Here is a 113851-nt window from a genome sequence, read left to right on the forward strand (position 1 = left end):
TGAACAGTGGACCATCACAGTGTGGGCAATACGCTACACCACGAGTTTTGTATTCCTGTTCACCTGGAACATTCATCTCTCTCCAGCGTGCACCGGTAGACAGAATGACTGTTTTAGATTCAAGTTTGGCACCATTCTCTAAAGTCACTTCTACCAGACCATTGGCTGTGCGATCTGCACCTTTGATGTCAGACACGCGTTGCAGGTTCATGATATCAACACCGTATTCACGAACGTGTGCTTCCATCTCCGCAGCAAATTTCGGACCTTGAGTTTTTTGCACTGACGTATAGTTTTCGATGTCCATGGTATCCATCACCTGACCGCCCATACGTTCAGCCACGATGCCAGTTTTGATGCCTTTACGTGCTGCATAGATCGCTGCAGTATTCCCTGCAGGTCCACCACCAATCACCAACACATCAAATGCGTCTTTGGCATTGAGTTTTTCCACGTCTTTGGCTGCGGCATTGGTATCCAATTTGGCAATGATTTCTTCCAGTGTCATACGACCCTGACCGATATGTTCATTGTCCTGGAAGACCATTGGTACGGCCATGATTTTGCGTTCTTCCACTTCGTCCTGAAAGAAAGCACCATCGATCATGGTTGCTGTTGTACCCGGGTTATAGATGGCAATCAGGTTCAATGCCTGAACGACATCCGGACAGTTATGACAGCTGAGTGATACGAATACATCAAAGTCAGATTTGATCCCCAAACCTTTAATTGATTCCAGAACTTCGGCAGAGACTTTTGGTGCATAGCCTGAAGTTTGTAACAATGCCAGAATCAGGGAAGTAAACTCATGACCCATCGGCAAGCCTGCAAAGAACACACGAGGCTGTTCACCGGCTTTTGCCACACCAAAGCTTGGTGCACGTTTGTTGGTACCGTCAAAACGGGCAGTCACTAGATCAGAAAGCTGGGCGATTTCCTCAACCAGTTCTTTGATTTTGGCTGATTTGTCAGAGCCATCCAGAGTTGCCACTAATTCAATCGGGCCTTCCAAACGTTCAAGTAGTGTTTTTAATTGAGCTAAAGTATTTTGATCTAACATTGCTAACGTCTCCAAAGGAGTAAGAATTCATTCGATAAGTAGATACTAAGCTAAATCGATAAATAGATAAAACAGTTTGTTTTTATGAATTTGATCGGTTTTGCAAATGTATTGAAAAATTCATGATTAATTTCAAGCTTATATATGAGTGCTTAGCATGAATTTTCAAGTAGTTTAAAGTGTGATTGGTCTTTTTCAGTTAAGATTGGAATTCTGCATTTGAGAGTTGAACGATGGAATTACAACGCGGTATTTATCAACATTATAAGGGCAAGCTTTATCAGGTTCTGCATGTGGCAACGCATAGTGAAACGGAGGAAAAGCTGGTGGTTTATCAATGCCTTTATGGTGACTATTCGATTTGGGTTCGACCGCTATCCATGTTTACGGAAAGTATTAGTACCAGTGATGATCGTGAAGTAGAACGCTTTAAATTGGTTCAGGCACTTTAATCAATCCATAAAAAAATTATTTAGATCACCTCAGAGAAGAGCAATGAATCAATTACAACATTTTGAAAGTTTTATGCAGGAACTGTATAAGACCTTTCATGCGCATGATCTTCAACAAACTGAACGTCTGCAACGTTATCGAAATATTGAGCCTGAATCAGGCCGATTTTTATCATTACTCATTCGTGTCCAGCAATCCAAACGTATTCTGGAAATCGGGACTTCTACGGGTTATTCCACTTTATGGCTGGCCGAAGCTGCTTGGCAGACTCAAGCGACGATTACAACATTAGAAATAGATGCAGAAAGAGTTAATCAAGCCAAGCAGTATGCAAGTCAGCTAGGCTTAAAGGATTTGATTGGTTTTAAAGTGACAGATGCATTGCATTATCTACACGCTGAGCAGGACGTATTTGATTTTATATTGTTAGATGCGGAACGTGATGCTTATGTGGATTATTGGACCCATTTGGCCCGATTACTCAAGCCAAAAGGTGGAGTATTACTGGTGGATAATGTGATTTCACATGCTGCGGAAGTAGAAGAATTTATTCAGCTCATCCAGCAGGATTCAGGTTTTATCATGAGTACGTTGCCGATTGGAGCTGGCTTACTCATGGTGACTTATCGTTAAGCAGAAATTAGTTAAATTAAAACAGGCAAACCCGGTCGAAATGTAAGTTGTATTCAAGATATTTCTGTACAAAGGCCATTTTATCTTGTCGTCTTAACAGGTTGTCATAAACAAATTCGGGAACAGGATGGTAGAGTTCTATATCGCCATTGCTATAAATGATTTTCAGGTGGCGGCTAGAAGGACTATAAGCCCATGAGATCACGGTTAGCAGTTTTTGCATACGTTTTCCTCCACTGAATATTATTATCTTATGTCTTGAACTTATGCCAACTGACATTGAAGATGTATAACTGAATTGTAAGCATAAGTAGGGGATTGTTATGAAGAGGATGCAATATGCATGCCTGATTTTTATATGATCTTTAAAGTGAAAAATAAAGATTTAATAGGATGGCTTTAGATACAAGAAAAGGGAAAATAAAACGTTTGGCCAATAGAGCAATCAAATAAACGTTCAAATAAAAAACCACGCTAAAAGCGTGGTTTTTTTGAATCAGTTCAATCTAATGCAGATTAGATTTTACCAACTAGGTCGATTGAAGGAGCAAGAGTTGCGTCGCCTTCTTTCCATTTAGCTGGGCAAACTTCGCCTGGGTGAGCGTGTACGTATTGAGCTGCTTTAACTTTACGAAGAAGTTCTTGAGCATCACGACCGATACCGCCAGCGTTGATTTCAACGATTTGGATTTTACCTTCTGGATCGATCACGAAAGTACCACGGTCAGCAAGGCCGTCAGCTTCGATTAGTACGTCGAAGTTTTTAGCAAGAGTCCAAGTAGGATCGCCAACCATTACGTATTGGATTTTTTTGATTTCTTCAGAAGAATCGTGCCAAGCTTTGTGAGTGAAGTGAGTGTCAGTAGAAACTGAGTAGATTTCAACGCCTAATTTTTTGAATTCTTCGTAGTTGTCAGCAAGGTCGCCAAGTTCAGTTGGGCAAACGAAAGTGAAGTCAGCTGGGTAGAAGAATACTACAGACCATTTACCTTTAAGGTCAGCTTCTGTTACTTCGATGAATTTACCATTTTGGAACGCAGTTGTTTTGAACGGTTTAACTTCAGTATTAATTAAGCTCATCATTGTCTCCATGATTGAGGTTTGTATTTAATTTCCGATAGGGTACAGAAATTATTTTTCTTGCTGAAACAGTATTTTTACATAACATACATCGGAAAAACCGAATTAAGCTAAAAATAAAACACCATCAGCACAAACAGCATTGCTCTTGATATAAATGATTCAACCGTAGAATGGTGAATACATCATGACAAGACTCACCCCGATTTAATGCCTCTTCAGACATGATGCCGCAAGCAGTAAAATTCAAGGGCAAAAATTAAAAAATTATAAAAATATTCAAAATGGCCGTTCTTTCGCTTAGGGGCAATACAGCGTAAAATAGCTGCCTATTGTCTTTTTTTATATCAGGTGTTTTCTCAGTGCAGAGTCCTTTAAATGTAGATCAGCTCGTTATGGCGCGTGACCGTCATCGTTTAAATCGACTCCAAAAAGGTAAAGATGCCAACCAAAAGCAATATCAAGAATTATTTGAAAAATCGCATGCCAAAGTCATGCAGCGTATCGAACGCATTCCCAATATCAAGCTGAATCAGGATCTGCCTGTTACCCAGTATGCAGACAAGCTGATTGAAGCGATCCAGCAACATCAGGTCATTATTGTGGCTGGTGAAACCGGTTCCGGTAAAACTACGCAATTACCACAAATCGCCATGCTGGCAGGTCGAGGCCTGACTGGTCTGATTGGCCATACCCAGCCACGTCGTCTAGCTGCGCGTAGCGTCTCACAGCGTATTGCAGAAGAAGTTGGCGAGAAACTGGGTGAATCAATTTCCTTTAAAGTCCGTTTTAATGAACAGGGCTCACAGGATTCGATCGTCCGTTTGATGACGGATGGTATTTTATTGGCAGAGTTGGCCAATGACCGGTTCCTGACCAAATACGACACCATCATTATTGATGAAGCCCATGAACGCTCGCTGAATATCGATTTCATCATGGGTTATCTCAAGCAGCTGTTGCCGCGTCGTAAAGATTTAAAAGTGATCATTACCTCGGCAACGCTGGACGTAAACCGTTTTAGTAACTACTTCAATGGTGCGCCGATCTATGAAGTGGAAGGACGTAGCTATCCGGTAGAAGTGCGTTATCGTCCAATTTCTGAAATGAGCATTGTCGGCAGTGATGACGACGAATTTGATGATTTTGAAGAAAATCTGCCACGCGCAGTGGTTGCAGCAGTAGAAGAATGTTTTCAGGATGCACAGGAAAAAGGTCATCCGGAACATGCTGATATCCTGATTTTTGCCAGTACCGAACAGGAAATTCGTGAACTGCAGGAAACCTTGATCAAGCATGGTCCACGCCATACTGAAGTACTTCCTTTGTATGCGCGTCTGGCACTGGCTGAACAGCAAAAAATCTTTAATCCATCGGGCGGCGGTCGACGGATTATTATCGCCACCAACGTAGCAGAAACAGCATTAACTGTTCCGAATATTCGTTATGTGATTGATAGCGGTTTTGCCCGTATTTCCCGTTATAACTATCGTTCACGGGTGCAGCGTTTACCGATCGAAGCGGTTTCTCAAGCTGCTGCCAATCAGCGTAAAGGCCGTTGTGGCCGTATTGCGCCAGGCGTCTGTGTTCGTCTGTACAGTGAAGAGGACTTTTTAAGTCGTCCTGAATTTACCGAACCTGAGATTAAACGGACCAATCTGGCATCCGTTATTTTACAGATGCAAAGTCTGGGCCTAGGTTCACTGGAAGATTTTGATTTCATTGAGCCACCAGATCACCGCCTGGTCAATGATGGTCGCAAGCTCTTGATTGAGCTTGGGGCAATGACAGAGAAAAATCTCCCTAAAGTTGCCGACGAAAAGCAGTCGGGAACTTCTTCCCCCTTTAATAAAGGGGGAACACAAGGGGGATTAACCAAGATCGGTCAGCAAATGGCAAAAATGCCAATTGATCCACGTCTGGCGCGAATGATTCTTGGCGGTGCCCATTTTGGTGCACTGAATGAAGCTTTGGTGATTGTCGCGGCGCTGGCAGTACAAGACCCACGTGAACGTCCTGCGGATAAGCAGATGCAGGCTGATCAGAAACATGCCTTGTTCCGTGAAGCAGATTCAGATTTCCTGTTTTATATCAAGCTCTGGGATACCCTGCATAATAACTGTGAAAGTATGAGCGAAAACAAACGTCGTACTTTTGCACGGAATCATTTCCTGAGCTGGTTACGTCTGCGTGAATGGAAGAAAACTCATGAGCAGCTGGTGGATCTGGCTAAAGGCTTAAAACTGTCCTTTAATGAAAAGAAAGCCAGTTATGAAAATCTGCATCGCGCTTTATTGACTGGCTTACTGTCTTTTATTGCCAACAAGACTGATGAACGTAATGTGTTTATGGCAGTTCGTCAGCAGAAAGCACGAATTTTCCCGGCATCAACGCTGCACAAAACCAATACCCCATGGGTGATGGCTTTTGAAATGGTTGAAACCTCGCAGGTGTATTTACGGACTCTAGCGAAAATTGAGCCGGAATGGATTCTGCTAGCTGCGCGTGACTTGCTGAAACATCACTATTTTGAGCCGCACTGGTCGAAAAAAGCGGGTGTAGTCAATGCCTATGATCAGATTTCGTTATTCGGCCTGATCATCGAGCCGAAGCGTCCGGTCAATTATGAGAAAGTGGATCAGCCTGCTGCGCATGAAATCTTCCTGCGTGATGCACTGACCACTGGAAATCTCGGTATTAATCCCCCATTCCTGAAGCATAATTTGCTGAAACTGGAAGAAGTGGAACGGGTAGAAGACAAGCTACGCCGTCGTGACTTGGTCGTGGATGAAGAAACCATTTACCAGTTTTATGCCTCCAAAGTGCCGCCAGAAGTGGCGAGTCGCCGTAGTTTTGAAGACTGGCGTGCCACGGTAGAGCCACATGATCCACGTTATCTGTTTATTGATGATGATGCGCTGTGGCTGAATGATCGTCCAACCACACAACAGTTTCCGGATTATTTACGTAATGGTGAATTGCGTCTGGCGACCAGTTACCGTTTTGACCCAAGTCATGATGAAGATGGTGCAACGGTTAAAATCCCGCTGCAGGCTTTGCCGCAGGTCGATGAAAATATCTGGTCATGGGGGGTTCCAGGCTGGCGTCTGGAACTGATCGAAGCTTTATTAAAGACTTTGCCTAAAGATAAACGCCGTAGTCTGGTGCCGATTCCAGATACTGCGAAAAAGCTAGCAGCCCGTATTGATGCGGTAAATTTACGTGAGCATATTTTCAGTTTTCTGGCTTTCCAGTTGCGTGGCGAGCAGATTACAGAAAAAGATTTTAGTCTGGATCGGGTTGAGCAATATCTCTTGCCTTTGATCAAGGTGATAGATGAAAAAGGTCACGTGATTGAACAAGGCCGTGATCTGGCCGAGCTAAAAGCCCGTTGCCGTACTGAAACTCATAGCCCGGTGAAACAGTTAAAAGGTGAATTTAAAACCTTCCCGGAAAACTTTGTCTTTGAAGCATCGCAGAAAGTGACGGGTGTAGTCGTTAAGCAATATCAGGCACTGGTTCCTACCAAAGACTTTGCTGCACTGGAACAGAAAGATGAATCTGGTGTCGTGATTCAGACCTTTAATGATCAGGCTGAAGCCGTCAAACAGCATCGTGAAGGGATCATTCGGCTGGTGCATATGCAGCTCGGAGATCTGGTGCGTCAGCTGAAAAAACAGATTTCCAAACCGCTGGCACTGGCATATTCACCGCTTGGCGATAAGGCCCAACTGGAGCAAATGTTAGTTTATGCCACACTCCACCTGTCAATTAATGAGCTGCCTGTCAATATGCAAGAGTTCCAAAAGTTGGTAGAGGATGTAAAAAAATCTTTCCTGACTCATGGCCAGACTGCACTGAAAGAAATCACGGATATTTATATCCAGTGGCAGGAAATTCGTCGTAAATTACTGGTTTTAGACCCATCTATATTTGGAAAAAATATTGATGATATTGAGGATCAGCTTGATTTGATGAGTCTTTCTGACTTCGTTTATCGGAAACCTTCCGACGTATGGTCAGAATTTCCACGTTATTTGAAAGCCCTGATCTTGCGTTTAGAGCGCTTGCCAAATAACCTACAGAGGGATGATTCCGCCATTGACCAAATTGATCCGTGGATGGAAAAATTATTTAAGTTTAAAAATGACGCTCGCCTTAAAGAATTGTATTTTATGGTTGAGGAGTTAAGGATCTCATTGTTTTCTCAACCGATGAAAACGAAAACACCCATTTCTCCAACTCGCCTGCAAAAAGTATGGGAACGTCTTGGAATCAGTTAAGATATAGGTCATTTTGAGAAGGAGTTTTACATGGGCATCCGTATTACGGGTACTGGCTTGTTCCATCCGGAAGATGTCATTACCAATGAAGAGTTAGTTGAAAGTTTAAATGCTTATGTGGAACTGTATAATCACGAAAATGCAGATAAAATCGCTGCAGGCGAATTAGATGCGCGTCGTGGTTCTAGCGCAGAATTTATTGAAAAAGCGTCAGGCGTACAACGCCGTTATGTGTCAGAAAAAACTGGCATCCTCGATCCAAAACGTTTACGTCCAAATCTACGTGAACGTTCAGATGATGAAATTTCCCTTCAGGCAGAATGGGGCGTGATCGCAGCAAAACAGGCGATGGAAAATGCTGGTGTCACTGCTGAAGATATCGATGTTGTGATCCTGTCATGTTCAAATCTGCAACGTGCTTATCCTGCGGTTGCGATTGAAATCCAGACTGCTCTGGGTATTCAAGGTTATGCGTATGACATGAACGTCGCATGTTCAGCAGCAACTTTTGGTTTAAAACAGGCTGCCGATGCCATCAAAGCAGGTGCACGTCGTGTATTGCTGGTAAATGTCGAAATTACCTCTGCACATACCGATTTCCGTTCACGTGACTGTCACTTTATTTTTGGTGATGTCGCAACTGCATCGATCATTGAAGATACTGAAACTAAAACCGGTTTCGAGATTCTGGATACATCATTATTTACCCAGTTCTCAAACAATATCCGTAATAACTTCGGCTTCCTGAATACGTCTGAAAATGCGGATATCGACGACAAACGTTTCCGTCAGGATGGTCGTAAAGTATTTAAAGAAGTGTGTCCACTGGTTGCAAAAATGATTACTGCTCAACTTGAGAAAAATCATATTGCACCTACAGATGTAAAACGCTTCTGGTTGCACCAAGCCAATGCCAGCATGAATGAACTGATTCTAAAACTGGTAGTGGGTAAAGAAAATGCCAAACCAGGTCTGGTACCCATCATTCTGAATGAGTTTGCCAATACTTCTTCAGCAGGTGTCATCATTGCCTTACATCGTACTGCAAATGAAGTTGAAGACGGCGAATATGGCGTACTGTGTTCATTTGGTGCAGGCTATTCAGTGGGTTCAATCCTGGTACAAAAACGCGTGGCGTAAGCCGGGAGTATATTTTGCAGGTCAAGCATGACGCAGCATGGATCAGGCGCTTAAGTGCCTTATCCAAACTGTATTTCACGCCTACTTTTTTAGGGGCTGAAAATATTGATGCCAGTCGACCTGCAATGTATGTCGGTAATCATTCTATGTATGGCATCTTTGATGCGCCAATGTTGATTGATTACCTGTACAACCAACATCAAGTGGCTGTGGTCAGTATTGCTGATCATAGCCATTTTTATGTGCCGCTATGGCGTGAAGCAGTGAAGAAATTTGGTGCTATTGATGGCATACAGGACTATGTCCGCTCGGCCATGCAGCAAGGCTACTCGATTCTGGTCTTTCCGGGGGGTGGCCGTGAAGTGCTGAAACGGGAAGGTGAGCAGTATCAGCTGATTTGGAAAGAGCGTTATGGCTTCCTTAAGCTGGCTCAAGAGTTTCAATACGATATAGTCCCTTTTGCTGCACTCGGCGGTGATGAAATCTATGAGATTGGATTTGATGCCAATAAGATCATTCAACATAAGTATTTTCAAAAATTATTAAAAATTCCCCAACTCAATAAATTATTACGTCATGGTGACGTGATTCCTTCCTTACCTAAAAATCTGTTTCCCAAACGCTTGCCTTTTTATTTTCAGTTTATGCCGCGGCAGCCAATTCATCATGTGCAGCACGAGAATGATCTGATTGATTTTCGTGAGTATTTACAACACAAGATCTATCAGGGGCTAGAACTGTTGGCTGACAGACGTCGGCAAGATGAAGTCTAGGTCTTTTCATCATTCCTGCTTTGCTTTACATTGAGATCGAATCGTCTAAAAAATCACCATGCTTCAATTTCTGTAATAGAAAGGAAAAAGCGATTTTAAAGGATTGAAATTCAGTAGGTCTGTAACTCAATAGGGTTAAAACGAAGGGGGAAATATGGAACAGGAGGGTTTGTTACTGCCATTCAGACAGCTCGCTGAACAATGCCTCAGTATTTTTCCTGAGTTAAATCAGCTGTATCTGGATCAAATGGCGCTTATTGGTCATGTGAATGCCCAGAATTTGTTCAGGATTCATCAGGATGAGCATCGAATTGATCTGCTTAATGGCTTATTAAATATACAGCTATATACACCTCAAGATTTAAATCTGGAAAGTCCCCATGCCTTAGCAGAAATGCAGATTGATTCCAGGTTGGCTAAAGCAGAGGCTTTGGAAGAGTTTTTTTTTCAGGATATTTACTTTCTGACTGGCGATTTAAAGCCCCAGCATTCCCTGTTTTTACGTGATAAAGCCAAACAGCTCCGTCAACTTATTATTGATCAAGTCTATATATGGGTTAATGCGCCTGAACGAGTTGCTAATTGCTTAAAGCAGATGTCGCCTGTGCAGGCTGAAATCATCGACTCCTTTATGATTAAGGCTGAAGTTTATACTCAGCCTTGTATCAGTAATTGTCTTCAAAGTGGGCATGAGATTCCTGCGCATGTCTTAAAACAGCTACAGCAAATCTTTTCCTTGCAACATTTGCAGTCAGATGAGTTTCTATCGATTCAGTCAGTGATGGACAGTCTGGATGCATTCTGTTTCAGTGCGCCCGAGTTTCTGCACCCAGCGACTTTCCGGATTATCTCCTTATCCTTTGAAAACCGGTTCAATTTGCATGAGCTGAATGACCATATTGACGATATCCGTTTGCTGTATCGGCATGCCGAAGAGCAAAGTCATCTACTGGGCTTTGTACGGCTGATGAATCGTGATAGCTGGCATCGGAGTGATCTGCTATCCAAACGCAATTTTCTGGAAAATAATCCTTATTTATGGCAGAAAAAAGTCGCCAAACTTCCTTTATTTGACTGTCATCGGGTAGTGAACTGGTTATTTAAACAGCCTGCGGAAATTTTGGATTGGCTGAGCAGCAATATTCAACATAGCAGTGTGCGGGTGGCGGCAACAGCTTTAAGCTTTATCGATACGCATCATGTTCATCCGCAGATTGTTTTAGCTACCTTGCAATATTTTCAATATATCGCAGCACGTCTGTTTATTGATGATGTTCATCAATATGCTCTTCAGCATTGCTGGTTTGAGCATGAGCTGAATCGAACAGTTGTTCTCAAAGGGACGCGTCAGGCTATTGAGGATCATCGTATTGCGATTAGTCCATCGATTTTATATCTGGATGAATGGATCGGATTATTGCGGGATGTAGTGGCAATGGATGATCAGATAACTAAAAGGGTCTATGCCAACTTAAGCCGAGTGATGCAAGCTTATATGCAGCATCTGTATAAGATTACCTGTGATTTGCCTGAGGATGTGTTGGCTTATATTCGGCCTCAAACTCAGCAAGACCGTAATTTTTATAACGTGCTACAACGTAACCAGATTCCATTTGTAGAGTTCAGGAAGCGTTTTTATTTACACGCCCGGCATGTGCGGGAATCCTGTTTTGACGGTTATATCCGCGATTATCTGCCGGAGTATTTTTCTACTCAAACAGAAGTGCCTAAGAATTTAAGCTGGACCAGTTTATTTATGCAGGCAGTTGCCTGGCATGAGCAGATTCAGAAGCAGGAAATTATTGCCAAGCTCAAAAAAGACTTTGCTTTAGCCAGCTGGAGGCCGCTGACACAGGCACATTTTCTACTGTATTTTAATTGGCGTTTTGAGGAGTTGAAAACACTAGAGCGGATTATTGAAGAGGCCAGAATATTCCGGAACTGTCTGGCTGCAAGTTATGCACAGCGTATAGTCGAAGGTGAATATGTGGCTTTTCGCATGTCACATCCTGCAATCAAATTACCTCTGATTTTAGGCTGTCAGTTGCAGAATGACCAAGTCATCTTTGACCAGCTTGAGTATCCAAATAATCAAAAAGCGGAAGTTGAATATATCAATATTGCCCAGCATTTTATTAACTGGTTAAACCTGCAGGCTTGACCGGATTCAGTGCTTTTCTATCCGTGAAGCTTAACTTTTCCGGCAAAAATCGTTAGGCTATAGCCGTTCTTTTACGGTATCTCTTTTATGAAACAGGAAACTGCACTTAAGCTCTTAAAAGCAGGGGAAAATGTCTTTTTAACCGGTTCTGCGGGTGCAGGGAAAACTTATACGCTCAATCAATATATCAATTATCTGAAAGCCCGTAAGGTGTCGGTCGCGATTACTGCATCGACTGGTATTGCAGCAACGCATATGAATGGCATGACCATACATACCTGGGCAGGAATTGGGATCAAAGACTTTTTGTCTGAAGAAGACCTGAAGCGGATGAAAGAGCGCAAATACCTGAAAGAACACTTGGAAAATGCTCAAGTCCTGATCATTGATGAAATTTCTATGCTGCATGCCAAGCAGCTCAATCTGGTCAATCAGGTACTGAAATATTTCAAGGAAAGTGATGAAGCTTTCGGTGGGATTCAGGTCATTGTCGCAGGGGACTTTTTCCAGTTGCCGCCCGTTGGAAAAAATGATGAACGTAACCGCGATAAATTCTGCTTTATGTCGGATGCCTGGGTTGAAGCCAAGTTTCGGGTTTGTTATCTGACCGAGCAGCATCGTCAGGGTAATGACTACCTGAATGATATTCTGAATGCCATTCGTGCGCAGGCCATTTCACCTGAACATCGTTCAGCACTACAGGCCACACGTCAGCAGAATATTGGCGATAACTATACACGTCTCTATACCCACAATATGGATGTAGACAGCATTAACTTTAAGCATCTGAATGAAATTGATCAGGATCCACGCCAGTTTGATGCGCAATGTGATGGCAATGAAAAACTGATAGAAACCTTAAAGTCTTCAGTCCGTGCACCCGAAGCCTTAACCCTGAAAAAACATGCCAAGGTCATGTTCGTGAAAAATAACTTTGATATGGGCTATATCAACGGCAGTCTGGGTGAAGTGATCGGCTTTGAAGATGATGATGAGCATGGCGTTTTGCCAAAGGTCAAACTGACAGACGGAACTACCCTGATTGTAGAACCTGAAACCTGGTCAGTGGATAATGAAGCAGGCAAAACCATTGCCAGTTTCCAGCAGATTCCACTACGTCTGGCTTGGGCGATTACCATTCATAAGTCTCAAGGCATGACACTAGAAGCTGCTGAAATTGATCTAAGCCATACTTTTGAAAAAGGTCAAGGTTATGTAGCACTTTCGCGTTTAAAAAGTTTAAATGGTCTACGCTTGAAAGGCTTTAATGAACAGGCTCTGGAACTGGATGGTCTTGCCATTAAGGCTGATCGCCGTTTTCAGGAACTGTCAGATGAAGCAGAAGCGAATTTTGAAAATGTAGATTTGACTGTACAGCATAAGGCCTTTATCCGTCATTGTGGTGGCACTTTGAACGAAGTCGAGATCCAGCGCAATGAGAAGAAAATTGCCAAAAATGGTGGTAAGCAAAACTACGCGACTGCAACCTTGGATGAAACCCGTGAATTGTTTGAAGAAGGTTATGAGATTTCCGATATTGCAACTGAACGTGGCTTGACACCTGCCACTATCATTAACCATCTGGGGCGTTTGCATAAGGAGCAAGGGCTGGATATCTCAGTGGCTCATCCGGGTGAAGAAGTCGTTGAGCAAGTCCGCAAGATTTATAAACGTCTAACCAAACGTCAAAACTCAGATCATTTTAATGATGATGGCAGTATTAAATTACGTCCGATCGTGGAACTGACCAGTCCGCGTATGGGTTATGATCAGGTGCGTTTGGCTTTGCTGTTTGTGGAATAAAATTTGGGTTTTTAAATTTTAGTATTTAACGTGAGCTTTTACTTTTGAAAGATCAAAAGTAACAAAAATCTTTTGTTGGATTGAAGGTACATCCTGTACCTCAATCCAACGAGCGACATCCATGTCGCTGATCATGTGATTTAATACTTTGCAGTTCATAATTTTAGAATATTAATTTTTAAGAATATTGCACAATCATGGTTAAAGGCTTATTGCGTTCCAATCAATAACGATAAAATCCCGGCTGCAATTAATGGCCCGACAGGGACACCACGAAGTACCGCGACACCTGCGACTGTACCAATTAATAGACCTGCAACGACATCAGGCTGACTCGACATCAGTTTCACCCCACGTCCACCAAGCCAGGCAACAAATAGACCGATTGCAATTGCTAGTAAAGATTTCCAGCTTAGGAAAGATTTAAGAATACTTTCACCGGGAATTTTCCCGCTAGCAATCGGAGCCAATACGCCAATGGTTAAAATAATGATCCCGATATTTAGGCCATGTTGCTGTACATAAGGTAAGAGTTCATTGAGAGGCGTGATTTTTAATACGATCAACACGGCCGCAGCAATAGTCACAGCAGTATTATGACTAAAAATACCGCAAGCCAGTAGAACTAGAAGAACAAGCAGATTCAAATCAAGTTGGGACATGAGGAGATAAAAAAATGAAAAGTCACAGGATTATAGGCTTTTTAGCCATTTAAAGGGAGAATGCTCTACAAGAAATGAATCTGGCTAGTTTTCAGTATAGAATGCGCCTATCGTTCGTATAAACAGGTTCAGACAGATGCTATTGGAAAAAATGTTGCAATCACAAGGTTTCGGCTCACGAAAACATTGTCAGCAACTGATTAAAAATGGTGCTGTTTCGATTCAGGGCGAACTCATCGATAACCCCAAGCATAAGCTGAATCTGCAAGATCTGACCTTTAGCGTCTATGGTCATGAATATCGCTATCGGGAAAAAGTATATATTGCGCTCAATAAGCCTCAAGATTATGAGTGTTCACATCAGGCTACCCATCATTTCAGTGTATTTGATCTGTTTGATGACACCTTGTTAAACCGTGGAATTCAATGTGTAGGTCGTCTCGATCAAGATACAACTGGACTGTTATTGCTGACCGATGATGGTCAGTTTCTACAAGCATTGACGCATCCCAAAAAACATGTGGCGAAAGTTTATCAGATGACTACTGCCGATCCCGTGACAGATGAACAGATTCAACAGCTTGAACAGGGTGTGGAATTGAGAAATGAAAAAGGCACCTTTGCTGCTACAGATATTGTTCGTCTGGATGACAATCGTCTGCAAATGACGATTCATCAAGGGGTTTATCATCAGGTGAAACGTATGCTGGCAGCTGTTGGCAATAAAGTGGAACAGCTGCATCGTGCCCAGATTGGTGCGTTGGCCTTGAATGAACTGGCAATAGGGGAATGGACCTATCTGGACGCAGAACAACTGGCACAGGCAAAATTCCGTACCGAATAAAGTCTGGGATCTATTTCAGGAAACAATGGAAAGTCACGAATTCATTGTCCTGAATAAATCCAAGTGACTCATAAAGTTTATGTGACTGATAATTGGTTTTTTGCGTTTCCAGGCTGATTCGAAGCGCATTTTCATGTCGGGCAAATAAAATAGCAGTATCAATCAGTTGCTTGGCTGCACCATGCCGGCGATAAGGCGGGCTAATATAGACATCGTCCAGCACATAATAGGTAGAACATGCGACTGAGGAAAATCTTAAATACAGCAGAATAAATCCGGTAAAAATATCATCCTTGGTGTTGATAAAAATGACAGTTTGACCATCTTCAAAACGCTGTTTCAAAAATTCGTAAGATAAATCCAGATTGGAAGAAGTACCATAAAATTGACGGTACTCATCAAATAAAACGGCCAGGTTAGGTAGATCTTCTGACTGGGCACGTCGCACGATCATCGGCTTACTCCATGTTAATTTTATTATTTATCATTAACATCAAGCATAGCGAAGTTTGAAAGGAGAGAAACTTAAGAATTGTTCGTAAATGCAACAATGTTAAATTTTGTCGCTTTCACCTAAAATAGCATTCAGTTCTTCAAATAAATCAAAATGATCATCATCCAGATTCATTTCCTGATGATCTGCTGGAATCGCTGTAGTACTTGGACTTGAAGTTTGTTCTGACTTTAGTTCACTCTGTTTCTGCTTGCGTAACTTGATCAACTGTTCCAGGTTGATATTCTGATTTTCAATCGAGAAGGGGATTGATTTGGTTAGAACCACCTGTTTAAAAAAAAGACGAACTGCCTGAGCCGGCGTAATCCCCAATTGTTTAAATACTGCAAATGCCTGTTTCTTTTCTTGGGAATCCAGGCGAATTTGATAAACTTCAGTTTTTCTCATAATATTTTCAAAGCTTTAAATTACTTAACTTTTCGCCTTATTCTAATCGATAACTTCGGGATTTCAATCCTCAAGTTGCCGTTTTTAGAAAATAATCTGTAATGACAAGAGATTTACAGTGTCAATTCAAGTTTAGAGCTAAATTGCATCTGCTTTTGGGTAACTGGATCCGTAAACTGAATGTGTTTGGCCAGTAGCTGTAACGGTGCAGAAAAATCATCATCCGCCTTATGGGAAACCTGCGGATAAAAAGGATCATTCTGGATCGGAATCCCCAAATGACTTAAGTGTACCCTTAACTGATGCTGCTTTCCTGTATGTGGTTTTAGCTCATATTTGCCCCATTGCTGATCATGTTGCAGCAATTGAATTTCGGTTTCGCTATTAGGTTCTCCTTCTACCACCTGCATGGTATAAAAGGGCTGGCCTTTCTCCATTTTCAACTTTGTGATGAGCGGAAAACTTAAATCATCACGATAAGCCGCAATCGCATGATAGGTTTTCTGTACCTGCCGAGTCGCAAACATTTGCTGATAAACGCCACGCGATTGCACACATTTTGAAATCAGCACCACACCTGCCGTTTCACGATCCAATCGATGAATCGGAGTAAGATGTTCATTTCCAGTTTGCTGTTTTAGGCGTACCAGCAAGGTTTCCTGTACATATTGTCCAGTAGGACTCATGGTTAGAAAATGCGGTTTATCCACCACCAGCAGATGCTCATTTTCAAACAGAATATGATGCTGAAAAGGAACATGCACTTCGTGTGCCAAAAAACGATAATAAAAACAATGAGTATTCGCTTGAAAAGAACTTTCGATGGTTAAGGCTTTGCCCTGAGCATCATAAACCAGACCATTATCGAAACGGGATTGCCATTCGCTCGACTCAATATGGGGAAATTGCGCGCACAGATAGGCATAGACTGTCTTGGGTGAATCAGCTGTCGCTTGCAGGAATACTTTACTTGCCGTAACCCCATTCAGCATGGGTGGGCTAAATTCAACAGTCGAAGTCATCACAACGTGGATCTATCTCTTGTTTGGAACGGATGCTGTGAAAAAATACAGTTTCTCACAGAGGTGAATAGGCTTTTAAAGCGTTGCGATGCTATCATAATTATTCTTTTTCATCATGTCGTGAGTAATATGCCCTATTCATTTAATTTCACTTTAAAACATGAAGATGACACCCAAAATCTGGCCAAAGTTCTGGCAAATAATTTTTCTTCGGGCGTTATATATCTGATTGGTGACTTGGGTGCGGGGAAAACCACGCTGACGCGTTATTACTTACAACAACTCGGTCATAAAGGCTCAGTAAAAAGTCCGACTTATACGCTGGTGGAACCGTATCAGGTGAATGGTCAGGATATCTTTCATTTTGATTTATATCGTCTCAATGACCCTTATGAACTTGAATTGATGGGAATCCGGGATTATTTAGAAACTCCCAATGCGCTATTTCTATTTGAATGGCCTTCTAAGGGGGGTGATGAAATCCCGCAAGCCGATTTAATTATTGAAATTTTAAAATCAGAAGATGAGCTGACCCGTACTGCAAGTCTGATTTCTTCTAATCTGGCATTACAGCAAGCTTTGGAGCGTGAATTCCCAAATGGTTGATGATTTAAGCATACGCCGTATCCGTGCACTTGATCCTGCGCTGGCGAACCAGATTGCCGCAGGTGAGGTGATTGAACGTCCTGCATCTGTGGTCAAGGAGTTGCTGGAAAACTCGATTGATGCAGGTGCGACCGAGCTGATCATCCGGGTGGAACAGGGCGGCAGTACGCTGATTGAAATCATTGATAATGGCCGAGGCATTCATTATGAGGATTTGCCACTAGCCGTGATGCGTCACGCGACCAGTAAGATTCAAACGGCTGAAGAGCTGCATGCGATTACCAGTTTGGGCTTTCGTGGTGAGGCGTTGGCCTCGATTGCTGCAGTGTCACGCCTGACTTTAACCAGTAGCCAGAATGAAGATGGCATTGGCTATCAGGTCGAAGTGAACGGTACGGCTTTTGATCATCAGGATATTCAACCGGTCGCAGCATCCAAAGGAACTCAGATCCGGGTGCAGGATTTATTCTTCAATGTCCCGGCGCGGCGCAAATTCCTGAAAAAGCCCGGCACTGAATTTGGACATATCGAAGAAATTGTTCGCCGTATGGCTTTAACGCATTTTGATATTCGCTTTGTATTGGAACATAACCAAACGATCAAGCTGAATTTGCCGGTTGCAGATAGTGGAGCTTTGCGTTTTCAACGTGTGCAACAATTACTTGGCCGTCAGTTTACTGAAAATGCTTACTGGATTGATGCAGACAGTATCAATATGCGTTTATCAGGCTGGCTCGGACATCCTTCGGATGCACGGGCTCAAGCCGATTTGCAGTATGTCTATGTGAATGGCCGGATCGTTAAAGATAAGACTATTTCGCACGCTTTGCGTATGGCTTATGATGGTATCCTGCATGGCCATCAGCATGCCGCTTATTTACTGTTTCTGGAAATCGATCCAGAAAGCATCGATGTCAATGTGCATCCAACCAAACATGAAATTCGTTTTCTGAACCAGCGTGAAGTACATGAATTTGTACGACATTATGCCAAGGAAACCCTAGCACAATTCCAGACTGCGAGCGCTGATCTGGCTGAGGCGATGAAACCTGAGTCTGAAGCTGTTGCGATAACACCTCAGCCGCGCTATCAAGAGCAGTTTAGCCTGCATCAGTCCGTAGCCACTCAACCGGTTATTCCAGTCACATCTCCGTATCGTCAGCATGAAGAAGAAGCTTCTGATGTGTTAACGGATTTCGAGTCATCAGGTCCACAAACTGTGCATTATGCGCAGGATTATAATAAGTCATATTCGGGTTCACAGCAGCTGAATAATGCCTTGAAAAGTTATCTCGCGCCTTTAAGAGAAACTGAACCGGAAACCAATACTTCAGCATCGGATGCATTGCAGTCACATTTACACAGTAAAGTGGATGAGCATCCTTTGGGGATTGCGATCGCCCAGCTGCATGGTATTTATATACTAGCGCAAAATACCGAAGGCTTAATCATCGTAGATATGCATGCGGCGCATGAGCGTATTCTGCTGCAACAGATGAAAATGGCTTGGGATAAACCGGAATTCTGGATATCCCAGCAATTGCTGATTCCTAAAGTGGTGAGCATTAGTCGTATGCAAGCCATGCGTGTTGACGAGCTTAAAGATCAACTTGCTCGTTTAGGTCTGGAAATTGACCAGTATGGTGATGAACAGGTCATTGTACGGGGTGTACCGGCCATTTTGCATAAAGCTGATTTTGATGCCTTGATCCCTGAATTACTGAATGATCTGGATCCGAATGATCAGGGGCAAGGGTTAATGCAGAAACGGGATCAGATTCTTGCGGGCATGGCCTGTCATGGTGCGGTACGTGCGCATCGCATGTTGAGTCTGTCAGAAATGAACGCTTTGCTGCGCCAGATGGAACAAACTGAATTTGCGAGCCAATGTAATCATGGTCGTCCAACCTGGCGAGCATTTCCATTGTCTCAACTTGATAAACTTTTCGCTCGAGGAGAGTAGCCTTACATGTCCAATCAACTGCCGGTCATCAATTTAATGGGACCAACTGCAAGCGGTAAAACTGCTTTGGCATGTGAACTATACGAGCAAGGTCATTTTGAGCTGATTTCTGTCGATTCTGCGCTAGTTTATCGGGAAATGGACATTGGTACAGCGAAACCTTCTAAAGAGGAATTAGAGCGCTATCCGCATCATCTGATTGATATTATTAGCCCGCTCGAAGTCTATTCTGCAGCAAACTTTGTCGAAGATGCTTGCCGTCTGATTGATGATATTCATGCGCGTGGTAAAACACCAATTTTGGTGGGTGGCACCATGCTGTATTTTAAGGCCTTACTTGAAGGCTTATCTGACAATTTGCCAAGTGCAGATTACGCAGTACGTGCCCAGATCGAAGAGAAAGCCGCTCGTGAAGGGTGGGAAGCGGTGTATGCTGAATTATGTCAGGTAGATCCCTTAGCAGGCCAGAAATTTAAAGTCAGTGATAAACAGAGAATTATCCGTGCATTAGAGGTTTTTAAGCTAACAGGTGAGCCGATTACAAAACTACAAGCAGAACAACCAAAAAATTTACCATATCGTTACAATTTCCATAATTATGCCTTAATGCCCGATCGGTTAGAATTGCACAAACGTATTGAAAAACGTCTTGAAATTATGTGGAAAAACGGATTTTTAAATGAAGTTAAAGGATTAATGGGAAAATACGATTTTGACGAAAATTTACCCTCAATGCGTTCAGTAGGTTACCGCCAAGCCATAGAATTCTTAAAAAAAGGTGACCTAAGTCATGAAAAACAACGGGAAATGGAGGATAAGGCTTTATTTGCGACACGACAACTTGCCAAACGTCAATATACCTGGTTGAGATCTTTGCAAGAAAAGCATAAATTTACAACATATTTTACGCTCGAGCAGGCCCAAGAAGACTTGCGAAACTGTCACGGATAAAGCAAAATTTGAGTACTATCTTTTTTATAATTTTTAATTGAAAAATAGAGATAGTTTTTTGCGCTGATTTTTAAATTTTTGGAGTTATAACATGTCTAAAGGTCAAACTTTACAAGATCCATTCTTGAATTCTCTCCGTAAGGAACGTATTCCAGTTTCTATCTTCCTGGTAAACGGTATCAAATTACAAGGTCACATCGAGTCTTTTGACCAATACGTTGTATTATTAAAAAATACAGTAAGCCAAATGGTTTACAAACACGCGATTTCTACAGTAGTACCTGCACGTAACCCTCGTCCAGCTGGTGCTCCTGCTGGTTCACAAGGTGCGGGCTTCGGTGGTCAAGGTGGCGCGGGTGGCTTCGGTGGTCAAGGCGCTGCTGGTGGCTTCGGTGGTCAAGGTGGCTTCGGCGGTCAAGGCGCTGGCTTCGGTGGTCAAGGCTTCGGCGGTCAAGGTGGCTTCGGTAGTCAAGGTGGCTTCGGCGGTCAAGGTGGCTTCGGTGGTCAAGGTGCTGGCTTTGGTGGTCAAGGCGCTGGTTTCGGTGGTCAAGGCGCTGGTTTTGATAACGATTCAAAATTTGAAGATTCTTCTGACGACGAAAACAATCGTTAATCGGATCTGAAATAAAAAAGCCTCTTAATAAGAGGCTTTTTTATTGCTTAAAGAATTGAGCCATTAAAAAACCAGCATTATGCTGGCTTTCTTTTCTTAAATTAACGAGCGCGTTTAGGATCTAGCTGAGGATCTTTGATTTCTACATAGGCATTGCTACGGGTTTCACGTAACCAGCTATCTAGCTCAGCATCAAACTGGCGTTCACCCAGGATCTGGCGTGCCATACGTTCCTGATATTCCTGAGTCATATCTTGCTGACGTGTATCGGTCACTTGCAGGATATGCCAGCCAAATTGTGACTGGAACGGTTCACTAATCTGACCCACTGGCGTACTTTTCATACGCTGTTCAAATTCAGGTACCATGACACCTGGGCTGACCCAGCCTAAACTTCCGCCATCACGCGCTGAACCTGTGTCATTAGAGAAAGTAGACGCCAATACTGCAAAATCTTCACCTTGCTTAAGACGCGTATATAAGCTATCAATCATCTGTTTAGCATTTTCTGGGCTAACCACTTCTGATGTTTGAATCAGAATATGACGGGTCTGGTACTGAGGAACCAATGCTTTCTGCTCACCACCTTTACGCTCTAAAAGTTTCAGGACATGCACGCCATCTGCCGCAGGAATCAGTTCAGATGTTTGACCCGCTTGCAAAGTAGAAACACGTGCAGCGAGTTCGCCTGGGATTTCTGATAAATTTCGCACGCCCATATCAGACGCATCTACTTTAATATCGCCAGTTGAATATTTTTTGCTGATCGCCTGAATATCATTACTGCTGCTTAAATCATTTCTTACTTGTGCTGCAACCTGCTGTGCATTTTCTCCAGTTATACGTAAATGCAGAACATGTACCTGGCTGCCTAACAAAGCTTGACCTTGCGGTGTATTCAGGAAGTTTTTCACATCCTGATCACTGATTTGAATACGTGAATTTACGGCTTGCTGGCGTAAACGGCTAAGTGCTAAATCCTCAGCAATACGGTTACGTAAAGAGGCATACGTATTCGGCGCGATAGCATCCAGTTTTTGCTGAAAAGCTTCTAAGCTAGGGGAGCCTGAATCACGTGCTACTTTAAGCACTGCTTCATTTAAAGATTTTTCATCTGGGCGGATATTGTAGCGTTTGACCTGTTCCAGTTGAGCCTGACGTACAATTAACTGTTCAAGTGCTTGTTGTTCAAGATAAGGTTGCGGGGGAACAGGCTTGTTTTGCTTTTGCAATTGGTGAGAAATTTCAGCAACGCTTTGTGCCAGATCACTACGCAGAATAGCGCTATTGTCGACAACAGCTACAACTTCATCTTTAGGTTGGGCAACAGCAAAAGTCGTCATCGCTGAAGAAAGACATAGCGCAAGTGCGGTCGCTTTAAAAATTTGTTTTAACTGTTTTGTCTTCATTAACGTTCTGTCCAAGTTTGATTGATATTGTTAAAACCTAGAATACGATTTTCTAGTAATGAGGTTAGCTTGTTGCTCAACCCGCCAAGACCTTTAAGCGTTACTTCAGCCATTACTGCACGTTTCGCTTTCACATCTGGGTCATTGATATCGTCTAGGTCATTGTAGTATGAGCGGCCATAGACAGATACTCCCCAACAGCATGACTCATAGTTTACGCCAAGTAAATATTCACGTGCGACACTATTATCCAGGTCAAATTGCGCATGGCCGACCAGACGCCAGTTATTGGCAATGGGCTGGATAAATGAGCCAACCACCTGATCATAACTTTCCTGGCGGTTTGGAATATCTTTACGATAGAAATAGCCTACGTTATACAGATTGCCCTGATCGCCCGTATAATAAACCTGTACATCACGCTGGGCATTGGAGCCATTCGACATCCAGCTAGAATTCAGGTTGACATGCACGTTTTTGTTTAACTGACTTTTAAGCTGAATAACTGGTCCAGTATGGCTTTCACGGTCAAATTCATCTGCTTCACGATCTAATGTGACACGGCGATCTTCAAAGAAGAAACTTTGTCCCACACTGGCGCGTAATCGCTCTAAACCTTCTTCATTAAATAAACTGTAACTAAGACCTAAAGAAGCGAAGTTATTGTCTTCTAAGCGGTCATTACCATAGAAGCGGCGTGCACTAAATAATTGGTCATAATTAATTGAGGCTACGACAGAGTCGAAGTTTGGCTGATTGCGCTGATTTTCATACGGTGAATAAGCGTAAAACAGGCGAGGCGTCAAGGTCTGTAAATAGCGACCATCTTTTTCAAAAATTAAACCGGTGTCCAGCGTAAATTGTGGCACTACGATAGAATGATTTTCACTTGATGAGCTGGTTTGATTATTATTAATACGATCAATAGTATCTTGATCATAGAAAGTATTGATATTGCGTAATGTTGCCTGAGGAATGAAGAATGACCAAGGGGTAAAGTGATTATAGCGTACCGAGAAATCATTATAGATGCGTGTACCACTTGGTTGATAGATGGCTTCATCACCGGTATCAATATTTTCGATATTTCTGATGTCTTTCTGGAAATAAGCTGTATCGTTATTAAATTCGTATTGTAAACCCAGTGGGTTACCGGTCTTATAATTCACCAAAAGCTGCGGCAAACGCGCATAAGGGCGGTCTTCATCCAGAACGGCAGGATCAAGCGTCTGGAAATCTTCAACTTTAAATTGAGCTTTTAAGCCGGGGATACCATTTTTATAATTAACTTCCCAAGCACGGCGCAAGTTCAGGTCTGTTTTTGAATCTGGGTTATTATCCAGATCGGCAAAAAAGTCCTTGTCTGATGCGTAATTATATTCAAGATTTGTTAAGAACTGATCGTTGATTTGCCAGTTATGCAGGAAGTGCAGGTCTTTACGGTCTTTATTGCTATAACTTTCATCAGATGGCAGGTAGCCACCCCAAATCCGGCCTTCACCATAGTTTTCTGTTAGATAACGAAACTCGCCATCCAGCATCGCACCACGGTCACTAATATAACGTGGCGTAATGGTCGCATCATATTGTGGTGCCAAATTGAGATAAACCGGCACACCTAATTCCAGGCCGCCATCATTGGTAAATCCGAAAGTTGGCGTCAGAATCCCAGTGGTACGGCGATCATCGATTGGGAAGTTAAAATAAGGAACAGCGAGTACCGGAACATCTTTCACATAGAGCTTGGTATTACGGGTTTCACCGCGACCGGTTTCCTGATTCAGCTTGATTTGATCTGCCTGAATTTTCCAGGTCGGTTTCTGTTCAGGTGGACAGGTGGAATAGGTGGCATTTTCCAGTTCAAGCGTATCGTCAGAGGTTTTGGCAATCTTTTCAGCACGACCATGCGCATGCTGTTCTTCGGCAATGAAGAAACTGTTGTTTAAGTCACCTTGCTGGGTTTTCAGGTTGTAATTGATATCATCGCTTTGCGAAATCAAGCCACCTTGAGCCAATTGGACTTGACCTTCTGCCTTAGCATAAGTTTGAGTCTGATCAATCGTCACGCGTTCCGCACGAATCTGGCGACCTTCCTGATCAATGACCACATTGCCTTCTAAGTAGGAATCACCGGCCGGATTATAATGACCATAGTCTGCAGTAATGGTTGAAGTTGCCTGTTCAGGGTCAATCGTCGGTGCATCAGGTGCAATAGGAGTGACCCAGGCACCTTCACAATAGGCTGAACTGAGATATTTACCTTGACGCTGCTGTGCTTCTGGTGAAGATTTATCCACATAATATTGTGAGAAGAATGCTTCACCGGGATAGGTCTCATTAATGCGCTGTTTGAGTTGTTCCGCATTTACATTGGATGAGTCATTTGATGCAGCATAGCTTGAGACCGAGCTACTACATAAAAGGGTTAAGATCGCAGTCGCTAGAGGGTTTATTTTAAAGTGATGCTTCATTTGTCTCATTAACCAATCATGCTTTTATCGCAATTAATTATTGTCGCATCATAGAGAAAAAGTTGATAAGTAGCTACACTTAGCACTTTAAAAACTCAGCCTGTACTAGAATTTATTGCAAATGAATACTCAACGCGAACAATTGATACAATCTTGGATTGCTTCTGTACTCGGTTCAGATCAATTTGAAACACATTTTTTAGCAGGCGATGCAAGTTTTCGTCGTTATGCACGAATCAAACTGAATAATAAAACATTTATGCTCATGGATGCACCACCAGAAAAAGAAGATTGTGTGCCTTTTGTGACGATTGATGAATTTTTTGATGCCCATGGCGTACGTGTTCCACACATTGTGGCCAAAGACCTGGAAAATGGCTTTTTGCTGCTCGAAGATTTTGGTGATGTGCTGTTATCAAATCTGCTAAATGATCAGACAGTTGATGCCTATTATGAGCAAAGTTTTAAACAGCTGATTCAGCTGCAGTCCATTCCTGGAGAAGGTCAGTTTCCTGCTTATTCTTATGAGAAGCTTATTTCTGAAATGGAGCTGCTGACTGACTGGATGCTGCCTGCTCTAAAAATTCAGCCAACAGAATCAGAGTCCGCTCTGATCAAGCGCACATTTGCGATACTGGCGAATGCTGCTTTGGCACAACCACAAGTCATTGTGCATCGTGATTTCCATAGCCGTAACCTGATGAAAATCGAAAATGAAACCGAACTGGGTGTGATTGATTTTCAGGATGCAGTAATCGGTGCTGATACCTATGACCTGATTTCGATTACCCGTGATGCCTATGTGCAGTGGAATGCAGATCGGGTGTATCGCTGGTTTAAAGTGTTCTATGACCTGTTACCAGCAGCGGCAAAACAGGACCGTGATTTCGAACAGTTCAAAAAAGATGCGGATATGATGGCCATTCAGCGCCATATCAAGATTTTAGGTATTTTTGTCCGCTTGTTTGAGCGAGATGGTAAATCTGGCTATCTAAAAGACCTGCCACGTGTGATGTGGTATCTGCTGGAAGAAACCAAAGACTATCCTGAATTACAGCCATTTATGCAGTTCATTCATGAAAAAGTGATGCCAGCTTTTGAAGCAAAATATGGTTCATACGAGGTAGCAGCCTAAATGAAAGCGATGATTCTCGCGGCTGGCTTGGGCAACCGCATGCGTCCTTTAACTTTGCATACCCCAAAACCTTTACTAGAAGTGGGTGGTAAGCCGCTAATTGTCTGGCATATTGAAAAACTGGCTGCGATGGGCGTGAATGAAGTTGTCATTAATACGGCTTGGTTAGGTGAAAAATTGGCTCAGGCGTTGGGTGATGGTTCACAGTTTGGTGTCAAGATTTTATGGTCACATGAAGGTGAAGGTCTGGAAACAGCCGGTGGCATTATTAATGCTTTACCACTGCTTGGTGATGAGCCTTTCATTTTGGTCAATGGCGATGTCTGGACGACTATGGACTTTGCACCTTTATTGAATGTTGAGCTGGGTGAAAATCTGGCACATCTGGTATTGGTACAAAACCCGGAACAGCATCCAAACGGTGATTTCACACTTGCTGACGGCAAGGCTTATACCTTTGATCAGCAGATCAGTGGTGAAAATCTGACTTTTAGCGGTGTATCAGTGATTCATCCGAAAATGTTTGCAGGCTTAGAGGCTGGAAAGCGTCCTTTGGCACCATTATTAAAAGTAGCAATGCTGGAAAATAAGATTGCTGCCTCTAAATTGACAGGTATTTGGGTGGATGTGGGAACGCCTGAGCGTTTGAATGCGCTGGATTTAATGATCCGAGAAGGGAAGTCTGCTTAAGTGAATATTCACTAAGCACTCCCTACTGTGCCAATATAGAGAAAACGGTATACTTCCACTTAACTTTTTCGAGCGTTGATTGTTTATGCACACGTTTTTTCAAGAACTAAAGCAGGGTAGCCAGGCTTTAGGTTTAGAGCTGTCGGATGAAGCTTTAAATTTATTACTCAAGTACCAGGATGCTTTGGTACTGTGGAATAAAGCATACAATTTGACTGCAATCCGTGATCCTAAGGAAATGCTAGTTAAGCATCTGCTTGACAGTCTAAGCATTCTAAAGGATTTGCCTGCAGGTCGTTTGCTCGACATTGGGACTGGTGGTGGTATGCCGGGCATGATCATTGCTTTATGTCAGCCTGAGCGTGATTGCGTACTACTGGATTCAAATGGTAAAAAAATTCGTTTCCTCAAGCAGTTTATTGCAGACCTAAAATTAAAAAATGTCATTGCAGTACAAACCCGTGTGGAAAATGAAGACAGTATCAATGAGCTGGGTCAGTTTGATGTGATTACCAGTCGTGCATTTGCTTCATTGACAGATTTTGTGAATGCGTCTAAACCGTATATGCATGAGCAGAGTATTATTGCTTCCATGAAAGGTTTGATTCCTGAAGAGGAAGTGGCAGCATTAAAAGATGAATTTAGCTGTCAGATTATTGAACTGAAGGTTCCGCGCTTGGACGAACAACGTCATTTACTTCTATTAAAACGTATTTAAAATTTTTGAAGGATCGGGGTCAACATGGCACAAATTATTGCGATTGCCAACCAGAAAGGTGGTGTCGGTAAAACCACAACCGCAGTAAATTTGGCGGCATCTCTCGCTGTGCTAAAAAAACGCGTTTTGCTTGTGGATATGGATTCTCAGGGAAATGCGACCATGGGGTCGGGGATTCAGAAAAATGACCTGCTGTATTCAGTGACTGATGTATTGCTGGGTGAAGTGCCGATTGAAACTGCGATCACCAAGGCTGAAGTTGGATACAAGGTTTTAGGGGCAAACCGTGACCTGGCTGGTGTGGAGCTGGCGATTGCTGAGCAAAAAGGCCGTGAATTTATTTTGCGTGAAGCTTTGCAGGAAATTGAATCCTCATTCGACTATATCATTGTTGATTGTGCACCAAGCTTAAGCTTGATTACCGTGAATGCACTGGCAGCAGTGGATGGCGTGATTATTCCGATGCAATGCGAATATTATGCTCTCGAAGGCCTGGCTGATCTGACACAAACCATTGACCGCATTCAGCAAGCACTTAATCCAGACCTGCAGATCGTGGGTGTATTGCGTACCATGTATGATGCTCGAAATGCCTTGACCCGTGATGTTTCAGAAGAGTTAGAGCAATATTTTGGTAAAAAACTTTATGAAACCGTGATTCCACGTAATATCCGTCTAGCTGAAGCGCCGGCACATGGTCTACCGGTTATTTATTTTGAAAAAAGTTCAAAGGGTGCAGTTGCTTACTTAAATCTGGCAGCTGAAGTATTAAAGAAAAGCAAAGTGAAAAAAGGAAGTAAAGCATGACCGTCAAGAAACGTGGACTCGCCAAAGGTCGTGGTTTAGATGCCTTGCTGGGATCAATTCAAAAAGAAAAATTACAACTCGAAGCACAAGGTCTTGATCATGGTCAGTTGAAACAGATTGATGTCAATCTGCTGAAACGTGGTGAATATCAGCCACGTCGTTATATCAATGAGCAGGATCTGCAGGAACTGGCCGCATCGATTGAGAAGCATGGCATCATGCAGCCAATCGTGATCCGTCCGGTCGATGATGAACGCTATCCATACGAGATTATTGCCGGTGAGCGTCGCTGGCGTGCGGCACAGTTAGCAGGTCTGACTGAAGTTCCTGCGATTGTGCGTGAGCTGAATGATCAGGTCGCAATTGCATTAGCTTTAATCGAAAACATTCAGCGTCAGGACCTGAACCCGATTGATCAGGCGATGGCTTTGCAGCGTTTCCATGACGAGTTTGGTTTAAGCCATCAGGAAATTGCCGATACCGTCGGTAAGGCACGTACTACAGTAAGTAATCTACTGCGTCTGCTAACTCTGGCTGAAGAAGTAAAAGACTTTATGCAGCAGGGCCTGCTGGATATGGGACATGCACGTGCCATCCTGACTTTGAAGGCTAAAGATCAGCTTAAAGTTGCTGAGATGGTCATTGAAAAGAGTCTGTCAGTACGCCAAACCGAACAGTTGGTACGCGACTACAATGCACCGAAAACAGAAAAACCAAAAGCAGCGATTGCGCCAGACATTCAGCAGTTGACTCAGCGCCTGTCTGAGCGCTTTAGTGCGGATGTTAAAATTGACTACAACAAGCAAGGGAAAGGCAAGCTGGTCATTAGCTATCATTCTTTAGAAGAGCTGGACGGGATTCTTTCGATCCTGGGCGATGAATAATTAATTTAAAATTTGTTTTTATTGGGGAATAAATCAGATGTGGGAATTGGTTAAAGCAGGCGGCTGGTTGATGCTGCCGCTGGTATTGTGTTCGATATTTATGCTAGCGATCTCGGTCGAGCGCTTCATTCGTTTAAAAAAGAGTCTGGTACTGCCCAACTCACTTCTGATGGGTCCTGCACAAAATGCAGACCAAGCTATGCAAAAGCTGCAACAAAGTTCAGCTTTGAAAAACAGTACTTTGGGTCGTGTATTTACTGCTGGTTTTGAAGCGTGTCACCAGTCTGAGCAATATGCTCGTGCCCAGATGGAAGTGGCAGCTTCACAGGAAATTGGCTATCTGGAAAAGAATATTAATTTTCTGGGTACTTTGAGTGCAGTAGCACCTCTACTCGGTTTGCTCGGTACAGTGATTGGAATTATTGAATCATTTTTAATGATTGATGTCGGTACTAATAGTGACCCAGTATTAATGATGCCGGGTATTTCCAAAGCACTGATCACGACAGCAGCGGGTATGCTGATTGCTATTCCTGCTTTATTTGCACATCGTTATTTCCAGCGTCTGGTTCAGGAATATGTAGCGGAACTTGAGCAGCAAGCAACGTTATTTCATGCCAACCTGTTCTATTTAAATGCTTCAGATGATGTAGAAGAACGCATCAAGAAAGCAAGCTAGGAGCAGGGGCATGAAATTTAAACGTAACCAGGTGGAAGATGTACATATCAATCTGACGCCCATGATTGATTGCCTGCTATTTATTTTGGTCTTTCTGCTGCTTTCAACCACGTTTAACCAGATGAGCCGAATGAACCTGACGCTTCCAGATGCGCAAGGTGTACCGCCCAAGAATTTTGATCAGAAAATTGAAGTGATTGTGGATTCCAATGGCCACTATGCCGTGAATGGTCAGTCTATTGCCAGTAAAGATGCAGCAGATTTAAATACGGCAATTAAACAGATTTCGAATGAACGTCGTGATTTAATGTTTGTCATTGCCGCTGATGCAAAAGCGACACATCAGGATGTTATTCGTGTCATGGACGTTGCAGGGCAACTTGGCTTTGTTAATGTCAACATCAGTACGAAAGTACCAACTCGAGGTTATTAGTGAAGCACGATTTTAAGGTCTATCTTCGCCTTTTAAGCTATTTAAAACCATTTTGGGGCACAGCCTTAATTGTCCTGCTTGGTTTTTCTATTAATGCGGCCACAGAAGTTTCTGTAGCCAAATTACTGGAATATATCATTGAGGCGATACAAAACAGAGACCAGGGTTTCACCTTACTTTTCCCATTCTTAGTGGTAGTACTGATGTTCTTCCGGGGGCTAGGCCTATTCCTCGGTGGGTATTATACGGCGGTCATCTCCCGTAATCTGGTATTTAATATTCGTCAGGAAGTCTTTGCCAAAATATTGCGTTTGCCTGCGCAATATTTTCTGGACAATACCAGCGGTCATATTACGGCCAAAATTATGTATAACGTTGAGCAGCTCACCGCAGCCTCAACTGAAGCACTTAGAACGATCATTCAGCAAGGTCTGATCACAATTGCCTTATTGGGATATCTTTTATATACCAACTGGCGTTTAACCATGTGTATTCTGATCTTTGGACCCGTGATTGGTTTTGTGATCAGTAAAGCTTCAAAACGGATGCGCAAGCTATCACAACAGGTTCAGGACACTATGGGTGATGTGAACCATGTTGTTCAGGAAACGGTAAATGCCAATCTGATTGTCAAAGGTTTTGGTGGTCAGATTTATGAGCAGGAACGCTTTAAACAGAATTCTTTGGAAAATCTACGCCGTGGCTTGAAAATGGTGGCAGTACAGCAGCTGAACAGTCCAGTGGTACAGCTGATCATGTCAGTTTCACTCAGTATCGTGATGTATATTGCATTGCGCCCACAAATTTTGGGAGATACGACTGCGGGTGAATTTGTTGCTTATATTACAGCTGCTGGCATGTTGGCGCGACCAATCAAGACATTAACTGATGTGAATGAAAAAATTCAGCGTGGTATGGCGGCCGCACATTCTGTGTTTGAATTGCTAGATATGCCTGAAGAGCATAATACCGGCAAACTCAATGATGCCTTAAAAGGCAACATTCAATTTAAAGATGTCAATCTGGTTTATGGTGATGGTCACCATGCGATTTATGACTTTAACCTAGAAGTGAAAGCGGGCGAGACTGTAGCATTGGTTGGGCGTTCAGGAGCAGGTAAAACCTCGCTGGTGAATCTGTTGGTACGTTATCAGGAAACTTCATCCGGGCAAATTTTACTGGATCAAAAACCGATTACTGATTATGAGTTGACTGCTTTACGTACCCAGATCGCGATGGTAAACCAGCAGGTAGTGCTGTTTAACCGTACTGTTCGTGAAAATATTGCTTATGGCCAGCTAGAAAATGCGAGTGATGAAGAAATCATTGCAGCGGCAAAAGCTGCCTATGCACATGATTTCATTATGGCCTTGCCACAAGGTTATGATACGCCACTAGGTGCTCAAGGTCTGAATCTGTCAGGTGGTCAGCGTCAGCGTATTGCGATCGCCCGTGCTATTCTGAAAAATGCACCGATTCTGATTCTGGATGAAGCGACCAGTGCGCTGGATAATGAATCTGAATACTTTATTCAGCGTGCCTTTGATCAGGCGATGCGAGATCGGACTACGATTGTGATTGCCCACCGTCTATCAACAATTGAAAATGCCGACCGCATTGTAGTGATGGATCAAGGTCGTATTATAGAGCAGGGTAATCATGCTGAGCTGATTGCACGTCAAGGTGCTTATTATCAGCTGCACCAACGTAATTTCGAGGAACATTAAGTCATGGCTTTGGCACAGATCATTCAGGATGCTTGGAATACACAGGCAAAGTGGCTGGTTGTGCTGCGTCCTTTGTCCTGGCTTTACCGCTTGGGTTTTGTCAGTAACCACTGGCTTTACCGTAAAGGGATTAAAAAAAGCTATACCGCACCTATTCCAGTAATGGTGATTGGAAATATTACCGTAGGTGGGAGTGGTAAAACACCTTTACTGATTCATCTGGTGGATTACCTCACTGAAAAAGGCCTACGGATTGGTGTAATCAGTCGAGGTTATGGTGGTAAAGGTCCTTTTCCTGCTTATGTAGATTTAAATACCTTGCCTGAAGTGGTAGGTGATGAACCAGCCTTAATTGTCCAAGCGACTGGTGTGCCGATGGCTGTAGGGCCAAATCGTCAAAAGAGCATTGAGCTTCTGCTAGAAAAGCATGCACTGGATTTAATTATTTGTGATGACGGTTTGCAGCACTGGGCTTTAAATCGTCAGATTGAATGGATTGTGCTGGATAATAACCGAGGCTTGGGCAACCAGAAACTTTTACCAGAAGGTTATCTGCGTGAACCCGTTACCCGGTTGGAAAAAGGTACCGTGATTGAACATGCAGCAAATCCAGTTTCGCCTTTGCATATGCATCTTGCAGCCTCTCAGCCGTATTTATTAAATCAGGATGTTATCAAAAGCTTTGATCCAACTGCGGCTTTCTATGCAGTAGTCGGCATCGGTTTTCCACAGCGTTTTTATCAAACACTAGAACATCTGGGGCTGCAGCAATTTCAGTGTCATGAATTTCCAGATCATCATGATTATGAAATTGAAGATCTGCAATTCGATGACAATAGTCCGATCATTACTACTGAAAAAGATGCAGTTAAAATTATGGCATTACTCAAACAGTATCCAGATTATCATCGCGATATCTGGGTGGTGCCAGTCGATGCAGTCTTGTCACCTGCCTGTTATACAATATTGCAGCAGCAATTAGAGCAACAGGGTATTTCTATTTCCTAAGGTTTATTTACGATGAAACATATAGTTATTCCTGCACGCTTCTCCAGTTCACGTTTGCCGGGTAAACCTTTGCTGGAAATCCATGGTCGTCCGATGATTCTGCGTGTCGTGGATCAGGCCAAAAAAGTACAGGGCTTTGATGACCTGTGTGTGGCAACAGATGATGAACGTATTGCCGAAGTTTGCCGTGCTGAAGGCGTTGATGTGGTCCTGACTTCAGCAGATCATCCATCAGGTACCGATCGTCTAAGCGAGGTAGCTCGAATCAAGGGCTGGGCGAGTGATGACATTATTGTGAATGTACAGGGTGATGAACCTTTATTGCCAGCCCAGTTAGTTAAACAGGTCGCGCAACTCTTAGAAGATCAACCAGCTTGCTCAATGTCGACTCTGTGTGAGTCAATCCATCATTTAGAGGAATTCAAGCGTGACAGTATCGTTAAGGTTGTGATGTCTAAGCACAATCAGGCATTGTATTTTAGTCGTGCTACGATTCCTTATGACCGTGATGGTGCCAAGCTGGCTGAACAGAAACTGCATGATCAGGCTTATCGTCATTTGGGTTTATATGCTTACCGCGTGAAACTGCTACAGGAATATGTAACCTGGGAAATGGGTGTGCTGGAAAAACTGGAATCTTTAGAACAGTTACGTGTCCTGGAAAATGGTCACCGTATTGCCATTGCTGTGGCAGAAGCCAATTTACCGCCAGGTGTCGATACGCAGGAAGATCTGGATCGCTTGAACCAGATGGATCCATCTTCTTTTGCTTAATTTGAGAATTCTTCATGCCGCTTGATGTCAATGCACAGATTTATCCATGGCAGCAACAGGTTTGGGATACGCTAACCGGGCGTTTTCCTAAGCTTGGGCATGGTTTATTGTTCTATGGAAAAAAAGGCTGTGGTAAAGAAGCCTTTGCCCAGCAGTTTCTGGCCTGGGTTTTATGCCTGAACCGTCAGCCTAAGGGGCCATGCGGTGAGTGTGGCAGTTGTCAGTGGCTGAAAGCGGATACCCATCCGAATTACGTCTATATCAGCACTGATGAAGACAATAAAAAACAGAATGCCAAAATTAAAATTGAAAAGATCCGTGATCTTCTGCCTTTTGTACAGCAGACCGTCGATGGCTGGCGTGTCATTGTCATTGAACCCGCTGAAGCATTAAATATTGCCTCTTCTAATGCCTTGCTGAAAACTCTGGAAGAACCGGGTGAAAATATTGTCATTATTCTGCTTGCGGATCATTATCTGAAATTGCCTGCAACTATTCGCAGCCGTTTACAGCATTTTGCTTTGGACCGGATTTCATCAGTCCAATTCAGTGAATATGTAGAGGCGCAGTTACCTGAAGCAGGTTCGAGCCAGCAGCAGCTATTAATGAATTTATCCAATCAGATGCCTTTGCAAGCGATTGAGGTTGCACAAAGTTCCTGGTTGCCATTACGTCAGGAATTCATGGAAGACTGGAAAAAACTGGTCATTCAAAAAAATATGCCAATGGCAATTGCGACCAAATGGAATAAAAGCCTGAGTTTTGGTGAATTTGGTCAAATGTTTGAATACTTGTTGTCCGATTTAATTTGTGTCAAGCTAAATCAGGCCGTAAAAAACATTGATCTGGACTTTAATGTATTGGCCGAACAATATTCATTGGAAACACTTTTTAAAATTTATGAGGATTTTCAGCGAGCCAAACAATATCTTGAGCAGAACGTACAAAGTAATCTGGTGCTCGATGAATTGTGTATCAAGCTGATGAATCTTTAGCTTAAGGGGAAAACAAGATGCAACCACGTATGGGCGGTATTATTCAGGCTAATATTCCGGATATTGAAACGTTATTTGCCAGTTATATGCCATATGTTGTAGGTGGTGGACTTTTTATTCCTTCCAAGCAGCCAGTAAAATTAGGTGAAGAAGTTTTTGTTTTGACGACTTTACCTGAACAGACGCAGAAAATTCCATTAACCGGAAAAGTGATCTGGGTGTCTCAAAAGCAGAATGGCATCAAGCCACAAGGTTTTGGGATTCAGCTCACCGGTGAAAAAGGCGTTTTCTTCAAAAATGAAGCAGATCGTCTGGTTGCGGGTCTTAAATCTGATGGACGTAAAAGTTACACTATGTAGTTAATTTACCTTCGGTAGGAACTCATTGTGTTTGTAGATACTCATTGCCATTTAACGCTGCTCGATTTAACACCTTATAACGGTGATCTGGATCAGGCGCTCGCTCAGGCCCGTGAAGCAGGCGTATCCAAGTTTATGAGTATCTCGGTGGATCTGGATGATCATATCGAGTTGGCTAAAATCGCGGCCCGTCATCCTGATGTCGGTTATACCGTCGGTGTACATCCTTGCGAAGATGCGGCGACGATGGCGCGTGCGACCACTGAATATCTGGTTGAACTGGCACAGCCAGAAAAAGTCTGGGCGCTGGGTGAAACGGGGCTCGATTATTATCATAGTACCGATTTTATTGACGAGCAAAAAGACTGTTTTGCCCGTCATATCCATGCCTCACAAATTGTGAAAAAACCTGTAGTCGTGCATACCCGTTCTGCCAAGCACGATACTGTTGATATTATCCGTGCAGAGAAATCTACCCATGGCATTTTGCACTGTTTTACCGAAGACTGGGAAACCGCTAAAGCTGTTTTAGACTGCGGTTATTATGTGTCTTTCTCCGGTATTGTTTCTTTTAAAAATGCCCAGGATTTGCGTGACGTGGCCAAACAGGTTCCACTTGATCGGGTTTTAATCGAAACGGATAGTCCTTACCTTGCTCCAATGCCATATCGTGGCAAATCTAATGAACCAAAATACGTTCCTTATGTAGCCAAAGCGCTTTGCGATGTATATGATAAGTCGCTAGAAGAAATGGCTTATATCACAAAGCAGAACTTTGAGAATCTTCTGAATTCAAAGTAAGTAAAGTTAGATAAGAGTACAAGAGAGTTATAGGGTGAAGATGGATCGTCAGGCTCAGTTTCGAGCAAGAGAAACCTTGATTTTTCAAGTTGCAGAACAGTTACTGCTAGAAAATGGTGAAGCAGGGATGACCCTGGATGCACTGGCAGCAGAACTGGATCTGGCCAAAGGCACTCTTTATAAGCATTTCCAGAGTAAAGATGAATTGTACATATTGCTGATTATCCGTAATGAGCGCATGTTGCTGGAAATGATCCAGGATAGTGATAAGGCTTTTCCTGAACATCTGGCATTCTTTATGTTGCATCATCTGCATCACCCTGAACGTACTGTCCTTTTTCATCAGATTGAAGAACGTCTTTCTACAACAGGTGTTGGAATTCAGCACCTGTTTAGCGAACTTTATCAGGTGCGCAAACAGCGCTTACGTTTGATTATCCGTATGACTGAAAGCTATTTGGCTTCAATCAATAGCAGCATGTCGGTGCGTGATTATCTGGCCTCAATTTGGTCGATGACCCATGGTGCAGCTGCGATTCTGAACTCCAGTTTTTATCAGCGCTATCTCGGTTCACGCGATACCTTGCGCGTTGCCCTTATTGATCAAGCTTTAGCTTTACCGAAACAGGTCCATCCTGCCGAGCAGTTCGCCTAAGAGTTGCCTATGATCAGATCACATCACGCCTCCATTCGTGGATTCACTCTAATCGAAGTGATGGTGGTGATTGTGATTATGAGTATTATGGCATCACTAGTTGTATTGAATATTGGTGGAGTAGATCAGCGCAAGGCAATGCAGGCACGAGAAGTCCTGTTACTGGATTTGCAAAGAATCTTGCGGGAAGCTAATGATCAATCCCGTATTCTTGCGCTTGATGTTCAGGCTGCCACTGATGTTTCACCATTTCGCTACGGGATCGTGGAATATCGTTCACCTAATCAGGCAGAATCGACTTTAAATCAGCAGAAATGGCAAAATTATGTGGAGTTTAATCTGCGCAGTTTACCGGAGCAGGTCTCTTTCCGGATTCAGTCTTTAGAGCAGCGTTATAATAATGCCCAAAATCGGGATCTTACTGAAGCCAATGCACCCAAGCTGATCTGGTTAGGCAATGGTGAAGTTAAACCGGTCAGAATCCAGTTCTATCTGGAAGATCGTGAAGTAGGCAATCCGATTGAAATTGATCACTTGGGTAAAGTCCATGAAAGCTAGGGTTTTCAAGCAGAGTGCCGGAGCTGATGTAATCAAGCCATTTAAGTCAAATGCTGATCGTGCGCAATCCGAGTATAGCTCTTCGTCTTGCGCAGCGGTGAAACAGCGTTTCACTCATCGCGGCTCCTCAAGCACAGCTTTCGGACTTTTTTGCGCGATAATGCCGCTCAGGTCGAGGATTACTCGACTTAATCGTGCCTCAGGATTTACCTTGCTGGAAGTGATGGTCGCGCTGGCGATCTTTGCCACAGCAGCCATGACCCTGACTAAAGTTGCTATGCAATATACCCAATCGACTTCGAATGCCATTTTGAGAACCCAAGCCCAGTTTGTTGCCTTGAATGAAGCAGCACTAATGGAAATCAATCAGCAGTGGCTTACTGGTACAGAATCTAAACAACTCACTCAACAGGGCGAAACCTGGCAAATCGATAAGCGCAGTGAGCCTACCGTAAGTCCTAATGTACAACGCATTGAATTACAGGTGAGTCTGGTCAACACTGAAACCGGTCAGGCAGAAAATGGAATTAGCAGCTTGATGTTCTTTAATCACCGGATGAATGAAGCGCCATGAAGTCTAAGGGATTTACGCTGGTCGAACTACTGGTTGCTATTGCTATTTTCGCCGTACTCTCTGCTCTAGGCTGGAAAGTATTTGATTATATTGTACAAACCAAAGACCGTAATGCGGTGCATGAACAGCGCTTAAGTCAGTTACAAGATACTCATCAGCAGATCTTGCGTGATACGGTGCAGGCGGTGCCTTTGACGGCCAATATTAATGGTGATATTCAGCCGGCACTGGTTTTGCAAAACGGGCGTTTTAACTTTAGTAAGACTGGAGTCACCGATCCTCTGGAAGAGGGGATTTCTCCAGATGAACGGGTTGAATATCAGTACCGGGCAGATGAACAAAAACTCTATCGCCTGAAATACCGGAATTTAAACCAGACCGGGCGTGATCAACCTGAATCCAGTGTGTTGTTGTCCGATGTTGAGCAGTTTCAGATCGTAGTACTTAATCCAAATGAAATGACCCAATGGCCAGACTCATCTTTTGATTTAAATCAGATTGAGCAAAAACAGCGTTTACCCAAAGGCATTAAAATTAACTTAATGGTTAATGGGGTCAGTTATGAGTGGATTTTCAGTTTATTGAATACAGATTTCCTGCTTGAAACCCAAAAACTAACCTGACAAAGAATAATAAAATGCAGATGAACAAAGCAATGATGATCAAACAGCAGAGGGGGATTGCTCTGATTACCATTCTAGTGATGGTGGCGCTTGCAACTATTTTGGCTGCGGCTATTGCTAAACGTCAGGCTGCAACTGTTGAAAGTACCGCTTATTTAATGCGACAAAACCAGTCTTTGATGTATGCCAAAAGTGCTGAAGCGTTTTTTTCTGAATTGCTGGTCGATGACGCAGAGAATGCAGCAGAAGTTGATCATTTAAATGAAACCTGGGCGCAGCCGATGCCGGCTTTTCCGGTTGAAGATGGTTATGTCTCGGGAATACTGCAAGATGAGTCGGGTAAGTTTAATTTAAATAGCCTGATTACAGCAGAAGGCACGGTGAATGAAAATGCTAAAGCCTGGTTTGAGCTGATATTAAAACGTGCTGGATTGCCAGAGCAGTTGAGTGAAGCCGTGATCGACTGGCAGGATGAAGATGAAATGTCAAGTGGACCAATGGGCGCAGAATCTAATTATTATCAGGGCTTGCCGAATGGTTCTCTACCTCCGAATGCCAAATTTCATAGCGTTGAAGAGCTGAAACTGGTACGAGGCTTTGAAGAAAACAAGTACAAACTAATTGCACCTTATCTAAGTACTGTGCCTGTAGCAGATACTACGGTCAATATTAATACCGCATCTGCATTTCTTTTGGCGAGCATGGATGAAAAGCTGGATGTGAATGCCGTGCAGCAATTGCTGGATCGCCGTCAGGCAAATCTGGAATATTTTTCCAATGTAGCTGATCTTTGGACACTAGAACCCTTTGCTCAGGTGGATGCAGCCAAACACAACCTGTTTAATAACCTGCTTGGGGTGCAATCCAATCACTTTAAAGCACGTATCGAAGTGATGCTGAGTGAGCGTAAACGTCAGTTTAGTAGTGATCTGGTGCGGCAGGACAAGAAGGTTTATGTTGCCTATCGAAGCATGGCACCTTTTTAAAATTCCACCATTTTTAAATAATCTCATTTTTTGGAATTTAATCTGTTTTCGCTTCAATCCCTTTTGCCTATCATGACGAACTGCAAAATTAATCCTCATCGGTTTACTTTTGCTTTATAATTGAAATTAATTCACCTATTTTTTGACGACATTACGGCATATGTTAATTCGTAAGTTATTTAAGTTTGAAAATGCTCATATTGTGCGTAACTGCACCTCGGATCGCTGTAAACGTTCGATTCATGGTCACAGTTATAAAGTTGAGTTATTGCTGAAAGCGTCGAAGTTGGATCATGGCCAGATGGTATATGATTTTGGTCTGCTCAAAGGGGTGATTAAGGATTTTTTTGATTCTTTTGACCATGCGATCTGCTTTTGGCAAAAAGATGATCCTGAATATATTCAGGCATGCAAGAATTTTAGTGCACGCTGGGTATCTTTGCCGGTTTCGCCATCTGCAGAACAGTTTTCACGTATTTTCTTCTTCTTGGCTCAGCAGGTACTGATATCTACTGTCACCCAGAATGGTGAAGGGGATGTTGAAGTTTACTCTGTGATTGTCCATGAAACTGATACCGGCTATGCGCAAAGCTTTCTGGAAGATATCCAGAATGAACAAATGGGTCCACTTAGCCTGGAACAGATTGAATTCTCGGAGCAGGTGCGTGCAGAATGGACAGATCCAGAGATGTTTGCGAAACTGAAACAGGGTCTTCCATTTCATAATCCGGCTGTGGATCTGCAAGTCCAGCCTTAAAAATTCGAATATAAACGCAGACTGACATAGATTTAGGATTGAAGCATGTCTTTAAATGAACAGCAAATTGCCAAACTGAATAAAGTTCAGTTAGATGACAGCTGGAAATATGGACTCAGTGAGTTTTTATTGAGTCCAAAAATGGATGCGTTAAAAACGTTTTTAATTGAAGAAAAAAAAGCAGACAAGGTGATTTATCCACCGAATCACCTGATTTTTAATGCTTTGAATACGACGCCATTAGACCGGGTTAAAGTGGTGATTATTGGTCAGGATCCTTATCATGGTCCGAATCAGGCGCATGGTTTAAGCTTCTCGGTGCAAAAAGGGGTTGCATTACCTCCATCTTTACGTAATGTTTTTCATGAGTTACATAATGATTTAGGCGTAAAAATCCCTAAACATGGTGATTTAACTCATTGGGCGGAACAGGGTGTACTTCTGCTCAACGCTGTACTGACCGTAGAGGCAGCACAGCCAACTTCACATCAGAAACGTGGTTGGGAAGAATTCACAGATCACGTCATTGATGTATTGAATGAACAACGTGAACATATCGTTTTTATTCTTTGGGGCGCATACGCACAGCGTAAAGGACAGCGCATTGATCAAAATAAACACCTGGTCTTAAAGGCAGCACATCCTTCGCCTTTGTCAGCAAACCGGGGTGGTTTTTTTGGTTGTAAAGTTTTTTCGAAAACGAATAATTATCTCAAACAACATGGCATTGAGCCTATAGATTGGCAGCTGGACGCATGACTTATTCTCCTATAACTAAACCTTACCATCCGGACCTGATTGTTGAACAAGCCAACAATGGCTGGCGCATTGTACGCCTGAATCGTCCAAAATCATTACACGCTTTAGATGAATCTCTGGTTTCTGCACTACTGGAAGTTTTTCAGGACTTTCATACAGATGACAGCGTAAAAGCGATCTGGCTGGATTCAACTACCCCGAAAGCATTTTGTGCCGGTGGCGATGTACGTAAGCTGCGTCAGTTAGTAATTAATGATGAAGTGGCAACCGCTAATAAGTTTTTTGAACAGGAATATGCGCTAGATCTATTGCTGCATAACTATGCCAAGCCGGTATTGGTGTGGGGTGAAGGTTATGTTATGGGTGGTGGTTTAGGCCTGTTTATGGCGGCTCCATTCCGTTTGGTGACGCCGTATTCACGTCTGGCCATGCCTGAGATTAATATTGGTTTATATCCAGATGTGGGTGCGACCCGCTTCCTAGCAGACCGTGGAGCGATTGGCCTGTTTACAGGTTTAACGGGTTCCATTATGACTGCTGCGGGTGCTTACGGTATTGGCTGGGCGACTCATATCTGTGATGCACAGCGTGATTCAGTATTAGATAAGGTCGTAAATATAGACTGGGAACATTATCCAGCTGGGGATTTCCGTGCGATTGATGACACCTTGAACAGCATGCACCGTCCGGTAGGCCCGGGTCCTTTGCAAAACTCACTGGATGTAATCCACAGTGTATGTCGTGGCGTAAACTTCGAGCACGATTATGAATCGATTATTGGTTTAAGTGATGCGCGCAGTGACTGGTTGCGTCAGGCCAGCGAAAACCTGCAAAAAGGTTCACCTGCAACCGCTGCTCTAAGCTGGTTATTATGGCAATGGGGTAAACAGGTTCATTCCTGGAATGAAATTTTTGAACTGGAAACCCAGATTTCAGACTGGAAAATCCGTCATCCTGATTTTGTGGAAGGTGTACGTGCACGACTGGTTGATAAAGATCTGTCTCCAGAATGGCAAAAAGGCAGTGAGTTAAGCCTGAAAGGCATTCTGTCTCAGAATCCACCGGTAACCACCATTGAAAGCTGGAATGAGCTACTCAAGCACTATGATGTGATTTAAGTCTGAATGTCCGAAACACAATTTACCGATGAATACTGGATGCGGCTTGCTTATGAGCAGGCTGCACTTGCTGCTGAGCAGGGTGAAATTCCTGTAGGTGCGGTGATTGTCAGTCAAAATCAGGTCATTGGCCGTGGCTACAATGCGCCTATTTCTTTAAATGATCCGACTGCCCATGCTGAAATCGTAGCATTACGTGAAGCTTGTCAGAACCTGAAAAACTACCGCCTGCCTGAAGATGCTGTCCTCTATGTAACTCTGGAACCGTGCACCATGTGTGTAGGTGCATTGGTGCATTCGCGTATTTCACGGGTCGTTTTTGGTACAAATGAGCCCAAAGCAGGTTCTTTGGTGAGTGCACGCAAGCTTTTTGAGACTGGCTACTATAATCATGTATTTCTATTTGACTCGGGCTGTATGCAGCAGCAGTGTGCTGAGCAGTTGAGTGCATTTTTCAAGTTGCGTCGTGAACAAAAACGCCAGCTGAAATTGCAAGAAAAATTACTGAATGCTCATAAATAAATCGAATCTAATTCGTTAAACTTTGCTCACTTTAAAATCATTTATTTTCAGGAAAAAGAAAAATGAAAAATGCGATTCAGGTAAAAAAAGAATTCCCAGCAGCGATTGATAAGGTTTTTGAATTGCTGTCTAAACACGATGCTTATAACGTGGCTTTTGCACCAATGCAGGTGGAACGGATTAAGGATTCGGCAGACCCTGAGCGCCCAGATGGTGTGGGTTCTGTGCGTAGCATGGGTTTAGGTCCAGTCAAGCCGCTAAAAGAGCAAATTACCTTGCTAGAGCCGAACTCCCGTATTGAATACAAGATCGTAAAAAATCCTTTGATTAAACATCATTTGGGTATTATTGAGTTTGAAGCATTGGACGATAACAAAAGTCTGGTGACTTATACGATAGAATTGCAGGCACGTCTTCCATTTGTCAGTAAATTAATTCTTGCACAGCTCAAGACAGGGATTAAACTAGGCCTCGCAAAACTTGCAAAATCTGTATAAATAACGGGAAAGTAATGACAGTTCAAATTATTACCATTGATGGTCCAAGTGGATCTGGCAAAGGCACACTGGCTGCAAAACTGGCAGCACATTACCATTTTCATTTACTGGATTCAGGGGCTTTGTATCGTTTATTAGGACTGTCATTGCATCACCATAATTTACTCGATGAACTGGATACTAAACTGGCTGAATGCGTACAAATTGCAACAAATTTGGATATCCAATTTGTCAGCACTGAATCAGGTGTTCAGGTATGGCTGAATGGTGAAGATGTCTCCCAAACTATCCGTACCGAACGGGTCGGTGAGTATGCTTCAAAAGTTGCTGCAATTCCTGAACTTAGAACTGCTCTGGTGGCCCGTCAACATGCTTTTGCTCAAGCTCCTGGTCTAGTGGCAGATGGCCGCGATATGGCGACCAGTATCTTCCCAGATGCACAAGCCAAGATTTATTTGACAGCTTCGGCTGAATCCCGTGCGCAAAGACGTGTAAAGCAGTTGCAGGGTATGGGGCTGGATGTTAAAATAAACGACATTTTAGCTAATATCGAAGCACGGGATAAACGAGATATGGAACGCACTGTCGCTCCGCTCAAACCTGCTGCTGATGCGTACATTATCGATAGTTCAGATTTGAATATCGATGAAGTATTCAAGCTGATGACCACATATGTGGATCAGCAATTAGCTCAATAACCCTATTATTTCAGCAGACGCATAGCTTGATCAGTTTTATATGGACTATGTAGATGCTTAATTAAACCGGCCTTGTCTGATCCAAGACCGCTGACTTTATCGGATATATCATGACCGAATCTTTTGCAGCCCTCTTTGAAGAAAGCGAATTAAACCTCAACGTTGAAAAGGGTGCAGTCATCCAAGGCGTTGTAGTAAGCATCGACTCTGATTGGGTAACTGTTGACACTGGCCTTAAATCTGAAGGCGTTGTTGACCGTGCTGAGTTCTTAAATGAACAGCGCGAACTTGAAGTTCAAGTTGGCGACACTGTAGACGTAGTTGTTGAAGCACTTGACAACGGTATGGGTCAAACAGTTCTTTCTCGCGAAAAAGCTAAACGCGCTGAGACTTGGACTAAACTTGAAAAAATCTTTGAAGACGGCGAAATCGTTACTGGTGTTATCTCTGGTAAAGTTAAAGGCGGTTTCACTGTTGACATCGGTCCAGTTCGTGCGTTCCTTCCAGGTTCTTTAGTTGATACTCGTCCTATCCGTGATACTACTCACTTGGAAGGTAAAGAGTTAGAATTCAAAGTAATCAAACTTGACGCTAAACGTAACAACGTTGTTGTTTCACGTCGTGCTGTTATGGAAGCTGAATCTTCAGCTGACCGTGAAGCTCTTCTTGCTCAGCTTGAAGAAGGTCAAACAGTTACTGGTACTATCAAAAACCTTACTGACTACGGTGCATTCGTTGACCTTGGCGGTATCGACGGTCTTCTTCACATCACTGATATGGCTTGGAAACGTATCAAGCACCCATCAGAAGTTGTTGAAGTGGGTCAAGAAGTTACTGTTAAAGTACTTAAATTCGACCGCGAACGTAACCGCGTATCTTTAGGCCTTAAACAATTAGGTGAAGATCCATGGTTAGCGATCATGAGCCGTTACCCTAAAGGTTCTATCGTTAAAGCTCGCGTAACTAACCTGACTGACTACGGCTGTTTCGCAGAAATCGCTGAAGGCGTTGAAGGCTTAGTACACGTTTCAGAAATGGACCACACTAACAAAAACATCCACCCATCTAAAGTAGTTCAGATCGGTGACGAAGTTGATGTTATGGTTCTTGAAGTAGACGAAGAGCGTCGTCGTATTTCTCTTGGTATTAAACAAACTCGTGCTAACCCATGGGAAGAGTTTGCTAAGAACCACGACAAAGGTGAAAAAGTTTCAGGTACTATCAAGTCAATCACTGACTTCGGTATCTTCATCGGTTTACCAGGCGGTATCGATGGTCTAGTTCACTTGTCTGACATCTCTTGGAACGAACAAGGCGAAGAAGCTATCCGTCGTTACAAGAAAGGTGACACTGTTGAAGCAGTTATCCTGTCTGTAGATGCTGAAGGCAACCGTATCAGCCTTGGTATCAAACAATTGAACAGCGATCCGTTCAACGATTTCTTAGCTGCTAACGAACGCGGTGCGCTTGTTAAAGGTACTGTAACTGCAGTTGACGCTAAAGGCGCTACTGTTAAGTTAGCTGATGAAGTTGAAGCAACTCTTAAAGCATCTGAAATCAACCGCGACCGCGTTGAAGATGCGACTAAATTCCTAGAAGTTGGTCAAGAAGTTGAAGCTAAGATCATCAATGTAGATCGTAAATCTCGCTCTATCAACTTGTCTATCAAAGCGAAAGACGAAGCTGAAGAGAAAGAAGCTGTTGCTAACCTGAAAACAGCTGCTGCTGGTCAAGACAATGGTCCTAAAACTATTGGTGACTTGATCAAAGCGCAAATGAATCACTAAGAGTAGATGGTGAATTGTATTGTTAATGTAAGTTAAGTAATACTTTTTACACAAATACTGTAAACGGTAGCGTAGTATTTAATTATTGCGCTACCGTTTTGTATTTAAACAGGTTATTATCGGAAAATAGATCCCGAGTAGCTTGATAATTAAAGAGGTCGCAGATGACTACTGAAGCACTTAATAAGTCTGACTTAATAGAGCGCATCGCGCTAAAGAATCCGCATTTGGCTGAACCTTTAGTGGAAGAAGCAGTTAAAATTATGATTGATCAAATGATTGAAGCTTTATCATCTGATAACCGTATTGAGATTCGCGGGTTTGGCAGCTTTGCATTGCATCATCGTGAGCCTCGTGTGGGTCGTAATCCTAAAACTGGTAAATCTGTTGAAGTTGCAGCAAAAGCTGTTCCACACTTTAAGCCAGGTAAAGCACTTCGTGATGCAGTAAACGAATCTGCAAACAAATAAACAAGATATTTACGGGGTGTTCATGCGTTACGTTCTGGTCATTCTTTTATTGCTCGTCTTTGGCTATTCATTAGCTTTGGTGTTGCAAAACGGGACTGAGGTCTCAGTGGACTTGTTATTTACTCAAGTTCCTGCAATGCGCTTAGGGTTATTGCTCCTTTTGACTCTTTCCTTAGGAATAGTGGTTGGCTTGTTACTCGGTGTGCAGGTTTTCCGCGTTTTTCAGAGTAATTGGGAAATTAAACGACTACGTAAAGATATTGAACATCTACGTAAGGAACAGTTGAATACTGCCAAGATGATGGCAGCAGAAGCGGCAGCTCATACACGACATGAGAAAACAGTATTAGATATTAATTCTAATGACAGGCCATCGGCACCGCTTTAGACAAAAATGAGAAGTCGAAGTAATCTACTGATTTTTTTACTTCGCCTGTTTTGATTAAACGCCTTTTAGCTTAGCTTCTAAGGCGTTTTTTATTGCTAAATTATATTTAGAAGAAATATATAAAAATTATATAAATAAATGACTTAATTTGAATCAAAAAATCATTTTTGCGAAAATATTCTTGGTTGTTATAGGGCTAGTCCGTATAATGGTTTAATTTTGTCAATTTGAAGGGTCTTCTCATGAGTATCATCGTTGCACTGGATGCTAAAAGTCAATTTGATGCCTTAACGATTGCAGAGCAGCTCGATCCTGCCTTATGTCGAGTAAAGGTGGGCAAAGAGTTATTTACTCATGAAGGTCCTATCATTGTAAAAGCACTTCAAGACAAAGGTTTTGACGTGTTTTTAGATCTGAAGTTCCATGATATTCCGAATACCACTGCACAAGCGGTATGTGCTGCGGCAGACTTGGGCGTGTGGATGGTCAATGTCCACGCTTCAGGTGGTCGTAAAATGATGGAGACCTGTGTTGAGCGTTTAAAAGCAGGTAACTATAAGACTCAACTCATTGCGGTAACTGTGTTGACTTCAATGGGGCGTGAAGACTTGAAAGATATTGGCTTGGATATCGAGCCTAATGAACATGTAAAACGTCTGGCTCAACTCACCAAAGACAGTGGCCTGGATGGGGTGGTCTGTTCCGCACAAGAAGCGAAAATGCTGCGTGAAACCATTGGACAAGACTTTGCACTGGTCACTCCTGGGATTCGTCCTGAAGGTTCAAATGCAGACGATCAAAAACGTATTGTGACACCAAAGCAGGCAATGCTGGACGGATCAACACATCTGGTGATTGGTCGACCAATTACCAAGTCTGAAAATCCTCGTCAAACCCTAAAAGATATTCTGGCAACATTGTAATTCCGGTTACCTGATGAAAAGCCTTTCATATGAAAGGCTTTTTTTATACATTAAGAAAAGCTGTATAAAAATAAAAAGGAATTTCAAATGAGAATAATAAAGACACCAGAACAAAAGATGCTAGAACAAAGGCTGGAGATGGAAAAAATAGCAGATCAGTTCGAACAGCAGGAAAAATATAAACAACAGGCACAGTCGGGTTCATGGGACTGGATGTCAGGCCTTGATAGCATAGATATTGTAGAACTCGCTTCAGAGATGATGGAGACAGTAGGAGATTCATTGAGTAGGGTTGATTTGAATTTTTAATATTCCGTAGTTTATTTTATTTCTAATTGAATCCCCCTAAATCCCCCTTTATGAAAGGGGGACTTCTCCTCCCTTTAAAAAAGGGAGGTCGGGAGGGATTTTTAAATTACCGCCAACACACTTACCGCTACTGGCGCCAATACAGATAAAATAAAACCGCTCACCATGGCATGTGGAATAAAATCATTGCCACAGGCCTGTTTGACCATGGGTAAAGTCACATCCATCGCAGTCGCACCTGCAGCAGAAATTGCTGATCTTGGGTAACGCCAGCCGGCACAATACATCAGTAAAATCGCAAAAATTTCCCGAAACAGGTCATTCATCAGGGCAATACTACCCAGTTCTGCATTTCTCAGTTCTGTGACGACAACACCCGACATGGAATAAAAACCATAACCTTGCGACAGCATAATCAGGTCTTTTAAATGAATATCTGGATTCCAGAAAGAATAGACAATTGCTGCCACGCATGAACCAGCAATACAACCTGCCGGAACCAGCAGGATTTTCCAGTTCAACCATGAGCGATCAAGTGGTGAATAGGCAAGATCCAGTCCAATCAGAAACATAAAGACCAGTAATAAATGCCAGGTGCTGATTTGAATAGAAAGACCCATTTGAGTGGAACTATAATGCAGCAAGTAGCCAGCGGCTAAGGCGAAGAACGCATAACTGATATTGATCAGTGATTTAATCACTAGCTCAGTGGAGACTCGTCCAGAAGAAGGTTGAAAATCTGCCCATTTAAATAGCAGATAACAACAGCCAAATGCCCCAATAGAGGTGAGAAAAGCAATTGTAATAGAGGTATTTAGAATCTGAGCAGGATGAGGTAATTCCGCTAAAAGTTCAGAAAACTCAAAAGCGATGGCAATCAGTAAGATATAACTAAAATAAGGAAGAACCTTAAAGCAGATTTTTGTGAAGGGAGCAGGAAGCCGTTTCGCAAAAACAAAGCCAAGTGCTAAACAGACCAGAAGTTGGGATACTAACCAAAGCGATTGCATAATAAAAAAGTATGATAAATCAGTCTTTATTATGCCATCGCTAGCACTATGTATGTGAAGGGCTTTTAACTGGCTTTATTTAAAAAATAGTAATCTGCCGCATTAAGGGTTTTGATTTTGAGCCAGTATTTCCAGGTATAAGTGGGCCACAAGGCAAAATTTTTCCCACCTTCCTGTTGATACCAGCTGACACAGCCAGATTGCCAGACCGTATTATCCAGCATATGTTGGACATCCTGATTGAATTTTTCCTGTACCTGATCTTTGACCACAATTGCATCACTATGTGATTGATCCACTAGAGCGATCATTTGTAGGATATAACTTACTTGGGCTTCAATCATGAAAAGCACTGAGTTATGTGCCAGCACAGTATTCGGTCCTAATAGCTGGAACAGATTCGGAAAACCTTTCACACAGATTTCATAATAGCTTTCGGCACCATCTTTCCAGACATCATTCAAGTGAATGCCATTCAAGCCAGTGCAATCAAAATTTTTCAGATAAATTCTAGGATCAGTAATAAATCCGGTACCGTAGATCAGGCAGTCAATCGGACGTTCTTTACCATCTGCTGTAATAATACTGTTTTCGGTCACTTCACGAATGCCTTCAGTCACTAGTTCCACATTTTTACGGTTAAAGGTGGGGAAATATTGATTAGACACCAGAATCCGTTTACAGCCCATGATGTAATCTGGGGTTAATTTCTTGGCAGTTTCCTTGTCTTTGACCTGATAACGAATATAAGCTTCAGCCAGTTTCTGAGCATATTTCATGACAGCTGGTTTAACGATAGGCACCACGCGTGATTCATTGGACCAGTACAGCCGAATACGGTGTAACTTGCGGAACCATTTATATTTGGAAAACAGCTTTTTTTCCAAGTCATGATATAGGCGCTCATCCCGTGGAATGACCCAAACCGCAGTGCGTTGCAAGACATAGAGCTGTTTGCATTCGGGTGCAATTTCAGGGATATATTGAATTGCACTGCCACCTGTCCCAATCGATGCGACATTTTTTCCCTTGAGATCATAATGATGATCCCAGTGAGAAGAATGAAAGATTTTGCCCTTAAATTTTTCAATGCCCGGAATATGGGGAATTTGAGGAATATGTAAAGGGCCAGAGGCAAATACTACAAACTGGGCTTCCAGAATGCTTTGATCCTGCAGATGGATCTGCCATAAGCATCGGTCTTGCTGGTAATGAACCCCAAGTACTTCGGTATTCAGCCGAGCAAAAGCCCGAAGATTATAATCACTGACTAAATCCTGAATATAGCTAAAAATTTCCGGTGCTTCGGCATAGCGTTTTGACCAGTCAGTTTTGGGAGCAAAGGAAAGGGAATACATATGTAATTGCACATCACAGGCCGCTCCCGGATACTGATTATCGCGCCAAGTTCCACCAAAATCGCTATCTTTTTCTAAAATAATAAAATCATGGATGCCTTGCTGCTGTAAACGTACTGCCATCGCTATCCCGCCAAAACCGGCACCGATAATGGCCACTTTGGTATAAGGATGAGTGTGGGTAAGGCTTGTATTGTCCAGCATCTTCGCATTCCTTGCTTATTTTAATAATGGATAATTATCTTGATTTATTAACTGGCCATTAGATATAAAATTGATCTAAACGGCAATAGCCGACTGCTTATTTTTATAGTACAACTAGAGCTATCACATTGTATTTGTATGGTTATGAAACGTTCTGTTCTCAGTCTGATGTATCTGATCCAGGGCATGCGCAAGGCTGGCATAGAGGTCGATCAAAAACTGCAAAATATCGGCTTGCGTGTTGATGCGCTTGATCCGACTTCAATTATTCACCCAAGCGTGGAATATGATGTGCTCAAGGTGGTGGGTCAGGATATCCAGCCAGAACAGGGTTTATTGATCGGCCAGCATTATGCATTGGCAGGTTATGGGCCTTTGCTGATGTTGTTGGTGACCAGTCCTACTGTACGTGATGCGATGCACCAGGTGATTCGTTTTCAGCAATTGACGCATCTTACCGGTCAGTTGGGAGTGGAGCAAAGTGAGTACCGCAGTGCGCTTTGCTATTATCCCAAGAAAACGGAAGATCATCTGGGAATGCTGGTCGCGCAAGCTGAGATTTCAGGTACTTTCAAGTTCATTCGCGATATTTACAAGATGATGGGTTTGTCCAAGCCTGACTTGCAGATTGAACTGCCTTTCGCCGCACCGGAACAACCTGCTACCCAGAAAATCTATCATGATTATTATGGAACACAGGTACAGTTTGGTGCTGCAAGAGCTGCATTCTGGTTTGATGAGGCCATTTTGGATATCCGAATTCCTTCAGCAGATGCGGAGACCTTTGCAGTCTATGAAGCAAAGTGTCTGACTGAACTGGAACGTCTGGCGGAAGATGCTGATGTCCCGACTGTGGTACAGCGAGTACAGGATTATCTGGAGCTGCAAACCGGTTTGATGCCGAGTATGGCTGAAACGGCTCAGGCTCTGAATATTCCAGAACGTACTTTACGCCATCAATTACAGCAGTTCGATACCAGTTATAAACAGATTCGCGAAGAGATTATTAAAGATAAAGCTTTGCGACTCATTGAATATAAACAGTATTCGATTGAAATGATTGCAGAGTTATTGGGTTATTCCGAACCGGCTGCTTTTAACCATGCCTTTAAGCGTTGGTTTGGGCAAAGTCCTCGGCAATATATAAAATAGCCTAAGTTAGTTAATGCCAAAGTGTTATAGTGTGCGTTCTAAACTCCGCTATAATTAAACAGATCCTGAATAGTACGAAACCTATGTCCGATTTTAATTCACAGCACAGCACCGCTTTTAGTCCGATCTCTCCTGCAGAACGTTATGCACAGGCTTTGTCTTCAGGACAGTTTATGCCTGATGATGCACAGGCCATGGCAGTACATGAGCTGAATCGTACCTGGCTGGAATTAATTCAGCGCTTCAAAGCGTCTAAAAAAGCCTTTCGCCGTTTTCGTCGTCAGACTTCGCCAAAAGGCGTATATATGTGGGGCGGAGTAGGTCGTGGCAAGACCTGGCTCATGGATCAGTTTTATGAATCGATTCCATTTCGCCGTAAAACCCGTATGCACTTTCACCATTTCATGCAACATGTGCATCGTGAATTAAACAAGCTTTCGGGTCAGCGCAATCCTCTGGATCTGGTAGCGGATCAGATTTATAAAGATGCTGTGGTGATCTGTTTTGATGAATTCTTTGTATCTAACGTGACAGATGCCATGATCCTGAGTGATCTGTTCCAGAAGCTGTTTGAGCGTGGCATTACGCTGGTGGCAACTTCGAACATTGCACCAGATGGTTTATATAAAAATGGGATTCACCGTGACCGTTTTCTGCCAACCATTGAAATGGTCAAGAAAAACTGTGTCATTCTGAATGTAGATGCCGGTGTGGATTACCGTTTACGTGTCTTAAAGCAGGCGCAATTATTCAAATATCCACTAACGCATGATAATAAAAACTGGTTGGCACATCGCTATACCGCACTGACTCAAACCCAAACCTCTTCTCAAGAACCAATCATCATCAATAACCGCATTGTTGAAACTGTGGCACATACTGAAGATGTGTTGTGGTGTGAGTTCTCTGAACTATGCCTAAAACCGCGTAGTCCGGCTGACTTCATTGAAATTGCGAATATCTACAATACGGTATTGGTCAGCAATGTGCCGCATTTAACCGATTTCCTAAATGATGCCACACGCCGTTTTATTTATCTGGTCGATGAATTTTATGACCGTGGAGTCAAATTACTGCTGACTTCAGAAGATAATATTATTGATCTTTATAAAGGTGAGCGACTGGCTTTCGAAATTGAACGGACCCGTTCACGTTTGCTAGAGATGCAATCAGATGAATATCTGCATTCAGAACATCGCCAGATCGAGAAAATAGCTTCAAGTGAGCCTGAATAAATACAACAAGCGCTGGTCATGACCGGCGCTTTTTTATGCATTCCATTGCGTCAAAGATCGACAAGCTCAGCCAAACATGGCTTAATCTTGATCTAAATATGACCTTGTATAAAAAGAACGGACAACTTTTATTCAAAAATCTGAACTTAAGTCTAATTTCTACATTTCAAAAACTTTATACACTGTCATGAGGGTATTTAGCAGGATGATATTGCATCGTGTGTGACATCATTTAATAAGAATATGAGGGTATTCTTATTAGAAAAATGCTCATTATTTTGCGGTGTGATAGTACTATTCAGCTAGATTTTAATCGGTATACTAGAATCTCTTGTATAAAAAGTAGCAATATCAGGAAAGACAATGACTGCACGTATTCAAAAAGGCAAGTTAGCGATTGCTAAAGAACTTTACGATTTTATCGAAAATGAAGCACTACCAGGTTCTGGTTTGGACAGCGAAACATACTGGAAGAACTTTGAACAAGTCGTTGTTGATCTTAGCCCTAAAAACAAAGCACTTTTGGCTAAGCGTGATGATATTCAAGCTAAAATTGATGAATGGCATCGCAATAACACATTTGAATTACAAGCTTACAAAGCTTTCTTGACTGAAATTGGCTACTTATTACCAGAAGTAGAAGATTTCCAGATCAGCACTGAAAATGTAGACGAAGAGATTGCACTATTGGCTGGCCCACAGCTGGTAGTTCCAGTACGTAATGCACGTTACTGCCTGAACGCAGCGAATGCACGCTGGGGTTCTTTATACGACGCTTTATACGGCTTCGACGTGATCTCTGAAGAAGATGGTGCTGAAAAAGGTAAAGGCTATAACCCGAAACGTGGTGAGAAAGTTATCGCATTCGCGAAAAACTTCTTAAATGAAACATTCCCGCTGGCACAAGGTTCACATGCTGATGCAACCAAATATGCAGTTGAAGGTAATGCACTGGTTGTAACGCTGAAAGACGGCTCTACCACAACTGTTGCGGATAGCTCTAAATTCGTTGGTTACAATGGCGAAGCTTCTGCACCGACTGAAATTGTATTGAAAAATAACGGCCTGCATGCGATCATCCAGATTGATGCAAACAGCCCAATTGGCCAAACAGATGCTGCAGGCGTAAAAGACGTTGTGCTTGAAGCAGCTGTAACGACGATTCAGGACTTGGAAGACTCTGTTGCAGCAGTTGATGCTGAAGAAAAAGTAGAAGGCTACCGTAACTGGTTAGGCTTGATGAAAGGTACGCTTGAAGAGTCTATCGAGAAAAATGGCAAGACCATTACCCGTAAACTAAATGCTGACCGTACTTTCAAAAATGTTGAAGGCGGTGAGACCAAGGTTCATGGCCGTTCATTGATGCTGCTTCGTAACGTTGGTCACTTGATGACAAACCCGGCGATCCTTGTAGATGGCGAAGAAATTTATGAAGGCATTATGGATGCATTGGTCACTCCATTGCTTTCTGTGGCTGATATCCGTGGTGAGAACACGATCAAGAACTCACGTACCGGTTCTATGTACATCGTTAAGCCAAAAATGCACGGTCCGGAAGAAGTTGCATTTGCGGTTGAACTGTTTGAACGTGCTGAACAGGCGCTTGGCTTACCTGCTAAAACGCTGAAAATTGGTATCATGGATGAAGAGCGTCGTACTTCAGTTAACCTGAAAAACTGTATTGCTCAGGCGAAAGACCGTACCATCTTCATTAACACCGGTTTCATGGATCGTACAGGTGATGAAATCCATACCTTCATGGAAGCAGGTCCATTCGTGCGTAAGGGCGAAATCAAAGGCCAAAAATGGTTCCCAGCTTACGAAAACCGTAACGTCATGGTAGGTTTGCAAACAGGTCTACGTGGTAAAGCACAGATTGGTAAAGGCATGTGGCCAAAACCAGACATGCTGTTAGACATGTACAAGACTAAGACTGAGCACCCTGAAGCAGGCGCAAGCTGTGCATGGGTTCCATCTCCAACAGGTGCAGTGATTCATGCGATTCACTACCATCAAATTAATGTAGCGAACCGTCAGCAGGAACTTCTTGCAACTGAAGCATTGCCTTTAGATGATTTGTTAACTCCACCTCTTGCAACTGATACTAACTGGTCTGAAGAAGAGAAACTGAAAGAACTGGAAAATAACTGCCAAGGTATCCTGGGTTATGTGGTTCGTTGGGTTGATCTGGGTGTAGGTTGTTCTAAAGTTCCAGACATCAATGATGTGGGCTTGATGGAAGACCGTGCAACTTTACGTATTTCTTCTCAGCATGTTGCAAACTGGTTACGTCACGGAATTGTAACGCGTGAACAGGTTGAAGAAGTAATGCAACGCATGGCGAAAATTGTGGATGAGCAAAATGCGAATGATCCACTGTACAAGCCAATGGCTGCTGACTTTGACAACAGCATTGCATTCCAGGCTGCTTCTGATCTGATCTTCAAAGGTGGTGAACAGCCATCAGGCTATACAGAGCCGCTTCTACATGCAGCTCGTTTAAAACTTAAAGGTTATACAGGTGACTAATCCTGTAACTTGAAAAAAAGCCTCTTCGGAGGCTTTTTTATTGCTCTTAAAAAAGATCTAAGGATAAAAATGTTCTTTTGGAAGGTAAACTAACTGACTGAACACCTAAAACAGAACAATGTCACAGAAGAAAATTTTAATAATAATTATCTGTTAAACAGTAGCTTTATATCTGCCAGTCGGTATTCCTATGAGCGTTTACAGTTCCTCATGCTGGGTAGCTGTAGAGCTTTGGATAGTGATATTTAAGACTCAGTTTAATTCGCAATTTTTAATTTCTAAGAATCGTATTTTGGCTGATGTACTGGAAGATTTAAACTGCGATAAAAGAGAATCATGCATCAGTAAGTTCCACTTACTTATAAAGTTAAAGATAAAAGCGTAACAATTCGTCGCTGTCACTTCCATCCTGAAATGGCTCTGCTAAAGTAAAAGCAAATCAATAAATTGCAGGGAAGAACAGCATGGCATATCAACATTTGGATCAGCAGTTTATTGCGGGTCAGTGGCAACCTGGCCGTTCCCAGAAAATGATTCAGAATTTGAATCCTTATACTCAAGATACGATTTTTACTTTGCAGGCTGCCAGTACAGCAGATGTTGATGCGGCTTATGCGGCAGCTGATAAAGCCTTTCAACAGGGTGCTATTAAATCAGTTGAGTTAAGACAGCAAATCCTGCAAAAACTACAACAGGTGATTCAGGCACGCCAAGATGAAATTATTGACTGGTTAATTCTTGAGTCTGGAAGTACCCGTTTTAAAGCGGGTCTGGAAGTTGGCGCTGCTTTATCCATTATTCAGGAAAGTCAGAAATTTCCGGAGCAGATCAAGACTGAACAGCTGGAGAGCAAAGATCCCCAACGTAAAAGTCTGGTACTGCGTAAACCCTTGGGTGTGATTGGTGTCATTAGCCCATGGAATTTTCCATTTCATTTATCCATGCGTTCGGTAGCAACAGCGATTGCCTGTGGAAATAGTGTGGTACTCAAGCCAGCAAGTGATACACCAGTGACAGGTGGAACCTTATTAGGCAAATTGTTTGAAGAAGCTGGTTTACCCGCAGGTGTGCTCAATGTGATTTCAGGTGCAGGCAGTGAAATCGGTGATTATTTTGTCGAACATCCGATTCCAAAAATGATCTCATTCACGGGCTCTACTGAAGTCGGACAGAATGTAGGAAGTAAAGCCTTAGCCAGCCCTCGAATTAAACGTCTGGCGCTGGAACTGGGCGGAAATGCGCCACTGGTGATTCTGGATGATGCTGATCTTGAGCTGGCAGTAGAACTGACAATCATGGGACGCTTTATGCATCAGGGGCAAATCTGTATGAGCACCAATCGGGTCATTGTCGATGCGTCTATTCATGATGCCTATGTGGAAAAACTTTTAGAGCGAGTGAAAACTGTTGCTGTGGGTGATCCAAATCTAGAAGAGACCATCATTGGGCCGATCATCAATCAGAGTCAGATCAAAAAACATCAGCAGATTATTCAAAGTGCAAAAGAGCAGGGTGCAGAGCTGGTATACGAAGGGGGGATAGAAGGTAATCTGGTCTATCCACATATCTTTACTGGGGTAGCACCTGAATCTCCACTGGCTCAGGAAGAAAGTTTTGGACCGATTCTGCCAGTACTGAAAGCTCGTGATGAAGCACATGCCTTAAAGCTGGCCAATGATACCCGTTTTGGCTTATCTAGTGCGGTTTGTACCTCGAATATTGAACGTGGTATTAGTTTTACAGAACAGCTGGATATCGGTATGACTCATATCAATGGTATTAGTGTGGCAGATCAGGCTAATGCTCCGTTTGGGGGAGAGAAAAACTCTGGGCTTGGGCGTTTTAATGGACGCTGGATTTTTGAGGAATTCACCCGTACTCACTGGCTGACTGTACCCAGTGAATAATATTAAATGATAGAAACTTATCCATAATCCATACAGGTTTAAGCTTGGCATCAAGCTATAATCAGAACATCAAGTGATCTGTCTGATTAAGCATGTGTGCCAACTTTAAGCCTTTAACTTCACAGCAAATACATGATCTGGGCTTGCCGGAAATTCCCTTTGAATATCCGGAAGAAGTCTATCCGAATTATGCTACCCCCTTGTTATTTCAATCTGATCAAGGTCTGGAATGGCGCTCGGTTAACTTTGGCTTTATTCCCAAATGGGCAGAGGATAAAACGATTGGGACAAAAACCTACAATGCCAGAAATGAAACTTTGCTGCAAAAACCAACCTTTGCAGAAGCGACAGCCAAATGCAAGTTTGGGGTGATTCCCGTCTCGGAATTTTATGAGTCAAAGTATTTTGATAATAAACCACAGCGCTGGGGCGTCAGGCGTAAAGATGGAAAAGCGACCTTTATTGCGGCACTGTATGAAATTGCTCGGGTGCAGGATGAAATCGTACGTTCGGCTAGTATGATTACGATGGATGCAATAGACCATCCCATGATGAAAGAGTTTCATGAGCCGGGGAATATTAAACGTTCAGTTATTGTGATTCCGCACGAACGTTTACATGAATGGCTGAATCTCACGCAACCGGATATTCGTAGCTTTGTACAGGGATTTCCAGTGGAGGAGTTCGAATGTTCACATGTACCAAAAGAAAGAATCAAAAAAGCCAGTCCACAGCTGAACTTTTTTGATTCCTAAAACCTAGAAAGCAATGGCGGTTCGTTAATTATTATAAAAGGTGTTATTGATCTCGCCAGCTAAATTCAAAATTGAAAAAATACTTAACGAGCCAAATTTTTAAAGATATGGCGTAAGCTTTCCATAGTTTTTTCAATTTGTAATGGGGTTAGCCCTTCAAATGACTGTTCCAGTACAACATTGGTCAGGTCATTAATTTTATGTGTCATTTCCATTCCTTTTTCAGTCAGCACGACACGGGTAATACGAGCATCGTCTTCACAGGAATAGGTTTCAACCAGACCTTCATCTTTTAAGCGATAAACGATCTTGGTGGTTGTCGACATTTTAGATACGACCATTTCTGACAGGTCAGAAACGCTGGCATGTGGTTTGGCTTTAAGAGCAAGCAAGATACGGCGACGTGAATTATCGACACCATACTTTTTTAGTGCATGATCTACATTTAGGACATATTGGGCATGGACTTGAGTCACCCAGTAGTATGGAAAGTTTTCTAAATTAAAGTCTTCTGCACAAGGTAAAAATTTTGCATATTTTTTAGTCATGAAATGTTCCTTTTATTTATTTTTCTAGGGCACTGACATTTTATGTAAAAGTTTATACATGTTTCAACCTTTATTTTTAAAATGTTAACGAGATTGCATTTGTTAGATCTTCTTAACATCAAAAAATCAGGCGATTTACATGTTGTAGCTCAATCGGGGCAAATTGTAACTGTCTTTATCCAGATGAATGGCATTGATATGACATGCAAATCTTAAGGCTCCAGATTAGGTTTAGAGTCTAAATAAGAGCTGGGTTGGCAAACCATATGGATAAATGGCCGACCTGCGCATATCTTACTTTTGGTGAGTATGCGGAAATACAATTCAAAATCGATGCTGTTTAAATGAATGCTCTGATACATTTTTAATCTGTAGCACGATGCAGATGCGGATTTCTCAAATCTGACCGAAAGCTAGAGCGAGTACATTTAAATTGGTCACTCATCGAATAAAACCGTTTTGGATGAGAAACTTATGCATCTTTTTGATCCCACGACTAACTATTCATAACGTGTATGAACCATTTTAATAAAAAAATCCATATTTAAAATATGTCTTTAGATAAGTGGATTTAATGGACTTAGTCGGATAGTGGATGATTCAATATTTTATGATGCATGATTAGATATGAATATTAAGAGAAACAGTAATTTATATCTCAGGCTTCTATCAGTTAGATTTAATGCGCTTAGGGTCAAAAAGAAGCCTAAATTTTCTTTAATTTGTAATGAGTTATGTAGAACATAACAGATTCAGGCCAATGATTTGAAAATTAAAAGATTTTAGAATGAGGAGAGGCAAAGCGGTGCAACAGTTTTTCATAAATTTTATTGTTCAAAAATCATAAGTTTATGCATAATAGATACATCTTAAGTCGAAAAGGTTAAATTAAATGGATCCCTCGCCGTGCGTTGATCTTCCATATTCGTTGCTTACATACTCAAACGGGATGGTGTTCTAATGGAATTTTTATTAGATCCCGGAATTTGGGTTGGTTTAATTACTCTTATTATTCTCGAAATCGTTTTAGGTATTGATAACCTAGTCTTTATTGCCATTCTGGCTGAGAAACTTCCCCCTGAACAGCGTGATAAGGCCCGTGTGATCGGTCTATCCTTAGCCTTGCTGATGCGTTTAGGTCTGTTGTTCGCGATCTCCTGGTTAGTCACCTTGACTCAACCGCTTATTCAATTATTTAACTGGACCTTCTCCGGACGGGATTTGATTCTGCTCTTTGGTGGTTTATTCCTGCTCTATAAAGCTGTTACCGAACTTCATGAAAAAATTGAAGGCAAGCCTGAAATACAGGTTACGACCAAGGTGGCATATGCAGGCTTTACAGCAGTTGTGGCTCAGATTGTCATACTGGATGCCGTATTTTCACTGGACTCGGTGATTACCGCCGTAGGTATGGTCGATAATATCTATGTCATGATGGCGGCCATGATTATCGCGATGGCCGTGATGTTATTGGCGTCTAAACCATTGACTGACTTTGTGAATCGTCATCCTACGGTCGTGATTCTGTGTTTGAGCTTCCTGCTACTGATCGGGATCAGCCTGATGGCAGAAGGTTTCGGTTTCCATATTCCGAAAGGTTACATCTATTCTGGTATTGGCGTTGCAATTGCAGTTGAAGCCTTTAACCAGTTTAGTCAGCGCAATGCTGCGAAACATGAAGCCAAGATTCCGTTGCGTCATCGCACTGCTAACAGTATTCTCCAACTGATGGGCGCTAAGCTTGAAACCACCAGTACTACTCAGCATGAAGCACAGGAAACCTTTGCGGATGAAGAACGCTATATGATTGGCGGGGTATTGACCTTGGCAGAGCGTTCTGTAGCATCGATCATGACCCCACGAAGTCAGATTTCCTGGGTCGATCTGGAGGATAGTCCGGAACAAATCCGTGAAAAAATCCTGTCTGTACCCCACAGCCTGTTTCCGGTTTGTCGGGGCAGTCTGGATAAGGTGATTACCATCGTTCGTGCCAAAGAGCTGTTAGATGTACTGGATGAACCGGAAGAGTTAAAAGCTTTGATCAAGCGTCATCGCCCTATCTATATCTTTGAAAGAATGAAGGTGATTGACGCGATTAATACCTTACGTACCTCAAAAGGCTCTCTGGTGCTGGTAAGCGATGAATTTGGTCATGTACAAGGTCTGATTTCACCGCTAGATGTGTTTGAGGCAATTGCCGGTGAATTCCCGGATGCCGATGAGCAGCTGGATCTGGTCAAAGTTGATGATACACACTGGATTGCATCTGGTATGCTGGATTTGTACCAGTTAGAACTTGAGCTCGGTATGCTGGATCTGATTGATGAAGATGCAGGCTATATCAGTGTTGCCGGTCTGATTCTGGATAAAACCAATAGTGTGGTCGAGGTAGGCACTGAACTGAACTACCAAGGTATTCAATTCAAGGTAATGGAAATCGAAAATAACCGGATTAAGTCGGTGAGTATCCATTATCAGGGTTAATCGCCTGTCTTGATTATTTTTTGAGTCAGTTGCTTAAGGGCAACTGACTCTTTTATTGAATATTATTTATGACTTAGATATTAATGCTCACCTAAGCTTATTCTTCAGGCTAAATGGAGTATTGAATATTTCGGAAGCCAAGAATGCGTAATAGGTTTTACAGGTTTAGAAGTAATAAATCTTACTGAAGTATCAAAATCCAGACATGCTTTATTTAGAATTATTAAACAAATTTAAATAAAGTTTAAAAATAAGTGTGAATTTGACTAAGTGGTAAAATATATATTTCACGTAATTTTGAAAGATATTAGTCAAATTCGAGATACAAAAGCTCATCTAAAGCTTACACAATACTCAGCTTGAGCGCTTGAAAAATTATTTTTGCCAGATTAGGGCTGAATTTAATTATCTAAAAATAAGTTGAATAGTGTAATAGGGTGTTCTATGTGTTCATTATAAAACACCCGACTGATGCTTAATCCGCCAAAATCCGAAAGTCTGCATATTGACGGATCGTTTCTATATTCAATTGATGGATCTCATCGGTAAATGCAGCATTAAACTGGCCTAAGGTCGGTGCTTTGGCAAAAGCCAATTGACCGGCGATTGCAAAATGAACATGAGCAGAGAGCGCTGCGATCGCAGGAGAACTTACTGCACTATACGCTGCAATCAGGGCCCCTAGGGCACATCCAGTTGCTGTGACGCGCGGCTGTAAATATGAACCGCCTAAAACCTGAATCACCGGATAATCTCTGGAAATGATGTAATCAGACTCACCTGAAATAGCGATACATTCACATTGTTCCAGTAAGGCCTGCGCCTGTAGATAGACTTCTGAGCTATCGACAGTGCTATTGACGCCTTTGGACTCAATATTTTTCCCTGCCAAAGCACCAATTTCTGAAGCATTCCCCCGTAAAATTGTGGGTTGATAGGTCATGAGCTGATCCACAACACCTGAACGCCAATGCAGTACATTTCCATAACCAACAGGATCTAGTACCCATGACTTTTGGATACTGTGTGCTGTTTTAGCAGCGATCTGCATCGCATCGACCTGTTCGGTAGTCGGCGTTCCCAAATTTAAACTGAGTGCTCCAGCAATTTTGACAAAGCTCTCTGCTTCAAAAGGATTATCAATCATAGCGGGCGAAGCATTCGCAGCCAGCAAGATATTGGCCACATAATTGCTGGCCACCGCATTGGTCATCACATGCACCAAGGGTTGCTGCTCTTGAAGCAATGACCAGGCTTCACAGATCTGATCGAAAAGAGTATTTTGTAATTGTTGCACGGAAGTATTCATCATCCTGATCTTTCAAATATGAATAGAGCTGCTAAATGCTTAGCGGGTAAAATAATGGTCTTGATGTTTGCAGTTACGGCATAACAGGCTGACATAATCGCTGGCATCATATTCAACAGTAAGCTCTTGTGAGCCGCAATGCATACAGCGTTTTTGTGAATAAAATTTCAGGCGTGGTTCAATCTTTTGCCATGAACGCCAGACCGGCTGGAAGAAAATATTTTCATCATAACCCAGGAAGCGGAAAAACAGGATGCTGCTCATTTTGCTCAAAGGCAATTGCGGTGGACGAGGCAGGATAGAGGTTTCCCATTTTTCATTCACTGAACGTTCCCGATATTGCTGTAGGGTCTTTTTCAGTAAATTGGTATTAATGAAATTTTCATTTCGTGGTTTTAAAGCTTTCTGCTGATACAGATATTCGAGGGCCGATTGCACCAGATAATAAATCTGTCCCACAGCCAAAACATCGAGCAGGCGATAGCAGAAAGCCTGAAAACTTTGATTGCCCGCAATCTGGATACCCCAGCTACGGCAATAGAACTGAGCGAATTGAATGACTTCCTGATACAGCAGACAATACAGTGCATCTTTGACTTCATCCGCACTTTTAAAAGGTACGCCTTTGCTCAGATTTTCATAGAACCAGTAACGCAATTGCTGGGTAATACTAAACAGGCTTGGCTCAGAATAGCCATCCAGACGTACATTAATATAGTACTGCTGATTCTCTTGTTGAATATCTCTAGGAACTAGAATCTGGTCTTTCAGCAGATTTTTGACCAGACCATGCTGATACAGGTAATTCGGGCTGATGGAATAATATTTAATGGCATGCCAGTCAATATATTCCTGATGCTGGCTATGTTCCTGAACCTGTTCATCCAGAATCGAGAGCAGAAACAGTTTATTAATAAAGCTGAGCTGATTGAGCTCATATTCATGCCGATCCTGTTTTTTATGAAATTTCCGGTTTTCCTGTAAACGGACTTCTTTCAGCATACGTTTACGCTGAGCCAGACACTGATCGCAATAACAGTTATGTTTCTGGTCGGTATAGAGCTGATGCTGGCAGTGGCTGCATTCATGATAAGTAATGTCCTGATCATACTGTTCTGCCTCGATCCAGTACATGGAGGCCTTACATAACGGGCACTGCGTACTTTCATCAAGCTGTTTTTGCAGAACGTTGAATACCATGATTGCGCACAACTCCAGAATAAAGAGAAACTGCGATTATACACAGCTCATCAAAGTCACGCGTCATTTGACAATATTTTTAATAAAGCAGATTTCAGAAGAAGAGAGCCTTTAAACGAACAGAGCTACCGAAGTAGCCCTGTATTCAAGAAAACTAGATCATCGTTTTTAAACGGGGCAGGGTAATGTTTCGTCTTCCTCTCCCTGATGTTTCGCTTGAATCAACGCCTGCACTTTTTTGGATGGAACCTTTTTGGCACCGAGTGCATCATAAGTATTCAGAATCGCACTGACCTCATGCGCCTGTAGCTGGACGCCTTCAGAACTCATGAACAGGGCAATAACTTTATGATCAATATTGGCCTGATCCAGAACCTGAAGTGTTTTAAGATTTTCAATCCGTACCACATGCTGTTTTAAATACATAGCTCACCTCAATTTCTTTGTTGTCGTTATTTTTGGAGTCTTTGCGCTTGGAGAAAACACACTTAAACTGTAGCAAAAACTATGCTCATTTTTTAATCAATATTTCGGAATTGCTATTAATCATAAATTATATATTTTTAAATCAAGCACATAAGAAAATGTAAAAAAATATGATATTAGCCGAAAACTTGGCATATATCTTTCTTTGAATCCTGCCATTGCTGTTGGGTGATGCAAAATGCATTCAAACTGGTGCATGTCATTTGTGCATTTAAAATGAAATTTGGAACGCAGATTAACCAGAACTTAATCTTTTAGAAGTCAGGTTTTGCAGCGCCCAGCATCTAAATTAGATATAAGGTTGTCCTGAACCCAGGCAGTAATTTTTCATATTGGAATAATACTTTGCATGTGCAGGAATCATGCATAGAGGAATCATACAGTGCAGATGAAAGCTTTTTTTATTTTATCTTTAAGTTGTTTTAGAGATGGGGATTTTAGATATCGGGCAAATATAAGGCGATTATCGTATATTTTGATGTAGCTCAATTGAAAAGATCAGTAATTATTCCCATATACAATACAAATGAAACGCACAGACAGGTTCAAGATCAAGGCGTATGATCAATGCATTGACAATCTTTTGCCTTAGAAGCTGTGCAAAAAGGATCAGGACATTATATGAATATCGCGGCGAATCCGGTGATCGAAGCAGATCAAACCATTTATTTAAAAGACTATCAAAAACCTTCTTTTGTTGTAGATTCAATCGACCTGAATATTCAAGTCTATGACGATCATACGCTGGTCAGCAGCAAACTGGAGATGCAGCGTCAAACAGCAGGTGATCTGGTATTGCTTGGTCGTGACCTGGAACTGCAATCAATCCAGTTAAATGGTCAGCCACTAAATGCATCAGATTATATTCTAGATGCTGAGCAACTGGTGATTAGCAATGCTCCAGATCAGGCGACTATTGAAACAGTGGTCAAGATTCATCCAGAAAGCAATACCATGCTGGAAGGTCTGTATCAGGCCAGTTCAGATCTGTTCGTGACTCAAAATGAGCCGGAAGGTTTCCGTAAAATCACGTTCTATCCAGACCGCCCAGATGTATTGTCTGTATTTACTACTCGTGTTGAAGCCGACAAAAAGTATCCGGTTCTACTGGCTAACGGTAACCTGATCGAAACTGGTGAAGTGGATGAAAACCGTCACTATGCACTTTGGCAAGATCCAACCAAAAAACCAAGCTATTTATTTGCCTGCGTGATTGGTGATCTGGCAGTGATGAAAGATCGCTATACCACATCAGAGGGTCGTGATGTCGCACTGGAAATCTATGCCGAAGAAAAAGACATTCCAAAATGCAAAATCGCGATGGAAGCGTTGAAACATTCCATGCGTTGGGATGAAGAGCATTATGGTCTGCCATACGACCTTGATAATTATATGATCGTAGCAACCAGCGCATTTAACATGGGTGCGATGGAAAACAAAGGTCTGAATATCTTCAATACCTCATGTGTATTGGCTGATGAAGAATATACAACTGATGTTGCCATCATGCGTGTGCAATCAGTGATTGCCCATGAATATTTCCATAACTGGACAGGTAACCGGATTACCTGCCGTGACTGGTTCCAGCTGTGTCTGAAAGAAGGTTTGACCGTATTCCGTGATCAGTCTTTTTCTGAAGATCTACAATCTGCTGCGGTACAACGTATTGATGATGTGGCAGTCCTGAAAGCGCATCAGTTTCCGGAAGATTCTGGCCCTTTATCGCATCCACCGCGTCCGGATCATTTTGTAGAAATTAATAACTTCTATACGGCGACCGTGTATGAAAAAGGTGCAGAAATTAACCGTATGATGGCGACTTTGCTCGGTAAAGAAAAATTCCGTCAAGGTACAGATGAGTATTTCCGCCGTCATGATGGTCAGGCCGTAACGGTTGAAGACTGGGTAGCTGCCTTGACTGCCGGTTCAGGGGTAGATCTATCAAACTTCCTGACTTGGTATAACCAGCCAGGTACACCGAAACTGGTCGCTAAAGGTGAGTATGATGCAGATACACAAACTTATCGTCTTCGCTTTAAGCAAAGTCTGAAAGCTCATCCGAAATATCCGAATCTGAAAGCTGTTCCGATTCCAGTGGCTTTGGCTTTGTTTGATGCGGCTACAGGCGAGCAGCTGAGCCTGCACTCTGATGCCTTATTTGAAAATGGCGTCAAAGATGGGGTGTATCTGTTTGATCAGGATGAAGCGACCATCGAGTTTAGCGGTCTAACCAGCAAGCCGGTGGTTTCTTTACTACGTAACTTCTCTGCACCCGTTGATCTGCATTTTGATTACTCTGAACAAGAACTGGCGTTCCTGTTGCAATATGAAACCAATGGTTTTAACCAGTGGCAGGCGACCCAGACTTTATTAGAACGCATTTTGTTGGATGATCAACCTTCTGAAATCTATATCGAGGCAATGCTAAATACCTTGCCTGATCTGATTCAAAAAGATCCGTTATTGGCTTCCCGTCTGTTTGATGTACCGGCTGAAGGTTACCTGGGTAGCCGTATTGATACAGACTATAATCCAGCCATGATCAAGGAAAAACGTGATGCCTTGCTGCATAAATTGGCACGTGCCTTTGGAGCAACAGCTAAAGAAATCTATCTGAGTCTGGATCCTGAGCTGCAGTCAGATTTCTCTCAGGCGATGGGTGTGCGTGCACTGAAAAATATCATGTTGATGCTGATTGCACGTCAAGGTGATGAAAGTGCATTTGAACTGGCAGAGCAGCAATACCAAAATACAGGCAATATGTCTGAACGTTTGGGTGCCTTGCGTGTGCTGGTATGGAATGATGCGCCTCAAGCCAAAGCATTCCTGGATGATTTCTATAACCGCTTTAAAGATGAAGCACTGGCACTGGATCAATGGTTCATGCTGCAAGCAGCTCATCCAAAAGCGACTGCAGAAACAATTAAAGCACTCACTGAGCATGCGGATTATGACTTGAAAGTGCCAAACCGTATCCGTGCGGTGAGTGGCGGTTTGAATGCCAATCCGGTCAATACCTGGAGCTTTGGTGTGCAGCATTATATCGAGCTGGCGAAATATCTGGATCAGAAAAACCCGATTGTCGGTTCACGTCTACTTCAGGTGCTTTCACGCTGGTATACCCTGATTGAACCACAACGCAGTGAAGTCAAAGCACAACTTGAAGCTTTAAAACCACAGGTGAAATCGAAAAATGTCTCAGAGACATTGAACAGTATGTTAAGCGTATAAGATCGTTATGTAAAAAGCCGGATCAACTGATCCGGCTTTTTATTATTGACTTATTTTAAATGGTGAATTTAAGCGCATTTAAAATACTATAATGTGAAATCAGTCACATAAAAGGTTTACAGTAAGAGGCTAGACAGGAAAGTAAAACTATACTTTTCTATTAAACATGAAGAAATCTTCAAATTGATATACTAGAGGTCTTATTCAAGATGTTAGTGAAAATCGAAGATGGTTTTTATTTAAATACTCGGCATATTATTGCGGTTCATGTCAGCAGAAATGCTGCGACTGGTCTGTTTGAAATCTCCCTTCAATATACACCGCATTCTATTCAGCAAGCTGGAGAATACAAAAAAGTATTTAATAGCCAGCTGGATGCTGAACTCTTCCTGAACGAACTGAATCAAAAAGTTCGCTAAAAAAAGCCTGCATCGCAGGCTTTTTTGTTGTCTGGGTTACGTTAAGGTCTCACAATCAATACCGGAATCTCGGACTGGGAAAGGACATTCTGTGCCACGCTGCCCAGCATCAGTTTTTGCAGACCTTTACGGCCATGTGATCCCATGATAATCAGATCGGTCGGAACTTCCTGCGCTGCCTGAAGAATTCCTTCAGAAGGTGCCATACCATGAATGATCTTGGTCGTGACTTGTGTACCATCATGCACAAAATTTGCCTTAATCTCATTTAAAAGATCCAGTGCATGTTGTTCTGCCTGCATGAAATAGTCAGTGACTGCGGGAGCAACCTTATAAAAGTCCACGCCTTTAAATGGGTCTACAGCAATAATACTGACCAATGTCACCTTACTATTAAAAGCTTTGGCCAGCTCACGGGCATGTTCAGCTGCAGCATAGGACATCGAGGATTCATCGAGTGCGACAAGAATATGTTCATAGTTTTGCATGGTGCTTCCTCATTTTTAGAATATGCAGTGAAATGATCATTTAGAAAATGGAGGTTTACTGTAGAAGGGTTCAGACAGAAACACTGCCTGAAAAAATTGCGCACCTTGAAGATGCGCAAATCAGATTATTTTTTAACGATTAACACCGGAATTTGACTGGCGCCAAGAACATCCTGTGCAAAGCTGCCCAGAATCATTTTCTGGAAGCCTTTACGGCCGTGTGAACCCATGACGATTAGATCAGCCTGGGTTTCCTCTGCAGTCTCAGCAATATGTTCGGCATTCACCAGGCCAGTCACAATGCGGGAATCTGCTTCTATACCTTCACTGCCTGCAATTGCAGTGGCTTCTTTTAGGGCATTTTTTGCATTGGCATGAGCCTGAGCAAAATACTCTTTCATAATCGTTGAACTGTAGTAGAAGTCAGCTTCAGTAAAAGGGTCTTCTGCAATCAGGCTAATCAGGGAAAGTTTACTGCCAAATGCCTTGGCAATTTTGGCTGCATGTCGAACTGCAGAAAAGGAAATATCTGAACCGTCTACTGGGACTAAAATATGTTGGTAAGCCATGATTTTTCTCCGTATGTTGTGTGTTTTTTACGCTCTGATTTATTGATAGCACAATGTACCCATGGGTGCAATTGCAAAAAGCTGAAAAATGGCAAAAAATCTTTAAATTACAGGTATTTTCACATAAATGCAGAGATTTGATGAAAGAAAAAACAGAGCAAAAAACTAGGGATTCAGGTTTTATTGATCAAAAATAACAGGATAAATGACGCTGTTTTTCTGGGGATGGTTTAAACTGCCTGAGCTTATTTTTGGGCTGATCGAGGGGGAAGGTTTTGAGGTTTTTTGCTATTCATTTATTGTTGTTCTGTTCAATTATTCTGGCAGGCTGTCAAAATACTGTACAGAACAGCCGGGTCATTGCCAGTGCTTTTAATTTGACCACAGGGATGCAGCAAAAGGTGATGGATCGCTATGCACCAGGTTCGGTCATCGTGCATCAGAATATTGTCTATGAACCGCAGCAAAAACTATCTCTGGATCTGTATCAACCACAAAATATCGAAAGTATTGGCCCTCAACCAACTATTGTGTGGATTCATGGTGGTGGCTGGATTTCTGGTTCAAAAGAACATGCCCGAGGTTATTTTAAACTTCTGGCTGCGCAAGGTTATAACGTGGTATCGGTCCAATATCAGTTTGCACCTCAAGCCATTTATCCAAGCCAGTTACATCAGATTGATCAGGCCTTGGAGTTCATTACTCAACATGCAGCCGAATACCAGATTGATGCCGAAAATTTATATCTGGCCGGAGATTCTGCCGGAGCGAATATGGCCAGCCATTATGCTGCGCTTCTAACAAATCCAGACTTCGCCAAACAATCTAATTTTCAGCCTTATCTGCAACCATCCCAGCTTAAAGGTCTGATTCTGCACTGCGGTATTTATGACCTGGAGTCATTTGCCAGTACCGCACCTGATGAAATGAAGATCGTAGAGTGGGGAGTATATAGCCTGATTCAGGCCTATACAGGGGATCGTAAAAATGATACCGAGTTTCTAAAACGTATTTCTCCAATCCAGTATATTACGCCATCTTATCCGCCAGTATTCATTAGCGGGGGCAACAAGGATTTTCTGACCGACACCCAATCCTTGCCTTTTATCAAAGCTTTAAAAGCGCAGCAGGTTCCAGTAACAGAAGTTTTTTATCCCGAATCTAAAGCTTGGTTGATTCATGAATATCAGTTCTTTATGGGCAAGAAAGAAAGTCAGCAGACTTTTATCAAGACGCTGGATTTTTTGCATCAGCTTTCGCCCCTCAGCATAAACTTATAAAAAATTTATTTCTTAAGACCATAACTAAGTTTAGGTCTAGGAAAGATAAATTTGGAGAGTGAAAAAATGAATCCTGCAACTTGGGCATATTTTTTGTTGGGTTTGGCCATTATTGCCGAAGTCACTGGCTCTACATTTCTGGTGAAATCTGAAGGCTTTACCCATTTGTGGCCTTCTTTAGCGGTGGTTGTTTTATTCTGTATCGCCTTTTATTTGCTGTCTCAGGTGATTAAGGTGATTCCTTTAGGCATTGCTTATGCGATCTGGGCCGGTGTCGGGATCATTCTCACGGCCATTGTCGGTTATATTGTATTTAAGCAGGCGCTGGATCTTCCTGCTTTTATTGGTATTGCACTGATTATTTCCGGTGTAGTGGTCATAAATCTGTTTTCTCAAGCAGCAGGGCATTAAAAAAAGATAGACATAAGTCATCTCTACTTTTATAAATTTAAGCCAACTGAGGTTTAAGCTTAAATAGTAAATAAACCATCAAACCAAGCAGTAGGCCCCAGAAAGCAGAACCAATGCCGAAAAACTGGATATTGGATGCACTGAACAGAAAGGTCATCAGTGCGGCTTCCCGGTCATGAGTGTCCTGAAAAGCCAGTGCAATGTTGTGGCCAATGGTACCAAATAGGGCAATGCCAGCCAGAACCGTAATCAGAATACCCGGAAAAGCCATCAATAAGCTGGTCAGGGTTGCAGCGAAGAAACCCATCAGGATATAAAATAGTCCACAGCTCATACCCGCGATATAACGTTTAGCCGGATCAGGATGGGCTTGTGCATCCAGACTGACTGCTGCGCTAATCGCGGCAAGATTAACACTGAAACAGCCAAAGGGAGCGAGTAGTGCCTGAGTGAGGCCCGTCCAGCCTAAAATTGGATTCACCTTGGGTGGATAGCCATAGCTTTTAATCACGGCCAGGCCAGGTAAATATTGTGAAGCCAGATTAATCACCATCAGCGGAAGAGCTAGTCCTAAAATAGCTTGCAGGCTAAATTCTGGCGTGGTCCATACAGGCTGAGCGATACTCCAGTTCAAATGGGGAAGTGTAAAATCGATAAAGAACGGACAGAGTACAATTGCAAGCAGTACGGTAATGACAATGCTATAACGGGTACTGAGCTTTTTAGAAATGAGATAAATGGCCAGTACGGTAAGTACAAAGCCCCAGGATTGTTGCAGGCTGCCAAATACTGAAATACCAAATTTCAGTAAGACACCAGCCAGCATGGCACTGGTCAGACTTTGTGGAATAAACTGAAAAATCCGGTCAAATATTCCGAAAAATCCCAGACAGGCAATCAGGATACCGCAAATCAGAAAAGCGCCAATCGCTTCGGCCAGACTGTAATGGCCTGCGGAGGCAATAATTAACGCCAGACCGGCTGTCGACCAGGCGGTGGAAATCGGATAACGATATTTCCAGGAAAGCAGAAAGCCGGAAACCCCAATACCTATGCCGAGTGCCCATAACCAGGAACTGATTTGCGCTGCATTTGCACCCAGGCTTTGGGCTGCTTCAATGACCAGTACGGCGGATACGCTGATCCCAATCATGCAGGTAATAAAACCCGCCATGATGGCAGGAAAGGAGAGATCTTGTAAAAGTTTAGGCATCATCCATGACACTATTTTTAAATGCGTTTAAATCATACGCTTTTCATATATCAACACAATGTTTTTAACAATTTTTGAAAGCGCTGCTCTTGCCAGAAAGCTGCTGATTCTTAGAAAGTAGATGTCGCCAGTTTGATGCCGAACCCGCAGAAGAGAATTCCTACTGAAGCAACCCCGCCAGCAGTCAATTTATAATTCTGGTTGAAATAGCTCGCGAGTTTGACCCCGGAAAAGATCAGGATTGAAAGGTAGGTCATGCTGATCAGTTGCAGGATTAAAGCCAAGAGTGCAAAAGTCAGTGCCGGATAAGGGTAAACAGGATCAACAAACTGCACGAAAAAAGACAGGTAGAACAGAATCGCTTTAGGATTTAAAACACTGATTGTTAATGCTGTACGGAAGGGCTGAATCGACCCGACAGTTTCAGGAGTAGTCTTTTTAATCTGAACACGTTGTGATGACTGTTTCGGAAAGAAAGTCTGATAGGCGGCAATGATCAGTTTGATCCCAAGATAACTGAGATAAACAGCACCAATAATTTTCAGGGCAATAAACAGCACGGGAAACGCATGAAGTAGAGAGGCTGCGCCTAACGCCGTACATAGGATCAGAATCAAGTCACCGGTATAAACCCCTAAGGCACCCATATAACCGGTCTTGATGCCAAAACGAGAGGCAATTGACATGACATAGAGGGAATTCGGCCCCGGCAGTAACACAATTAACGTTGTCCCAATAATAAAGGTCGTTAGATCTGTGATACCAAACACGAAGAACTCGCAAAAATGAAAAAAGCCGATGCGGCATTATAGCAACATCGGCCTGGAGAAACTCTATAAATTCGCTGTGAATTTAGGTGGTGCTCAAAAAACTTTCCTTTAATAAAGCCGCCAGTTGCTCACGTGCCTTGATAAAGCCATCGATACCACCTTGCAGTAATTCACTGGCCATCTGGTCCTGTTTCAGTTGTGCATCAAAATCGGCATGACTGATTGGACTCAGTTCACCTTGAGATTGAATATCTTTGGCTGAAAGCTGAGCCTGAACTTCACGCTGATCATTTTCAAGTTGTTCCAGCAAGTTTGGTGCAACAGTCAGTAGATCACAACCGCTGAGGCCCAAAACCTGCTCAATACTACGGAAGCTTGCACCCATGATTTCAGTTTTAATCCCATGCGCTTTATAGAATTCATAAATGCGCTTCACTGAGAGTACGCCCGGATCTTTTTCAATTGGATACGACTCAACACCTTCCGCTTTTTTGTACCAGTCTAGAATGCGGCCGACAAAAGGCGAGATTAAAGTCACTTTGGCATCAGCGCAGGCATGGGCCTGATGCTGGCCAAACAATAAGGTCAGGTTGGTATGGATACCTTCTTCTTCCAGTGCTTTCGCTGCCTGAATACCTTCCCAAGTCGATGCGATCTTAATCAGGATGCGGTCAGAATTAATTCCATATTGATCATACAGCGCGAGTAATTCTTTAGCCTTGGCGATGGTCGCTTCAGTATCAAAAGACAGGGAAGCATCCACTTCAGTCGAAACACGACCTTCAATCAGTTTTAAAATTTCAACACCGAATTTGACGGTCAAAATATCAATCGTGCGTTCAATCAGGGCATTATTCACATAGCCTTCTTGCTGGGCTTGTTGAAAAGCAGCTTCAATCAATGCCTGATTTTCAGGTTGTTTCGCTGCTGCAGTAATCAGAGATGGATTTGTGGTTGCATCCAGAGGGCGAAATTTCTCAATTGCGCTTAAATCACTGCTATCTGCCACAATAGTCGTCAAGTTTTTTAATTGGTTTAATGCAGTTAATGTCATTACGATCTAGTTCTATGGTTATTGCTTATGCATTCTTATATATCATAAATCATCCTCTTACCAAGTAGACTGTCGTTGAATTTCTGTGATTAATGGTCGGTTTTTCGCTGCTGACGCAAGTGATTAATCAAAAAATGAGCAGCTGTACCCAGTCGAGTTTCCCGGCTCCAGACCAGATCGACAAAATATTCAAATTTTGGGGTGAAATCGAGCAGCTGCAAGATCTGTAGCTGCTCCTGCAAATGTAGCTGTTCATTGATCATTTCCAGAGGGAGTACACCCCAGCCCAAACCTTGCTGGATCATGTTACAGGCTGAATGATGATTGTCAGTGCGCCAGTAATTCCGGGAAAAGAGCAGTTCTGGCTTAATGCTACGATCACGACTGGCAACAACAATCTGTCGGTTTTGTAAAATCTGTTCATAGCTGACCTGGTGAAATTGACTTAATGGATGCTGTTTGGCCGCCACAGCAACCAGTACCTCACGCTTTAATTCTATAAACTGTTCACGGGTTTCTAATTGCTCCCGCTCAAACATCAGCGCTAACTGCGCTGAACCTTCAAATAGCATGTGATGAGCATCTTCCTGAGGTGCGCTAAAGACATTAACTTGCAGCGCTGGAAATTCCCGTTCCAGCAAAACGATATAATCAGTCCAGCGGGTATGGAGGAGCTCAGACACCACCACAATATTCAGTTCAGATTCAAGACCTGAACTAAGTGCTAGGGCATGTTGCTTCCATTGGTTGATTTCAACCAAAAGCTGCTCAGTTTTTTCATACAGTACTTTCGCCTGTGCAGTTGGTTTTGGCTCACGGCCAATGCGTTCAAATAGCACCAGATTAAGATCAATTTCTAGATTGGCAATGGCCATACTCACTGCAGAAGGAACTTTACCAAGTTTACGCGCAGCAGCAGAGAAGGAGCCAGTTTCCATAACCAGTTTAAACATCTGTAGCTGTTCTTGATTAATATTCATGCATTCCATCTTTCATTTTTATTGATAGATTCTAACTCGAATAATCAAATTAAAAGAAATAAAATTCCCTTATCTCCTGACTTGATGAACTGAAATGTTAATTTCAAAAAGAAGACTGATTCATGCCACCTTATATGAAGGCATTTTATTGGTGGTGATTGCCATATTACTGAGTACGCTCATGCATATGCCGCTTGAGGTCACAGGCGCTCTCGGAATTGCGATGGCTGTCACTTCAATGTTCTGGAATATGCTGTTTAATCATTATTTTGAAAAGTTTGAAGCCAAACATCGTCTGAAAAGAACCATCAAAGTGCGGATTGCTCATGCGATTGGATTTGAGGGTGGTTTGATGCTGGCCACGATTCCGATGGTAGCTTATGCATTGCAGATCAGTCTGGCGCAGGCTTTTCTTCTGGATTTGGCGATGACATTATGTATTCTGGTGTATACCTTTATTTTCCAGTGGTGCTATGACCACCTTGAGGCCAAAATGGGGCTGGAACCAGACTACCGAAAAGCTTAACTTGAGTCTTTACTAGAGTAATCCTCAAATGCTTCGCTAATAATATTGCAATAAAAAACCGCTCATAGAGAGCGGTTTTTTTATATGAGGCTTGGATTATTTTTCAATAATTGCTGTTACGCCTTGACCACCAGCTGCACAGATCGAAACCAGTACACGACCTGAACCTTTCTGGTTAATCAGTTTTGCTGCAGTTGCGATAATACGACCGCCAGTTGCTGCAAACGGGTGACCTGCAGCTAGAGAAGAACCTTTTACGTTCAGTTTGGCACGATCAATTGAACCTAGTGGAGCATCCAGACCTAAACGTTCTTTACAGAATTTTGGATCTTCCCAAGCTTTCAGCGTTGAAAGTACTTGCGATGCAAATGCTTCGTGAATTTCATAGTAGTCAAAATCTTGAAGTTTTAGACCAGCACGTTCCAGCATACGAGGAACTGCATAAGCAGGTGCCATCAACAAGCCTTCTTTCTTCTCTACGAAATCAACGGCAGCAGTTTCCTGGAAAGTCAGGTAAGCCAGTACTTCATGGCCATTTGCTTTAGCCCATTCTTCAGAAGCCAATAGCACACAAGACGCACCATCAGTCAGTGGAGTAGAGTTACCCGCCGTCATGGTACGTGCATCGCCTTTACCAAAAGCAGGCTTTAGTTTCGCCAGTTTTTCAACTGAAGAATCTGGACGCAAGTTGTTGTCACGTTCAAGACCCAGGAATGGAGTCACCAGGTCATCAAAGAAACCTTCTTCATAGGCTGCTGCCATTTTTTGATGTGAAGAGGCTGCAAGCTCGTCTTGCGCTTCACGGGAAATACCCCATTCTAGTGTAGTAATTGCCTGATGGTCACCCATAGACAGGCCAGTACGTGGCTCACCATTTTTTGGTGCGTCCATCAGGTCTTTCACATTGATTTTAGTCAGGGCTTTTAAACGGTCTTTCGCTGTTTTCGCAATGTTCAGCTCAAGTAATGCTTTACGTAAGCCATCACCGAAAGCGATTGGTGCATCAGAAGTCGTATCTACACCGCCTGCGATTCCCACTTCGATTTGACCTAGAGCAATCTTGTTCGCGACCAGGAAGGCCGCTTGAAGGCCAGTACCACATGCTTGCTGGATGTCATAAGCAGGGGTTTCCGGTGCAAGAGCAGTATCCAGTACACATTCACGCGTCATGTTGAAGTCGCGGCTGTGTTTCAGTACAGCACCTGCAACCACTTCACCTAAGCGTTGACCTTGAAGGTTAAAACGTTCAACCAGACCATTCAGGGCTGCTGTGAACATATCAGTATTGGATGCCGTAAAGTAAGCACCGTTAGAACGTGCAAATGGAATGCGGTTACCACCGATAATAGCAACGCGGCGAACTGTATTTTGGCTCATGTTTGGTTCCTGTTGAACAGAAGTCTGTGTTATAGATGTTGAATCTTGTTGGCTTGAAGTCGTTTTTTTGGTACGTGCAGATGTACTGCGTGTACGTGTGGTTTTAGCCGGACTTTTTTCTGCGGCATTGGCTGTATCAGGATTTTTAGTGCTACGCTTGCTACGCGTTGATGGTTTTGACACAGTTTCTGTCGCAGAGTTCTCGACTGCTGGATTATCTTGAGTTGTTTTGCTCATAAGGCTTTACCAGGCAAATAGATCGTCTTCTTGGCGGTTACATTAGCATAGAAGAAGATAGGCTGTATTGACTACAATGACATTACAGACTGCGCTTAGGTCAAGTCATCTGCCTGTTATCTCAAGTATGATTGGGCGGAAACTGGTAGATCTATTGAAATATAAGTGTCTGGCATCATACTGAAGTTTAAGGATAACTTTAGATCAACCAAAAATTAATTTGTATGAGAGATAATAAACATGACTGATCAGTACCAAACTTTTGCAAAATCTCCTATTGGTAAATTTGTCATTAAAAATTTGGGTCTGCCATCCCCAACTTCTTTAGACCGTTTTGAGTCTGCTACACCAGTTGTCAAAGGTGCGGTATTGTTTGGAGCAGCACCGGCAAGTACCTTGACTGGTGCTATTGCTCAGGTTCTGGCAAATATTCATGCCAATAGTTATGCAGGTAACAATGCTGAACTGCAACAGGCTGCTGCATCGGCTGGACTGAATCTGGGCGCGTTTAATCCGGGCGATAAAGAATCAAAATTCAAAGTTGTCATTTTTGATGCTTCAGGAATCGAAAATTCAGAACAGTTAAAATCACTTTATGATTTCTTCAACCCGATTGCGCGTCAAATCCAAAGTTCTGGCCGTGTCGTGATTGTGGGGACTACGCCTGAAACTGCTAAATCAGTCAGTCAGTCAATTGCTCAACGCGCACTGGAAGGTTTTGTAAAATCTGTGGGTAAAGAGTTTAAAAAGGGAATTGCAGCAAACCTGATCTATGTAGATGCCGGTGCTGAAGCAAATCTTGAATCTGCTTTACGCTTTGCAGTTTCTCCACGTTCTGCCTATGTTTCTGGTCAGGTGATCCGTGTTTCACCTGCTGAAAAAGTGGATGTAGACTGGACTAAACCATTAGCGGGCAAAACTGCTGTAGTGACTGGTGCGAGCCGTGGTATTGGTGAAGCGATTGCTCATGTATTGGCACGTGATGGCGCACATGTCATCTGTCTGGATGTTCCGCAACAGCAAGCAGACCTTGACCGTGTAGCCGGCGAAATTGGCGGTTCAACTTTAGCCATCGATATTACTGCTGCAGATGCAGGTGAGAAAATCAAAGCAGCAGCAGCTGAGCAAGGCGGTCTGGACATTATTGTGCACAATGCCGGTATTACCCGCGACAAGACTTTGGCCAATATGAAACCTGAGCTATGGGATCTGGTGATTAACATCAACCTGTCTGCCATTGAACGTGTAAATGACTATTTAATCTCCAACGATGGTCTAAATGCCAATGGCCGTATTATCTGTGTATCCTCAATTTCAGGCATTGCAGGTAACCTGGGTCAAACCAACTATGCAGCGTCTAAAGCGGGTGTGATTGGTGTGGTGAAATTCACAGCACCAACCTTAAAAAATGGTATAACGATTAATGCCGTTGCACCGGGCTTTATCGAAACACAAATGACGGCTGCGATTCCATTTGCAATCCGTGAAGCTGGCCGCCGTATGAACTCAATGAGCCAAGGTGGTCTACCTGTAGATGTTGCAGAAACAATTGCCATGTTTGCTTCTACGGCTTCAACAGGTTTAAATGGCAACGTGGTTCGTGTCTGTGGTCAAAGCCTATTAGGGGCTTAAAGCATCAAGTCCTTTCTTGCAGTTTAATTAAAGCTCAGGGAGAGGATTTAGGAGAGGGAGATTAGGGGCCTTTTTTTAGCCCTCTCTCTAACTCTCTCCCAAAGGGAGAGAGAACTCCACTCATATATAAATGAAAAGAATATTTTAAAGGTTCAGTATGAATACGCGCCATTTTAGTCAACTTCCAAAACCTTATTTAGCCTATCCAAAAGTGATTCAAGGCTTGATTTTTAAAAAGCCGAAAGCTGAAAAAGTTCTACCGCAAGTTGAATATGTGGTGGATTCATTCAAGGTCGATCAGAAACATTTAAAAGCCTATAATGAAGTATGTGGCTTTAAAAATAATGGTTATATTCCAGCTATTTATTTGACCGTATTGTCTCAAAGTCTACAAATGCACATGATGACCTCGGAAGCATTTCCGTTCCCGATTTTAGGACTGGTACATATCCGTAATCAGGTCAAGCAATACCGTAAAGTCGGTGTAAATGAGACTTTAACCCTGTCATGCAAATTTGGTGAATTACAGCCCCATGACAAAGGCGTTCAGTTTGATTTTATTACCACAGTCAAAGTGGGCAATGAAGTTGTCGTTGAGGCATTAACTACATATCTTTCACGTCAAAAGACTGATGTTAAAGCGGCTGTTAAACCGGCAGAAAGTAAAGCGCCAGACTATAAGCTAAATACTGAATGGAAAATTTCAGAAAATACCGGCCGCCGTTATGCCATGACTTCAGGTGATTTTAATCTGATTCATATTCATGCTGTTACAGCGAAGGCTTTTGGTTTTAAACAGGCGATTGCACATGGTATGTGGAGCAAAGCCAAAGCGCTGGCTAATCTGTTATTGCCGGATGCGTATGAAGCCGATGTCTGGTTCAAGCTACCGATGTACTTGCCTTCTAAAGTTGAGTTTCTAACGGCTCAAGCAGCGAATGATACAGATTTCCTGATCCGGAATAGCAAAAACCAGAAGCCGCATGTGACCGGCCATGTAAAAGCGATTTAAATCTAAATCAAAAGCCTAAACTCGATTTAGGCTTTTTCATTTTAAGGGATCAAAATTCTATGGATAGAATGATGCAGCCAATCAAAGATTATCTGTTTGCTGATCAGCATAATTATCAGGGCGATGTTGATACACGTTTTCGCGACCTTGCTCGTCAGTTTAGCCGCTTACAGGATGCACGTACTAATCAGGGTGGTGCAGCACTTGTCGTATATTTTCAGGGACAAAAAGTTGTCGATATTTATACCGGAAAGAAGTCTGCCACAGAAAACTGGCAGCCCGATACCATGTCACTATGCTATTCCACTGGCAAAGGTGTACTGGCGACATTGGCACACATTCTGGTCAGTAAAGGTTATCTGGACTATGACAGATCAGTTGCAGAATACTGGCCTGAATTTGCCCAGAAAGGTAAACGGTCGATTACTTTGGCACATATGCTGAGCCATCAAAGTGGTTTGTTTGATATCCGTAATATCATTGATGATGCCACTGAAATGGCTGACTGGTCACACATGCTGGAGCGGATCGCGGCAGCTGAACCACGTTTTCAGACCACGACTGATGCCGCTTATCAACCTTTGACTTTTGGCTGGCAGGTGGGTGGAGTACTGGAAAAGGCAACCGGTAAATCATTAGGCCAATTAATGCAGGAATATTTAGTTCAGCCTCTGCAATTAAATGGTGCCTATTTTAGTGTGCCGCTGGATGAACTGCCTCGAGTTGCGCGACCGATCTTTAAAGCAAAATCTGCATCTCAATCTTCTAAAGGCAAAAGAGTAGTTACACGCAAACCCGGTTTAATGGAGCGTGCTCTGGTCTGGAGTGGTCAGAGTCCACAAGATTTTCAGGATGGCATGATTCCTAAAGGCATGAAGAATTTTAGCTTCTTTAGTGATGAGGGATTACAGGCGATTATTCCTTCAGCTAATGGCGTCTTTACTGCAGACAGTCTGGCAAAAATCTATGCGATGTTGGCCAATCACGGTGCTTGGCAAGGCCAGCAGTTGATTTCACCTCCAGTATTCCAGCGACTAAGCCAGGTGCAATATACCCGTCGTGATCGGGTGATGCCTGTACCCATGCACTGGCGTCTGGGTTATCACCGTATATTGACCTTGGGTAAAGCCTCTACAGGTTTTGGTCATATGGGTTTTAACGGTTCTGGTGCCTGGTGTGATCCGGAACGCGAATTAAGTTTTGCCTATACCCATAACTTCCCAACAGGTTCATTAACTGGAGATTACCGTCTTTGGGGGCTGACGCAGGAAACTTTACGCTGTGCTGATGCGGTATTGACAGGAAGAAAAGGCTGGCGCTAACTGAATATCCTTGATTTGGGAGTTTAGTCAGCCATTTAAAATATGCTATTTTGTGGCAAATTCCAGCGCTGCGAAATGAAACCATGAAAAAAGTAATACTGATTCCCTTAGTGGCAACCGGTGCTTTATTCGGTTGTCAGGATCAAACCCAGTCAGCTAAAAATACTGTTGTTGAAGCCAAGGCACAGATTCCAGCATGGGCGGGAGAGTATCAGGGTACAACTCCTTGCATGGGCTGCTTGTCCCGTTGTGATGATTGTCCGGGCATGGCTGTCATGCTAACTCTGCACGAAGATCAAACTTATACTTTAGAACGTGAAAGCCTGAGTGGTCATAATGAGGTGGAAACCTTTAGTGGCCCGATTCGTTTCCAAGATGATTCTCATCAGAAAATTGAGCTGTTGAATGTAGCGACTCGTAATTTACTGTATGTTGATTTGGAAGAGCATGTGCTGGAAATCCGTGAAGACAAAAGCGGTAAACGCTACCAGATGCAGAGTGATTTTATTTTAGGGCGATTCGCTTAAACAGATTCAACCCAATCCTTTATCTTTGATCAGAAATTTTTATTTCTAAGATTGTATTAATCCGCTCAAATAGAGCGAAAATCAATAGATATTTTATTTTCCAAATATACTAAAAATATCCTGATATTTCAGTCAGGCATAAAAATGGAGCAAACAGCTTCGAGATAGTTGATTTAAATCAGATTGATAGGTCTATCTCTCCAGATCATAACTGATTAATTCATTCACTATTTTATAAAAAAACAGTATGCTTAGACCTGTAAAAAGGAGCATACATGTATCAAGTACTTGCGCGAAAATACCGTCCCCGCAATTTCAACGAATTGGTCGGTCAAAACCATGTTTCACGTGCCTTAACCAGCGCACTGGAGCGTGGCCGTTTGCACCATGCCTATTTGTTTACGGGAACGCGTGGTGTTGGTAAAACCACGATTGCACGTATTTTGGCGAAGTGCTTGAACTGTGAAACCGGTATTACTTCGACTCCTTGTGAGGTATGTCCGACCTGTACCGCCGTCAATGAAGGCCGTTTTATTGACCTGATTGAGATCGATGCGGCATCACGTACCAAAGTTGAAGATACCCGTGAGCTGCTGGACAATGTCCCTTATGCGCCAACTCAGGGTCGTTTCAAGGTCTATCTGATCGATGAAGTACATATGCTGTCCACGCATTCTTTCAATGCTCTATTAAAGACACTGGAAGAACCACCGGAGCATGTCAAATTTCTGTTTGCAACCACAGATCCGCAAAAGCTGCCGATTACTGTTATTTCTCGCTGCCTGCAATTTACTTTGCGTCCATTGGCTGTTGATGAAATTACTGAACATCTGGGTAATATTCTCACCAAAGAAAGCATTCAGGCTGATCAGGATGCGATCTGGCAGATTGCCGAATCAGCACAGGGTTCGCTTCGTGATGCTTTGTCTTTAACGGATCAGGCGATTGCTTATGGTCAGGGTGCCATTCAACATCAGGATGTCAAAGACATGCTGGGCTTGATCGACCGAACCATCATTTACGATCTGATTCTGGCGATTCATCAGAATCAGAAAGCACGTGTTAGCGAATTATTATTGCAATTCCGTCAGCAGGCGCTGGATGTATCACTGGTATTAGATCAGCTGATTTCTACCCTGCATGAACTGGCTTTATTACAATATCTGCCGGATTTAAGCCTGAAATACAGTGCCGAGATCAATCAAAAGATCATGCAGTTATCGGCTTTGATTTCAGCACAAGATTTGCAACTGTATTATCAGATTGCCTGTAAAGGCCGGGCTGACCTACAGCTTGCGGTTACGCAGGAGCAAGGCTTTGAGATGACGGTGCTGCGTTTGCTAGCCTTCCGTCCGCTACAGCCCAATGAAATTCCAGCCAATACAGCTCAGATACCACAAGCTGTACCTGCTGCATCAGTTCCACAGCAACATCAGATAACGCAGCAGGAAAGTGCGCCGGTTGCTCAAGCTGCTGGAGAAGATTTTTCATTAGATGCTGGCTATGAAGACGATCAGGATAATCATCCAGTCACTGCACAGTCTGAACCATCTTCGAATGATTTTCTGGATGAAGACGAGCCAGAAACCAATTCTGAGCCTCAAGTCATACAAGCTGAATCAACTAGAGTAGAACAATCTGAGTCTGATCAGATTGTATTTGATCCAAACCTGGAAGATGGCCTGTTTGGTTTTGACGATGTTCCTGCAGAACCTGTTCCATCCAGCCCTGAAGCCAGCAGTGATGATTTTCTCTTAGAAGAATTCATTCCTGAAAATGATATTGCTGCACCAGTAGAACAAGAATCCGAGTTTAGTCTGGATGCTTTAGCTCCTGAATCAGAACAAGTGATTCATAAAGCAGATGAAAGCCAGCCAGAAATTTCTACTCAGACTGAGGTTGCATCTACTCAGATCGAAAATACAAATATTTCTACAGACCGTAATCTGATGCCTCAGGATATTCTGCAAATTCCGGTACAGGATATGCAGGGTGAATGGACGGTAGAAAAATGGGAATTCTGGTTCCGTAACAGTCAGTTATCTCCGGCAGTTCAGGAATTGGCTCAGTATGGCATCATGACTGGTCAGATTAATGCAGCATCGGTCTTTCATATTCCAGAGCGTTATCAGCCGCTTTTGTCGCAGCTACAACATCATCTGGAAGCAGCTTTGCGGGAACAATGGCCACAGACCATTTTCCAGGTGAAGTTTGAAGATGTAGAGCAGTTAACGCCATATACCATGCAGCAAGAACGTAAAGTACGCGCTTTTAAACGCGCAGAAGAGCTGCTGCATGCTGAACCGGCTGTACGTGACTTGCTGGAACAGTTTGATGGTGAATTGCACAATATTCAGCTGAAATAAAATAATTTTAGGCTGAGACAAAACGCGCTAAAGCATCCCGCATTTCAGCTGGAATCGGGGTGCTTTTTCGTGTGTAGCGATCGACAAACACATGCACAAAACTGCCTTGAGCGGCTGCCGTATCAGAATTCATTTTAAAGATTGCCAGATCATAGCTGAGAGAACTATTCCCCATTTTTTCTATGGCGACACCTACCTCAATAATTTCCGGATAAGACAGTTCCTGATTGAACTGGCATTGCGAGCTGACCACCAGTCCAATCATTGGAGAATATTTGGGATCAAATGCGGCTTCCTGAATCAAAAGGGCATTCGCGGCCGTATCAAAATAGCTGTAATAAGTGACATTATTGACATGGCCATACAGGTCATTGTCCGCCCAACGAGTCTGTATCGGCAGAAAAAATGAATAATGTTCGCGTTGTTTAAGAGCTGCTTTCATATTTTTAAATAACTTGTAGTGGCTAGATCTGCTGAGTCGAAAATAATCCTAAATCTAATAGATCGCCTGATAAATGTTGTAAGCATCTTCCAGAGTAAGTTCACGTGGATTGTTCTGTAACAGGCGGCTCTGTTTCATGGCATCTTCGGCCATGATCATTAGCATATGTTCAGGAATTCCTAACTGTTTAAGTTTCAGGGTTAAGCCACTTTTCACCAGATGATTATTAAAATGATCGATAAACAGGTCAGTCAGGCCATCATGGCAGCCTTTGCTTTGTGGATCTAACCAGCACATCAGTTCGGCATAGAGGGCTTTGGCATCCGGCGTATTAAATTTCATCACCTCAGTTAATACCAGTGCATTACTATGTCCATGCGAAATATGGAAATGTCCACCTAATGGATAAGCCAAAGCATGCACTGCACCTACTGGTGCATTGGCAAAAGCTTGACCTGCTAGCATCGAGCCGACCAGCATGTTTTGACGTGCGTCCAGATCCTGACCATCATCTAGCACACGTTGAAGATTGGCATTTAACAGTTTTAAGGCATGCTTGGCCAGCATATCGGAATAGGGATTTTTTTTGATTTTAGAAGTATAAGCTTCAATGGCATGGACCATGGCATCAATGCCGGTCGCAGCAGTAATTAAGGGCGGCAGATTTTGGGTAAAGGTTGCATCCAGAATGGCAGTATCTGCAAACAGGATCGGTGCCACAATTCCGGTTTTGGTAGTTTCACCTGTAGTGACAATTGAAATCGGAGTAACTTCAGATCCTGTACCTGCAGTGGTAGGAACCAAAATCAAGGGCAAACGGGGGCCAGTAGCCTGATTTACGCCATACAGATCAGACAAAGATTGGTGCTGTGCCGGATGACTCAAGATTGCGATCAGCTTGGCGACATCCATAGAGCTGCCACCACCAAAGCCAATCACGATATCGACATTTTCCTGTTTGGCAAAATCTGCTGCTTCAAGCACTACATGCTCAGGTGGGTCGGCCTGTACATCGGAATAAATTGCATAATCTAGTCCCGCATCTTCAATAATTTCCAGAATAGGCAGGTGTAATTGATGCTGTAGCATGCCTGGATCAGTGACCAGTAAAACACGCTGATAACGGCCCTGTTTGAGAATAGAGGATAATTCCTGAATCGTGCCGAGGCCGGCGATGATGTTGGGAACGGTTTGAAACTGAAATCGATTCATGTCTTTATCCTTTAATTTTTATCGCAAATACAAAATTATTATGGGGCGGTGATATAGGATTCATCAGGTAAATAACTTAACATAAGTATCTTGAAAATGATTAACTCTGAGGTTGTTTATGTCATCCAGAACGCCATATAAGGTGTTATGTGTTTGTTTGGGAAATATTTGTCGTTCTCCCACGGCAGAAGTGGTACTCAGACATTATTGTGATGAACAGAAACTCGATATTGTGGTCGACTCAGCAGGAACCAGTAATTACCATCCGGGGAAAGCACCTGATTTGCGTAGCCAGCAACATGCCTTAAAACGGGGTTATGATCTTTCTGGCCTGCGTGCGCGTCAACTCAAAACCCATGATTTTATTGATTATGATCTGATTCTAGCGATGGATCTGGAAAATCTGGCAGATATTCAGGCGCTCCAGCATCAGGCAGAGGCAGAATTCGGACGCCTGCGTGCCCAGGTTGCTTTAATGAGTGAACATGATCAGCACTATCCAAAACAGGCTTTGCCAGATCCATATTATGGCGGGGCAGATGGTTTTGAGCGTGTCCTGAACCAATGTGAGTCCAGCAGTCGGGCCTGGGTAGAAATTTTTAAACAACATCAAACAGAAAAGGTTTAAGTCATGCAGATTCAGACTCAGGTTCAACTTAAACCTTTTAATACGCTAAATCTCGAAGTGATTGCCGCTTACTACAGCCGGATCCAATCAACTGATGATCTGATTGCTGCACTGGAGTTTGCTGAGCAGCAACAACTGAATGTGCTGATTCTTTCTGGCGGTAGCAATATGTTATTGCCGGAACAGATTGATGCTCTCGTCCTGCATATGGATATCCAGGGCATTGAAATGCTAGAAGGAAATGAGCAGCATCAATGTCTGCGGGTAGGTGGGGGCCAAGTTTGGCATGACTTCGTACTCTGGACGACAGAACAGAAACTCTATGGTCTACAGAATCTGGCCCTGATTCCCGGACTGGTCGGCGCATCTCCAGTGCAGAATATTGGGGCATATGGTGTCGAAGTCGGCGAATTTATTCATGCGGTAGAGGTCTATGACCGTAAGCTGAAAAAATTTGATTCCATTCCTGCTTCAGACTGTCATTTTTCCTATCGTCATAGTATTTTTAAAGATGATCCAACACGTTATGTGATTACACACGTTACTTTTAAATTACTAAAACAGGCAAATCTGAAACTGAATTATGGTGATCTTAAAGCAGCGGTGGGTGATAATCTCACAGCAGAAAACTTGCAGCAGCAGGTGATCCGGATTCGTCAGAGCAAACTGCCTGATCCTAAAGAATTTCCAAACGTGGGAAGTTTCTTTAAAAATCCTATCGTAAATCAACAGGTTTTTGACCGAATTGCTGTGCATTTTTCTAATTTGCCCCATTATCCACAGGCCAATGATCAGGTTAAAATGGCGGCAGGCTGGCTGATTGATCAGGCAGGCTGGAAGGGGAAACAGCTTGGGCCAGTTGGCATGTTCCATAAACAGGCACTGGTTCTGGTGAACTATGGTCATGCTTCTCTGACGGATGTCCGTCAAGCCTATGGCGCAGTACAGCAGGCTGTCTGGGACAAATTCAAGATTATGCTCGAACCTGAACCGGTATTATTTGATTGTAAAGGCTTAATTCGATCTCATCAGGATAAATAACGTATATGAAAAACACCCATTGGATGGTCCGTTTAGTACAAATCGTCGCAGGACTGTTTGTATTTTTCGGCTGTCTGGTGATGTTGATCTATTCGCCATTTTATTCGCAGCTTGTGGTTAAGGGACTCAATCGATTTGTGTCCTTTGAAATTAACGAAGTTGCAGCACAAAGCCAGAAAATGGCTTCCTTGAGTGAAGATGATACGCTCGAACCAGGTTCTGATCAGTGGATTGCCCGTCAGGCTTATTTGCGTGTGATGGAGCAGGATATCCAGCAAAATCATTCTGCCAATCTGATGCTGATTCAGGCACGTTACAAGGTACTGCAACAGATGATTGAAGAACATCAGCGTGAACAGCAGGAAGAAAAAGCAGAACAGAACCAGCCTGCACAAGTGCCTTTATTGTCCCAGCAAGAACCTGTGGAAGCCGTTGACCCGACTCAGAAGGTCCGCGAACTGCTGGAATGGGACAGTAATGAAAACAAGGAACGGATTGAACAATATGTTGAATTCTTAACGACTCATCCTCTGGAAGATGAAGAAGCGAGTGCCGTACAGGTCACAGCGAAAGAGGAAATCAAGGAAGATCTGGCTTTACTGCAGGAACAGCAGCAACAGAAACCGGTCAATCAGTCTAAACCTTATGCCATTGTGGTCTTAGGTGGTGGTTTAACTTTACATGAAAATGGTAAGGATATTGTGGTCAATGACTATACGCGTTTGCGTCTGGAAACCACACTCGCAGTTGAAAAACAGTATCAGTTACCGATCGTATTGAGTGGTGTGGAAGCGCCGTATATGCAGCGCTGGTTACAAAATTACAATGTCGATGCCAAATTGCTTGAAGACCGCAGCATGAATACCTGTGAAAATACCCGTTTCAGCTCGTTATTATTGCAAAAAAAAGGTGGGGCACCGACTGTGATTCTGATTACCGACCGTTATCATATGCCGCGTACCCGTCGTCTGTTTGCACTGAATGGTATTCAAACGATTCCAGTGGAAGCACCGATGCCGAAGTCCTTGACCCGTTGGCGTCCAAGTCGACAAAATTATGATCATAGTCGCCGTGCCAATTATGAAATGCTGGCCACTATCCGCGATATGTGGTTTGGCTCCAGTGACTGTCGGGAGGTGCCTTAATGTCTGATATTCCGTTTTTAAATCCGACCATCCTGAAACAGCTGGATTTACCTGTGCCAAGCAGGGAAACAACGCCACAGCTTTTACAGCCCTTAAACTTGAATAGGGATGACCAGCCGACTATTGATCTGCTGTCTTATCGCAGACTATATGGTTTCGATTTGCTGGATTGCAAGCATTGGCAGGGCTATGTACAGATGCCGCTGTTTAAACTGCATGTGCAAGTATTTACACCTAATCTAGAAAATACCCGTTTTGACAAGATTCAGGGAACGGCCTTTCTGTTACATGGATATCTGGAACATAGCGGAATTTATCAGCCGATCGTACGTGAGTTGCTGGAACAGGGCTTTAGCGTCCTGACTTATGACCTGCCGGGGCATGGTCTCAGCGATGGTTCATCTGCCAGTATCCAGAATTTTGACCATTACCAGCAGGTTTTGCATGCGGTATATCGTTATGTGAAGCATGCAGAGCAGTTACCGAAACCATGGGTTGGTATTGGACAAAGTACTGGTGGTGCGATCTGGATGCATCATTTGCTCGAATTTGCAGAACGACGTGAAAATCCGTTTGTAGATCGCGTGCTGTTATTGTCACCGTTGATTCGTCCGGCTAAAACTGCCTGGTGGCATAATCCGCTCGGACTCGGCATTATCAGCCGGATCAAGCGTGAAGTACCACGTCATTTCCGTCGTAATAACCATAATCCTGAATTTCTGCGTTTTATCCGCCTCAAAGATCCTTTGCAACCCCGCATGATGGGCATGGACTGGATTCTGGCGATGTCACGCTGGATGCAGGAAATGGAAGCACGTCCAGCCTGTCGTATCCCTGTCTGGTTAGCTCAAGGTGCTCAGGATCAGACAGTGGACTGGCGTTACAATATTGAATTTATCCGGCGCAAGTTCCGCCTGCAAACTTTGCTAATGCTGGAAGAAGGTTCACATCAATTGATTAATGAACGCGCGGATATCCGTGCAGCACTCACAGGTTTAATTCCAGCCTTTTTACATGCGCATGGCAGTAAGACCTATTATTAGACTGTGACACTCTCAATTAAAAAAAGGCGTTTTAGTAAACGCCCTTTTCTTGTCTAATTTGACTAAGTTTTGATTCTTATAGGCTCAAAAACTTTCCAGTTTGGCCATATTCCACATACGGAAATAAAAGTTTTCCTCATCTTTATTTTCACAGTGTAATAATTCACCTTCTTTAAGCCAGAAATGAATCTGGGCAAAGTTCTTGATTTCATGATTGCTGATTCGCTGTGCCAGATGATGCGGTTTAATAGCAGAAGGATGTTTTAAACCTGCTGAAGCGATTAGCTCAGACAGGGCATGCATTGTATTTTTATGGAAATAAAATACTCGCTCGGCCTTAGTCGGGACATGCAGGGCTTTTTGACGCTCTTTATCCTGAGTAGTGACTCCCACAGGGCATTGATTGGTATGACAACTTTGAGCCTGAATACATCCGACTGCAAACATGAATCCGCGCGCTGAATTAACCCAGTCAGCTCCAAGTGCCATGGTACTAGCAATATCAAAGGCACTGATAATTTTCCCGCTTGCACCAATTTTAATCTTGTCTCTCAATCCTGCACCGACCAAGGTATTGTGCACAAACAAAAGACCTTCTCTTAAAGGAGTACCCATATAGTCAATCAATTCAATTGGTGCAGCACCGGTACCGCCCTCAGATCCATCTACCACAATAAAATCAGGATAAATTTTGGTATGTAGCATGGCTTTCACCATACTCATAAATTGCCAAGGTTGACCCAGACAAAGCTTGAATCCGACTGGCTTACCTTCAGAAAGCTCACGTAGTTGTTGAATGAAATTCATCATTTCAATCGGGGTTTTAAACGCCGGATGTCCAGAAGGTGAGACACAGTCATGTTCACGGCTAATCCCGCGAATCTGTGCAATTTCTTCTGAAATCTTGGCTTTAGGTAAAATGCCACCATGCCCAGGCTTGGCGCCTTGTGAAAGCTTGATTTCAATCATCTTTACCTGAGGTAGCTTAGCTTTTTCTGCAAATTTTACCGGATCAAACTGACCTTCTAAGGTCCGGCAGCCAAAATAGCCGCTACCAATTTCCCAGACAATGTCACCGCCATGTTCCAGATGATAAGGGCTGATACTACCTTCACCGGTATCATGAAAGAATTTGCCTTTTTGCGCACCAAGATTTAAAGCCCGAACCGCATTGGCACTTAAACTCCCGAAACTCATAGCCGAGATATTCAAAATTGAAGAAGAATAAGGCTGCGTACACTGCTCATTGCCGATCAGAATGCGGAAGGTTTCTGGATCAGCAGGTCGGCAAGGGGTGAGAGAGTGGCTAATAAACTTATAATTTTCTTCATAGACATTCATGATTGAGCCGAAAGGCTTATCTGAATTTTCATTTTTGGCCCGTTGATACACCAGACTGCGCTGCATACGTGAAAATGGCAAAGCATCCCGATCCGCTTCAATAAAATACTGACGAATTTCAGGACGGAATTCTTCAAAGATAAAACGAAAGTGGCCCATAATCGGATAATTTTTTAAGATTGAATGTCTGTTCTGCAAGACGTCATATAGGCCTAGCAGGCTCAGCAGAATACTAACGATCCATAGTGTATTCACTAAGGTTGCCGGCATAAAATAATAAATATAGCGCGGCTCATAACCGATATGAAAAATCGTAAAAATAACGGCGATGGTGATGCAGGCAAACCAGACCGAATGCCGTGAAAAGAAAGTATTAAGTAATTTGTGTCGTACTAATTGCGCAGGGTTAGCCATTATGAAATTAAATCCCTATTTCCACTACGATAGCGTTTAATAATGTGCAGAGCTGCCTGGCTTATACAAGCATAGAATTGTTTTTTAATTTTATAAACTTGCTGAAAATGGAGCGTAGGCCGCTATACCTCACTTCTAGATAGATAATAAATTTTCCAAATAATCTTCTATGGAAAAATTGTGCAAAAGGCATGCATTCTTTTTATTTCAAAAACAGGCTTAAGCGCTCTATAGTGATTTTTATCCCCACAGCAGGAGTGTAAATTATGACAAAAAAATCGATCCGTTTTAATAATGCAGAGCTGGCTTGCTCATGTTATCAGACTCTTTAATTTCTAATGTGACACATCCGGTCTGTTTTCTGGGGCAAGAGGAAAGCAGACCGGCTCAGTAACAGACCACCAGAACAATAAGAAAAATAAAATGATAAATTGATCAGGTCCCCAAAATGGGGACTTTTTTATTCTTTGGAAGAGACTGAATCAGTTTCATTCACTTGGTAAACAGCATCTGCCACTATTTTTGGTTCGATATTTTTGATTTTATTGCCAAAACTTCGTAACCACCAAACCAGTTGTGAGGTAAAAGGCACAGTTGCGCTAATCAGGGCTATGCCATTTTCAATTTTTTCAATTTTTTGATCTTTGCTGAGCTGACTTTCTTCAAAATAGTGCGCATCAGATTCAGGCATGCTCAGTTGAAGCAATACATTTTCCGTTGGCTGGTTAAAATCGACCCGGAATCCTAAAGCGCCAGATTCAATATATTCATCAATATCAAAATTTACCGGGTGTAGGGCACGAGAATTCAGCACCTCTGCTGATTTAAAACGGTGCAGGGCAAAGGTCTGAATATCCGATTTATCATGACGGGTACAGACCAGATAGATAATTGAACCTTTTTGCACTAATGCCAGCGGATTTAAAATATAGGTTTTCTCTTCGCCATTATGACCACGACCCTGATAAACACATTCCAGCTGTTTGTCCTGTAACAGGCCTTCGTAAATCGCCTGTTGGGCCGTTTTATCAACGACAGGCGGAATAAGCGGTTGGGTAGCTGGCACGATTCTGACCCGGTTAATCCATTGTCGTACGTTATTTTGTGAAGACAGGCTGCGTCGAGCCAGATCAAACCAGGGATTCATTTCTTCAATCAGACTAGGTGGCAGTAGGTGTTTGAGATGTTCTTCCACCATCATAAAAGTCACCGCCTGTGAACTGGTCATATGCGGCAAGCTTTGAATAGGGGCATCTGAACGCCAGCGCCAGCCTTGTGGTGTGGTTTTACTGCTCTCAATCGGAAAACGCTGGGCAATCTGATTCAGGTCACGCTGAATGGTGCGTAAACTGATCTCGATCCCTTCGCGATTCAGGATTTCCTGGAGTTCACGGGTTCCCATCCATTTGCCGGTAGAAAGACGCGACAAGATTTGCCATTGGCGGTAAAGGCTATTGGAGGTTTCTTTTTCTTGTGCTGACATAATGTATTTTTACTGGCAATCAGTGGAAACAAATTAAATATGAGCTTACCACAATAAGAAATCTGAATTTTTTTCGCAAGTTATTCTGCGCAACAATTGACCTACAATCCGTAAACATCTTGGCGAAAAATGATATTGAGTGAATAGGCACTTTACTGGGTTAATACAGACTTCGAAACGGATGTCATGGCATGGATATTGCTTTGATTTTATTATAATAGATTACAATGAAGAGGTTTGTATGCTAAAAGAAAGCCAGGATACAAATACTATTACAACAGTAGAAAATCATACTGCAGCAGATTTAAGCAAAAATTTTACAGATACTACAGCACTTAATATTTCAATCAAGCACAGTCCGCATTTTTTATACCAAGAGATTTCTTCGAAATTTTTCAATGAAATGCGTGATCATCAGGTAATACACAGTCAGGCAGGTCAACGAATTGAAGAATGGCTGTCACAGCATACACTAGATGAACTGAATCAGCTAAATGAAGTAGCAAAAGAACATTTTCTTTATGACGGTATTACGTTTACCGTGTATGGAGATGAGCAAGGCACTGAGCGGACTATTCCTTTTGATGTAATCCCACGGGTGATTGCCCGTAAACAGTGGAATATGGTGGCACTCGGTTCAGCACAGCGTGTTCAAGCCTTAAACCTGTTTCTGCATGATATTTATCATCAGCAGGATATTCTTAAAGCCAATATTGTCCCTGAGCTTCAGGTGCTCACCCATGAAGCGTATCAGCCACATATGTACCAGCATCATTTGAAAGGCAGTATCTATAGCCAGATTAGCGGGATTGATATTATCCGAGATTCCAAAGGTGAATTTTATGTACTGGAAGATAACCTGAGAACGCCATCTGGGGTGTCTTATATGCTGGAATGCCGCAAGATCAGCCAGAAGTTAATGCCAAAAGTGTTTGAGCAATCCAATATTGCCGGTATTGAACAATATCCAAAACTCTTAAAAGAAATTCTGGCGGAAAATGCTTATACCGATAATCCATTCATTGTAGTTTTGACCCCGGGTCGTTTCAATAGTGCATACTATGAACACGCTTGCCTTGCAAGGGAGATGAATGTGCCTTTAGTGACATCACGTGATCTTTTTGTTGAGAACTCGAAGGTTTATGTAAAAACAATACGTGGGCGTCAACAGGTTGATGTTATTTATAGAAGAGTCGACGACGCCTATCTTGATCCACTGTGCTTTAAACCAGACAGTACTTTGGGTGTTCCGGGCTTAATGTCCGCATATTTACAGCACAATGTTGTAATCGCAAATGCCCCGGGTACAGGTGTGGCAGATGATAAATCGATTTATCCTTATGTCGATAAAATGATTCATTTTTATTTGGGTGAAAAACCGATTTTAAATAATGTTCCAACCTACCAATGCCGTAATCCGGAAGATCTGGACTATGTGTTGACAAATTTGGATCAGCTGGTCGTCAAGGAAGCACAAGGTTCTGGCGGTTACGGCATGCTGATTGGGCCACAAGCCTCTCAACAGCATATTGATATTTTCAGAGATAAAATTTTAGCTGCGCCGCATTTATATATTGCGCAGCCAACTTTGAATTTGTCGGTCAGTCCGACTTTAAGCAATTTTGGTATTGCTGAACGACATATTGATCTGCGTCCTTTTGTCTTGAGCTCACCTTACCGCACTGAAATTGTGCCAGGTGGTCTGACCCGGGTAGCCATGCAGGCAGGCTCACTGGTGGTCAACTCATCGCAAGGTGGCGGGATCAAAGATACTTGGGTAGTCGACAACTTACATTCATAACATTCCAAAGAAGGATAACGTCATGGTTTTGTTAAATACCAATGCGCAACATATTTTTTGGTTAGGCCGTTATTTATCTCGTACCCAGTTTTTATGTTCGCATTTTCCATTTTTAGATGATGAAGCCGCTGTGGCTTATGCACATGCTTTCTGTTTGCCTGCGTTTGATGCCAGTTCATTAAATGAGCTGGTTCTGGATAGTACCCAACCGACTTCATTTACCCAACAGTTTCAGGTGGCAAAAGACAATATTCAGGAATTACGCGGTGTATTGTCTGGCAAAGCCTATTCCGAACTACTGAAACTGATTAAAACTGCGGATCAGAATGCCGGTTATATCTGCGATGTCGTGACAGATTGTGCCGAAATTCTAGAAGCAGAATCATCAGATGTATTTCTATTTTTCAGTCTGGGCCAATGTTTGGAACAGCTAGATCAGCAGTTACGTCTCGGTGAGGATACTACCCGTACCTTATGTAAAATCGATTATATTGTGGATACACTCTGTGAGATTGGTTGGGGCAGTGTAAAACAATACTGGACACAGTTACGTGCCGCACCTGATCTGAAGCAGTTTTACCAGTTTAGTGATCATATTCATCGCTTGTTCGAGGCTGATGTATGAAATTGATGGTGAATCACCAAACGCAATACACGTACACAGCCGAGGTGAGGAACAGTATTCAGTACATCAAAATGATGCCTTCCACCAATGAACATCAGAAGGTGCATTATTGGGATGTCAGTGTACCGGGTCAGAAAGTGATTCGGCATGATGCCTTTAAAAATCTCTGGATGACCAGTACACAGCGTGAATCCTATCATAGCCTGATGATCATGGCACAAGGCATCGTTGAGCTAAATCTCGCGCATGAGCAGGGCTTAAATGATTCCTTAAATCCATATCTATTTTTACAGCCGACTGAAGCAACAAAATGCAATGCAGAGATGAAGGATTTTGCAGATCGTCATGTTCCAGCATTAACTCGTAAACATTTAATCGGCTTGGCTCAAGCCGTACTCGAACACGTTCCTTATATATCAAATAGTACTACGGTACAGGGGTCTGCTATTGATGCTTTTGAAGCACGTCAGGGCGTCTGTCAGGATCACAGTCATATTTTTATCGCCATGTGTAAACATTTAGGTTTACCATCACGTTATATATCAGGTTATCTTTATGCACAGAATGCCTCACATCTGGCGAGTCATGCTTGGGCTGAGGTATTTATTGAACAGGCATGGTACTGTTTTGATGTGAGTAACCTGTTATTTACGCCTAGTGCGCATGTCTATGTTGCGGTGGGGCGCGACTATTGGGATGTTGCACCAGTACGTGGTGTAAGAGAAGAAGGCGGTGTGGAATCCATGTATTCCATCGTCCAGGTACTAGGATGTTAATTCATTAATAAGGACAAAAAATGACGTATTGTTGTGCCCTTCGTTTAGAGCAAGGTATGCTATTTATCAGTGATACACGTACCAATGCTGGTGTGGATCACATTTCGGTATTTCGAAAATTATATACCTTTGGGGTAGATGGGGAGCGCGTTATCGTACTCCAGGCTTCCGGAAACCTGGCAACAACACAGGCGGTAATCGGACATATCAGAAATCAGCTGGAACTCAGGCAGGAACCGAATATCCTGAGTTTACCGACCATGTTTGATGTTGCGGAACTGGTGGGTAATACACTCAAAAAAGTGATTGCCAATGTCACGGATGATAGTTTAGAACAAAGTACTTACTATTGTAATTTCCTGGTCGGCGGCCAGATTAAAAATCAGGAAATGCAGCTCTATCATATCTACCCGCAAGGCAATTTTATTTGCGCGACACGAGATACGCCATATTTCCAGATTGGTGAAAGCAAATACGGTAAGCCGATTCTGGATCGTGCCTTGACCTATGATATGCCACTCGATGAAGCATTACGTTGTTCTTTGATTTCTTTTGCTTCTACCTTACGTTCAAATGTATCTGTCGGTATGCCACTGGATGTACTTGTCTATAAAAAAGACAGCTTAATGATGCCGAAAGGTAAACGTATTGCTGAAGACGATGAATATTTTACGGATATCAGTCGGCAATGGTCAGAAACTTTAAAGAAAGGCCTGGCTGAATTACCCACCCCATCGAATGATTATTTCTTATAATATTTATAGAAATAAAAATAAGTTTTTCTTATAAGAATTAGTAAAAATTGACTGCTTAGTGTACAGTGCTAACTTCTATACGATATTGCATAGATAAGAATAGAGGTTAGCCGCATGTACCAATTTTGTTACGCCAGTGAAAGTACCTCGTCCAAAGCCGACTTACTTCAAGATTTAACGGATATCCTTAAAGAAGCACATGATTTTAATCATTCTAATCAAATAACAGGGGTGCTTTATTTTGCTGATGGACATTTTTTCCAGTGCCTGGAAGGGGAATGTCTGGTTTTAAAAGCTTTACTGACAGAGAGACTGTCTAAAGATCCACGCCATAAAAATATTAAACTATTTGAAACCAAAGAGATTGAGCAGCGTACTTTTGGCGACTGGTCAATGAAATATATTTCTAAACGTAGTTCTATTCAACAATTCTGCCAAGAAATGGGATTTGAGGTTTTTACGCCTAATGATTTTAACCAGGAACAAGTAGATGCTTTATTATTTGAACTGTCATTAATCGAAAATGAAGAGCAAAAATCAGCTTGAATGCTGACAATATAAAAAAGCCCAACATGAGTTGGGCTTTTTTATTTTTAAATAGTTTTTCTTTAAACTAGTTTGCGTACCGGGCGGGCAGACATACGGCAAAGCAATTCATAACCAATGGTGCCATTGGCTTCAGCCACATCATCGACCAGACGGGATTTGCCCCATAGTTCGACTTCAGTACCCAATTCCAGATTGAGACCAGTTGCATCAATGGCAATCATGTCCATTGCCACACGGCCAATCACACGGGTTTGCTGACCATTAATCGCTACATGGTTCTGTTTTGGGAAAGCACGTGGATAACCGTCACCATAACCGATAGAAACAATGGCCAAGGTCATGTCTTTGTCAGCAGTAAAAGTTGAACCATAACCGACATGTTCACCAGGTTTGATATTATTCAATGCAATCACTTCAGCGGTAAAAGTCATGACTGGTTTTAGATCTAGATCATGTACAGTCTTGTCTGCAAATGGAGTCGCGCCGTAGAGCATGATGCCCGGACGAACAAAGTCAAAATGCAATTCTGGATATTTATAGATCGCAGCTGAGTTACAGCAAGAACCCATTAAAGGTGCGCAGTCATTCTTCACTTCCAAGAACTGCTGGATTTGCTGTTCATTGAGAGGATGTTCCGCATCAGCATTGGCAAAGTGCATCGCCAGCACGCAGGTAAAACCTTCTGCTTTTAATTGATTGATCACATCTTTAATCACATCAATTTTAAAACCAAGACGGTTCATACCGCTGTTGAGTTTTACCCAAACTTTTAGGCCTTTCGCAATATAGGCTTCTTTATTTGCCAGTAACCAGTCCAGTTGTGGCTGATGATGCACAATGACTTCAATATTCTGATCGATCACAACCTGCATTTCATCTGCAGAGAAAATGCCTTCGATTAGGGTAATGGGTTGCTGGTAGCCGAGTTCACGAATTTCCAGGGCTTCTTCCAGACAGGCGACACCAAAGGCATCACTATCTTTTAAGGCTGCTAAGCAGTCTTTAATTCCATGTCCGTAAGCATTGGCTTTGACCATGCTGACGATTTTAGCGGTTGGGGCAAGTTGTTTGACACGGTTTAAATTATATTGCAGTGCTTCACTGTCAATATAAACTGTAGCTTGGCGCACCCTAGATACTCCTGCGGGATGACAAAAATAATATCGTGTGGAACACACAAAACAGGGAGAGAAATAACAGGATTGTGAAAACAAAAGCGGTCATTTCAAAATTGTGAATATTGTAGACCTATCTACTATAAATGGACATGCTCATTTATATAATTTCATGCACAGCAAGCATTCTAAATAAAAAAGAGACCATTTCGGCCTCTTTTCTACACTCAGATCAAACTTGAATACTTACTCTTCATCATCATACTGGGCATAGAACTCAGGAGAGAGGTTACTGAAACGGGTATATTGACCTTCAAATGCCAGACGTACGGTACCAATTGGACCATTACGCTGTTTACCGATAATAATCTCGGCAGTGCCGGCTTCTTTCGATTCCTTGTTATAAACCTCGTCACGGTAAATAAACATGATCAAGTCGGCATCCTGTTCGATCGCACCAGATTCACGAAGGTCAGACATCACCGGGCGTTTGTTGGGACGGTTTTCTAGAGAACGGTTCAACTGTGATAAGGCAATGACTGGACATTGCATCTCTTTGGCCAAGGCTTTTAAGCTTCGAGAAATTTCCGAGATCTCGCCTACACGGTTATCACCCATACCCGGTACTTTCATCAATTGAAGATAATCGACCATGATACAACCGAGCTTACCGCCATGCATTTTGGCAATACGACGCGCACGCGCACGAACCTCAGTCGGTGGTAGTGCAGAGGAATCATCGATATAAAGATGCTTTTCCTGTAAATGCACAATGGTACTAGTCACTTTTGACCATTCATCGCTGTCCATTTTACCAGCACGTAAGTGACCTTGATGTACACGGCCGAAAGAGGAAATCAAACGCATCGCAATCGAATCCGCTGGCATTTCCATCGAATAGACCAGCGCAGGAAGGTTGTTGTTAAACAGCACACTTTCGACCAGGTTCATGGCAAAGGTGGTTTTACCCATAGAGGGACGGGCTGCGACAATAATTAAATCGCCGGCCTGCATACCGGAAGTTTTGTTGTCTAGTTCCACGAAACCGGTGGTCAGACCGGTAATTGAACCTTCTAATTGGGACAGTTCATTCAACTTGTCGAACACGTCAGCTACAACGGTATTAATCGCTTTTGGACCTTGAGCCTTGGCATTGTTATTATGTTGTTCGGCAATCGAGAAAATATTAGTTTCAGCCAGATCCAGAATTTCACTCACCGGACGGCCTTTAGTGTCATAGGCATTCTGTAAAATTTCAGAGCTGACCTTGATCATGCTACGTAAAGTAGAGAACTCTTTAATTTTTCCGGCATAGGTTTCCAGGTTATAGAAACTCGAAGGCGAATCAGCCATCAGCTGCATTAAATATTCTTCACCACCGACCGCATCGAGTAAGTTCTGCTTGATCAGCCAGTCATGAACCAGTACTGCATCATAAGGCGAGTTTTCTTTAGAAAGCTGTTCAATGGCACGGAAGATATATTTATGCCGGGTCGCATAAAAATCATTTTCGGTAAGTACATCGCCGACTTGTTCAAAAGATTCAGCCACAGTCATAAGGGCAGCAAGTACAGCCTGTTCAATCGCTAAATTGTGCGGGGGAGTACGGAACTCCTTAAGTTGGGTATCAGCAACAATTTCTGGTTTAGCGGTAGGTGCCTTTTTGCTGGCATTCGCCTGTGACATATAAATCCCTGATTTTAAATACAATGGTTAAATATTGTCGGAGATGAATAAGGTTTATTCACTACGAGATGAAATGATACGCGGTCTGATCCAAAATGCGAAGTGCAATTTTTTGTGAACGCGAAGAATAAATTGAATTTTCTACTGTTGAGCAGATTATATTTTTTAGAGATAAAAAAAGAGCATGCCAAAGCATGCCCTTTTTTCGGTGAGAAATTACTCAGCTACGATAGTAACCAGAACTTCTGCAGCAACATCATGGTGCAATTGGATTGCGATGTTGAATTCACCAGTGTTGCGAAGTGCGCCATTTGGAAGACGAACTTCAGCACGGTCAACTGTAAGACCAGCATTTGTCAACGCGTCAGCGATGTCACGAGTACCGATTGAACCGAACAGTTTACCTTCATCACCAGCTTTCGCAGTGATTACGATGTTTACTTCGTTCAATTGGTCAGCACGTGCTTGAGCAGCAGCTAATACTTCAGCTTCTTGTTTCTCAAGTTCAGCACGACGAGCTTCAAAAGCAGCAGTGTTAGCTTCAGTAGCTGCAACTGCTTTACCTTGAGGGATCAAGTAGTTACGGCCGTAACCAGCTTTAACTGAAACTTTATCACCAAGTTTACCAAGGTTTTTAATGCGTTGTAATAAGATAATATCCACAGCTCAACCTCACTTATGATTGTCAGTGTAAGGGATCAAAGACAAGTAGCGAGCTTGTTTGATAGCAAGTGCTAGCTGACGTTGGTAACGAGCTTTAGTACCTGTAATACGGCTAGGAACAATCTTGCCGTTTTCAGTGATGTACTGTTTTAAAGTGTCGATATCTTTGTAGTCGATGTACGTAACGTTCTCAGCTGTAAAGCGGCAGAACTTGCGACGACGGTAAAAACGTGCCATGTTAGGTTCTCCTTATGCTTCAGCAGAGTCTTGAGCTTGTTGTGCTTCTTCACGTTGAGCTTTACGCGCACGTTTTTCTTCAGCACTCTTAGCCAATAGTGACTCTTCAGTGATAGCGTTTTCACGACGGATGATAAGGCTACGAATGATTGCATCGTTATAACGGAACAATTCTTCTAGCTCATCAAGAGTAGTTTGACCACACTCAACATTCATCAGAATGTAGTGAGCTTTGTGGATCTTGTTGATTGGGTAAGCCAATTGACGACGGCCCCAGTCTTCAAGACGGTGGATTTGACCTTCAGCTTCTTTGATGTGAGTCAGGTAACGTTCTACCATACCCACAACTTGATCGCTTTGGTCTGGATGTACCAATAGTACGATTTCGTAGTGACGCATTGTCAGCTCCTTACGGTTTAAACAGCCCCAATTTAAGTGAAATTGAAGCAAGGAGTCACAACCTTGGTTGTGTCGCATAATATGCGAAGCGTGAAGTTTAGTGGTTTTGGGGCTGAAATACAAGCAAATCTTGCCAGATGATGAATGTTTAAGTAGGTATGGAAGCAAATAAAAATTTACAAGAGGGAAATTTCTAGAAGAAACACAGTTACTTTAAGTAAGCTTGAAAGGAATTAGGTATTTAGCAGGAGAAATAAAAAAGATAGAGTAAAACTCTATCTTCTTAAAAGAATATGATTGGATTCTGCGGGGCAGTAGAAGTAAAACTGAAAATAATACTGATCACGGTAATTAGTTTGACCGAGAACATGAAATACTGTTTTGCCCATGCCTGATTATCTTCAGCTTTAAAGCCCTGAATACTGAGATAGATCCAGTAAAGCGTCATCAGATTTAATACCACCAGATAGATCCAGTTTGCATAACCATAAACAAATAAAGCATTCATGGTAATTCCGAACAATATCACGTAGATCAAAGATTCGATCTTGGTACGTCGAATTGAACGGGCGACAGGCAGAATTGGAATGCCTGCATTTTTGTAATCTTCAAAACGATAGACTGCAATTCCCCATGAATGGGGCATTTGCCAGAGTGCATACCCTAGAAAAATTAAAAGGGCACCCAGGTCAAACTGGCTTGCAACTGCGGTATAACCGATCACAGGCGGTGCTGCACCAGAAATACTGCCTACCAGTGTTTGGTGAATAGTTGTTCGTTTTGTCCATAAGCTGTAAAAACCAACGTATACGACAAAACCAATAACTGCGAATAGGAAAGCGTATGCATTTACCCAGAACCATAAAATGCCAAAACCGATCACACCCAGTACAAAAGCAAAGGTGAGAGCAACAGGTACAGAAATAGTTTTTTTGACAAGTGCGCGATTTTGCGTGCGCTGCATTTTTTGGTCGATGTCCTGATCAATAACGTTATTGACCACGCATCCTGATGCCACTACGAGAGTAGTACCAATAAGAGTAAGAAGCAGGAGAAGGAAATCTACAGAACCTTGAGTGGCTACGAAGTAGCCACCCAAAGTGGTAACAAAGTTACCGAAGAGAATTCCTGGCTTAGTCAGGAATAAATACTTTTTCAGCATGACAACCAGTTTAGATCATCATGTTGTAGTGTAGGTAGTTCATGATCCATACAGAACCCACTAAAAGAATAGCGATGGTTAAGATGGTATACACAAATGCAATTACGTTCCAGCGTTGCTCTGAAGAAGAGTTCATGTGCAAGAAGTAAATTAATTGCACAAGAATCTGAGCGACTGCAGTAATTGCAATAGCAGTAATCAAGATACCGCGGCTAAAACCACCTGCCATGACCATACCGAATGGAATTACAGTAAGGACAACAGACAGGATGAAGCCAACAGTATATTGCTTCATGTTACCGTGTGATTCGCCAGCAGCGTTATGATCATGACTCATTATAGAACTCCCATCAAGTAAACTACGCTGAATACACAGATCCATACGATGTCAAGGAAGTGCCAGAACAAGCTTAGGCACGCAAGACGACGAGTGTTAGGCAGAGTCAAACCATATTTCTTGATTTGAATCATTAACACGATCATCCATACCAAACCTGAAGTCACGTGGATACCGTGCGTACCTACCAGCGTAAAGAACGAAGACAGGAACGCAGAAGTGCTAGGGCCATGACCAGCATGAACTAAATGATTGAACTCATAAAGTTCCATACCGATGAAGGCAGCACCAAATAACCAAGTGATCGCTAACCAGGTAAGAACCTGACTAACGTTTTTCTTGTAGGCAGCTAGAACGGCAAAACCAAAAGTTACGGAAGAGATCAAAAGGGCAAACGTTTCAGTTAAAACGAAGCCTAATGAATCACCAAACAGATCACGCGCGCTTGGAGTGCCTAATGGAACGTGGCTACTTAAAACAGCGAATGCAATGAAGAGTGTACCGAAAAGGATAAGGTCACTCATCAAGTAAGTCCAGAAACCAAAGACAGTGATGTCAGTATCATCGTGATGATGATGCTCATCGTGTCCGTGGTTATCGTGATGAAGTACTTCAGCCATGGTCTTAGTCCTTCTTCAAGTGTTTTTCAAGGATCGCATAACGTTCACCTTCAATACGCTCAACTTCAGCAGCAGGAACATAGTAATCCACTTTCTTGGTGAAAGAAGACACGATGAAGCTGATGATAGCTGCTACGAAAGTAACCGCTACTAACCACCAGATGTGCCAGATTAACGCGAAGCCCATAACAGTAATGAACATTGCGATAATGAAACCAGCAGCACGGTTAGTCGGCATATGGATATCTTCGTACTTCGTAGGTTTTGCATAAGCAACACCGTTTTCTTTCTCGACCCAGAAAGTATCAATACCATTGATCTTTGGAAGATGAGCAAAGTTATAGAACGGAGCAGGAGAAGATGTAGACCATTCAAGTGTACGACCATCCCATGGATCGCCAGTCAAATCTAGACGTTGATCGCGTTGTAGGAAACCAACAACGATTTGCATGATGAAACATACAATACCAAGTGCTACAAGAACTGCACCGAACATTGCGATGTTTACATACGGATCCCAGTCTGGGTTATCAAATGTATTCAGACGACGAGTCATACCCATGAAACCAAGGATATAAAGTGGCATGAATGCAAAGTAGAAACCGAAGAACCAGAACCAGAATGCTGCTTTACCCCAAGTCTCATTCAGTCTCCAACCAAACATTTTCGGCCAGTAGAAGATGATACCCGCGAACATCGCGAATACTACACCACCAATAATTACGTTATGGAAGTGAGCGATCAGGAATAAAGAGTTATGTACCAGGAAGTCCGCTGGTGGAACTGCCATCAATACACCTGTTAAACCACCGATACCAAAAGTCACAAGGAAGCCAAGTGTCCATAGCATTGGGGTAGTGTAAACGATACGACCCTTGTACATGGTGAACAACCAAGAGAAGATTTTCACACCAGTAGGAATCGCAATAATCATGGTCATGATACCGAAGAACGCGTTAACGTTGGCACCTGCACCCATGGTAAAGAAGTGGTGAACCCATACAACGAATGACAATACTGTAATTGCAACTGTTGCATACACCATTGATTTATAACCGAACAATGCTTTACGAGCGAAAGTCGATACAACTTCAGAGTAAATACCAAATGCTGGCAATACCAGAATGTATACTTCTGGGTGACCCCAAGTCCAAATCAAGTTCACATAAAGCATTGGGCTACCGCCTAGCTCGTTTGTGAAGAAGTGGAAGCCGAAGTAACGGTCAAGAGACAGCATTGCAATAGTAGCAGTCAACACTGGGAATGCTGCGATAATCAATACTGCTGTACATAAAGATGTCCAGGTAAAGATTGGCATTTCCATCAGTTTCATGCCAGGCGCACGCATTTTGATGATGGTAACGAAGAAGTTAACACCCGTTAATAGCGTACCCAGACCTGAAATCTGCAGTGCCCAGATGTAGTAATCCACACCGACGCCAGGAGAGTATTCAATGCCTGATAGTGGAGGATAAGCCATCCAACCAGTCGCAGCGAATTCACCAATCGCAAGTGAAGCCATCATCAGACCCGCAGCACCAGCGAACAGCCAGAAGCTTAAAGAGTTCAATAATGGGAATGCAACGTCACGTGCACCGATTTGAAGCGGTACAGAGATGTTCATTAAGCCAACAACAAGACCCATTGCCACGAAGAAGATCATGATCACACCGTGTGCGGTGAAGATCTGGTCATAGTGTTCTGGGTGCAAGTAGCCTTCGCCGCCACCTTTTGCAAGGAACTGCTGAAGACGCATCATAATCGCATCGGCGAAACCACGTACCAGCATGATCACTGATACAAAGATATACATGATACCAATTTTTTTATGGTCTACAGATGTGAACCATTCGTTCCACAGGTAGCCCCATTTTTTGAAGTAGGTAATACCTGCAACAACTGCGATACCACCTAAGATCATCATTGCAACAGTTACCAGTACGATTGGATCGTACGGAATTGCATCTGGACCTAACTTACCTAAGAAGCTCATGAATTATTCTCCTTGAGAAGCAGTCGCATGTTCAACATCTACATGTGCTTCAGAAGCAGCTGCTTCCTGGTGAGCAACAGAAGACGCTGAGTGATCAGCACCGTGATAGTTACTCATGTAGTTATTGATCACAGATTCAAACAAACCTTGCTCAACAGAAGAGTAGTAAGTCACTGGATGTGGCTTAGTTGGGTAAGGCTTCATTGCTTCAGCAGCAGCCTTCTCTTCAGGAGTCGTAGCTTTTGCAATAATCGCTTCGATTTGGTGTTTACCACGGTTACCGTCACGCAAGCTTGCAAATTCAGCTTGGTCTAAAACAGTTTTTTGAACTGCTTCTGGATTTACTGAAGTACCGTTACCTGCTTTAACTGCAGCTACCCATTCAGCAAACTGAGCATCAGTCACAGCATGTGCACGGAAGCGCATTTGTGAGAAGCCATAGCCTGAATAGTTAGAAGAGAAACCGCGGTAGCCTTCAGCTGGGCTAGTTTCGTCTGCCATTAAGTTCAGGTGAGTTTGCATACCCGCCATTGCATAGATCTGACCACTTAACGCAGGGATGAAGAATGAGTTCATCGTGAAGTTAGAAGTCAAACGAAGACTTACCGGAGTTTTCTCTGGGAAGCGAATTTCGTTTACAGTCGCAATGTTTTGTTCTGGGTAGATGAAGATCCATTTGAACTGTTCAGCAATAACCTGAACTGTTAATGGTGCTTTATCTGCCTCAAGTGGGCGGTATGGGTCGTACTTGTGGGAACCCCACCAAGTTAACCAAGCTAAAATACCAATAATAATGACAGGGATACCCCAAACTACAATTTCAATCGCAGTAGAGTGTGCCCATGTAGGTTTATAGTCTGCGTCTTTATTCGATGCGCGATATTTCCAACCGAACCATAATGCCATGATAATTGATGGAATTACCACCAATAGCATTAAGTAAATCGCAGTCATCATCAGGCTACTTTGGCCTTCAGCAACTGGACCCTTAGAGTTCAGAAGTACTAGATCACCACCACACCCTGTTAAAAGTGCAGCCATCGTTGATAAAGACAATACAGCTAAAATCGTTTGTCTCATTTTACAACCTCGGTGAAGAGTCCCATTCCCTAATTTAATATGGGATAGCGATTAAAGTGTCGCATGATAAAAGAGGCCGTTTTTTTACAAAACACCCTTCTAATCATAATACACCGCTACGTTGTAGGGCATTATGCCTGATATTGCCAAACTAAGCTATATATAAAGGTGCTTTAAATGACTGTAATAAAAACCGATTTTGTCGGTCGAGTTTCAAGAATATTTATAGGAATTTTATTGTAATTTCAAAGTTATGTAGGAAAATGGGATGCCAAAACATCCCATTTTATGGCATAACTAATTATTGTTTAACGACTTGAGTTTTTGCCAGTTTATCGTGCACGGTTTGACGTTTTTGCCCTAAACCGAACGCCCAGTCAATGATTGTGCTGAGTGGCATGAAGATAATATTCAGGAAAATAAAGAACACACTGCGAATAGTGAAGGCACGCATCAAGCTGGTTTTTTCACCAGTCTCAGCATCTACGATCTTAATTTTAGTCAGTTTTTTACCGATACTTTGACCCGATTTGGCAATCAGAAAAGCCTGAATAGCGAGCATGATCACCAGGTAAATTGCAGTCGCAATCCATGCCTGCTGTGAAAACATGTCAAACATCTGAGTCTGTAGCTGCTGTGCCAAAGCAGGGTCAGCATCACTACTTAACATCACATTCATAAATTCCTGGTTCAGTTGTGCGAATTGGGTTTCCTGTTCAGGAGTAAAAAATGCGGTCAAAATAAACGTCGCAGGCAGCCATAAAAGCAGATCCACAATCTTGGCTAAAATACGGCTTGGAATACTCGCCAGTTCTTTTTTTGCTGCAACATTTTGAGAGCTGCGGGCACGAAGATGGTCTGTACTTAACTCATTTGCGTTCTGTGGAGCCTGATAGGCAGGTGTCGCTGGCATTTCTGGTGCTACATAGCCTTCAGGCTGATAGATCAGTTTCCCTTGGGTGAGTTCACCTAAAGCTTTCCATTCGGTCATACCTTGATGCCAAGCCAAATCAGTCAGAAGTACCTGTTGGTTGGCAAGCATCTGATTTAATTGCTCGAGCGTATATGGGCCAGCTTGTTGATTATTTCGTGCCAAGTAAATCTGCATATAAACTGAATCTCAAAAATATAAATTTAGACAAAAATTGAACTAGGAGTTTAAGTATTTTCAGGCTGAAAACAAATAAAAGAATATAAGTGTAATATATGGATAAGTTTAGGATTTTCAAGAATGTTCATCACCAAATTCCTCCATAATTGAGACAGTGTAGCAAGGATTGATGATTTTGCTATCAAGATGTGAAAATTCACTTAAATTTAATTATGCAATTTTTTATCATGATGTTTGTTGGTGTTTGTTTGTCATTGCACTAAGAAGCTTATGCTTATATAAATAATTTGATTTCTGTTAAATCAAAAAACATATAATTAATCACTTAACTATAAATATAATTAAGATAATAGACCTCTTGCGTTAGTCAAAATTTAATCAGTGATAAACGTTGATTTTTAAATAAATATCAAAGTCTAAAATAGTCAAAAATAATACTTTCGCAAGAGGTCTAATATCTAGGTAATATTGAGAACATAAAAAAAGACCCTATGAAAGGGTCTTTTTTTAAAGAGTTAATTAAGCTTTTTGAGCTTTCTCTTCAGACAGGAAGAACCAGGTATCCAATACTGAGTCTGGGTTAAGAGATACAGATTCAATACCTTGTTCCATCAGCCATTGTGCAAGATCTGGGTGGTCAGAAGGACCTTGGCCACAGATACCTACATATTTACCGGCTTTACGGCAAGCATGGATGGCCATAGAAAGAAGCGCTTTTACTGCTGGATCACGTTCATCAAATAGGTGAGAAACGATACCAGAGTCACGGTCAAGACCAAGCGTTAACTGAGTCAAGTCATTTGAACCGATAGAGAAACCATCGAAGTGTTCAAGGAACTGTTCAGCTAACAAAGCGTTAGTTGGCAATTCACACATCATGATCACTTTAAGACCATTTTCACCACGTTTCAGACCGTTTTGACCTAATAGCTCAATAACACGTTTAGCTTCAGCAACAGTACGTACGAACGGGATCATGATTTGAACGTTAGTCAGACCCATTTCGTCACGAACTTTTTTCAGTGCACGGCATTCAAGTTCGAAGCAGTCACGGAAGTTGTCAGATACATAACGACTTGCACCACGGAAGCCCAACATTGGGTTTTCTTCTTCAGGTTCGTACAGTTTACCGCCGATCAGGTTAGCGTATTCGTTTGACTTGAAGTCAGACATACGTACGATCACTGGTTTGTCAGCGAACGCAGCAGCAAGAGTAGAGATACCTTCAACCAGTTTTTCTACATAGAATTCGATTGGAGATGCATAACCTGCAGTACGAGCAAGTACAGCAGCACGAGTTTCACGTGGCAGACTATCGATGTTCAATAATGCTTTAGGATGCACACCGATCATACGGTTGATGATGAACTCTAGCCGAGCAAGACCAATACCTTCGTTCGGAATTTGCGCGAAGTCAAATGCACGATCCGGGTTACCTACGTTCATCATGATTTTGAACGGAAGTTTTGGCATAGATTCGATAGAGTTGGTTTGGATTTCGAAATCAAGCGCACCTTCGTAGATGAAACCAGTATCACCTTCAGCACAAGATACAGTCACTTCCTGACCGTCAACCAGGACTTCGGTTGCATTACCACAACCTACGATAGCTGGAACCCCAAGTTCACGTGCGATGATCGCAGCGTGACAAGTACGACCACCACGGTTAGTTACAATCGCAGCAGCACGTTTCATTACTGGTTCCCAATCCGGGTCAGTCATATCAGATACAAGTACATCACCGTCTTGTACTTTGTCCATTTCTTTAATTGAAGTTACGATGCGGACTTTACCAGAACCGATACGTTGACCAATTGAACGGCCTTCACAGATTACAGTACCACGTTGTTTTAACAGGTAGCGTTCCATCGTGCCGACATTTTCACGGCTCTTCACAGTTTCAGGACGCGCCTGAACGATGTAGATTTTGCCGTCATCACCGTCTTTCGCCCACTCGATGTCCATTGGAGAACCGTAGTGGTTTTCAATGATCAGTGCTTGCTTAGCCAATTCTTGCAGTTCATGATCGTTCAATGCAAATTGTTGACGATCCGCTTTTTCTACATCAACTACAACAACTGATTTACCCGCAGCGGCTTCTTCACCATAAATCATTTTCTGGTGTTTAGAACCTAAGTTACGGCGCAGTACAGCGTGTTTGCCTGCATTTAGAAGCGGTTTTGAAATATAGAATTCATCCGGGTTTACTGCACCCTGAACTACCATTTCACCCAAGCCATAAGAAGCTGTAATGAATACTGCATCACGGAAGCCTGATTCAGTATCTAGAGTGAACATTACACCAGCAGCACCAGTTTCTGAGCGAACCATACGTTGTACGCCTGCAGAAAGAGCAACCACGTCATGCGCAAAGTTTTGGTGTACACGGTAAGAGATCGCGCGGTCATTGTACAAAGATGCAAACACTTCTTTGATCGCGATCAGAACGTTATCGATACCACGAATGTTCAGGAAGGTTTCTTGCTGACCTGCGAAAGAAGCATCAGGTAAGTCTTCTGCAGTCGCAGATGAACGAACGGCAACCGCGATGTCAGGGTTGCCGTTTGAAAGTTCTGCAAAAGCTGCACGAATTTCCTTTTCCAGTTCAGCAGTAAGTGGAGTTTCCACAATCCATTGACGAATCTTTGCACCAGTTTCAGCAAGTGCATTGACGTCATCAACGTTAAGTGCAGCAAGCTCTGCATTGATTTTAGCGTTTAGGCCACTTTGCTCGAGAAATTCACGATAAGCAGCAGCTGTTGTTGCGAAGCCACCTGGTACTGATACACCAGCATTAGATAAGTGGCTGATCATTTCGCCCAGAGATGAGTTTTTCCCACCTACAAGCTCAACATCGTGCTTCCCTAATTTTTCTAGACCAATTACGCGCGCTTCCAAAGTTGTTACTCCACTTTTGCAGTATTAATCACTATCTTGGCATGAGAGTATAGCAAATCTTCTAGGTTTTTGATTTTACTAAGCGACAGTCATGTAAGATCGGTTTACTATAAAGATTATATAGTACTAAGACAAATGTTTGAGGAGAATTTTAATGTCAGAAGGTAAACAAATTCAGCGGAGTGTGTTTTTTATTTCCGATGGTACTGCCATTACTGCTGAAACCCTTGGCCACTCACTGTTAGCGCAGTTTCCGCATGTGGATTTTGACATTCATATTATCCCTTATATTAGCTCTGAAGAAGCGGCCATGAATGTGGTCACAGAGATCAATGAACGTGCCCAAAAAGACGGTCAAAAACCTTTGGTTTTCGATACGTTGGTGGATCCCTATGTGCGTGAAATTATTAATACTGCAAATGCAGTAAATCTTGATGTTTTTGAAGGGCTTATCAGTAAATTATCAGAAGAGCTTGGTACTGAACCTACGACTTTAGTCGGTCAGACCCATGCGGTGACCGATTCTGAGTCTTATAAGGCACGTATTGATGCCGTACATTTTGCGCTCGACAATGATGATGGTGCGCGTACGCGTCACTATGATAAGGCTGATCTGATCCTGATTGGCGTATCGCGTTCCGGTAAGACTCCAACCTCAATTTATTTGTCTCTGCAATTTGGAATTCGTGTAGCGAACTATCCGCTAACTGAAGAAGATCTGGACGATAACCGCCTGCCAGCAGTGCTAAGACCGCATAAAAACAAGCTTTTTGGCTTGATGATTGATGCAGAACGTCTGGTTGCAATTCGTACAGAACGTAAGGCCAACAGCCGTTATGCCAGCTTTAGCCAGTGTCAGATGGAACTGCGTGCAATTGAAGGCATCTATATTTCGGAAGGGATAAAGTACCTGAATGTTTCGGAAATGTCGATTGAAGAAATCTCAACGCGTGTCTTACAGATGACAGGACTAAAACGTCGAATTGGCTAAAAAGAATTCAGAGCCAGACTTCAGTTTGGCTCTGATTTATAGATAAAAATTAATAAAAATACTGCTTTCATAGAAATAAAATATGAATATTATAAGTTGTTGAAATATTCAATATTTTAATAAAAAATGCAGTGATTGTTTTTTAAACTTTTTTGCTATTCAATGAAATCAAAAATTCAATTTTGCAGAGCTAAATTTTTCCAAATACACTCCGAATTTTTAATCTTATGTGCTAAAAACAGATTAACTTGCTGATTGAAAAGTATGCACAATTAGCTCAACCTGATGTTCATCTCCATTAATACAATGAATACTATTTTCGGAAATTTTTGCAATAGGCCAGGTAATCAGCTGGCAATTTTCACGTTGCAGAGCAGCATAATAGTGATCTGATTTAAGATAAACTTTGGATGCGGCTGCAAGATTTGGCATGAGCTGGCGTCTGAGCCATAAATTTTGTACCTGATTTTCTAGATAACGTAATGATAAAATGCTTTTAATGCGGTTATTAAATAGGCGTCGATTTTTAATGATTAAGGGGTGATTTAATAACCGCTGCAAACCACGTTCAGTACCTGGCAATACAAATTGCGGATTAATCTGAAAAACTTTTACTGAGTGAGCTTGCTGGCTAATCTTGTTGAGCTGGCTTACGGTAAATTGATCCGTACCGATAATCGCAATATCTTTTCCGGCACAGTCAAGTTCAGCGAGCTGGGAAGAGGGCATTTTAATGCCAGTAAAATGCTGGAAATTTTCGGGACGATTCTCAAATATACCCGCGTATGCATCCTGCTTGGTGGACATTGTTTTTCCTTGAAATTATTTAATAATTGGTCTTATTTGCTTTGTTATAGATATTAACAAAAGCCCTAGAGCGGTAAAGTTCAAAATTTAACTTAGACAGTCATTCTTTTTTCTATTGTATTTTTAATGAGACATAGATGTATTAAAGCGCAGGAGATCCATCTTAGACATGGATTTATCTATTTGGAGACTTAAAATTTTCAAACAAAGTTTTAAAAAATATACCCATTCCTAAGAGTGGGTATATAGATCAGAATAAATTAGGCAAAGCAAGACAGCATTATTGCCCGTTTTTGATCTGCATCAGCAATTCAAAATTATGCAGACGTTTCTCTGTGTCATAGATGTCACAGGTGAAGATAAACTCATCTACATCATATTTTGCTATGAGTGCTTCCAAACCGGCTTTAACAGTTTCTTTGGAACCCACTTGCGCCATGGCAAAGAAATTGTCGACAGACATTTTTTCAGGTGGTGACCAGAGTCCTTCCATAGAATCAATCGGCGCTTTCAATTTCAGGCTTTGACCGCGAATCAGGGCAAGGACACGCTGGTAAGCACTTGTTGCCAGATATTCAGCTTCTTCATCTGTATCTGCGACACAAGTCGGTACGCCCATAGAAACATAAGGACGATCCAGATATTCAGACGGTTCGAAATTGTCCCGATACAATTGAATCGCTTGACCAAGCATACGCGGAGCAAAGTGAGATGCAAAAGAATAGGGTAGACCAAGTTTTGCTGCCAGTTGTGCGCTAAACAGGCTCGAACCTAATAACCACACAGGTACGTGTGTGCTTTGGCCTGGAGTTGCCACAATGCGTTGGCCTGGAATCGGATCTTTAAAGTATTGCAGAATTTCTAAAACATCCTGCGGGAACTGATCTTCAGTTTCCTGACGGCCACGACGTAAAGCACGCATGGTCATTTGATCGGTACCAGGAGCACGGCCTAGACCCAGCTCAATACGATCTGGATATAAAGTCGCTAATGTACCGAACTGTTCTGCTACTACCAAGGGTGCATGGTTTGGCAACATAATGCCGCCAGAGCCAAGTTTGATGCTATTGGTATTTGCCAGTAAATAGCCTAAGAGAACGGCAGTCGCTGAGCTGGCAATACCATCCATATTATGATGCTCGGCCAGCCACATCCGGCTATAACCTAGACGTTCTGCGGTCTGGGCCAATTCCAACGCATGTTGCAGGGAGAATTGAATGGTCTTATCGTCACGAACTGGAACCAGTTCGAGAATAGAGAACTGGGTATCGGTAAGCGTACGCATAATATTACTCTTGAATAAACATGACTAAGAGCATACGACTTTGCATTGTATTTGTATATCGAAAAAAATCGATATATATGTAAACCAAAATAACAGGCAAAAAAATAAGCATCCGAAGATGCTTATTCAAGGAGGAAAAGTGATTAGAGGAAATCTTAGCGACGGTGGTTATAACGGTAGTTGCTAGTACGATAGTTTTTTGAACTATAGCGACGGTCATAACGGTCATCATAACGACGGTCTTCGCTGACTTTTTTACCAAGGGCAGAACCACCAGCAGAACCTAATGCAGCACCAATTAAGCCGCCATTAGAACCCGCCATGTTTTTACCTACGGCATAACCGGCACCACCACCTAAAGCACCGCCGATAATCGCACCATTACGGTCACGTTTATTCGCTGCTACTGCGGCACCAGCACCACCGCCAATCGCAGAACCGATTGTTGCACCAGTTGTACCACCCATTTTATTGCCCACTGCGGCACCAACGACACCACCCAAAGCAGAAGCTAAAGCCGTATTCGTTGTATTTCCGGCATTGGCGGCTGTCATACCCATGGCTGAGGTTGCTACGACAGCGATCATTAGAGATTTGTAATTCATGAGTACACCTTTTATATATCTAGCTGTATTTGTTGATGAGATAAATTTAATCTAGCAACCGTCAAATAGCATGGAGGCAGTGTTGGCGAATTGTGATTTTTATCTCCTTAATTTATTCATGATCTTGTTCGAATAAGTTGATGTATTACATGAATTTGAATACGTTGAACGCATAATAAAAAAAGCACCCAAACAGGCACTGCTGTCCCATAGTTTGCTTTAAATAAAAAAACCTGAGTCCTAACAGTTAAAATATGAGTGCAAACAAACACTTTAACGACCAGGATTCAGGTTTTGTCACATCAGAATACCGTATTTCATGAGCTAATTAAACCTGTTGTGCGACAGGATTTTGAACAACTTGCTAAAGTACACCATGTTGGACAGAAATTTAGAGCGGCTTCCCGGTGGGATCAGTTTATTGCCCTATTGATGTCTCAATTCTCTTGTAGGCAAAGTCTGAGAGATATTCAATCCAATTTGGAGTGCCAACAGGAAAAGCTAAGTCATCTCGGAGCAAAGTCTATTCCCCGAAGCACGCTGGCACGAATCAA

At 42.6% G+C, this 113851-nt stretch carries 110 protein-coding genes; 69 read left to right on the forward strand and 41 right to left on the reverse strand.

Annotated elements, in window-relative coordinates:
* Positions 1-1060: FAD-dependent oxidoreductase (locus FTU03_RS06245; RefSeq protein WP_179992418.1), on the reverse strand; the 1060-nt coding region annotated here is incomplete at its 3' end.
* Between the two features lie 233 nt (positions 1061-1293).
* Here FTU03_RS06245 and FTU03_RS06250 point away from each other — a divergent pair.
* Entirely contained in the window at positions 1294-1512 is a 219-nt protein-coding gene (locus FTU03_RS06250) for a DUF1653 domain-containing protein (protein ID WP_125279047.1), read from the forward strand.
* A 43-nt stretch (positions 1513-1555) separates the two neighbouring features.
* Complete coding sequence (locus FTU03_RS06255) at positions 1556-2146, forward strand: O-methyltransferase (protein ID WP_179992419.1); 591 nt, start codon at positions 1556-1558, stop codon at positions 2144-2146.
* A 16-nt stretch (positions 2147-2162) separates the two neighbouring features.
* Here the strand turns inward: FTU03_RS06255 and FTU03_RS06260 are convergent, their stop codons facing one another.
* Both FTU03_RS06260 and ahpC read right to left on the reverse strand, forming a co-directional pair.
* Positions 2163-2369 (reverse strand): KTSC domain-containing protein, encoded by a 207-nt coding sequence (locus tag FTU03_RS06260; protein ID WP_004784043.1) that lies wholly within the window; start codon positions 2367-2369, stop codon positions 2163-2165.
* Positions 2370-2662: 293 nt separating this feature from the next.
* Positions 2663-3226: an alkyl hydroperoxide reductase subunit C gene (ahpC, locus tag FTU03_RS06265; RefSeq protein ID WP_004784041.1), complete on the reverse strand. Its 564-nt coding sequence runs from the start codon at positions 3224-3226 to the stop codon at positions 2663-2665.
* A gap of 362 nt (positions 3227-3588) precedes the next feature.
* Between ahpC and hrpA the strand changes: the two genes are divergently transcribed.
* The 5 genes from hrpA (at position 3589) to FTU03_RS06290 (ending at position 13386) form a co-directional block, all read left to right on the forward strand.
* The gene (hrpA, locus tag FTU03_RS06270; RefSeq protein WP_179992420.1) at positions 3589-7509 is read left to right on the forward strand and encodes an ATP-dependent RNA helicase HrpA; all 3921 of its coding nucleotides are present in this window, start codon (positions 3589-3591) and stop codon (positions 7507-7509) included.
* A gap of 30 nt (positions 7510-7539) precedes the next feature.
* Positions 7540-8649 (forward strand): beta-ketoacyl-ACP synthase III, encoded by a 1110-nt coding sequence (locus FTU03_RS06275; RefSeq protein ID WP_004784039.1) that lies wholly within the window; start codon positions 7540-7542, stop codon positions 8647-8649.
* Positions 8650-8663: 14 nt separating this feature from the next.
* A complete protein-coding gene (locus tag FTU03_RS06280; protein WP_179992421.1) occupies positions 8664-9422 on the forward strand; it encodes a 1-acyl-sn-glycerol-3-phosphate acyltransferase in 759 nt (252 codons plus the stop codon).
* Positions 9423-9576: 154 nt separating this feature from the next.
* Positions 9577-11583 carry a hypothetical protein gene (locus tag FTU03_RS06285; protein ID WP_179992422.1) on the forward strand — a complete coding sequence of 669 codons (2007 nt, stop codon included), beginning with the start codon at positions 9577-9579 and terminating at the stop codon, positions 11581-11583.
* Positions 11584-11670: 87 nt separating this feature from the next.
* Positions 11671-13386: an AAA family ATPase gene (locus FTU03_RS06290; RefSeq protein WP_179992423.1), complete on the forward strand. Its 1716-nt coding sequence runs from the start codon at positions 11671-11673 to the stop codon at positions 13384-13386.
* Between the two features lie 209 nt (positions 13387-13595).
* On the opposite strand, the gene FTU03_RS06295 is transcribed toward FTU03_RS06290, so the two are convergent.
* Complete coding sequence (locus FTU03_RS06295) at positions 13596-14048, reverse strand: DUF441 domain-containing protein (protein ID WP_179992424.1); 453 nt, start codon at positions 14046-14048, stop codon at positions 13596-13598.
* A gap of 136 nt (positions 14049-14184) precedes the next feature.
* Here FTU03_RS06295 and FTU03_RS06300 point away from each other — a divergent pair, with 136 nt between their 5' ends.
* Positions 14185-14892: a pseudouridine synthase gene (locus tag FTU03_RS06300; protein ID WP_179992425.1), complete on the forward strand. Its 708-nt coding sequence runs from the start codon at positions 14185-14187 to the stop codon at positions 14890-14892.
* Between the two features lie 10 nt (positions 14893-14902).
* Here the strand turns inward: FTU03_RS06300 and FTU03_RS06305 are convergent, their stop codons facing one another.
* The 3 genes from FTU03_RS06305 to FTU03_RS06315 form a co-directional block, all read right to left on the reverse strand.
* Entirely contained in the window at positions 14903-15346 is a 444-nt protein-coding gene (locus FTU03_RS06305) for a GNAT family N-acetyltransferase (RefSeq protein WP_004784033.1), read from the reverse strand.
* 99 nt (positions 15347-15445) lie between these two features.
* Positions 15446-15793 carry a type II toxin-antitoxin system RelB/DinJ family antitoxin gene (locus FTU03_RS06310; protein ID WP_179992426.1) on the reverse strand — a complete coding sequence of 116 codons (348 nt, stop codon included), beginning with the start codon at positions 15791-15793 and terminating at the stop codon, positions 15446-15448.
* Between the two features lie 113 nt (positions 15794-15906).
* Complete coding sequence (locus tag FTU03_RS06315) at positions 15907-16815, reverse strand: RluA family pseudouridine synthase (protein ID WP_179992470.1); 909 nt, start codon at positions 16813-16815, stop codon at positions 15907-15909.
* A gap of 129 nt (positions 16816-16944) precedes the next feature.
* On the opposite strand from FTU03_RS06315, the gene tsaE reads away from it, so the two are divergent.
* The 4 genes from tsaE to hfq all read left to right on the forward strand — a co-directional run bounded on the left by tsaE (position 16945) and on the right by hfq (position 20948).
* Positions 16945-17421, forward strand: coding sequence for a tRNA (adenosine(37)-N6)-threonylcarbamoyltransferase complex ATPase subunit type 1 TsaE (gene tsaE / locus FTU03_RS06320; protein ID WP_179992427.1), 477 nt, complete (start codon positions 16945-16947; stop codon positions 17419-17421).
* Complete coding sequence (gene mutL, locus FTU03_RS06325) at positions 17414-19384, forward strand: DNA mismatch repair endonuclease MutL (RefSeq protein ID WP_179992428.1); 1971 nt, start codon at positions 17414-17416, stop codon at positions 19382-19384. Before tsaE ends, mutL begins: the two co-directional genes overlap by 8 nt.
* A 6-nt stretch (positions 19385-19390) precedes the next feature.
* On the forward strand, positions 19391-20335 hold the full coding sequence (miaA, locus tag FTU03_RS06330) for a tRNA (adenosine(37)-N6)-dimethylallyltransferase MiaA (RefSeq protein WP_179992429.1): 945 nt from the start codon (positions 19391-19393) through the stop codon (positions 20333-20335).
* A 91-nt stretch (positions 20336-20426) separates the two neighbouring features.
* Positions 20427-20948 (forward strand): RNA chaperone Hfq, encoded by a 522-nt coding sequence (hfq, locus tag FTU03_RS06335; RefSeq protein WP_125279037.1) that lies wholly within the window; start codon positions 20427-20429, stop codon positions 20946-20948.
* Between the two features lie 101 nt (positions 20949-21049).
* On the opposite strand, the gene FTU03_RS06340 is transcribed toward hfq, so the two are convergent.
* Entirely contained in the window at positions 21050-22357 is a 1308-nt protein-coding gene (locus FTU03_RS06340) for a peptidylprolyl isomerase (protein WP_004784026.1), read from the reverse strand.
* Complete coding sequence (gene lptC / locus FTU03_RS06345) at positions 22357-24828, reverse strand: LPS export ABC transporter periplasmic protein LptC (protein ID WP_179992430.1); 2472 nt, start codon at positions 24826-24828, stop codon at positions 22357-22359. The genes FTU03_RS06340 and lptC overlap by 1 nt, the downstream gene beginning before the upstream one ends.
* Positions 24829-24949: 121 nt before the next feature.
* On the opposite strand from lptC, the gene FTU03_RS06350 reads away from it, so the two are divergent.
* The 29 genes from FTU03_RS06350 to FTU03_RS06490 all read left to right on the forward strand — a co-directional run bounded on the left by FTU03_RS06350 (position 24950) and on the right by FTU03_RS06490 (position 47462).
* Positions 24950-25963 carry an aminoglycoside phosphotransferase family protein gene (locus FTU03_RS06350; RefSeq protein ID WP_159124004.1) on the forward strand — a complete coding sequence of 338 codons (1014 nt, stop codon included), beginning with the start codon at positions 24950-24952 and terminating at the stop codon, positions 25961-25963.
* A complete protein-coding gene (gene murU, locus FTU03_RS06355; protein WP_179992431.1) occupies positions 25964-26653 on the forward strand; it encodes an N-acetylmuramate alpha-1-phosphate uridylyltransferase MurU in 690 nt (229 codons plus the stop codon). It begins immediately after the preceding gene.
* 85 nt (positions 26654-26738) lie between these two features.
* Complete coding sequence (gene rsmG, locus FTU03_RS06360) at positions 26739-27371, forward strand: 16S rRNA (guanine(527)-N(7))-methyltransferase RsmG (RefSeq protein ID WP_166139427.1); 633 nt, start codon at positions 26739-26741, stop codon at positions 27369-27371.
* Between the two features lie 24 nt (positions 27372-27395).
* Positions 27396-28178: a ParA family protein gene (locus FTU03_RS06365; RefSeq protein WP_004784019.1), complete on the forward strand. Its 783-nt coding sequence runs from the start codon at positions 27396-27398 to the stop codon at positions 28176-28178.
* A complete protein-coding gene (locus FTU03_RS06370) occupies positions 28175-29062 on the forward strand; it encodes a ParB/RepB/Spo0J family partition protein (protein WP_004784018.1) in 888 nt (295 codons plus the stop codon). The genes FTU03_RS06365 and FTU03_RS06370 overlap by 4 nt, the downstream gene beginning before the upstream one ends.
* 37 nt (positions 29063-29099) lie before the next feature.
* A complete protein-coding gene (locus tag FTU03_RS06375; protein WP_179992432.1) occupies positions 29100-29741 on the forward strand; it encodes a MotA/TolQ/ExbB proton channel family protein in 642 nt (213 codons plus the stop codon).
* Between the two features lie 10 nt (positions 29742-29751).
* Entirely contained in the window at positions 29752-30174 is a 423-nt protein-coding gene (locus FTU03_RS06380) for a biopolymer transporter ExbD (protein WP_159124000.1), read from the forward strand.
* On the forward strand, positions 30174-31901 hold the full coding sequence (msbA, locus tag FTU03_RS06385) for a lipid A export permease/ATP-binding protein MsbA (protein WP_179992433.1): 1728 nt from the start codon (positions 30174-30176) through the stop codon (positions 31899-31901). Before FTU03_RS06380 ends, msbA begins: the two co-directional genes overlap by 1 nt.
* 3 nt (positions 31902-31904) lie before the next feature.
* Positions 31905-32909 carry a tetraacyldisaccharide 4'-kinase gene (lpxK, locus tag FTU03_RS06390; protein WP_179992434.1) on the forward strand — a complete coding sequence of 335 codons (1005 nt, stop codon included), beginning with the start codon at positions 31905-31907 and terminating at the stop codon, positions 32907-32909.
* A gap of 12 nt (positions 32910-32921) precedes the next feature.
* Entirely contained in the window at positions 32922-33683 is a 762-nt protein-coding gene (kdsB, locus tag FTU03_RS06395) for a 3-deoxy-manno-octulosonate cytidylyltransferase (protein ID WP_159123998.1), read from the forward strand.
* Positions 33684-33697: 14 nt separating this feature from the next.
* Positions 33698-34678 (forward strand): DNA polymerase III subunit delta' C-terminal domain-containing protein, encoded by a 981-nt coding sequence (locus FTU03_RS06400; protein ID WP_179992435.1) that lies wholly within the window; start codon positions 33698-33700, stop codon positions 34676-34678.
* 17 nt (positions 34679-34695) lie between these two features.
* A complete protein-coding gene (locus tag FTU03_RS06405) occupies positions 34696-35037 on the forward strand; it encodes a PilZ domain-containing protein (protein WP_004784000.1) in 342 nt (113 codons plus the stop codon).
* A gap of 27 nt (positions 35038-35064) precedes the next feature.
* Entirely contained in the window at positions 35065-35838 is a 774-nt protein-coding gene (locus tag FTU03_RS06410; RefSeq protein ID WP_125279028.1) for a TatD family hydrolase, read from the forward strand.
* A gap of 40 nt (positions 35839-35878) precedes the next feature.
* Positions 35879-36493, forward strand: coding sequence for a TetR/AcrR family transcriptional regulator (locus FTU03_RS06415; protein WP_125279027.1), 615 nt, complete (start codon positions 35879-35881; stop codon positions 36491-36493).
* 9 nt (positions 36494-36502) lie between these two features.
* Positions 36503-37051, forward strand: a complete 549-nt coding sequence (locus tag FTU03_RS06420) for a Tfp pilus assembly protein FimT/FimU (protein WP_179992436.1) — start codon at positions 36503-36505, stop codon at positions 37049-37051.
* Positions 37041-37625 carry a type II secretion system minor pseudopilin GspI gene (gene gspI / locus FTU03_RS06425; RefSeq protein ID WP_171521873.1) on the forward strand — a complete coding sequence of 195 codons (585 nt, stop codon included), beginning with the start codon at positions 37041-37043 and terminating at the stop codon, positions 37623-37625. Before FTU03_RS06420 ends, gspI begins: the two co-directional genes overlap by 11 nt.
* A complete protein-coding gene (gene gspJ, locus FTU03_RS06430) occupies positions 37622-38248 on the forward strand; it encodes a type II secretion system minor pseudopilin GspJ (RefSeq protein ID WP_179992437.1) in 627 nt (208 codons plus the stop codon). Before gspI ends, gspJ begins: the two co-directional genes overlap by 4 nt.
* A gap of 14 nt (positions 38249-38262) precedes the next feature.
* Positions 38263-39234 carry a type II secretion system minor pseudopilin GspK gene (gspK, locus tag FTU03_RS06435; RefSeq protein WP_179992438.1) on the forward strand — a complete coding sequence of 324 codons (972 nt, stop codon included), beginning with the start codon at positions 38263-38265 and terminating at the stop codon, positions 39232-39234.
* A gap of 160 nt (positions 39235-39394) precedes the next feature.
* Positions 39395-39991, forward strand: coding sequence for a 6-carboxytetrahydropterin synthase (locus tag FTU03_RS06440; protein WP_166139444.1), 597 nt, complete (start codon positions 39395-39397; stop codon positions 39989-39991).
* A 45-nt stretch (positions 39992-40036) separates the two neighbouring features.
* Positions 40037-40750, forward strand: coding sequence for a uracil-DNA glycosylase (ung, locus tag FTU03_RS06445; RefSeq protein ID WP_179992439.1), 714 nt, complete (start codon positions 40037-40039; stop codon positions 40748-40750).
* Positions 40747-41868 carry an enoyl-CoA hydratase/isomerase family protein gene (locus tag FTU03_RS06450; protein ID WP_179992440.1) on the forward strand — a complete coding sequence of 374 codons (1122 nt, stop codon included), beginning with the start codon at positions 40747-40749 and terminating at the stop codon, positions 41866-41868. The genes ung and FTU03_RS06450 overlap by 4 nt, the downstream gene beginning before the upstream one ends.
* Positions 41869-41874: 6 nt before the next feature.
* Positions 41875-42390, forward strand: a complete 516-nt coding sequence (gene tadA / locus FTU03_RS06455; RefSeq protein ID WP_104425959.1) for a tRNA adenosine(34) deaminase TadA — start codon at positions 41875-41877, stop codon at positions 42388-42390.
* Between the two features lie 62 nt (positions 42391-42452).
* Positions 42453-42887: an SRPBCC family protein gene (locus FTU03_RS06460; RefSeq protein ID WP_004783989.1), complete on the forward strand. Its 435-nt coding sequence runs from the start codon at positions 42453-42455 to the stop codon at positions 42885-42887.
* Positions 42888-42901: 14 nt separating this feature from the next.
* On the forward strand, positions 42902-43585 hold the full coding sequence (gene cmk / locus FTU03_RS06465; RefSeq protein WP_179992441.1) for a (d)CMP kinase: 684 nt from the start codon (positions 42902-42904) through the stop codon (positions 43583-43585).
* A gap of 110 nt (positions 43586-43695) precedes the next feature.
* Complete coding sequence (gene rpsA / locus FTU03_RS06470; RefSeq protein ID WP_004783987.1) at positions 43696-45372, forward strand: 30S ribosomal protein S1; 1677 nt, start codon at positions 43696-43698, stop codon at positions 45370-45372.
* A 164-nt stretch (positions 45373-45536) separates the two neighbouring features.
* Positions 45537-45842 (forward strand): integration host factor subunit beta, encoded by a 306-nt coding sequence (locus FTU03_RS06475; RefSeq protein WP_005097312.1) that lies wholly within the window; start codon positions 45537-45539, stop codon positions 45840-45842.
* A 22-nt stretch (positions 45843-45864) separates the two neighbouring features.
* The gene (locus FTU03_RS06480; RefSeq protein WP_005236124.1) at positions 45865-46230 is read left to right on the forward strand and encodes a lipopolysaccharide assembly protein LapA domain-containing protein; all 366 of its coding nucleotides are present in this window, start codon (positions 45865-45867) and stop codon (positions 46228-46230) included.
* 242 nt (positions 46231-46472) lie between these two features.
* Positions 46473-47153 (forward strand): orotidine-5'-phosphate decarboxylase, encoded by a 681-nt coding sequence (pyrF, locus tag FTU03_RS06485; protein ID WP_166139453.1) that lies wholly within the window; start codon positions 46473-46475, stop codon positions 47151-47153.
* Positions 47154-47240: 87 nt separating this feature from the next.
* A complete protein-coding gene (locus FTU03_RS06490) occupies positions 47241-47462 on the forward strand; it encodes a hypothetical protein (protein WP_005236122.1) in 222 nt (73 codons plus the stop codon).
* Positions 47463-47563: 101 nt separating this feature from the next.
* On the opposite strand, the gene FTU03_RS06495 is transcribed toward FTU03_RS06490, so the two are convergent.
* Together FTU03_RS06495 and FTU03_RS06500 are read right to left on the reverse strand one after the other, a co-directional pair.
* Positions 47564-48472 (reverse strand): lysine exporter LysO family protein, encoded by a 909-nt coding sequence (locus FTU03_RS06495; protein WP_179992442.1) that lies wholly within the window; start codon positions 48470-48472, stop codon positions 47564-47566.
* 65 nt (positions 48473-48537) lie between these two features.
* Positions 48538-50034 carry an NAD(P)/FAD-dependent oxidoreductase gene (locus tag FTU03_RS06500; protein ID WP_179992443.1) on the reverse strand — a complete coding sequence of 499 codons (1497 nt, stop codon included), beginning with the start codon at positions 50032-50034 and terminating at the stop codon, positions 48538-48540.
* A gap of 144 nt (positions 50035-50178) precedes the next feature.
* Here FTU03_RS06500 and FTU03_RS06505 point away from each other — a divergent pair, with 144 nt between their 5' ends.
* The 5 genes from FTU03_RS06505 (at position 50179) to FTU03_RS06525 (ending at position 57612) form a co-directional block, all read left to right on the forward strand.
* The gene (locus FTU03_RS06505) at positions 50179-51186 is read left to right on the forward strand and encodes an AraC family transcriptional regulator (protein WP_166135051.1); all 1008 of its coding nucleotides are present in this window, start codon (positions 50179-50181) and stop codon (positions 51184-51186) included.
* Between the two features lie 83 nt (positions 51187-51269).
* Entirely contained in the window at positions 51270-52421 is a 1152-nt protein-coding gene (gene zapE, locus FTU03_RS06510; protein WP_104425963.1) for a cell division protein ZapE, read from the forward strand.
* A 363-nt stretch (positions 52422-52784) separates the two neighbouring features.
* Positions 52785-54950: a malate synthase G gene (locus tag FTU03_RS06515; RefSeq protein ID WP_034702314.1), complete on the forward strand. Its 2166-nt coding sequence runs from the start codon at positions 52785-52787 to the stop codon at positions 54948-54950.
* A 464-nt stretch (positions 54951-55414) separates the two neighbouring features.
* Positions 55415-56857 carry an aldehyde dehydrogenase family protein gene (locus FTU03_RS06520; RefSeq protein WP_179992444.1) on the forward strand — a complete coding sequence of 481 codons (1443 nt, stop codon included), beginning with the start codon at positions 55415-55417 and terminating at the stop codon, positions 56855-56857.
* Between the two features lie 92 nt (positions 56858-56949).
* A complete protein-coding gene (locus tag FTU03_RS06525; RefSeq protein WP_004783965.1) occupies positions 56950-57612 on the forward strand; it encodes an SOS response-associated peptidase family protein in 663 nt (220 codons plus the stop codon).
* Between the two features lie 83 nt (positions 57613-57695).
* On the opposite strand, the gene FTU03_RS06530 is transcribed toward FTU03_RS06525, so the two are convergent.
* Complete coding sequence (locus tag FTU03_RS06530; RefSeq protein ID WP_179992445.1) at positions 57696-58160, reverse strand: MarR family winged helix-turn-helix transcriptional regulator; 465 nt, start codon at positions 58158-58160, stop codon at positions 57696-57698.
* 960 nt (positions 58161-59120) lie between these two features.
* Here FTU03_RS06530 and FTU03_RS06535 point away from each other — a divergent pair.
* The gene (locus FTU03_RS06535) at positions 59121-60644 is read left to right on the forward strand and encodes a TerC family protein (protein ID WP_179992446.1); all 1524 of its coding nucleotides are present in this window, start codon (positions 59121-59123) and stop codon (positions 60642-60644) included.
* Between the two features lie 475 nt (positions 60645-61119).
* On the opposite strand, the gene thiM is transcribed toward FTU03_RS06535, so the two are convergent.
* The 3 genes from thiM to FTU03_RS06550 all read right to left on the reverse strand — a co-directional run bounded on the left by thiM (position 61120) and on the right by FTU03_RS06550 (position 63579).
* Positions 61120-61953, reverse strand: coding sequence for a hydroxyethylthiazole kinase (gene thiM / locus FTU03_RS06540; RefSeq protein ID WP_179992447.1), 834 nt, complete (start codon positions 61951-61953; stop codon positions 61120-61122).
* Positions 61954-61992: 39 nt separating this feature from the next.
* Complete coding sequence (locus FTU03_RS06545; protein ID WP_179992448.1) at positions 61993-63153, reverse strand: hypothetical protein; 1161 nt, start codon at positions 63151-63153, stop codon at positions 61993-61995.
* A gap of 168 nt (positions 63154-63321) precedes the next feature.
* Complete coding sequence (locus tag FTU03_RS06550; RefSeq protein ID WP_004783954.1) at positions 63322-63579, reverse strand: hypothetical protein; 258 nt, start codon at positions 63577-63579, stop codon at positions 63322-63324.
* A 681-nt stretch (positions 63580-64260) separates the two neighbouring features.
* On the opposite strand from FTU03_RS06550, the gene pepN reads away from it, so the two are divergent.
* Together pepN and FTU03_RS06560 are read left to right on the forward strand one after the other, a co-directional pair.
* Positions 64261-66870, forward strand: a complete 2610-nt coding sequence (gene pepN, locus FTU03_RS06555) for an aminopeptidase N (RefSeq protein WP_179992449.1) — start codon at positions 64261-64263, stop codon at positions 66868-66870.
* A 209-nt stretch (positions 66871-67079) separates the two neighbouring features.
* Entirely contained in the window at positions 67080-67289 is a 210-nt protein-coding gene (locus FTU03_RS06560) for a hypothetical protein (RefSeq protein ID WP_004783945.1), read from the forward strand.
* A gap of 41 nt (positions 67290-67330) precedes the next feature.
* Here the strand turns inward: FTU03_RS06560 and FTU03_RS06565 are convergent, their stop codons facing one another.
* Together FTU03_RS06565 and FTU03_RS06570 are read right to left on the reverse strand one after the other, a co-directional pair.
* Positions 67331-67777, reverse strand: coding sequence for a universal stress protein (locus tag FTU03_RS06565; protein WP_104425970.1), 447 nt, complete (start codon positions 67775-67777; stop codon positions 67331-67333).
* 125 nt (positions 67778-67902) lie between these two features.
* Positions 67903-68346, reverse strand: a complete 444-nt coding sequence (locus FTU03_RS06570) for a universal stress protein (protein ID WP_125279008.1) — start codon at positions 68344-68346, stop codon at positions 67903-67905.
* Between the two features lie 53 nt (positions 68347-68399).
* Between FTU03_RS06570 and FTU03_RS06575 the strand changes: the two genes are divergently transcribed.
* The 3 genes from FTU03_RS06575 to FTU03_RS06585 all read left to right on the forward strand — a co-directional run bounded on the left by FTU03_RS06575 (position 68400) and on the right by FTU03_RS06585 (position 70037).
* Positions 68400-68543, forward strand: coding sequence for a hypothetical protein (locus FTU03_RS06575; RefSeq protein WP_166135019.1), 144 nt, complete (start codon positions 68400-68402; stop codon positions 68541-68543).
* Between the two features lie 78 nt (positions 68544-68621).
* Positions 68622-69626, forward strand: coding sequence for an alpha/beta hydrolase (locus tag FTU03_RS06580; protein ID WP_179992450.1), 1005 nt, complete (start codon positions 68622-68624; stop codon positions 69624-69626).
* A gap of 66 nt (positions 69627-69692) precedes the next feature.
* On the forward strand, positions 69693-70037 hold the full coding sequence (locus FTU03_RS06585) for an SMR family transporter (protein WP_179992451.1): 345 nt from the start codon (positions 69693-69695) through the stop codon (positions 70035-70037).
* A gap of 37 nt (positions 70038-70074) precedes the next feature.
* On the opposite strand, the gene FTU03_RS06590 is transcribed toward FTU03_RS06585, so the two are convergent.
* From FTU03_RS06590 to FTU03_RS06605, 4 genes are all read right to left on the reverse strand, one after another.
* Positions 70075-71250, reverse strand: a complete 1176-nt coding sequence (locus tag FTU03_RS06590) for a benzoate/H(+) symporter BenE family transporter (protein ID WP_179992452.1) — start codon at positions 71248-71250, stop codon at positions 70075-70077.
* A gap of 110 nt (positions 71251-71360) precedes the next feature.
* Entirely contained in the window at positions 71361-72020 is a 660-nt protein-coding gene (leuE, locus tag FTU03_RS06595; RefSeq protein ID WP_179992453.1) for a leucine efflux protein LeuE, read from the reverse strand.
* Positions 72021-72102: 82 nt separating this feature from the next.
* Positions 72103-73074, reverse strand: coding sequence for a transaldolase (gene tal / locus FTU03_RS06600; RefSeq protein WP_179992454.1), 972 nt, complete (start codon positions 73072-73074; stop codon positions 72103-72105).
* A gap of 89 nt (positions 73075-73163) precedes the next feature.
* On the reverse strand, positions 73164-74054 hold the full coding sequence (locus tag FTU03_RS06605; RefSeq protein WP_179992455.1) for a LysR family transcriptional regulator: 891 nt from the start codon (positions 74052-74054) through the stop codon (positions 73164-73166).
* Between the two features lie 94 nt (positions 74055-74148).
* Here FTU03_RS06605 and aceI point away from each other — a divergent pair, with 94 nt between their 5' ends.
* Entirely contained in the window at positions 74149-74580 is a 432-nt protein-coding gene (gene aceI / locus FTU03_RS06610) for a chlorhexidine efflux PACE transporter AceI (RefSeq protein ID WP_034170552.1), read from the forward strand.
* Positions 74581-74676: 96 nt separating this feature from the next.
* On the opposite strand, the gene FTU03_RS06615 is transcribed toward aceI, so the two are convergent.
* Positions 74677-76194, reverse strand: a complete 1518-nt coding sequence (locus FTU03_RS06615) for an acetyl-CoA C-acetyltransferase (protein ID WP_179992456.1) — start codon at positions 76192-76194, stop codon at positions 74677-74679.
* Between the two features lie 240 nt (positions 76195-76434).
* On the opposite strand from FTU03_RS06615, the gene FTU03_RS06620 reads away from it, so the two are divergent.
* The 5 genes from FTU03_RS06620 to dnaX all read left to right on the forward strand — a co-directional run bounded on the left by FTU03_RS06620 (position 76435) and on the right by dnaX (position 83053).
* On the forward strand, positions 76435-77826 hold the full coding sequence (locus tag FTU03_RS06620) for a 3-oxoacyl-ACP reductase (protein WP_004783922.1): 1392 nt from the start codon (positions 76435-76437) through the stop codon (positions 77824-77826).
* Positions 77827-77983: 157 nt separating this feature from the next.
* Positions 77984-78838 (forward strand): MaoC/PaaZ C-terminal domain-containing protein, encoded by an 855-nt coding sequence (locus FTU03_RS06625; protein ID WP_179992457.1) that lies wholly within the window; start codon positions 77984-77986, stop codon positions 78836-78838.
* Positions 78839-78897: 59 nt separating this feature from the next.
* Positions 78898-80160, forward strand: coding sequence for a serine hydrolase (locus FTU03_RS06630; RefSeq protein WP_179992458.1), 1263 nt, complete (start codon positions 78898-78900; stop codon positions 80158-80160).
* An 83-nt stretch (positions 80161-80243) separates the two neighbouring features.
* Positions 80244-80687, forward strand: a complete 444-nt coding sequence (locus FTU03_RS06635) for a copper resistance protein NlpE N-terminal domain-containing protein (protein ID WP_179992459.1) — start codon at positions 80244-80246, stop codon at positions 80685-80687.
* 275 nt (positions 80688-80962) lie between these two features.
* A complete protein-coding gene (dnaX, locus tag FTU03_RS06640; protein WP_179992460.1) occupies positions 80963-83053 on the forward strand; it encodes a DNA polymerase III subunit gamma/tau in 2091 nt (696 codons plus the stop codon).
* Between the two features lie 7 nt (positions 83054-83060).
* Here dnaX and FTU03_RS06645 read toward each other — a convergent pair whose 3' ends face one another.
* Positions 83061-83495, reverse strand: a complete 435-nt coding sequence (locus tag FTU03_RS06645; protein ID WP_104425981.1) for a thioesterase family protein — start codon at positions 83493-83495, stop codon at positions 83061-83063.
* A gap of 54 nt (positions 83496-83549) precedes the next feature.
* On the reverse strand, positions 83550-84707 hold the full coding sequence (locus FTU03_RS06650; protein WP_125278997.1) for an iron-containing alcohol dehydrogenase: 1158 nt from the start codon (positions 84705-84707) through the stop codon (positions 83550-83552).
* Between the two features lie 118 nt (positions 84708-84825).
* On the opposite strand from FTU03_RS06650, the gene FTU03_RS06655 reads away from it, so the two are divergent.
* From FTU03_RS06655 to FTU03_RS06670, 4 genes are read left to right on the forward strand one after another with little or no spacing between them, the layout of a single operon-like run.
* On the forward strand, positions 84826-85335 hold the full coding sequence (locus FTU03_RS06655) for a low molecular weight protein-tyrosine-phosphatase (protein ID WP_004783908.1): 510 nt from the start codon (positions 84826-84828) through the stop codon (positions 85333-85335).
* Positions 85336-85338: 3 nt separating this feature from the next.
* The gene (gene murB / locus FTU03_RS06660; protein WP_166134992.1) at positions 85339-86376 is read left to right on the forward strand and encodes a UDP-N-acetylmuramate dehydrogenase; all 1038 of its coding nucleotides are present in this window, start codon (positions 85339-85341) and stop codon (positions 86374-86376) included.
* A 5-nt stretch (positions 86377-86381) separates the two neighbouring features.
* A complete protein-coding gene (locus FTU03_RS06665) occupies positions 86382-87521 on the forward strand; it encodes a YdcF family protein (protein WP_166134989.1) in 1140 nt (379 codons plus the stop codon).
* The gene (locus FTU03_RS06670) at positions 87521-88564 is read left to right on the forward strand and encodes an alpha/beta hydrolase (RefSeq protein ID WP_004783902.1); all 1044 of its coding nucleotides are present in this window, start codon (positions 87521-87523) and stop codon (positions 88562-88564) included. Before FTU03_RS06665 ends, FTU03_RS06670 begins: the two co-directional genes overlap by 1 nt.
* 84 nt (positions 88565-88648) lie before the next feature.
* Here the strand turns inward: FTU03_RS06670 and FTU03_RS06675 are convergent, their stop codons facing one another.
* The gene (locus FTU03_RS06675; RefSeq protein WP_125278993.1) at positions 88649-90319 is read right to left on the reverse strand and encodes an FMN-binding glutamate synthase family protein; all 1671 of its coding nucleotides are present in this window, start codon (positions 90317-90319) and stop codon (positions 88649-88651) included.
* A gap of 460 nt (positions 90320-90779) precedes the next feature.
* The gene (locus tag FTU03_RS06680; protein ID WP_166134987.1) at positions 90780-91802 is read right to left on the reverse strand and encodes a YafY family protein; all 1023 of its coding nucleotides are present in this window, start codon (positions 91800-91802) and stop codon (positions 90780-90782) included.
* A 241-nt stretch (positions 91803-92043) separates the two neighbouring features.
* Here FTU03_RS06680 and FTU03_RS06685 point away from each other — a divergent pair, with 241 nt between their 5' ends.
* The 5 genes from FTU03_RS06685 to FTU03_RS06705 all read left to right on the forward strand — a co-directional run bounded on the left by FTU03_RS06685 (position 92044) and on the right by FTU03_RS06705 (position 96305).
* Complete coding sequence (locus tag FTU03_RS06685; RefSeq protein WP_179992461.1) at positions 92044-93603, forward strand: circularly permuted type 2 ATP-grasp protein; 1560 nt, start codon at positions 92044-92046, stop codon at positions 93601-93603.
* Positions 93604-93625: 22 nt separating this feature from the next.
* The gene (locus FTU03_RS06690; RefSeq protein ID WP_004783892.1) at positions 93626-94228 is read left to right on the forward strand and encodes an alpha-E domain-containing protein; all 603 of its coding nucleotides are present in this window, start codon (positions 93626-93628) and stop codon (positions 94226-94228) included.
* Complete coding sequence (locus FTU03_RS06695; RefSeq protein WP_179992462.1) at positions 94225-95004, forward strand: transglutaminase family protein; 780 nt, start codon at positions 94225-94227, stop codon at positions 95002-95004. Before FTU03_RS06690 ends, FTU03_RS06695 begins: the two co-directional genes overlap by 4 nt.
* A 20-nt stretch (positions 95005-95024) precedes the next feature.
* Entirely contained in the window at positions 95025-95759 is a 735-nt protein-coding gene (locus tag FTU03_RS06700) for a proteasome-type protease (RefSeq protein ID WP_004783888.1), read from the forward strand.
* Positions 95760-95873: 114 nt separating this feature from the next.
* Positions 95874-96305 (forward strand): BLUF domain-containing protein, encoded by a 432-nt coding sequence (locus tag FTU03_RS06705; protein ID WP_179992463.1) that lies wholly within the window; start codon positions 95874-95876, stop codon positions 96303-96305.
* A gap of 62 nt (positions 96306-96367) precedes the next feature.
* Here the strand turns inward: FTU03_RS06705 and alr are convergent, their stop codons facing one another.
* The 12 genes from alr to ppsA all read right to left on the reverse strand — a co-directional run bounded on the left by alr (position 96368) and on the right by ppsA (position 109609).
* Entirely contained in the window at positions 96368-97438 is a 1071-nt protein-coding gene (alr, locus tag FTU03_RS06710) for an alanine racemase (RefSeq protein ID WP_179992464.1), read from the reverse strand.
* Positions 97439-97669: 231 nt separating this feature from the next.
* Entirely contained in the window at positions 97670-99109 is a 1440-nt protein-coding gene (gene dnaB / locus FTU03_RS06715) for a replicative DNA helicase (protein WP_004783882.1), read from the reverse strand.
* Between the two features lie 216 nt (positions 99110-99325).
* On the reverse strand, positions 99326-99772 hold the full coding sequence (gene rplI / locus FTU03_RS06720; protein ID WP_004783880.1) for a 50S ribosomal protein L9: 447 nt from the start codon (positions 99770-99772) through the stop codon (positions 99326-99328).
* Positions 99773-99781: 9 nt separating this feature from the next.
* On the reverse strand, positions 99782-100009 hold the full coding sequence (gene rpsR, locus FTU03_RS06725) for a 30S ribosomal protein S18 (RefSeq protein WP_004278792.1): 228 nt from the start codon (positions 100007-100009) through the stop codon (positions 99782-99784).
* 12 nt (positions 100010-100021) lie between these two features.
* A complete protein-coding gene (gene rpsF / locus FTU03_RS06730; RefSeq protein WP_004696436.1) occupies positions 100022-100408 on the reverse strand; it encodes a 30S ribosomal protein S6 in 387 nt (128 codons plus the stop codon).
* A 283-nt stretch (positions 100409-100691) separates the two neighbouring features.
* Positions 100692-101570, reverse strand: coding sequence for a heme o synthase (cyoE, locus tag FTU03_RS06735; RefSeq protein WP_179992465.1), 879 nt, complete (start codon positions 101568-101570; stop codon positions 100692-100694).
* Positions 101571-101580: 10 nt separating this feature from the next.
* Entirely contained in the window at positions 101581-101910 is a 330-nt protein-coding gene (locus FTU03_RS06740) for a cytochrome o ubiquinol oxidase subunit IV (protein ID WP_171064814.1), read from the reverse strand.
* A complete protein-coding gene (gene cyoC, locus FTU03_RS06745) occupies positions 101907-102527 on the reverse strand; it encodes a cytochrome o ubiquinol oxidase subunit III (RefSeq protein WP_166134969.1) in 621 nt (206 codons plus the stop codon). The genes FTU03_RS06740 and cyoC overlap by 4 nt, the downstream gene beginning before the upstream one ends.
* Positions 102528-102531: 4 nt before the next feature.
* Positions 102532-104520 carry a cytochrome o ubiquinol oxidase subunit I gene (gene cyoB, locus FTU03_RS06750; protein WP_179992466.1) on the reverse strand — a complete coding sequence of 663 codons (1989 nt, stop codon included), beginning with the start codon at positions 104518-104520 and terminating at the stop codon, positions 102532-102534.
* A gap of 3 nt (positions 104521-104523) precedes the next feature.
* Positions 104524-105600, reverse strand: coding sequence for a ubiquinol oxidase subunit II (cyoA, locus tag FTU03_RS06755; protein ID WP_005236020.1), 1077 nt, complete (start codon positions 105598-105600; stop codon positions 104524-104526).
* 301 nt (positions 105601-105901) lie between these two features.
* Positions 105902-106708 (reverse strand): RDD family protein, encoded by an 807-nt coding sequence (locus FTU03_RS06760; RefSeq protein ID WP_179992467.1) that lies wholly within the window; start codon positions 106706-106708, stop codon positions 105902-105904.
* Positions 106709-107230: 522 nt separating this feature from the next.
* Positions 107231-109609, reverse strand: a complete 2379-nt coding sequence (gene ppsA, locus FTU03_RS06765; protein WP_004783865.1) for a phosphoenolpyruvate synthase — start codon at positions 109607-109609, stop codon at positions 107231-107233.
* A gap of 154 nt (positions 109610-109763) precedes the next feature.
* On the opposite strand from ppsA, the gene FTU03_RS06770 reads away from it, so the two are divergent.
* Positions 109764-110600 carry a pyruvate, water dikinase regulatory protein gene (locus FTU03_RS06770; RefSeq protein WP_166134959.1) on the forward strand — a complete coding sequence of 279 codons (837 nt, stop codon included), beginning with the start codon at positions 109764-109766 and terminating at the stop codon, positions 110598-110600.
* Positions 110601-110843: 243 nt separating this feature from the next.
* Here FTU03_RS06770 and FTU03_RS06775 read toward each other — a convergent pair whose 3' ends face one another.
* From FTU03_RS06775 to FTU03_RS06785, 3 genes are all read right to left on the reverse strand, one after another.
* The gene (locus FTU03_RS06775) at positions 110844-111407 is read right to left on the reverse strand and encodes a flavoprotein (protein ID WP_179992468.1); all 564 of its coding nucleotides are present in this window, start codon (positions 111405-111407) and stop codon (positions 110844-110846) included.
* A 280-nt stretch (positions 111408-111687) separates the two neighbouring features.
* Positions 111688-112692, reverse strand: a complete 1005-nt coding sequence (locus FTU03_RS06780) for an LLM class flavin-dependent oxidoreductase (RefSeq protein WP_004783860.1) — start codon at positions 112690-112692, stop codon at positions 111688-111690.
* Between the two features lie 155 nt (positions 112693-112847).
* A complete protein-coding gene (locus tag FTU03_RS06785; protein WP_004783858.1) occupies positions 112848-113297 on the reverse strand; it encodes a hypothetical protein in 450 nt (149 codons plus the stop codon).
* A 294-nt stretch (positions 113298-113591) separates the two neighbouring features.
* Here FTU03_RS06785 and FTU03_RS06790 point away from each other — a divergent pair.
* A partial coding sequence (locus FTU03_RS06790) for a DUF4372 domain-containing protein (RefSeq protein ID WP_179992469.1) occupies positions 113592-113851 on the forward strand: 260 nt, incomplete at its 3' end.

This window comes from Acinetobacter sp. YH12046 (assembly GCF_013419905.1).
Taxonomy (GTDB): domain Bacteria; phylum Pseudomonadota; class Gammaproteobacteria; order Pseudomonadales; family Moraxellaceae; genus Acinetobacter.

Bases quoted from the DNA above. Each gene is read 5' to 3' on its own strand.
- FTU03_RS06350 (WP_159124004.1), top strand. From the start codon at position 24,950: ATGAATACTCAACGCGAACAATTGATACAATCTTGGATTGCTTCTGTA.
- FTU03_RS06565 (WP_104425970.1), bottom strand. From the start codon at position 67,777: ATGCAAAACTATGAACATATTCTTGTCGCACTCGATGAATCCTCGATG.
- FTU03_RS06545 (WP_179992448.1), bottom strand. From the start codon at position 63,153: ATGGTATTCAACGTTCTGCAAAAACAGCTTGATGAAAGTACGCAGTGC.
- tal (WP_179992454.1), bottom strand. From the start codon at position 73,074: ATGACATTAACTGCATTAAACCAATTAAAAAACTTGACGACTATTGTG.
- murU (WP_179992431.1), top strand. From the start codon at position 25,964: ATGAAAGCGATGATTCTCGCGGCTGGCTTGGGCAACCGCATGCGTCCT.
- FTU03_RS06505 (WP_166135051.1), top strand. From the start codon at position 50,179: ATGAAACGTTCTGTTCTCAGTCTGATGTATCTGATCCAGGGCATGCGC.
- pepN (WP_179992449.1), top strand. From the start codon at position 64,261: ATGAATATCGCGGCGAATCCGGTGATCGAAGCAGATCAAACCATTTAT.
- FTU03_RS06520 (WP_179992444.1), top strand. From the start codon at position 55,415: ATGGCATATCAACATTTGGATCAGCAGTTTATTGCGGGTCAGTGGCAA.
- FTU03_RS06550 (WP_004783954.1), bottom strand. From the start codon at position 63,579: ATGTATTTAAAACAGCATGTGGTACGGATTGAAAATCTTAAAACACTT.
- lptC (WP_179992430.1), bottom strand. From the start codon at position 24,828: ATGAAGCATCACTTTAAAATAAACCCTCTAGCGACTGCGATCTTAACC.
- zapE (WP_104425963.1), top strand. From the start codon at position 51,270: ATGTCCGATTTTAATTCACAGCACAGCACCGCTTTTAGTCCGATCTCT.
- FTU03_RS06615 (WP_179992456.1), bottom strand. From the start codon at position 76,194: ATGAGCAAAACAACTCAAGATAATCCAGCAGTCGAGAACTCTGCGACA.
- FTU03_RS06665 (WP_166134989.1), top strand. From the start codon at position 86,382: ATGAAAAACACCCATTGGATGGTCCGTTTAGTACAAATCGTCGCAGGA.
- FTU03_RS06400 (WP_179992435.1), top strand. From the start codon at position 33,698: ATGCCGCTTGATGTCAATGCACAGATTTATCCATGGCAGCAACAGGTT.
- FTU03_RS06310 (WP_179992426.1), bottom strand. From the start codon at position 15,793: ATGAGAAAAACTGAAGTTTATCAAATTCGCCTGGATTCCCAAGAAAAG.
- cyoE (WP_179992465.1), bottom strand. From the start codon at position 101,570: ATGCTGAAAAAGTATTTATTCCTGACTAAGCCAGGAATTCTCTTCGGT.
- FTU03_RS06560 (WP_004783945.1), top strand. From the start codon at position 67,080: ATGTTAGTGAAAATCGAAGATGGTTTTTATTTAAATACTCGGCATATT.
- miaA (WP_179992429.1), top strand. From the start codon at position 19,391: ATGTCCAATCAACTGCCGGTCATCAATTTAATGGGACCAACTGCAAGC.
- dnaX (WP_179992460.1), top strand. From the start codon at position 80,963: ATGTATCAAGTACTTGCGCGAAAATACCGTCCCCGCAATTTCAACGAA.
- FTU03_RS06290 (WP_179992423.1), top strand. From the start codon at position 11,671: ATGAAACAGGAAACTGCACTTAAGCTCTTAAAAGCAGGGGAAAATGTC.
- tsaE (WP_179992427.1), top strand. From the start codon at position 16,945: ATGCCCTATTCATTTAATTTCACTTTAAAACATGAAGATGACACCCAA.
- FTU03_RS06255 (WP_179992419.1), top strand. From the start codon at position 1,556: ATGAATCAATTACAACATTTTGAAAGTTTTATGCAGGAACTGTATAAG.
- FTU03_RS06315 (WP_179992470.1), bottom strand. From the start codon at position 16,815: ATGACTTCGACTGTTGAATTTAGCCCACCCATGCTGAATGGGGTTACG.
- FTU03_RS06780 (WP_004783860.1), bottom strand. From the start codon at position 112,692: ATGCGTACGCTTACCGATACCCAGTTCTCTATTCTCGAACTGGTTCCA.
- dnaB (WP_004783882.1), bottom strand. From the start codon at position 99,109: ATGTCACAGGCGAATGCCAGCAAAAAGGCACCTACCGCTAAACCAGAA.
- FTU03_RS06530 (WP_179992445.1), bottom strand. From the start codon at position 58,160: ATGACTAAAAAATATGCAAAATTTTTACCTTGTGCAGAAGACTTTAAT.
- FTU03_RS06285 (WP_179992422.1), top strand. From the start codon at position 9,577: ATGGAACAGGAGGGTTTGTTACTGCCATTCAGACAGCTCGCTGAACAA.
- FTU03_RS06460 (WP_004783989.1), top strand. From the start codon at position 42,453: ATGAAAAATGCGATTCAGGTAAAAAAAGAATTCCCAGCAGCGATTGAT.
- thiM (WP_179992447.1), bottom strand. From the start codon at position 61,953: ATGAATACTTCCGTGCAACAATTACAAAATACTCTTTTCGATCAGATC.
- FTU03_RS06275 (WP_004784039.1), top strand. From the start codon at position 7,540: ATGGGCATCCGTATTACGGGTACTGGCTTGTTCCATCCGGAAGATGTC.
- FTU03_RS06375 (WP_179992432.1), top strand. From the start codon at position 29,100: ATGTGGGAATTGGTTAAAGCAGGCGGCTGGTTGATGCTGCCGCTGGTA.
- FTU03_RS06645 (WP_104425981.1), bottom strand. From the start codon at position 83,495: ATGAAAGCAGCTCTTAAACAACGCGAACATTATTCATTTTTTCTGCCG.
- FTU03_RS06420 (WP_179992436.1), top strand. From the start codon at position 36,503: ATGATCAGATCACATCACGCCTCCATTCGTGGATTCACTCTAATCGAA.
- FTU03_RS06570 (WP_125279008.1), bottom strand. From the start codon at position 68,346: ATGGCTTACCAACATATTTTAGTCCCAGTAGACGGTTCAGATATTTCC.
- gspJ (WP_179992437.1), top strand. From the start codon at position 37,622: ATGAAGTCTAAGGGATTTACGCTGGTCGAACTACTGGTTGCTATTGCT.
- FTU03_RS06340 (WP_004784026.1), bottom strand. From the start codon at position 22,357: ATGAAGACAAAACAGTTAAAACAAATTTTTAAAGCGACCGCACTTGCG.
- FTU03_RS06685 (WP_179992461.1), top strand. From the start codon at position 92,044: ATGCTAAAAGAAAGCCAGGATACAAATACTATTACAACAGTAGAAAAT.
- lpxK (WP_179992434.1), top strand. From the start codon at position 31,905: ATGGCTTTGGCACAGATCATTCAGGATGCTTGGAATACACAGGCAAAG.
- cmk (WP_179992441.1), top strand. From the start codon at position 42,902: ATGACAGTTCAAATTATTACCATTGATGGTCCAAGTGGATCTGGCAAA.
- FTU03_RS06705 (WP_179992463.1), top strand. From the start codon at position 95,874: ATGTACCAATTTTGTTACGCCAGTGAAAGTACCTCGTCCAAAGCCGAC.
- FTU03_RS06260 (WP_004784043.1), bottom strand. From the start codon at position 2,369: ATGCAAAAACTGCTAACCGTGATCTCATGGGCTTATAGTCCTTCTAGC.
- pyrF (WP_166139453.1), top strand. From the start codon at position 46,473: ATGAGTATCATCGTTGCACTGGATGCTAAAAGTCAATTTGATGCCTTA.
- FTU03_RS06490 (WP_005236122.1), top strand. From the start codon at position 47,241: ATGAGAATAATAAAGACACCAGAACAAAAGATGCTAGAACAAAGGCTG.
- FTU03_RS06365 (WP_004784019.1), top strand. From the start codon at position 27,396: ATGGCACAAATTATTGCGATTGCCAACCAGAAAGGTGGTGTCGGTAAA.
- FTU03_RS06625 (WP_179992457.1), top strand. From the start codon at position 77,984: ATGAATACGCGCCATTTTAGTCAACTTCCAAAACCTTATTTAGCCTAT.
- FTU03_RS06590 (WP_179992452.1), bottom strand. From the start codon at position 71,250: ATGCCTAAACTTTTACAAGATCTCTCCTTTCCTGCCATCATGGCGGGT.
- kdsB (WP_159123998.1), top strand. From the start codon at position 32,922: ATGAAACATATAGTTATTCCTGCACGCTTCTCCAGTTCACGTTTGCCG.
- FTU03_RS06480 (WP_005236124.1), top strand. From the start codon at position 45,865: ATGCGTTACGTTCTGGTCATTCTTTTATTGCTCGTCTTTGGCTATTCA.
- FTU03_RS06770 (WP_166134959.1), top strand. From the start codon at position 109,764: ATGTCAGAAGGTAAACAAATTCAGCGGAGTGTGTTTTTTATTTCCGAT.
- FTU03_RS06690 (WP_004783892.1), top strand. From the start codon at position 93,626: ATGGTTTTGTTAAATACCAATGCGCAACATATTTTTTGGTTAGGCCGT.
- FTU03_RS06775 (WP_179992468.1), bottom strand. From the start codon at position 111,407: ATGTCCACCAAGCAGGATGCATACGCGGGTATATTTGAGAATCGTCCC.
- FTU03_RS06535 (WP_179992446.1), top strand. From the start codon at position 59,121: ATGGAATTTTTATTAGATCCCGGAATTTGGGTTGGTTTAATTACTCTT.
- FTU03_RS06675 (WP_125278993.1), bottom strand. From the start codon at position 90,319: ATGGCTAACCCTGCGCAATTAGTACGACACAAATTACTTAATACTTTC.
- cyoC (WP_166134969.1), bottom strand. From the start codon at position 102,527: ATGGCTGAAGTACTTCATCACGATAACCACGGACACGATGAGCATCAT.
- FTU03_RS06525 (WP_004783965.1), top strand. From the start codon at position 56,950: ATGTGTGCCAACTTTAAGCCTTTAACTTCACAGCAAATACATGATCTG.
- aceI (WP_034170552.1), top strand. From the start codon at position 74,149: ATGTTAATTTCAAAAAGAAGACTGATTCATGCCACCTTATATGAAGGC.
- FTU03_RS06370 (WP_004784018.1), top strand. From the start codon at position 28,175: ATGACCGTCAAGAAACGTGGACTCGCCAAAGGTCGTGGTTTAGATGCC.
- FTU03_RS06700 (WP_004783888.1), top strand. From the start codon at position 95,025: ATGACGTATTGTTGTGCCCTTCGTTTAGAGCAAGGTATGCTATTTATC.
- FTU03_RS06515 (WP_034702314.1), top strand. From the start codon at position 52,785: ATGACTGCACGTATTCAAAAAGGCAAGTTAGCGATTGCTAAAGAACTT.
- FTU03_RS06450 (WP_179992440.1), top strand. From the start codon at position 40,747: ATGACTTATTCTCCTATAACTAAACCTTACCATCCGGACCTGATTGTT.
- FTU03_RS06500 (WP_179992443.1), bottom strand. From the start codon at position 50,034: ATGCTGGACAATACAAGCCTTACCCACACTCATCCTTATACCAAAGTG.
- FTU03_RS06575 (WP_166135019.1), top strand. From the start codon at position 68,400: ATGTACCCATGGGTGCAATTGCAAAAAGCTGAAAAATGGCAAAAAATC.
- rsmG (WP_166139427.1), top strand. From the start codon at position 26,739: ATGCACACGTTTTTTCAAGAACTAAAGCAGGGTAGCCAGGCTTTAGGT.
- FTU03_RS06495 (WP_179992442.1), bottom strand. From the start codon at position 48,472: ATGCAATCGCTTTGGTTAGTATCCCAACTTCTGGTCTGTTTAGCACTT.
- FTU03_RS06585 (WP_179992451.1), top strand. From the start codon at position 69,693: ATGAATCCTGCAACTTGGGCATATTTTTTGTTGGGTTTGGCCATTATT.
- FTU03_RS06405 (WP_004784000.1), top strand. From the start codon at position 34,696: ATGCAACCACGTATGGGCGGTATTATTCAGGCTAATATTCCGGATATT.
- FTU03_RS06300 (WP_179992425.1), top strand. From the start codon at position 14,185: ATGCTATTGGAAAAAATGTTGCAATCACAAGGTTTCGGCTCACGAAAA.
- ahpC (WP_004784041.1), bottom strand. From the start codon at position 3,226: ATGAGCTTAATTAATACTGAAGTTAAACCGTTCAAAACAACTGCGTTC.
- FTU03_RS06630 (WP_179992458.1), top strand. From the start codon at position 78,898: ATGGATAGAATGATGCAGCCAATCAAAGATTATCTGTTTGCTGATCAG.
- FTU03_RS06760 (WP_179992467.1), bottom strand. From the start codon at position 106,708: ATGCAGATTTACTTGGCACGAAATAATCAACAAGCTGGCCCATATACG.
- FTU03_RS06415 (WP_125279027.1), top strand. From the start codon at position 35,879: ATGGATCGTCAGGCTCAGTTTCGAGCAAGAGAAACCTTGATTTTTCAA.
- FTU03_RS06475 (WP_005097312.1), top strand. From the start codon at position 45,537: ATGACTACTGAAGCACTTAATAAGTCTGACTTAATAGAGCGCATCGCG.
- gspK (WP_179992438.1), top strand. From the start codon at position 38,263: ATGCAGATGAACAAAGCAATGATGATCAAACAGCAGAGGGGGATTGCT.
- gspI (WP_171521873.1), top strand. From the start codon at position 37,041: ATGAAAGCTAGGGTTTTCAAGCAGAGTGCCGGAGCTGATGTAATCAAG.
- FTU03_RS06620 (WP_004783922.1), top strand. From the start codon at position 76,435: ATGACTGATCAGTACCAAACTTTTGCAAAATCTCCTATTGGTAAATTT.
- rpsA (WP_004783987.1), top strand. From the start codon at position 43,696: ATGACCGAATCTTTTGCAGCCCTCTTTGAAGAAAGCGAATTAAACCTC.
- FTU03_RS06785 (WP_004783858.1), bottom strand. From the start codon at position 113,297: ATGAATTACAAATCTCTAATGATCGCTGTCGTAGCAACCTCAGCCATG.
- FTU03_RS06440 (WP_166139444.1), top strand. From the start codon at position 39,395: ATGTTAATTCGTAAGTTATTTAAGTTTGAAAATGCTCATATTGTGCGT.
- mutL (WP_179992428.1), top strand. From the start codon at position 17,414: ATGGTTGATGATTTAAGCATACGCCGTATCCGTGCACTTGATCCTGCG.
- murB (WP_166134992.1), top strand. From the start codon at position 85,339: ATGCAGATTCAGACTCAGGTTCAACTTAAACCTTTTAATACGCTAAAT.
- FTU03_RS06680 (WP_166134987.1), bottom strand. From the start codon at position 91,802: ATGTCAGCACAAGAAAAAGAAACCTCCAATAGCCTTTACCGCCAATGG.
- cyoB (WP_179992466.1), bottom strand. From the start codon at position 104,520: ATGAGCTTCTTAGGTAAGTTAGGTCCAGATGCAATTCCGTACGATCCA.
- cyoA (WP_005236020.1), bottom strand. From the start codon at position 105,600: ATGAGACAAACGATTTTAGCTGTATTGTCTTTATCAACGATGGCTGCA.
- FTU03_RS06670 (WP_004783902.1), top strand. From the start codon at position 87,521: ATGTCTGATATTCCGTTTTTAAATCCGACCATCCTGAAACAGCTGGAT.
- FTU03_RS06655 (WP_004783908.1), top strand. From the start codon at position 84,826: ATGTCATCCAGAACGCCATATAAGGTGTTATGTGTTTGTTTGGGAAAT.
- FTU03_RS06635 (WP_179992459.1), top strand. From the start codon at position 80,244: ATGAAAAAAGTAATACTGATTCCCTTAGTGGCAACCGGTGCTTTATTC.
- FTU03_RS06295 (WP_179992424.1), bottom strand. From the start codon at position 14,048: ATGTCCCAACTTGATTTGAATCTGCTTGTTCTTCTAGTTCTACTGGCT.
- rpsF (WP_004696436.1), bottom strand. From the start codon at position 100,408: ATGCGTCACTACGAAATCGTACTATTGGTACATCCAGACCAAAGCGAT.
- tadA (WP_104425959.1), top strand. From the start codon at position 41,875: ATGTCCGAAACACAATTTACCGATGAATACTGGATGCGGCTTGCTTAT.
- FTU03_RS06605 (WP_179992455.1), bottom strand. From the start codon at position 74,054: ATGAATATTAATCAAGAACAGCTACAGATGTTTAAACTGGTTATGGAA.
- rpsR (WP_004278792.1), bottom strand. From the start codon at position 100,009: ATGGCACGTTTTTACCGTCGTCGCAAGTTCTGCCGCTTTACAGCTGAG.
- FTU03_RS06305 (WP_004784033.1), bottom strand. From the start codon at position 15,346: ATGATCGTGCGACGTGCCCAGTCAGAAGATCTACCTAACCTGGCCGTT.
- ung (WP_179992439.1), top strand. From the start codon at position 40,037: ATGTCTTTAAATGAACAGCAAATTGCCAAACTGAATAAAGTTCAGTTA.
- FTU03_RS06650 (WP_125278997.1), bottom strand. From the start codon at position 84,707: ATGAATCGATTTCAGTTTCAAACCGTTCCCAACATCATCGCCGGCCTC.
- FTU03_RS06380 (WP_159124000.1), top strand. From the start codon at position 29,752: ATGAAATTTAAACGTAACCAGGTGGAAGATGTACATATCAATCTGACG.
- FTU03_RS06695 (WP_179992462.1), top strand. From the start codon at position 94,225: ATGAAATTGATGGTGAATCACCAAACGCAATACACGTACACAGCCGAG.
- FTU03_RS06250 (WP_125279047.1), top strand. From the start codon at position 1,294: ATGGAATTACAACGCGGTATTTATCAACATTATAAGGGCAAGCTTTAT.
- hfq (WP_125279037.1), top strand. From the start codon at position 20,427: ATGTCTAAAGGTCAAACTTTACAAGATCCATTCTTGAATTCTCTCCGT.